The sequence below is a fragment of the Mucilaginibacter mallensis genome (genome assembly GCF_900105165.1).
GTDB lineage: Bacteria > Bacteroidota > Bacteroidia > Sphingobacteriales > Sphingobacteriaceae > Mucilaginibacter > Mucilaginibacter mallensis.
The window spans coordinates 5,190,434-5,305,776 of the sequence record NZ_LT629740.1 but is presented as its reverse complement, the minus strand read 5'-3'; the positions used below and the strand labels follow the sequence as shown (position 1 = coordinate 5,305,776).

The window sequence follows — 115,343 nt, the reverse complement described above, 5'->3', positions numbered from 1 at the left end:
TTAAAGCCAAGGTAGCCAATGGCACCGCTGTAAAAGCTGCGTTTGGTCTTCTCGTTCTCATCGATGATCTCCATTGCCCGATATTTTGGCGCGCCACTTAATGTGCCTGCCGGGAATGTATCGGCCACCACCTTAAATGAAGCCACACCCGGTAGCAGTTTACCACTAACATGCGATACCAAATGGATCAGGTGTGAATAATACTGCACTTCCTTAAATGCCTTAACTTCTACCTGCTCGCAATGCCGACTCAAATCGTTACGGGCCAGGTCAACCAGCATCACGTGTTCTGCTGATTCCTTCGGGTCCTCGATCAGTTTCTGCGCCAGTTCGGCATCCTTAATATCATCACCGGTTCGTTTAAACGTACCTGCGATAGGGAAGATACTGGCAACGCGATTCTTAATAGTGATCTGTGCCTCCGGCGATGAGCCGAAGATCCTGAAATCGCCATAATCAAAATAGAACAGGTATGGCGATGGATTGATCGAACGCAAAGCCCTGTACACATTAAATTCATCACCCTGGAACTGTTTGGAAAACGCCCTCGATGGTACGATCTGAAAAACATCGCCGCGATAAATATGCTGCTTCATCTTTTCAACTATCGCTATAAAGCCCTCGTTGGTCAGATTTGATTGCTCGGCTTCCTTGCTTTGGAAGGTATATTCCGGGAAGTTCTTGTTTTTGATCAGATACTCTAATTTTTCAATTCCACCGTTTTGCGGTTCACCTACCAGTTGGTTGTAAGAGATATAAAGTTCATTTTTAAAGTGATCTATCGCAATAACATACCTGTAAATGTTGTATTGCATTTCAGGGATCTTTTTGCTGTTGTTCTCTACTTGCTTTAGTTTGATGGTTTCAAAATGCTCCACCGCTTCATGCGCGAAGTAGCCGAACAAACCGTTCGATATTACTTTCAGTCCGGTTTCAGTGGTTTCAAAACAATTTAAAAAATCAGTGATCTGGCTGATGAGTTCGAACTCGCCCGGCTTGTAGTTTTCTTCGGTACCACCCGGATATTTCTTTTTCAGATTGCCATCTTCCAGCAATATACCGCCAATGGGTTCGCAGCAGATATAACTGGTGCTGTTTTCACGGCTATGATAGTCGGAACTTTCCAGCAATAGTGAATTTGGGAATACATCCCGCAGGCGTAAATAAATGCTTACCGGGGTGGTAGTATCAGCAAGTAGCTTTTTATGTGTGGTTATTATTTTAAATTTCTTCATTTTATATATATGGTCATTAAACAAAAAAACCCGTCGAATATAATTCGCCGGGTTCCAAATAGGTTTACAATTGGTTAGTCTATATATCAAATAGCATCCGGCTGCCAAAATTTACTTTGGTGCCACCAACGGTTGATTGGGTTGATTTTGATCATAGCGGGAGCAAATTTATAAAGAAATTTGAATTACCAAACTTTTTCTCACTTTTTATCGTTATTTTTTATTGGCTCATGCCCAAAAGCCCGCGCTGACTCTGCACAATAGCTAATGCAATGACTAACAGCGCTAAAATATAAAAGATAGCAACAGCCCTGTGTTTAGCTTCAGGCAGTACCAGCTTTTTAGATCGGCTGTGCCCTATAGTTATCAGTACAATCGCGAAGATCATCATGGTAATATGCTCCACCGTCCAGTAGCGGGTAATGGGGTCTTTCATGGTGCTGCTGTTGAACTGTACAAACGGGCTGATGAAGTATAATACTATCCCTATTAGCAATTGCGTATGTGCCGATATCATGGCGAAAAGATTGACAAGCCTGTTGCCCTTTGTATAAGGCCTTTTACCAAGCCAGCCCGCTAATGATAGTAATATGGCCAGCAAAACTAACACCATTACAATGTACCTGAACCCCGAGTGCAGGTGTAAGAAGAAACTATATAAAGTCATACCTCGAAAATTTATTCGAATATACAACACATCGTATAATAATCGCTAAGCACGGCGCGGTATCAATAAAATAATGTAATAACTAAGCAGATTTTACCCGGTACTTATTAAAATATGTTATTTAATGTTAATGAATGTTAACAAGCGTTGAGTTAACATTTTAAAATATAGATATTTAGGAGCCTAATGAAAAAACTCCTAATCCTTATCACAATTTTATGCTCAATAAATGTAGGTATGGCGCAAAATCGCCATACAATTACAGCCATAGTTACCGATTCAACCGGGAAAACACCCCTTGAACTTACTACGGTGGTTGTGCTCAAAGTGAGCGACTCGTCAATGATCTCCTACACGCTTACCGATAAAAACGGGGCATTTACTATCCGCCTGCATGATAATGAACCGGCACGCCTGCTCATATCACATGCGGGATTTGAAAGTATGCATATACCCTTAAAGTATAAAAATGCCGAACTGCTCAACCTGGGCACAATTCATCTGCGGGAAAAACAGCTTGCCGAAGTAAACATCAAAGGCGAATTGGTGCCCGTTGTTATTAAAAAAGATACCATTGAATTTAATGCCGAGGCTTTTAAGGTACGGCCCAATGCCGTAGTGCAGGATCTGCTTAAAAAACTGCCCGGTGTACAGGTCGACCGCGATGGCACCATAACCGTTAATGGCAAAGGTGTATCAAAGGTAAAGGTTGATGGCCGTGATTTTTTTGCGAATGACCCTAAAATTGCCACCCAAAACCTGGATGCCGATATGATAGCCAAAGTGCAGATCTATGATGACCGCGAAAATGACCCCGACCATCTGACACCAGATAATGAAGTTAAAAAGATCATCAACCTGAAGTTTAAAAAGGAGTTTTCAAAAGCCACGTTTGGTAAAATAGTTGCAGGCGCAGGCACACAAGACAAGTATAATTTAGATGGTTTATATAATCAATCCATCAATAATTTGCAGGTATCGGTAATTGCCAACAGTAAAAACCTGGGCAACACGCAGTTTATTGGCACTTCGCTGGTAGGCTTTGGCCCGAGCTCGGGTTTAAACCAAAACACCAATGCCGGGGTAAATATTAACGATAATTTTGGCAAAACGGTAAAGCTTAACCTGGTTTATAATTATGCTAACGGTGTGTATAAAAACCAGCAGGTAACAAACACGGCGCAGTTTTTAAGCGATACTACCTTAACAAGAAACACCACCACTCAAGCACATTCGGTAAATAATAACCAGAGCATTAACGGCAACCTTGAGTGGGCCCCTAACGATGCTACAAAACTGAAATATACACCAGAGCTTAGTTTTGGCAATACCAATTCAACCAATCAGAGTGTGGGAACCAGCTTTAATAATTTTACGCCCTTGCTATCCAAGAGTAATAACAACAGCAGCAATGATGGTAACAACACCAACTATCAGCATTCGCTGAACTATTACCACAGCTTTACTAAAAAAGGAGAATCGTTAAGTATAACCAACAACGTACAGGTAAGCCCCAATACAGGTAAAAATATTAGTGTCGATGATCTGCAATCGTATACAACCAGCTTAAATTCAGACACATTAAACAGGCTGGCCAATAATAAAGCAGGGAATACCACAGTAGGCTTAACTGCCGATTATAATTATCCGGTCAGCAAAAAAATCACATTGGGTATAGCGGTTGATGGGAAGCACAATAATACTGGTGCCGATCTGTTTACCTATGATCAGAACCCTAAAACAGGGTTGTATGATATATTTTTAACATCGCAAAGCACTAATTTAACCCGGAACGAGTGGGATGAGGATGTGCATCCCCGGGTATTGTACATGGTAAATGGCATCAATGTTAATATTGGTTTTATAGCCCAGTCACAACAGATCAACAACCAGTTTAACATGGCTGTGCCCGACCTTGATCAGCATTTCAATTACTTATTTCCGTCTGTATCAATTAATATTAAGCAGTATAGTTTCAATTACAGTGAAGATGTGCGGCAGCCATCCATAAATCAACTGCAGCCTATTACATTGGTTTATAGTCCGCTCTACAGCGCTACGGGTAACCCTGATCTGAAGCCTACACGTATGCGCAATATTAGCTTTAATTATAACAACGTGAATATGCAAAGCAACATGTATACCTTTTTATCAGTCCGGTTTACATGGGAGAGCAACAGCATTACTCAGGAAACCACAGTTAGCCCGGGTGGTGCACAAACAACTATGCCCGTTAACAAAAACGGTCGTTTTACAACTTATCTTAATGGTAACATATCAAAAACCTTTAAAACAGAAGGCAGATGGAAGATCCGGGAGTCAACAAACCTTAATGGTAGTGCCGGGCGTAATTTTTTTGAGGTAAACCAGCGGGATGGTTATCAGGATACCTATGCCTTGCCTGTTACTCAAACCGTTGTTTTTAGTTATGATGATGTTATTGATTTTGAGCCATCATACTATATTAACCCTGCCATTACACATTATGAGCTGGTTAAATATCCGTCGGTAAGTTATGTGCAGCAAACCATAAGTTTACCGATAGATGTGCAATGGCCAAAAAGAATAAACTGGAGCATTAATTATACCCATATTTATAATCCGCTGGTTGCACAGGGCTTTCAACGGCAGTCGAATCTGCTGAGCTTTTCAATAGCTCAAGCCTTCATGCAAAAGGATAAGGGCGAAATAAGGCTCACCTGTTATGATCTGCTTAATCAAAGCGTTAGTTCATACCATTTTGCATCCGCCAATAGCATTTATGATATCCAGAGTTCGGCCATAAGGCGGTACTTTTTATTCACGTACAGCTACCGGTTCTCAAAAACTAAAAAGTAGTTCGGCCATCATCGGTGTTGGAAGATTAAAAGGGTGTCATGCTGAGGCACTCGAAGCATGCGGGCAAAGGCCTTTACGCTTACCCTTCGAGTGCCTCAGAGTGACCCAACGCTCAATATTTGTAAGAAACATATCTTTCGAAGACCTATGGCGTACCGCCCAACTGGGGGTACGGCTTTGTACCTGTCAAAATCTTCATTATATTTAGCAACCTCATTTTAACTGAACAATGAAAAAAACCTTACTCTTATGTTTTGCGCTGTTTATGGCTCATCTGCTGTACGCGCAGGACACCTTCCCGGTAAACGGTACCTGGGATATCCGCCCGGGGCAATACGCCTTTACCAATGCCACTATTGTTGTTAATGCCGATCAAACCATCGCCAATGGTACCTTATTAATTAAGGACCGCAAGATAGAAGCAGTTGGCGCTGGTATTGCCATCCCCAAAGGCTATGTAACCATCGACCTAAAAGGCAAGCACATTTACCCCGGTTTGATTGATGCCTATACTACTTACGGTATACCAGATGAACCTAGAAAAGAGTTCTCACGCCGTGGCAGTTATACGCCGGTATATACCACAACCAAACCCGGCGCCTACGGCTGGAACGAAGCTATCAAACCCGAAATGAACGCTAAAGCTATTTTCCATGCCGATGCTTCCAAAGCTGAAGACCTGAAGAAAAACGGTTTCGGCGCTGTGCAATCATTAATACATGATGGTATTGCACGCGGTACATCGGTAGCGGTTACTTTGGGCGATGAACGCGATAACGAAGTAATGCTGAATGATGAAGCCGCCGCGCATTATTCATTCAACAAAGGCACTGCTGCGACTGATTACCCGTCATCATTAATGGGGAGCATAGCGCTGATACGCCAAACTTATTATGATGCGCAATGGTACAAAACACAGAACGAGGAATACAACATTTCATTAGCTGAGTTTAACCGCACACAAAATATCCCGCAGGTGTTTGAGGTTTCTGACGCATTAGGTGTTATGCGTGCCGATAAAATAGCCAAAGAATTCGGCAAACAATACATTTTTAAAACTGATGGTGATGAATACCGTCGCCTTGATGCCATGAAAAATACGGGCAGCAGCTTTATCATTCCGGTAAATTTCCCGGAGGCTTATGATGTGGAGGACCCGATGGATGCCCGCAAAGTAAGCTATGCCCAGTTAAAAGATTGGGAACTGGCGCCAACCAACCCCGCTGCTATGGAAAAAGCGGGGATAAAATTTGCCATAACTACCTATGGCTTGCAAAACGGCCGTGATTTTTGGCCGAACCTGCGCACAGCTATTGATAACGGTTTAAGCGAAAAACAGGCTTTATCGTCCTTAACAACTATCCCTGCCCAAATGCTTGGCGTTGCCGATAAGCTGGGCTCAATTGAAAAAGGTAAACTGGCCAGCTTTATTATTACTTCTGACGACCTGTTTAAAAAGGACGATATAATTTATGAGAACTGGATCGAAGGTCGCCAGTATATAGTAACCCGCATGAACGTTAACGATCTGCGCGGTAATTATACTATAGCCAGCGATGCCCTGCCCGGCCTTACCATGAAAATTGGCGGCACACCCGGCGAGTATGATGTAAACCTGTCTCGAACAGGTGCTGATAGCGTCAAAGCAAAAGGTACCATCACCCGCAGCGGCGATATCGTGAGCATTTATTTCGACCTTAAAAATAAACCGGAGGGCAGTATCCGCCTGAATGGTTATATCACCAGCCTGTCGCCGCTTACCTTTAGTGGTAATGGCATAATGCCCGATGGCTCGGCTATTAAATGGTCGGCAACTTATGCCAGTGCAGTAGCTGCTGAGCCAGCTCATCCCGAAGAAAAAAAGGAGATTGAAGTTGGCCCGGTTATTTATCCATTTGTTGCCTATGGCAACGCACAGCTACCAGTAGCCGAAACGGTATTATTTAAAAATGCTACTGTTTGGACAAGCGAAAAAGAAGGCATCCTGCAAAACGCGGATGTATTGATAGAAAACGGCAAGATAAAAGCGGTTGGTAAAAATCTTGCAGCAGGTAATGCTAAGGTTATTGATGCTACGGGCAAGCATTTATCGCCGGGTATAGTTGATGAGCACTCGCATATTGCCGTATCAGGCAGTGTGAACGAGGGCACGCAAGCCGTTACCGCCGAAGTTAGGATTGGTGATGTGCTAAACCCGGAGGATATCAGTCTTTACCGTCAGCTGGCAGGCGGGGTAACCACCTCGCATATTTTGCATGGCTCGGCAAATCCTATAGGCGGGCAAACCATGCTCATTAAACACCGTTGGGGTGTTTTACCCGATCAGATGAAATTTGAAGGAGCGGATGGTTTCATCAAGTTCGCGCTGGGCGAAAACGTTAAGCAAACCAACTGGGGCATACCAGAGGGAACGCCGAACATGCGTTTCCCGCAAACCCGTATGGGCGTTGAGCAGGTTTATATGGATGAATTTACCCGTGCTAAGGAATACAAAGCAGCACGCTCAGTAAAAGGCAGCAATGTTCGCCGCGATCTGGAGCTGGACGCGATAGTAGAGATACTCGACAAAAAACGCTTCATTACCTGTCACTCTTACCTGCAATCAGAAATTAATATGCTGATGAAGGTTGGCGATACCATGGGCTTTAAGGTAAACACCTTTACCCACATTTTGGAAGGCTATAAAGTGGCCGATAAAATGAAGGCACGTGGCATAGCGGGTTCAACTTTCTCTGATTGGTGGGCCTACAAAATGGAAGTATCCGAAGCTATACCTTACAACGGTGCGCTGATGCACGATATGGGCATAGTAACCGCCTTTAATTCCGACGATGATGAAATGGCCCGCCGCCTAAACCAGGAAGCAGGCAAAGCCGTAACCTACGGCCACATGAGCGAGGAAGAAGCCTTGAAGCTGGTTACCATTAACCCGGCAATTATGCTGCATGTGGATAATAAGGTAGGCAGTATTAAGGTTGGTAAGGATGCTGACTTAGTACTATGGTCGGCTGATCCTCTGTCTATTTATGCTGTTGCCGAAAAAACTTATGTAGATGGCATACCCTACTGGGATATTGATAAGGATGCAGCCAATCAAAAGGCGATGAAGGATGACGAAGCGCGCATTATCCAGAAAATGATCGCGGCTAAAAACAAAGGCGCGGTAACGCAAAAGCCAAAGGGCCGCCGTCCGCATAAAAATGATGAAGCTGCTGAAGATGATGAATATGTGAGCGATGGTACAGGCCAAACTTCAGCAACACAAACTGTAAATCAATAATCCTTTAACCATACAGATATGAAAAAGATAACCGCAATTTTTGGAGGATTATTGCTCAGCATTAACCTCATATATGCGCAAGCCACTATATCACCAGCGCCGGCGCAATCAAAACCAATAATATTAACCGGCGCCACCATCCATGTGGGTAACGGGCAGGTAATAAATAATGGTTACATCAGCTTTGATAAAGGCAAAATAACTGCCATAGGCGAGGGCTCAGCGCCAAATACTGCCGGTGCAGATGTTATTGACGCCAGCGGAAAACAGATTTACCCGGGTTTCATTTGCCCGACAACTAACCTCGGCTTAGTTGAGATTGAAGAAGGCGCAAAAGGTACGGTTGATGACTGGGAAACCGGCACGCTTAACCCTAACGTGCGTTCGATAATCGCTTATAATACCGATTCAAAAGTTATACCAACCGTTCGCTCAAATGGTATCCTGATGGCGCAGATCACACCCAGTGGTGAGTTTATCTCGGGGCAATCATCAATAGTACAACTGGATGCCTGGAACTGGGAAGATGCGGCATATAAAACCGATATGGGCATCCACCTGAACTGGCCGGTTGTTCGTTTTGAAAGCAGGAGAGGGGCAGCAACAGGCCCACCACAGGAATCACCAGCCGAAAAGGCCCAGAAAGCCATTGATGCTATCGTGGAGTTATTTACCGAGGCCAAAGCCTATTCGGAAATACCAAAACCAGCCGTTGCCAATTTAAAGTTGGAAGCCATGAAAGGCCTATTCAATGGTACAAAAAAGTTGTTTATTAATGCTGATGGTGCAAGGGAAATTATCCAGTCGGTAGCTTTTGCAAAAAAGTTCGGCATCTCCATAGTAATAGTTGGCGGCGGCGAATCTTATTTGGTTACCGATGTGTTAAAGAACAATAACGTGCCTGTAATACTCACAGAAACCCAACGACTGCCCGATAATGATGAGGACGATGTTTACCTGCCCTACAAACTGCCAAAAATGCTGCAGGATGCAGGTGTTTTATACGGATTGACCGGCACGGGCTTCTGGCGCCAGCGCAACCTGCCCTTCGAGGCCGGGCAGGCGGTTGGCTACGGCTTAAGCAAAGAGCAAGCCCTGAGCATGATCACCCTTAATAACGCCAAAATATTAGGTATAGATAAAACTGTAGGAACGCTGGAAGTTGGTAAGGATGCCACGCTGTTCATCTCCAAAGGCGATGCACTGGATATGATCGGCCTTGATGTACAAACTGCCTTTATCCAGGGGCGGAACATCAACCTGGATAACCTGCACAAGCAACTGTACCGTAAGTTCAGCGCTAAATACGGGTTGAAGGCGAATTTGTAATTGATACATTTATAGCGATAGGTTTCAAACCCATCGCTATGGTAAAGAGTTCTCAATATTCCAGACTTACGAAGTTTTTAAACTTCGTAAGTCTCTTTTCACCCCATTATCAACTCCATTGTTTGTTATATTTGTTAAAGCCTTATCACAATGGACAGAATCTCATTTACCATATTTATACCCGACGGGAAGAAATTTCACTGGACACCAAATTGGATAATGTTGATTTTATGGACTATTACGATCGGTTCCTTTTGGATATTTGACAGTTTCTCTTCATCTAATGACGAATTCAGGACGATAGTTGCATATTGTGTAGGAGGTCTAAGTATTTACTTCATAATAGCTTCATTTTTTACATACAAGGCATTAAATGGCACTTTGGATGGTGAAATCATATTCGAAAATTCTGCTATTATAGTAAATGACGAAACGTTTGAATTGAAAGATATAAATGCCCTGGATTTTAGCTTTTTCGACTATTATGGCAAAACAACAGGCAGCGGTCGCGACTTTAATCCCAAAATGTACCAGGGGGTAAATAATTATGTAACCTTTACTGATAAGTTCAATCAAACACATACCATCTATTTTAAAATGGAAACAGAGCATTCCTATTTGTCGTTAGATACATTTATAAATGCAGCCATAAAGGCCAAAAAGTTGCAATTTAAACGAGGTATCGACCTTTTAGGTATTGAAAATATATCTGATAAGTAAGTCTCTTTTCACCCCCATTGTCATTTCGAACGAGGTACGAGGAGAAATCTTCTTCGCCATGCCGAACGGAAGTGCAAGTCGCAGAAGATTTCTCACTAGCGTTCGAAATGACAATAAGGTTTATAATGGTACTCTGGCTTCAGTCTGTGACTGAACGCCATCAATAAAGAAAGTTTGCAACTTTCTCTACCCCGCGAAACTAAATTTTCCCATCAAAACCGTAGGATTATCCCCGATCTTTATCGGCTCGCCGCACAGGGCTTCATTACCCAGCAAAGCGAACAATATCGCCTCCTTAGCATCCGGATCAATACCTAAGACCGCGGTATCTTGTATCTCAACATCTGGTAATCCCCGCATCAAACTATCCATCACATAAATATTCCTTGCGCCGCCGCCACTGGCAAATAATTTAATATCAGCCGGGAAATTGGCCGTTATAAAATCAGTAATAGTTGTCGCGGTAAAAGCGCTCAACGTACAAACCAGGTCTTCAGCGCTGATGCCCAAAGTGTTCGATCTTTCCTGTGCCGCCTTTATAAAAGCCAGGTTAAACAACTCTGGTCCTGTGGTTTTAGGCGCGATTTCTTTAAAGAACGGGTGACTCAATAACTCACTTAACAAAGCATCGTTTATCTTTCCCGAGTAAGCGATCCGTGAATCTTCATCAAAAGGCTTGTTAAAATATTCCCGGCAGGCAGCATCTATCAGCGTATTACCAGGGCCGATATCGGTACAAAGTATTTTGGTATAATCCTTATCGCCCGGCAGGTAGGTGAGGTTAGCTATGCCGCCGATGTTCAGTAATATCCTGTTTTCACCTGCTTTGCTTCCCAGTAATACATCGCCATATAAAGCCAAGGGGGCCCCCTCACCACCGGCCGCGATATGCTTTTGCCTGAAATCGCTTATAGTTAAGATCCCTGTTTTTACCGCGATATGATCGCCATCGCCAATTTGCAGAGTGGCATTTGGGTAACCTGCTTGTTTGTGCAACCTTTTAGGGGCATGATAAATGGTTTGCCCGTGGCTGGCTATAAAATCAACGGTTTTAGGGTTGATGTTCCAATCTGCCAGGGCCTGTAAAACCAGCTCGGCATGATAGGTGCCGATGTAGGCATTCAGCAAACAAACTTTTTCCAGATCAGCATCGCGGCGGGCAAATACTGCCTTTACTTCTTGTTTAAAAGTATCATCATATGGGATAGTAGTAAATTGCAAAAGGCTGAATTTAGTTTGTAAGCCATTACCGCTAAACCGGCACAGGGCAATATCCAGCCCATCCAGTGATGTGCCCGACATTAAGCCGATGGCTATCTTTTTGTCCTTGCGGGCAATGTCAACCAGCTTTTGCAGGTTATGGTTTAATGGTAACATAGCGCTAAATTACAATACAGTATGCTATTTCAACTGCGAATGCGTACAAATCTTTAACTATACATTTCCACTCATTGGCTTATTCCGAAGCCATAATATTTGAAGAACAAATTAATAATTATAAATTTAGTGACTCTTAATATATTAAACTGAATAATCCATGACTGCTGATCTTAAAGTTAAACAGCCCCGGCTGCTCTCGCTCGATGTGCTGCGTGGCGGAACTATGGCCGCAATGATACTGGTAAATAACCCCGGCGACTGGGCTCATGTTTACCCGCCGCTCGACCATGCTGAGTGGAATGGCTGTACCCCAACAGATCTGATATTCCCATTCTTCCTGTTCATGGTAGGAGTTTCTATCGTGTTTGCTATGGAAAAACGCCTGACCCAAACAGAGGATCACGGCAAGCTGATATGGCATGCTTTTAAACGCATGGTGACCCTGCTGCTGATCAACTACGGCATCCATTTCTTTTTCTCGTTCATCAGTGGCGATTTTAATATACTGAATATTTTACGCAACCTGCGTATCCCGGGCGTTTTGCCCCGTATTGCCGTGGTGTATTTTATATGTACCGTCATCTACCTAAAAACAACACCTAAAACACGGGTGTGGCTGTTTATAAGCGCGCTTATAGGTTACTTCCTTATCATGACCTGTATACCTGTACCGGGCGTTGGCTACGCTAACCTTAATCCCGAAACCAATTTGGGTGCATGGTTGGATCGTTTGGTTTTCGGCACTAACCACCTGTGGCGCGAATCGCATGTTTGGGACCCGGAAGGGATATTAGGCACCATCCCCGCCATAGCAACCGGCTTATTTGGTATAAGAGTAGGAACCTGGCTTAAGGATAAAAATATGGAGGACAGCAAAAAAGTAAACTGGATGTTTGTATATGGTGTGCTGGCTGTTGTATTAGCGCTGTTAGTGGATTTCTTCTTCCCTATTAACAAAAAACTGTGGACAAGCTCGTTTGTGCTATACACCGGTGGTTTGGCAACCGTTGCCCTGGCATTGCTATACTGGCTTATTGATATGAACAATTACAAACGTGCCACACCGTTTTTTGTAACCTTCGGTATGAACTCTATAACAGCATACATACTGGCTGATATTGTTCCGGGCGTATTGGATGCCATACCCGCGCATTATAATGGTAAGCTAACAAACCTGTATGGGTATCTTTACCAAACCCTGTTTGTGCCATTCTTCACACCGGTAAACGCGTCGGTTGCGGCTGCCATTGCACTGGTATTTGTTATCTGGCTTATTTTGTACCCGCTTTACAAGCGTAATATTATTATAAAAGTATAATAGCGGAGCTTTTGTCTGCAGATGGCTATTATTAGTCGCAATACTTTGTAACTAAGAAATACGTTTTGCATCTTAGCAACATATTACCCTACTTAATCTAAAAAATGAATTTCAACAAAAATATATCTGTAGCGGCTTTAGCCTTGTTACTTGCATCGGGTGGCGCTTTTGCCCAGGTTAAGAAAAAGCCTGTTACGCATAGCACCACGCCATCGGCAGCAGCTTCTCAATCAAAAAGCGAGCTGTTACCGGTTGATGCCAATGTTCTCATAGGTAAATTGCCTAATGGTTTAACCTATTATATCCGTAAAAATACCGAGCCTAAAAACCGTGCTGTGTTGTATTTGGTAAGCAAAGCCGGATCGGTTCTGGAAACCGACGCGCAACAGGGCCTTGCCCACTTTACCGAGCATATGGCTTTTGACGGCACACGCGATTTTCCTAAAAATCAACTGGTGGATTATTTACAGAAATCAGGCGTGAAATTTGGCGCTGATCTGAACGCCTCAACCAGTTTTGATGAAACCGTTTACCAACTGCCAATACCTACTGATACTGCAAGTGTATTTGAAAAAGGCTTTACTATACTGGCCAACTGGGCCGGTTATGTAACGTTTGATCCTGCCGAAATGGACAAAGAGCGTGGCATAGTATTGGAAGAAGCCCGCCTGCGTGGTAAAAATGCACAGGAGCGCTTGCAGAAACAGGTTTTCCCGGTATTGCTGAATAACTCCAGGTATGCTGAGCGTATACCTATTGGTAAAGAAGATATTATTAAAAACGCAAGCGTTGCCACCATAAAAGAATTTTATCATGACTGGTACCGCCCCGATCTGCAGGCGGTTATAGCCGTTGGTGATTTTGATCCACAGCGTGTGCTGGCATTAATAAAAAGCAATTTCTCGGCATTAACAAACCCAACACCTGAGAAACCACGTACCCAATATTCCGACCCGCAAGGTGTGGGTACTTCGGTAGTTATTGCAACGGATGCGGAGTTTCCTTATACTTTAGCCGAAATTGTAGTAAAACACCCTGAAACTAAAATAAGAACCACTACCGATTACCTGCAAAGCGTAAGAATAGGTTTGTTTAACCAAATGCTTAACGCGCGTTTGGGTGAATTAACACAAAAACCTAATCCGCCATTCCTTTTCGGACAGGCATCATATGGCAGCTTTTTGGGTAAACAGGATGCTTTTACATCTATCGCGGTAGCAAAAACAGCTGATGACCTGCAAGGTGCTATAAAAGCGGTAGTGGCCGAAACCGAGCGTGCACGCAAGTTTGGCTTTACAGCAACCGAACTGGAACGCGCCAAACAAAATGCCTTAACCCAGCTTCAAAACGCTTACAAGGAAAGGGATAAAACAACATCATCCAGCTTTGTAAATGAGTATGTTGAGCACTTCTTAAATAACCAGGCTATACCGGGTATTGATTTTGAATACAACTTTTATGTAAGCAACATAGGCAAAATTACTCTGGCCGAAATGAATGCCCTTGCCGGTAAATTCATCAGCGATCAAAATCGTGTGGTTGTTGTACAGGCTCCGGATAAAGAGAAAGCGAAACTGCCCGATGATAAAACTTTATTAAGCTGGATAAGCACAGCGGGCAATGGTGTAACCCCGTATGTTGATAATGTAAGTACCGAACCATTACTGGCCCGGAATGATATACCGCGCGGCAGTACAATTGTTAACGTTAAAAAAGATGATTCGCTGCAGGTGGCAACGTTTACGCTGTCGAACGGCGTAAAGATCATACTTAAACCAACTGATTTTAAAAACGACCAGATACTGATCAGCGGCTATAGTTTTGGTGGTACATCATTGGCAAGCGATGCCGATTTCCCTTCGGCAAATTTTGCAGCTGGTATAATTGGCAGTAGTGGCGTGGGTAATATTAACCAGATAAAGCTGGATAAACTGCTGAGCGGTAAAAACATTACCATGTCGCCTTACATTAGCGAAACTACCCAGGGTATATCAGGCAGTTCAACCCCGCAGGACCTGGAAACAGCCCTGCAATTACTGTACCTTTATTTTGCCCAGCCGCGCAAGGATCCGGATATCTGGCAGTCAAACATCACCCAGGCAAAAGCATTTTTAGCTAATCGCAACCTCGACCCTACAAACGTTTATAAGGATACCGTGGCAGCAGTGCTGAACAACTATAACTTCCGCAACCTGGTAACAACAAACGCCCAGCTTGATGCTGCAAGTTTGGATAAGGCATACGACTTTTATAAAGCACGTTTTGCCGATGCCAGCGGTTTTACCTTTACACTGGTTGGTAGTTTTAGCATTGATGATATAATGCCATTATTGCAAACGTATTTGGGTGGCCTGCCAGCAAACGGACATGCTGAAACTTACAAAAACTTAAATATACATCCGCCTGCAGGGCAGGTCACCAGAACTGTTTATAAAGGTATTGGCGATAAAAGTACCGTTCAGCTGGTTTTCAGTGGCGACTATGATTACAATGAGGCTAATAATATACAGGTAGATGCGCTGGAATCGATATTGCAAATTAAGCTTACCGAGCGCCTGCGCGAGCAGGAAAGCGGCGTTTATTCACCGGGCATACGTGCCGATTATGTGAAATTGCCAAACGGCAGGTATACCATTAGCATATACTTTGGATGTGCCCCTGCTAATGTTGATAAGCTGACTGCAGATGCACTTGACGAGGTAAATAAGATAAAACAGAATGGTGCCAGCGCGACAGATATTCAAAAGTTTGTTGCCGAGGATATCCGCTCAACACAGGTACAACTAAGGCAGAACTTTTTCTGGGCAGGATACCTGGCTGGTGGCAACCAAAACCAGGAAAACCCGCACAGGATATTGAACCACCTGAAAGATCTTAACTCGGTAACCGTGCAAAGTACTAGGGATGCTGCCAATAAATACATGAGCGGCACCAACCTTATCAAGTTGATACTGATGCCTGAGAAAAAGTAAAATATTAAAAGAATAGAACTATTATAGCGCCATTGCCTTACCAGGTAATGGCGCTTTTTATTTAGCAAGAACCGGGTTTTAAAGGCTATACGGGTGCCATACTTTTGTTGATATCATTCATAACAAATAAAAGTATCATGCATATTCAAAGTAATCCATCCATTTTATATTTCGGCACGCCGGTAGTGCTCATCAGCACCAAAAACGAAAATGATACAGATAATCTCGCACCTATGTCGTCCATATTTTGGCTGGGCTGGCGATGTATGATAGGGTTGGCGGCAAGTTCAAAAACCACACAAAACCTGATACGCAGTAAACAATGTGTACTGAATCTGCCATCGGTTAACCAGGTGGCAGCTGTCAATCTGCTGGCTAAAACTACCGGCTCAAACCCGGTGCCGCCAGCCAAAATATTGAAGGGCTATCGCCATGTGGCTGATAAATTCACCATAGCCGGCTTAACTAAACAACAATCACATACCGTTAAGCCGCCACGGGTACAGGAATGCCCTGTGCAAATGGAAGCAGTAGTTGAAGCCGCACACGGTTTGGCCGAAAATGATGCAGACCAGCGCGGGCGCATAGTAACATTTGAACTGCTCATAAAAAAGGTTTACCTCGAGCGGTCAATCCTGATGGAGGGCAACAACAACCAGGTTGATCCCGACAAATGGAAACCACTTATTATGAGTTTTCAACAGTTCTATACTTTAGGCGATAAGGTTCACCAATCAACACTGGCGGAGATCCCAGAGCGCATGTACAATACGCCCGATTGGGAGAAAGCGCTTAATACGGAAAACCTTTCCATTAATATAATGTAGGGTGTCATGCTGAGCGATAGTCGAAGCATGTGCGTTGGATATCGAACTATGTATTAACGGCTGTATGGAGTAGAGGCCTTTACCCTCATGCTTCGACTATCGCTCAGCATGACCCTATCCATAATAGGTGATAATTGCGCTCGTCTGTGACGAGTGCTTAAAATGGGCTAGCGATTGTATCGCCGGGGCATTGAAAGAGCACAGACACACTTTTTTTATTTTGAGATGATTTGCGTATTCGGATGAAATGCAATGTATGAAGCAGTCGCATCCTTACGTGGCTCATGTATAATTATCCCAGCACAAACATTCTTGTCATCAATCTCAAAAGCTATCCCTGCGTCGGCATCGTCATAAATAAAATAGAGCTTGCCACCATCTGTATATTGAGCACTCTTTTTTAGATTGAATTCTTTCTTCGATTCAATAGTTTGCAGGTGCATGCCCGCGCTCATATAATCCATAGTCTTAAACCATGGCGATGTGATCCTGATCTGTTTAACCTGGCTCACTTCATCGGCTGCACCCATCTGTTTTGAAAAGAATATCTGGGTTTTATAGCCCGATATATCATGTTTGGTATACCATGTTGATAGTGATTTACCCATCGCAGTATCGCCCGCATCGGGTTTTCCTAATTTGCGGAATACACTATCGGAATTTTCATTAATATCTATGGTACCGATGCTTTGCCCAGGTAGTATCAGCTGCTCCACAGGCACAGGTTTTTCACCGGTAGTATCTGTTATATTTACTTCAGTCGCGGCGGTATCTGTGGCTTTTGAGTTAGGCCGATTTTGCATACACCCGCATAATAAAATCGCTATTACTGCCAGTAAACAATGTTTAAGCATATCTTTATTTTGTAATACAAGGTATAACTAAAATACTATTAATTTGTTAGCGCTATAATGATAACACGGGGCCAGCAGGTAATACAGCAATGGTATAAACAAAAAAACTGGGAGCAATTCGCCTTTCAAAGCGAAATGGAGGCAGCCTATTTAAATGGCTTTTCCGGCTTGCTGAACGCCCCTACCGGCAGTGGTAAAACATTTGCCCTGTTCCTGCCTTTTCTGGCTGATTATATTAACAAACATCCCGATACCTATACCACCCGCAAAAATAATGGTCTGCTCATGTTATGGATCACCCCATTGCGGGCGCTTACCAATGATATTAAAAAAGCCATGCAAGAGGTATGCGATGAGATCGGTATCCCCTGGCAAATAGCTACCCGTACCGGTGATACTCCCGCTGCCGAAAAGCAGGCCCTTAAAAAGAAACTGCCCGAAGTATTGCTCACCACCCCCGAAAGCCTGCACCTCATGCTCGCTCAAAAGGAGTACCCCAAGATATTCGCCGGTTTGCAGGTAGTAGTAATTGACGAATGGCATGAGCTGTTAGGTACTAAAAGAGGGGTACAGGTGGAATTGGGGTTATCCAGGTTGAAAGTCTTGAGTCGGCAGTCTTTAGTCAACAATCAACAGGAAAATAACCATGGACTATCGACCATGGACTATCGACTAAAAATCTGGGGCATCTCCGCAACCATAGGTAACCTTGAACAAGCCGCGGAAGTATTGCTTGGTAACGATTTTCCTGATGAAAAGATCATAATGGTACGGGCTAATCTGGAAAAGAAACTGCTGATCAAATCCATAATCCCTGAAAACATTGAGAATTACTCATGGGCAGGTCACATCGGTATAAAGCTGCTGCCGCAGGTGATGGAGGTTGTGGAAAAGAGCAAAACCACGCTCATATTTACCAATACACGGTCGCAATCCGAGATCTGGTACCATGCTATCTTAGATAATTATCCGGAGTATGCCGGTATTATGGCTATGCACCACGGCTCGCTGGATAACGAGCTGCGCAACTGGGTGGAGGCGGCCCTGCATGCCGAAGCTTTAAAGGTGGTAGTATGTACATCGAGTTTGGATCTGGGTGTTGATTTTCGCCCGGTGGATACCGTGGTACAAGTAGGCAGCCCCAAAGGTGTTGCCCGTTTTATGCAGCGGGCAGGCAGGAGTGGTCACCATCCCGGGGCAGTATCAAAAGCGTATTTCGTGCCTACCCATTCACTGGAACTATTAGAGGGGGCAGCACTGAAGGAAGGCATAAAAAAAGGAATTTTTGAAAGCAGAGACCCCATGCTGCTTACCATGGATGTACTGATCCAATACATGGTTACGTTGGCGGTATCGGATGGTTTTCGAGCCGATGAATTGTTTAGCGAGGTGAAAACAACCTTTGCCTTTGCTGATCTTACCCGCAAGGAGTTTAACCAGTTGTTGGATTTTATAACCAACGGCGGCAAAACCCTGGCGCAATATGATGAGTTTTTAAAGGTTGAGGTAGAGAACGGCCTGTATAAAGTAAATAACCGGCGGGTAGCCATGCGCCACCGCCTCAGCATAGGCACCATAACCAGTGAGTTGAGTATACGCGTAAAATGGCTAAGCGGTGGTAGCTTAGGGACTATCGAAGAAAATTTCATAGCCAAGTTAAGACCGGGCAATGTGTTCTGGTTCGCGGGGCGCAGCCTTGAATTTATCAGGGTGAAGGAGATGACTGCCTACGTAAAAAAATCAAACGCAACAAAAGGGATCATTCCCAGCTGGAACGGTGGCAGGATGCCGCTATCATCACAACTGGCAGCCGTATTTCGTGATAAGCTGGATGAAGTAGCCCATGGTATTGAACAGGATGAGGAAGTTATCGCCCTAAAACCGCTTTTTCAGTTACAGGAAAAATTATCACACCTGCCGCAAAGCCATGAGTTTTTGATCGAGTCATTCAAATCCACCGAAGGGCATCATTTGCTGTTCTATCCTTTCGAGGGCCGTTTGGTGCATGAGGGCATGGCATCGTTGCTGGCCTATCGCATCAGCAAAATAAAAAGCGCTACTTTCTCTATAGCCATGAATGATTATGGTTTTGAACTGTTAACAGACGATGATGTGCCGATAGAAGAAGTGCTGGAAAATACGGATTTCTTTTCTATCGATAATTTGTTGGACGATATCCAGCATAGCCTTAACGCTAATGAAATGGCCCGCCGTCGTTTCAGGGATATTGCACATATCGGAGGCTTGGTGTTCACGGGCTATCCCGGTCAGCAGGTGAAGAATAAGCATTTGCAGGCATCAACCTCATTGCTTTTCGAGGTTTTTAGTGAGTATGAGCCGGATAATCTATTGGTGCGACAGGCTTATAATGAGGCATTAGCTTTCCAGTTGGAAGAGTTCCGTTTGCGCATGGCCTTACAACGCATCAGCAAGCAAAGCATCGTCCTTAAAACAATTGAGCGCCCTACGCCATTCGCCTTTCCTATAATGGTGGATAGCCTTGGTCGTGAAAAATTAACCACCGAAACCATGGAAGAACGCATAGCCAAAATGGCCCGCCGCTACGGTGCCGAAGGCGTTAAGGATGCCGAAAACAAGCGCTCCCGTAAGCCCGGAATTGTTAGGAAAAAAGGTTTATGATATCAAGGATTGTTAATAACATTTTTTATAATGGGGTTATATTTACATAACGAATCAAATCCCTTTTTTTGTCATTCTGAGCGAGAGCGAAGAATCTATTATTCAAGCGAATGGTCAACAAGCGCTTAGCAACAAGCGGATAGGTTCTTCGCTCTCGCTCAGAATGACAAAAAATACCAATATTTTACTAAAAATATTAGTATTTGTAAATAATTAATTATATATTTGCTAGAGAATAATAAAACAATGAGCAACGCGAACGCAGAAAAAATGAAGGCACTGCAGCTTACACTGGATAAGCTGGAGAAATCATACGGAAAAGGAACGATCATGAAATTGGGCGATACCGCTATCGAACCCATTGAAGTAATATCAACCGGCTCATTAGGGCTTGATATTGCCTTAGGTGTGGGTGGTTTGCCAAAGGGAAGGGTTGTTGAAATATACGGGCCTGAATCATCAGGTAAAACGACCCTGGCTATACATGCTATTGCTGAATCACAAAAGAAGGGCGGCATTGCTGCTTTTATTGATGCAGAGCACGCGTTTGATCGTTTTTACGCCAAAAAACTGGGTGTAGATGTAGAGAACCTTTTGATATCACAACCGGATAATGGCGAGCAAGCTTTGGAAATTGCCGATAACCTGATCCGCTCGGGCGCTATTGATATATTAGTTATTGACTCTGTTGCTGCCCTTGTACCTAAAAGTGAAATTGAAGGTGAAATGGGTGACTCTAAAATGGGCCTGCAGGCACGTTTAATGTCGCAGGCGTTACGTAAGCTAACCGGTACCATCAGCAAAACAGGATGCTGCTGTATATTCATTAACCAGTTGCGCGAAAAGATCGGTGTTATGTTCGGTAACCCGGAAACTACTACCGGTGGTAACGCATTGAAATTTTATGCTTCAGTACGTTTGGATGTACGCCGTATATCACAGATCAAGGATACCGACGAAGTATCAGGTAACCGTGTAAAAGTTAAGATCGTTAAGAATAAAGTGGCTCCGCCGTTCCGTATAGCTGAGTTTGACATTATGTTTGGTGAGGGTATCTCAAAAGCAGGTGAGATCATTGACCTGGGTGTTGAACACAACATCATTAAAAAGGCAGGTTCATGGTTCAGCTATGGCGAAACCCGCCTGGGCCAGGGCCGCGATGCAGTTAAGCAATTAATTATGGATAACCCCGAATTAATGGAAGAGCTGGAAATTAAAATAAAAGAAGTTGTAACCGGCGAACATTTAGCTGAAGCGTAAGTGAACCAGGATTTTACTGATTTAAAGGATTACACTGATAATACAAGAATAAGAGCCTTTCTGTTTAACGGAAAGGCTCTATTAGTTTGATTTTATGATGCTAACTCTCTCCGCGCGTCATTGCGAGGAACGAAGCAATCCCTGACTGTGCAGAGAGACCGTGTTAATCAAATTAATTCATTACCGTATATACAATAAGCCGGTGAGCATAGCAGGCGCATTATACACAGGCCCATCAAGTGCAAACATCTTTTTTACATACATATAGGCAATAACACCAATAACGGTGATCAATAAAACAATCAGCCCTATTTTGCCTTTGCGCTTATCCTGGCGCATTATCCAAATTAAAAATGCTATAAGCGGCAATACAAATACCGCATAAAAAATTACCGACGCACCGTTCATATTAGCCCCCAACCCCTAAAGGGGAGTTGAGAAGTACAAAGTTAAATATAATTTCTTTAAAAGTTCCCCCTTTAGGGGGCTAGGGGGCTTATAAAGGCATCCTCGCCAGCGGTGCAATCTCCTGCCCTACAAAATCGCCTTTCAGGTATTTGTGATAACCGGCAATGGCTATCATAGCGGCATTATCGGTACAATATTCCAGTTTCGGTATAAAGCAGTTCCAGCCATTTTTTGCGCCCATTTCAAGCAGACCTTCGCGTAAACCTGTATTGGCCGATACACCGCCTGCTAAGGCAATATCCTTAATGCCATATTCGTCGGCAGCCTTCTTTAACTTGTTCAGTAAGATGGTGGCTATACGCTTCTCAACCGACGCGCAGATATCATTAAGGTTCTCCTGTATAAAATTGGGATTAGCCTTTATGTTATTCTGGATGAAGTATAAAATAGCAGTCTTTAAACCGCTAAAGCTGAAGTCGAAGCCAGGTATTTGCGGCTCGGGGAACTTGTAGGCATCAGGGTTTCCCTGGCGGGCATGTTTATCAATTAAAGGGCCGCCAGGATAGGGCAAGCCCAGTATTTTGCTGGTTTTATCCATGGCTTCGCCCGCAGCATCATCGGTGGTTTGGCCGATAACCTCCATGTCAAAGTAATCTTTTACCAAAACTATTTGTGTATGCCCGCCCGATACCGTCAGGCATAAAAATGGGAATGATGGTTTACGATCGCCGATAAAATGTGCCAATACATGCGCCTGCATATGATTAATTTCAATAAGCGGCAGGTTTTTGGCCAGCGCGAAAGCTTTGGCAAATGATACCCCTACTAATAGTGAGCCTAAAAGTCCGGGCCCGCGTGTAAATGCCACCGCATTGATATCATTTTTGTTTACTTTTGCGTTCAATAGTGCTTGTTGAACTGCAGGAACGATATTTTGCTGATGAACCCTTGAGGCAAGTTCAGGAACCACGCCTCCGTAAGCTTCGTGTATGGTTTGATTGGCAATAACATTGCTCAATATCACACCATCCGCGCAAACCGACGCAGAGGTTTCATCACATGAAGATTCGATTGCTAATATTACAGGCAATTTTTGAAAGTTAAAAGTCAAAAGTTAAAAGTCAAAAGTTGTGATTCGATAAAACAAGTTACCTGTTTTTGAATTTTTACTTTTGAATTAAATACAAAGTTATTAAAAAAGTACTCAAAATAGTCCTCGGTTTGGTGTTGCTCATTTTTATGATATTGAGCATACTATTACTTGTGTTTCAGTACAAGCCGGTGCAAACATGGGCTGCCAAAAAAGCTACTGCCTATTTATCAGAGCAGTTGCATACTACGGTGAGCATAAAAAGCCTGTACCTTCAGCCTTTTACTTCTATTGTATTGGAGGATTTTTATGTGCTCGATAAAACTAAAGATACCCTGCTCAATACCCCAAAACTTACCGTTGATATCAACGGCTTTTCACTTCTTAGTAGCATTAGTAAGCGTACCCTCGACCTCAGTTTGGTAAAACTGGATAACAGCTCCGTTTATCTGAAAAGATTGAAGGACAGCAGTACAAACCTATCATTCATACTCAAATATTTCAGCTCGCCCGATACGAGTAAGACCCCTGGCAAACCCTGGCAGGTTATATTTGAAAAGGTGGCTATCAACAATCTGCATTTTCGCTATAAAAATCAACTGGTTGATACGGTAATAAACGGTGTGAATTTTGACGATATTGACCTTACACACTTCACCACGGTGGTAAACAATATGGATATCACTAACCATTTGTTTAAGGGCAATGTACATAATCTTACTTTTCATGAAAAGAGTGGGTTCTATGTAAAAAATCTGACTACCAATGCTACGGTTGATACCGACCAGATACTGGCACAAAACCTTTTCCTGCTCACAGAGAGATCAAGCCTGAGAAACTACTTCAGAATGAAATTTAAATCATTTAATGATTTTGATGATATTGAGGATAAGGTATATATGGACGGCGATTTCCATTCGTCGCGGATCTCCTCATCAGATATTGCCTTTTTTACAAGCGGATTGGAAAAAGTTAAGTTTGATTTAGGGCTTGATGGTCGCATAAAAGGCTTTGTGAAAAACCTGAGCGCCAAAAATCTGCTGGTTACCGGCGGGCAGGCAACATACGTTCGGGGCGATTTCAGGCTGAGAGGATTGCCCAACTGGGACAATACTTTCCTGGAACTCAACTTTCAGCAAATTGCTACTAATAAAAAAGATCTGGATTATTTGTACAGCAATTTCAGCGGCGACCGTAACGCTAAGGTTCCGGATATCATCGCCAAATTCGGCAATATAAACTTTACCGGCAGGTTCACCGGCTTGCAAAACGACTTTGTGGCTTTCGGTATTTTTAAAACCAAAATGGGCCGGTTTGATTCTGATATCAACCTTAAAATAAATAAAGCAGGTACACCGGCATACAGCGGCAAGCTAAGTACCAGTGATTTTGCGCTCGGCGACTTGCTTGATATAAGCGATATTGGGCGCACTACACTAAGCGCCGATGTAAAAGGAAGCGGCGATGCTTTAAAAAATTTAAATGAGGCCGTTAATGCCAGGATCACTTATCTGGATTTTAAAGGCTACAAGTATAATAACCTTACTTTAAACGGCACATTTGCTAAAAAACTGGCCAGCGCTAAAATCAGCATAAATGATAAAAACATTAAGCTAAACTTAAATGGCAGTATTAATCTGGCTCCCGCTTTGCCTGTATATGATTTTGCAGCTGATATACAGGAAGCTCATTTGCATACGCTTAAATTATTACAGGATACCATCATCCTCAGCACAAATTTGAAGACTCACTTTGATGGGAACAGCCTGCAAAATATCGAAGGCAGTGTTGATCTTTCGCCATTAAGGGTAATTGATCCAAGGCATAATTATTTGGTTGATTCGGTATACTTAGCAGCAACCGGATTAGGCGAGGGCAGGGTAATTTCCCTAAAATCAGATTTTGCAGATGGCAGCATTACGGGTAGTTATGACCTGGCTACATTGCCTGCTTATTTTCAAGCCCTTGTTAAAAGGTATATTCCATCGTTGCAACGGGAGCCTGTAATCACAAAGCCACAAAACTTTGCATTTACGCTCAGTCTTAAAAATTTAGATCCGCTAACATCCATTTTTATACCCGATCTTAAAGTTCCCGATCAGGGTACATTTGCAGGTCAGTTTAACTCAACCAATGAAACAGCTACGCTTAACGGTTATGTTAAAACTATACAATATGGCAAAACGGTATTTCATGATCTTATTATTGATGAAAGTACAAGTAACGGGCAGCTGGGTATCAACTTGTCACTAAGCCGGATAGATCTTACAGATAGTTTGTTTATCAAGAATATCGATATATCAAACAACATCAGGAAAGATAGCCTAAATTTCAACGTTAAACTGGCGGACAAAAATGCGGTTAACCAGCTGGATCTTTACGGCCTGGTAAGGTTTGGGCATGATACCCTGGCAAAAGTAACATTACTGCCATCGGATGTTATACTTGAGCACAAGGACTGGAAATTGCAAGACCAAGCGCAGATAAGGTTTTTGGATGGTAAAACGCAGGTACAGGGTTTTCAGCTCTCAAACGGGCCGCAAAAGGTGAAAATTGATGGTTTTATATCCGATAAGCCGGAAGATAAACTAAAGGTGCTGTTTGAAAAATTCAGCATGAGCACCTTTGATCAACTTACCCGCCTTTCGGGTATAACGCTGAAAGGTGCACTTAATGGCGATGTGGTGCTTTCCGGGATCACAAAATCGCCGGGAATGGATGCCCATTTGGGTATCGACTCGCTTACCATGAATAAAACGCTGGTGGGTAATGTGAAAATTGAATCGGCCCTGGATAATGACCGCCAGCAAGCAGGTGTAAAAGTAAGCATCAATAACCGCGGTATGGAAACGATGAACATTGACGGTATATATTCACTTGCAAAGGATGCAGGCGATAATGCCCTTAACTTCAATGTAAAGATGGATCATGCTGAAACTATCATATTTGAACCATTTATAAAAGACCTGGTATCCTCTCCGCAGGGAACAATATCCAGCGATCTGAAACTGAGCGGGCCGGTGGATAAACCCCAGTTGAATGGCGATATCACTTTTGTCAACACGGGCTTTACGGTAAATTATCTTAAAACTGCTTATGTTTTAAATGATAAGGTAAGTGTGGCTAACAGCGTGATCAACATTAATAATTTAATACTTAAAGATACGCATGGCGGCCAGGGAACTATAAACGGTAAAGTTGATTTGAACAACCTGGACAACCCGGATATTGAGGCAACCGTTGATGCCAAAAATCTGATGGCGCTGAATACTACCTTTAAGGATAACCATATTTACTATGGAACTGCTTTTGGTACAGGTACATTTGCATTTAACGGGCCTGTTAATTCCATGAAAATTAATATCAAGGCAAAAACCATGGCCGGAACTGTGTTTAATATCCCATTAAATACTTCGTCGACAGCCGGGGAGTATGATTTTATAAAATTTGTGAGCCATAAGGATACCACCAAAGCCGTTACCGGGCCAAAAGCCTTTGATGGGGTAACCTTGAATCTTGATCTTACCGTTGATGAAAAAACGGTAGTTAAAATATCTACAGATTATGGCGTGCTCGAAGGGAGCGGACAGGCCACTAATTTATTGCTGAACATAACCAGTTTGGGTGACTTTGAAATGTTTGGCGACTTTCTGATATCATCGGGTAAGTTTGAGTTTACGGCTAAAAACTTTATCAGCAAAAACTTTGTGGTAAACCAGGGTGGTACCATCCGCTGGACGGGTAACCCCTCCAATGCCGAAATAAACCTGAATGCTATTTATGAAGTTCGTACTGATATAGCCAATCTTTATTCTGCTGCGGGTTTGGCATCCCCAAAAGGAAGTGAGCAAGTACTGGTACAGGCTGAGCTGATCATTACCAAATCACTCTTACAGCCAAATATCGATTTCGACTTTAACTTCCCTACCGATCCTTCAATTAAGGATGACCTGGGTACTTATCTTACCGATTACAACAACCGCAGCCAGCAGGCATTAAGTATTATAGTGCGCCGGAGTTTTGCATCGGGTAACGCCAGCAACTTAACCAACCAGGTGTTGGGAACAGCAGGCGACGCAGTGAGCGAATTTGCGTTTAATAAGCTGAATACATTTATTTCCCAATCGAACATTAAAAACTTTGACCTTAGCCTTCGCTCATTTAATGATGCCAGCGCTACATTCAGGTTATTAGATAATCGCCTTGTACTTAACGGAAGTTTGTTTAGCAATACAGGTGGTAACGATATATTTAATAACTCAGGAAACCTGATAAACTCTAGCTATAATAACCTTACCAAAGATTTTGAGGCCGAATACTCGATTAGGAAAGATGGTAACCTAAAGGCACGTTATGCCTACCGGGTGTTAAACAGTACCACTTTAAATACCATTGACCAGCTGAGCGTTCAATATGTAAATGCCGTAGGTTTGGTTTACCAAAGAGATTTTGATACATTCGGCGAGTTCTTCAAAAACTTTTTCGGCGGCAATAAACGTAAAACACCGGCACCCGTAAAACCTGCTACAACAACAGATACGCCGGCGGTAACTACCAAGCCTGAAAATACTACTACTCCTGATAAACCAGATGGCGGCGATGATGATCAGTGATCACGCAAAATAGCATGATCCATCCTGTCTCTTTTTGTCCTTAAATAAGCCTCGTTATGCGGATTGGATGCGATCTCGATAGGGATATTTTCAACCACTTCAAGTCCGTAGCCAATTAAGCCTGCACGTTTTTTAGGGTTATTGGTCATTAAACGCATTTTTGATACACCCAGGCTGCGTAATATTTGCGCGCCTACGCCGTAATCGCGTTCATCCATTTTAAAGCCTAGCTGCAGGTTGGCATCAACGGTGTCGAAACCGTTTTCCTGTAAATGGTAGGCCTTTAGTTTATTGATGAGGCCAATGCCCCGGCCCTCCTGGTTCATGTAAACAATTACGCCTTTGCCTTCCTTGTTTATCATCTCCATTGCTTTATGCAGCTGTGGGCCGCAATCGCAGCGACATGAGCCAAATATATCGCCGGTTACGCATGAACTATGTACACGAACCATAATGGGCTCATCGGGCTTCCATGTGCCTTTTACAAGTGCAAGGTGGTTTTCGCCTGTGTTTTTTTGTGTGAAGGCGATCATGTCAAAATCACCAAATTCAGTCGGCATTTTAACGGCAACCTCGCGGGTTATCATGCTCTCGGTATCCAGGCGGTAAGCGATCAGGTCTTTTATCGATACAATTTTAAGGTCGAATTCTTTTGCTATAACCAATAACTCAGGTAAGCGGGCCATTTCGCCATCTTCCTTCATTATTTCGCATATTACACCTGCAGGCTCAAATCCGGCTAAAACAGCCAGGTCAATAGCAGCTTCGGTATGCCCGGTACGGCGCAATACACCACCATCCTTAGCTATTAAAGGGAATATATGGCCGGGCCTGCCCAAATCTTCAGGCTTAATTGCCGGGTCGATAAGTGCCAGTACTGTTTTTGAACGATCGGAAGCAGAGATACCTGTGGTGCAATCTTTAAGCAGATCAACAGAAACAGTAAAATTTGTTTCGTGCGATGTGGTGTTATGGCTCACCATCGGCTCCAGGTCAAGCTCACGTGCGCGGTTTTTAGTAATTGGCGCGCAAACCAGCCCGCGGCCATAGCGTACCATAAAGTTTATAGTTTCAGGCGTAGCGTTACGTGCTGCAGTTAAAAAATCACCCTCATTCTCCCTGTCTTCATCATCAACCACTATAATAGTTTTACCGGCTTGTATAGCTTCTATCGCCTCTTGTATTGTATTTAACATGTTGTTCTATATGGATTGTAAACAGGTTGTAAGGGTTTTATGTGCCCTCCTGTTTAATTTACACAAATTTAGCTTATAATATAATTAAACGGGTCTTCGCTTTGTAAAATCAATAAATGCAGGATGTTTCAGGGATTACGGAATAAAACCGGCTTTAGTTGCTTGGCACCTCTTTGCGCTTAAATATTTTGTTAAAGTAGCGTTTATACAGGTCCATATCAAACAATGCCGAATCTGTAGCTGCTTTGTATGACAGGAAGAAGCCTATGGGCGTTAGTATGAATATGGAGATCCACATACCCAAAATAGGGGACATGCCGCCATCTTTCACCGATTTTTCGCCTATGGTTGATATGATATAATAGATAAGAAAGAAAGCTACCGAAACAACAACAGGTAAACCCAGGCCGCCCTTGCGTATAATGGCGCCAAGTGGCGCGCCAATTAAAAACAGTACTAAACAAACCGCCGATAAGGTATATTTTTTCTGATACTCAACAGTTGAGCGCCGTATATCATGCGCTTCATCAGCGGTTACCTGTGAATTGTTTTTTACCATGGTTGAGATGGCACGCGCCTCACTTGCCGCATTTGACAAGGCCGACAGCTGCTCATTTAATTTTAAGTCTTTTAGCACATTGCTCTTGCCCGGCAGGTATTTTTCGTTAGATTTTACGTTGTGGGCTATAACAAAATAGCGCATAATAGGCATTATGGACCTAAGCTGCGCTGTATTGGTACTATCAATATGGTGCTGGGTGTCTTTTTTATAATCCCTTAACTGCTTCAGGTTCATCATTTGGAAAGCAGATTTAAATGCATCCTGGTCGGTACGCTTTAACACAAAGCCCGATAGGTCGAGCTTTTGCTCCATATCCTTAAAGCGGAAACGCATTAACCGCTGCCGGGGATTAAAGCCGTTTGCATCGCCCGATTCTTCATAACGTACACCATCCTTAAGTTTTAAAACCAGGTACTGATCGCGGGCGGTGCGGTACATGCGGCCTTCTTTGGCATGCAATACAATATTGTTATTATGGATCTCATCTTTTTGGTAAATAATAATGCCGTATAATAGCTGTCCGTCGGCTCCCTTTTTTTCTACACGGATGTTATAGCCCGGGAAACTCGGGCTGAATACCCCCTCAGGCAGCAAATTTGCCGACCGCTGCTGGCGTACATCGTACAGTAACGAGAAATATTTAAGATTAGCTACCGGCAGCATGTAATCCGAAAAAATAAATGCGGAGACGCTTAATATCGATACAATAATGATCATGGGGTACATGGCCCTCACCAATGAGATCCCGGCTGATTTTATGGCTACAAGTTCATAATTTTCGCCAAGGCTGCCGTAGGTCATGATGGTGGAGAGCAGTATGGACAGGGGAAGCGCCATAGCCACATTGGTAGCCGAGGCGTACACCATGAGCTCAAGTATAATATACCAGGCAAAGCCTTTGCCTATCAGATCGTCAATGTATTTAAATAAAAATAGCATCAACAATACAAACATCACTATAAAAAAGGTGACCACAAAAGGCCTTATAAATGATTTAAGTATTAGGAGATGGATCTTTTTCATTCAGCTGCTGACCTGTATTAGCGCAATAAAACCTGAGCGGTAATTTTTGATGAAATTACCGTGCAGATTCAAAAACGTAAAATTAAGAAAAATTGTATAAGCTTAGGCCCCTAATACGCTTATGAGGTAATCGATTTGGTTGTTCCATATCAGTTTGCGCTCCGAAATGGTATCTTCTGTGGCAAAATCTGTTATGCTCAGGGCAACATCGTTGGTTAATTCGTCCTGTAAAATTTCCATTTCAAAATAACATTGCGGCTCATCATCAACCCACTTAAACCGCACCAGTTTATTTTCTTTTAACATTAACAATTTTGCTTTTTGCTGCTCATCGTCCCAGGTAAAAGTGTACACCTGGTCTCTAACAGTCACATTATCAGCAAACCACTGGGTAAGGCCATTAGCTTCGTTCAGGAAGCCATACAATATCCGGGGTGAGGATTTTATCTCATATTCAATGGTAAATTTTTTCTTTTCGGGCATACAGGTTTATCAATAGAAAGCAACAGAAGATGTAAATGTTAACATTTTTTCTAAAGAAAACGAATTTCTGCTATATTTGCAAACCTTTTTAGGATGGGTTACTAACATTACCACAATCCGGAGGCTTATTATCGCATACCTGGTAATAAACAATAAGGCGGGGTAGCTCAGATGGTTAGAGCGTAGGATTCATAACCCTAAGGTCGGCAGTTCGATCCTGCTCCCCGCTACTTAAGCCGCTTTACGAAAGTAGAGTGGCTTTTTTTATAAAGATTATATCCTATATTTAATTAATGAAAGTGTTTAGCGATAATAGAAAAATATTGATAACTCAGATTATATCTTATGTTATTTTTGCTTCGGCAATATTGGGCAAAAATATCTCAAGTATTGCCCCGATACTTAGCTCTTATAAGTATTTTCTTATTGTTGCCTTTTTTGTGACCCAGGCATTTATGATTTACTTTATAATTCAGGAAAAGAAGCAGCAGGCGGCTAAAAATCACTTAGAAGAATAAAATTTTCCATAAAATATTTTTAAGAATTGCCCACTGGGGCTACTGAAAGAAAGCTCCTTTTGGGATAGTTCTTGTTTGAAAATTATTACAGTTTTCAACGTACAAATTAAAACAATACCCATGAAACACGACGATGTAGTTGCGGCCCTGAAAACAATTGCAGATAAAGGCAAGGCAATAAATATAAGTAAGGATGATTTGCAGGGCCTGAAAGCATACAACCTGATAGAAATTACAAAAGGCCAGGAAAATGATAGGTCGCCGGAGTGTGTATTGACTAAAAAAGGACGGGTAATGCTTAAAGCAAACTCGAAATAATACGGGATATGTTTTCTTACAAATATTGAGCATGGGGTCACCCTGAGGCACTCGAAGGGTAAGCGTAAAGGCCTTTGCCCGCATACTTCGAGTGCCTCAGCATGACACCCTTTTTAGTCTTCCGAACACCTATGGCAAGATGCTTGTATTATTTTAGGTCGAAGTTACGCTATGCTAAACTTCGACCAGTTAGATCCCTGCTATTTTATTACACGCGGCATATTTTATTCTCAGATCATTTATACTGCTCATCAGTAACGTGTTCCATCCAATCAACGGGTGAACCGTTCAGTTTTTCCTGTATGGCGATGTGGCTCATGGCGGTAACATCGGTTGCCCCGTGCCAGTGTTTTTCCTGCGGGAAGAAATAAACAACATCGCCAGGGTGAATATTCTGTTTTGCTTCGCCTTCGCGTTGTACCCAACCGGCCCCTGCGGTAACAATTAATGTTTGCCCAAACGGGTGTGTATGCCAGGCTGTACGGGCTCCGGGTTCAAAGGTGACCAACGCCATCGAAACGCGTGATGGTTCAGGCGGGTTATTCAGCGGGTCGATCCTTACAGTTCCGGTAAAATAATCTGTGGGGCCTTTGCCTGAGGGCTGTGAGCCGCTTCGTATAATTTCCATATTGATGTATATTTATTTAAAAGTACTTACAGTACAAAGGTGATAATATGTTAATGGATAACATTTATACAGGTTACAGATTTGCTTACCACTTTTTACGGCTTTGCACCTGATAACATTACCTGCCGGAACTAAACGCTTACGAACCTGAAGCTTTATTTCGCCGGTAAGCAGTTTTTTATTTTCGGTAGATTTTGCCAAAAGAGGGTCAGCCGAATTTTTGGTAATTTCCTGGCAGGTGATTTTGTTGGCATACCCGGCTTGAGTACTTACTACACTTATATAATTTGCCTGCCCTTCAATTACCAATATCTTCAACGGCTCTGATTTTTTTCCGTTTGAAATCCCTCCGCTTACAACGCTAACGGTATGCGCACCAACGGTTATATTATGTATGGAGAAAGATTTGTTTTTCAATTTACATATTAATGTATCATCGAGATAGAAGCGATAATTGACCGCGGAGCCGGTATATCCCGTTACGCGGATAAGATAAACCTGCCCTGTTTTAGCCTGCGAAAAACCATTAGGTGAGAAGGTTAGCATAAGTGCAAAAAAAGCAAGGACTTTAATCATTTTCATAGATGTAAAGTTTGTTTAATAAATGAGTACTCAATATAAGATTTTAAGATTATTAAACGGGGTTATTGGGCTTTTGTTTAGCTAAACTAGAATTTTGGCTATTCAGTAAGCGAAATTGCCTATCAATTAGGATTTGAGCACCTGCAATCTTTCAGCAAGCTATTCAAGACTAAAACCAACTTTTCGCTTTTGGAGTTCAGGACTTCGTTTAATTAAAAGAAGCGCCATGGTATTCAAACAAAAAAAGCTGTCATCGTTAAAATGACAGCTTTTTAAGGTTTAGAGCAGGTGTCTTTATGATTTAAAAAACGCCAGGAGATCCTTATTTATAGTTGCCGCTTCTGTTGCAGGCATACCATGTGGGAAACCCGGATAAGAGATCAGTTTACCATGTTTTAACAGCTTCACAGCCTTTGCACCTGAGATTGGGAATGGAACGATCTGGTCGTCTTCGCCATGTAAAACAAGTACCGGGATATCTACACTCTTCAGGTCCTCAGTAAAATCTGTTTCCGAAAAAGCCTTGATACCCTCAACGTGCGCCTTTACGCCGCCCATCATGCCCTGGCGCCACCAGTTGTCCCTTATTCCTTGCGATATTTTAGCGCCTTCACGGTTATAACCATAAAATGGAATGGTAAAATCCTCAAAGTATTGTGCCCTGTTAAATGCAGTACCTTCGCGGATCTCATCAAATACCGACATCGGTACACCATCGGGGTTAGTTTCTGATTGTACCATGATCGGCGTAACAGCGCTAATCAGTACAACTTTGGCTACACGGGCTTTACCTGGGCCTGCAGCATAATGGATAGCTTCGCCGCCACCCGTTGAATGGCCAACGTGGATGGCATCTTTCAGGTCAAGCGCCTCAGTAACCGCGGCAACATCAGCTGCATAGGTATCCATATCGTGCCCACCGGATGCCTGGGTTGATCTTCCGTGTCCGCGACGGTCATGGGCGATAACCCGATACCCATGCTGTAGGAAAAACATCATCTGAGCATCCCAGTCATCGCCTGATAAAGGCCAGCCATGATGAAAAAAAATCGGTTGCCCGGTTCCCCAGTCCTTGTAATAAATTTCGGTTCCGTCTTTTACTGTAATTTTACTCATTGTTATTGATTGTTTGTGATAAATGAAATTTAGGAGAAGCAGTTCTGTTTGAATGGGAGTAATTGTTTTTTAATGATTTCCTCTTAAGCCATACAATGCTTTTGGACAGGTTACGCTGATAGGGGACAGGTTAAAGCCAAAATAGAATTACAATATAAAAATAGAGAATAAAAACTGGTTTATACATTAGCCATTCAGGAATCACTCAACATATGTTGAACACGCTAAATCTTACATATAATAGGCTGGGGATAGATGGCTAAAGTATGTAGTCAGAGACTACATGCATTTTATCCGAAGTTATAAACTTCGGACAGCGTGTACTTCCTGCCGCTCAAACTACCAGTCTCATTTTTTTGACTACAAGAACAGTAGATTCGGCTACATCTGTTTATTAATTGTTATGGACATTTGTTATATCAAAATAAAAGCAAAATGAAGATCATAATAACAGGTTCATTAGGGCACATCAGCAAGCCACTTACCCAGGAATTAGTACAAAAGGGGCATAACGTTACGGTTATCAGCAGCAAAGCCGAAAAGCAAGAGGAAATTGAGGCATTGGGTGCCACAGCAGCCATTGGTTCGGTAGAGGATGTGGATTTCCTTACTGCAACTTTTACCGGTGCGGATGCCGTGTATACTATGGTGCCGCCAACCAATTTCTTTAACCCCGATTTTGATCTGGCGGCGCATTGCAACATCATCGGCAATAACTTTGCACAAGCTATCAGTAAGTCGGGCGTAAAACGTGTGGTTCATCTGAGCAGCATTGGCGCCCATATGGAAAAAGACTCAGGGTTGATACTTGCTCATCGTGGTGTGGAAGTTATCCTGAATAAACTACCTGACGATGTTGCCATTACCTTTATGCGCCCCGTTGGTTTCTATTACAATTTGCTGGGCTTTATACCTGCGATAAAAAACCAGGGCATTATTGCAGCAAATTATGGCGCAGATGAACTGCTGGTATGGGTTTCGCCAACAGATATTGCTGCCGCGATAGTTGAAGAGTTTGAAACATCCCTTACCGGCCGAAAAGTGCGCTATGTAGCCAGCGATGAACTTACCGGCCACGAAACTGCAAGAATTTTAGGCGAGGCAATCGGCATCCCCGATCTGAAATGGATACTTGTTAGCGATGAGGAAAGGCTGCGTATTTTAGAATCTTTTGGACTTAATCCCCAAATTGCTGCCGGTTTGGTGCAGATGTTTGCAAGCCAGCATAATGGCTCATTAATGGAAGATTATTATCGCCATAAACCAGTTTTAGGCAAAGTGAAAACAACAGATTTTGCCAAAGAATTTGCTGCTGTTTATAACCAAAAATAAGTAAATTGTGATATGCAACCGCGCCGAATTAAAACGATAAGTGAATATCACAAGGTAATGGGCCTCCCAAAGCCGGAGCACCCACTGATCAGTGTGATAAATTTTGAATCGATAAAAAGTTTGCCTTATGCTGGGGCAGCGAACATGGTATTTGATTTTTATTCTATCTCGCTTAAAAGAAATTTCAGCGGTAAGTTTAAATATGGTCAGCAGGAATACGACTTTGATGAGGGCATCATGTTTTTTATATCACCCGGACAAGTTTTTGGGGTGGAGAGTGCAAAACAAGGAGAATTAAAACATACGGGGTGGATGCTGCTTATCCATCCCGATTTTTTATGGAATACGCCTTTGGCTAAGATCATGAAACAGCACGAGTATTTCAATTACTCGGTAAATGAGGCTTTGTTCCTTTCAGAAAAGGAAGAAACGACTATTATTAACATGATGCACAGTATGGAGCAGGAATACCGCTCAAACATTGATAAGTTCAGTCAGAACATTATCATCGCCCAGCTTGAATTATTGCTCACCTATGCTGAAAGATTTTATCAGCGCCAGTTCATCACCCGAAAAATAGCTAACCATAAAATGCTTGATCGTTTGGAAGAGGTGCTTACCGCATATTTTAACACCGATGCTTTAGCAAAACAAGGGTTACCTACCGTAGTACATATTGCCGAAACATTAAATGTATCGCCCAGTTATTTAAGCGGATTGCTTAAAACCTTAACGGGTCAAAGTACCCAGCAGCACATACATGATAAGCTGATGGAAAAGGCAAAAGAAAAATTATCAACCACAGGCCTGTCCATAAGTGAAATTGCATACGAATTAGGGTTTGAACACCCACAATCCTTCAGTAAGCTATTCAAAACAAAAACCAACCTTTCACCTTTGGAATTCAGGCAATCGTTTAATTGATGATAACGATACCGTTGCCTTTTTAAACTCCTTTATAACTTATTCAAACCCGCTTTTGCCCGTTTCGGAACCTAACTGTATTTAACAGCCAATACATTAAGTACCTTTACACTCATGCAAGAAAATTTACCCGTAAAGCGTTTAAATCGCCTTAGCTGGTTACTGTCGGTTATTATTGGTTTGATCTTCTATCTTGTTTCTTACAATAGTGGTTCGGATAAGCATATCTATGCGCATACGTTTTTTACGATGCTGGGTATTGTGCTTGTTGGCTATGCTGATGTTGGGTTTATGATCATTTTGAGCAAGCGGTTTTCGCCCAAGTCAAGGAAGTTTACTACAGGCCGGTACTTGTTAACATACCCGGTAAGTGTATTGATCTATTTGTTATTATGGCCAGTTTTTGCCTTGTTTACAAACGAAAACTGGTCCTTTTCAAGCATTGGTTTATTCCTGGCATTTGTTGGGTCGGGTACTATTATCAATATCATGATTATTATCATGCATAATTCAGTATTATTATATGAACATAAATTGCACAGCGAATTAGAGTTATCCCGGTTAAAAGCGGCGAATGCAGAGGCTATGAACCTGGTTTTAAAACAGCAGATCCAACCCCACTTTCTGTTTAACGCGCTGAATACACTTAAAGCATTGTATCACAAGGATGCAGCTGTGGCTGATAATTATATCGTTCATATGGCCAATTTCCTGAGGGCTTCTATATCGCACCATTCATCAAATATATCAACCCTCGAAGATGAGGTTAAACTGTTATATGATTATCTCGAAATGCAACGCATCCGGTTTGGTACAGCACTGGTGTGTACCATAACCCTGCCTGAAGAAACATTGAAGGAAAATTTCCTGCCCTCGTTTTCATTACAACCTTTATTGGAAAATGCTATAAAGCATAATAATTTCACACAGCAGGAACCGCTGCAGGTGCTTATCAGTCAAACGGAAGACCGCCTGGTTATCAGTAATAATCTGCAAAAAAAGAAAATGAAGGATGCCTCCACTAATTATGGGTTGGCAAACCTCGCGGAAAGATATCGCCTCTGGTCGGGGGATGAAGTTATTATTAAAGAAGATTTGAACACATTTTCGGTAAGCATTAAATTATTAAAAAATGAACATAGTAATCATTGAGGATGAAGGCTTAGTTGCGGATGATCTGGAATTGAATATCAGGAAACTGATAGATGGCCCGCTGGACATAGTACAGATCAGATCGGTAAAAGAGGGGATTGCTTATTTCAATACAAACAAAAATACCGATCTTATCTTTAGTGATATACAGCTTGGTGACGGGCTTAGTTTTGAAATATTTGTTGCCGAACCTGTTACTGCCCCAGTTATTTTTTGTACTGCTTATGACGAATATGCGCTCGAGGCATTCAAAACTAACGGGATAGATTATATCCTGAAACCCTTTACCCTGCAAACGCTGGATAATGCGTTGCAAAAATACAAAAAGCTAAAAAAAATATTCTCGACGGATCAGCTGCCGCAGTTTGATGCCTTGATGCAGCTGCTTGCCGGCAGGGAAACACAAAAGGCGGCTTCAGTGCTGGTGTATCACCTGGATAAGATCATTCCTATAAATCTGGATGATATAGCCATGTTTTACCTGGCTAATGAGGTTACGCATTTGCTTACATTTTCCGGCAAAACGTTCTACCCAAATAAAACCCTGGACGAGCTGGAAAAGTTGTGCGGAAATTCCTTTTTCAGAGCAAACCGCCAGTTCCTGGTTTGCCGCAAAGCCATCATTGATGTATCCAGCTTCTTCTCACGAAAACTTTCCCTTAACCTTAACATACCTTTTAGTGATAAGGTGATCATAAGTAAAGGCAAGGCTGCCCAATTTCTCAGCTGGCTGGCAAAAGCCTGATAGTCTTGTGTTTATTACTACAGGATGCAGTTTTCGTAAAACACTACCTTACTGTTTTTTTTCAACCCACTTTTTTCCGCTTCGGCTTTTAGTTTGCCCGCTTCGGTCAGTTTTTCATTCTCTATTTCCTTTTAAGCAAGCACCTTTGACTTAAATACGAAATAAATGTGGCCACAGGCTGCATACAAAATGTCACACTAAAAAGAAAAATTATGAAAAAACTGATGTTAATTTGTTTAGTCCTGTTGTCGTCAAAAGGCTTTAGCCAAAGCTTCACACAAAATATTTTTAGCCGCCTTGAATTCGGTATTAAAGCAGGTGCCAACGCTACTAATTTCACCAATGCTAATTTCCCTACCGATCCGTTAATCGGTTTTCATGCAGGTGCTACCGTAGCTTTTAAAATCACCAACAATTTTCTGTTCCAGGAAGAGTTCCTGTTTTCAACCCAGGGCGCTAAAATAAAAGGAGGTTCGCTCGGCGATCAGGACCTTAAACTTTATTACATGGCGGTACCATTGCTATTTAAATATCGTACAAACTCCGGGTTTTATATAGAAGCAGGAGCTCAAGCAGGTATTAAAATTAAGGAAGATGTTGCAGGAATAAATACCGACAACTTTGCTAAAAAGGTTGACCTGGGCGCTGCAGGAGGTATCGGTTATCAATCAAAAATGGGCCTTGGCCTTGGCCTAAGATATATCTACGGCATATCAAAGGTGGCTGATGTTAATGTTTCAAACATCACAAACGACTTTAAGAACAATGCTGTACAGGCCAGTGTATTTTACGTTTTTTAATAATCCTCCTAAGCGATAATTTCAACTAAACACTTATCCCGGTTTCTTTTGACCGGGATTTTTTGGTAAAAAACAAATTTTATGATGATCGAGGTCTTTAAAACTAATGTAGAGAGTGCAATACAGGCAAAATATTTGCAGGTGTTGATGCAACAGCATTTCTTCTTCACTGAAGTAAACTTTGATCTTGAAGATTGCGACAGGGTATTAAGGGTAAAAGGCGAAAAGGTTTGCACCTTAAACGTTATCCTGCTAATGGCAGCCAACGGATATGAATGCAATGTGTTGGAATGACATTACTGTGATGTAATAGAGCCCATGTGAGCCGTTCAACAAAATAAGTTGAGCCGTTTAACAAAGCTGTAGCCTAATGCATGGTTTATCTTTGTTTTTATCAAAGATCTACACATGACGACAAAAGTTTGGTTTATAACTGGCAGTTCACGCGGGTTAGGCCGCAGCCTTACGGAGGCGGTTTTAGCCAGTGGCGATAAAGTTGCCGCCACAGCCCGTAATCCGGAGACTTTAAACTGTCTGCTTGCGCAATACCCGGAACAGCTCTTTCCCATCAAATTGGATGTTACTAATTACGATGATATATACCAATCCGTAGCCGATACAGTGGCGCATTTTGGCAGGATAGATGTGCTGGTAAACAATGCGGGGTTTGGTGTTATTGGCGCGGCTGAAGCTTTTACTGATGAACAGGTGCGCAGTCAGCTGCAAACTAATTTATATGCGCCTATTGAAATTACACGGGCGGTATTACCCTATATGCGGATGCAGCGTTCGGGTCGTATATTACAGATCAGTTCGGTAGGCGGGCGTATAGGTAACGCGGGCTTAACGATGTACCAGGCAGCTAAATTTGGCTTAGGCGGCTTTAGCGAGGCGCTTGCGAAGGAAGTAGCGCCACTGGGCATATTCGTTACCTGTGTTGAGCCGGGTGGCTTTAGTACCGATTGGGCAGGTGCATCCATGACCTATGCCCGAAAGATAGAAGGTTATGAAAGTACCGTCGACAAAAGGACGGTATATTTCACAAGCGGTAATTTTGTGCCAATGGGCGATCCGGACAAAGCCGCTAAAGTAATGGTTGACCTGGCTGTACACCCCAATCCGCCTGTGCATTTGGTTTTGGGCAGCGAAGCCATCGGTTTACTAAAACAGGCTGATGCCGCGCGCACTGCTGAAATGGAAAAATGGATGCCGGTAAGTTTATCAACCGATCATGATGAGACAGAGAGTTTCCTTGATTCAGATTTAGGTAAAGTTTTGCTGAAACACAAATAACATTAAAGCTTATTTATAAATTTAACGATGATACAAGGAGGAGCTAAGGAACTGCAGCTGATCTTGTTTGCCTGCTACCCGTATACCAGCAGGGAAGGAGAGAACTTTATACCGGAACATTCGTGCAACTATATTATATCGGGCAATGCGGATATAACTATTGCCGGTAAGACCTATCATTGCAAACCAGGTGAATTCAGGTTCTTTCGCAGGAACCAGCTATCAAAATATGTAAAATACCCCCAAGCCGGCGGTGAGTACAGATCTATCTCTATTCGGATGGACCAGGAAATTTTGCACAGCGTAAGCGCCGAACATAACCTGCACGTAGCAGGCCCTTATACCGGCGAAGACTGCGTGCTTTTACAACCGAATGCCCTGTTAAAGAATTATATGGAGTCGTTAACGCCATACCTTAACGATAGCAACCTCAGCAATGATGCGCTGACCACTTTAAAAATTAAAGAGGCCATCATGATATTGCTGCAAACCCACCCGGAGCTAAAAAACATCCTCTTTGATTTTACCGAACCCGGCAAAATTGACCTGGAAGCTTATATGAATGAAAACTATAAGTTTAATGTGGATATCAGTCGTTTTGCTTACCTCACGGGCCGTAGCCTGGCAACCTTTAAACGCGATTTTGAGCGGATCTATCACACCCCGCCCAACCGCTGGCTACAGCAAAAGCGATTGAATGATGCTTACTATCTTATTAAAGAAAAAGGCCAGCGTGTAACAGATGTTTATATGGATGTAGGTTTTAAGGACCTGTCGCATTTCTCATTTGCGTTTAAAAAGGCTTATGGGATAACGCCATCGAAACTGGCTTTGTAAAAGGCAGGATAAGGAGAATTGTCATGCTGAGGAACGAAGCATCTATTATACGAGCAGCCGGACGAACGCGGATAGGTTCTTCGCTATCGCTCAGAATGACAATGGTTAAAAAAAGCGATAAGGCTTAAGCCACTGCCACTGCTGCTCACCTGCCGACTACTATTGCACTAGTAATAAACGAGCGCAATTAGGATAAGATTTAGGTTAATTCTCAGACTTGATCTCTAAGTTTTCTAATTTTTCCATGAACAATGCACGGGCGGGGGCATCCAATGAAATTTCTCTGCTCAATAACCAGAAACTGTTTCCGTAATTGCCACTAATAGATGAGACAATCTTCCAGTCGTTTTGCGCCAACCACAAGAGTGTTTCATTACCATACTTAAAATGATATTTTTTTTTAGGGTCAACAAGCACTTTGGTCTTGATACTATCGGGTAGAATCTGGTCTAAAATATTGGATAGCTTCTTATTACTAGTAGCATAATCCTGTGTGTTGTAATTTACATTTCCATTAAAATCGACCGAGCAAAAAATGGTTATCTTCTGTTTTTGTGCAAATGCAGAAACAGTAAGGAAGGACAGGGTGAGAATAAATATGATTTTTTTCATTTCCTTTTATAAAATAGAGAATTCAGGTACTGCAATCAGGACAAGTAATTTACAATTATAAAGATATAGTTTTCTAAACGCTAACACCAGAGAGCATCCACAGAAAAAGTGATGCTTTCTAAACAAAAATAGCGATGGGTTTCAAACCCATCGCTATTTTTTATGCGGATATATGATCACTTACATATTATGCAAAGCATTGCCTGTGAAATACAATATAATAATTACTATCCCTGCAAAAATGCGGTACCAGCCAAAAACCTTAAAGCCTTTTTGCTCTAAAAAGGTAATAAAGGTACGGATAGCCATTAACGCTACTATGAATGCTATTACACTGCCGATCAGCAGGTATTTCATGTCCTGGTGCATTACGTCGGCTGATAGTGTGCTGTGTTTGTGGAAATCCCAAAGATCCTTTACCGTAGCACCAAACATAGTTGGCACCGCTAAAAAGAACGAGAACTCAGCAGCAGCGGTACGGCTCAGCTTTTGCGACATACCACCCACAATTGATGCGGCTGAACGCGATACACCCGGTACCATCGCTAAACACTGAAAGCATCCAATCTTGAACGCGGTTAGGTAACTAATATTCTTTTCCTCGGTAACGGTAGGCTTGTTAAACCACTCATCAACAAAAAGCAAAATAACACCGCCTACTACAAAGGCCACAGCTACTACAAGCGGGCTCTCCAACAGCGCGTCGATATATTTTTTAAGCAATACACCCAGTATTACAGCGGGTATAACGCCTACAACCAATTTATAGTAAAAGTCGAGTGATTTAAAAAAACGTTTAAAGTATAGTACCACTACAGCCAGTATGGCACCCAGTTGTATTACTATCTCAAACAGCTTAACAAATTCGTCCTTGCTGATGCCCATTAACGAGCTGGCAATAACCATGTGGCCGGTTGAAGATACCGGTAAAAATTCTGTTAGCCCCTCAATAATTGCCAGGACTATAACATGTATTATATTCATGCTTTTGCTGCTGGTTTTTTAAATATGGCCACAAAACCTAGAGCAAAGCCTCCCAATACAACAATTGGTGCTATAATTATTTTGGTACTGCTGTAAATATCAGTAGTGCCCGACATTAGTACAAAGCCAAACGCAACCACTACCGCGCTTATGATTAGTAAGCGGTAATTGCCTTTGTCAAAAATAAACTGAACGGGTGAATCAGATTTAGCAACTGATGATTTAGTGGCTGTTTTAACCGGTGTAACCGGTTTTGTGATTTTTTGTGCCATGTATGTAATTATTGGATTATCGAATGATTGTTTTTATTGAATTTCTGATCTTTCAGCTTTCGCCTTTTAGCTTTTACCTGTAAAGGTCATATATTTTTAAGCGTAAAAACTTATTTACCGCTAAAAAGGTACTAAAGCCAGCGATGAACAGCCCCATGCCTATAACTATTGCAAACACTATCCCAAACTCGGTATAGTTGCGCAAAATTATAAGGTCGGGTATTTGCTGGTAGGCCAGGTATAAAGTGCCTATCAGTATTATAATAGCTATTAGGCCGCCTAAAAGGCCATGCCAAATGCCATACAGCAAAAATGGTTTGCGTATAAACCCTTTAGTAGCGCCAACCAATTGCATTGATTTTATTAAAAACCTTTGTGAGTAAATAGCCAGCCTGATAGTATTGTTGATCAGTGCTACCGATACCACTACAAATATGCCTGTAAAGGCCAGTATAACCAGTGTAATAGAGGTTAAGTTCTGGTTCATTTGCTCCACCAGCGACTTTTCATACTTAACTTCCTTAACTATCGGGTTGTTTTTAAGTAGCTCTGTTTTAAATTTCTCTATATCGGCATCATTGGTGTAATCAGCTTTTAAGTACACATCTATTGATTGCGGCAGTGGATTATACCCCAGGAAATTAACAAAATCCTTACCCAGGTCCTTTTGCAGGTTTTGAGCAGCCAGTTCCTTACTTACATACAGGGTTTGCTTAACCATTGGGTTTGCTTCCAATTGTTTTTGTAATTGCAAAACGTCTGTTTCATGTGTGGCATCATCCAAAAAAACATTCAGTACAATGTTTTCCTTAACGTAGCGGGTAAGGTTGTTCACATTAACCAGTATAAGGCCGAGCAAACCTACCATCAGTAATACCATAGCGATACCAAATACGGTTGAAATGTATATCGTTTTGGTTTTTTTTGCCGAGTCGCTTGCTTCAAATTCTTCCATAGATACCTTTTTGGTTTTTGCGAAATTAAGAAACCCAGCTTAAAGGTAAAAGTTTATCTGTTATTATTATTTACCAATACGAAAATGATTGCTGTTTTAACAAAAATTAACGCTATTGGTTAGCCGGCCGTTCAAAAACAAATGCAATTACCTCAAGTGTAGTCCCTTTTAGTGTGTAGGATGAAACCAATGTCCAACCAAGCTGGGTAATGTAGTTGAGCGCGCTAATCCGTGTGTCGAATTTCATGGTTTTGCCGTTGTTGTCCTTTATCTCTGATCCATTCCTCCCTCTTGAACCATCATCAAGATTAATATCAAATTTTGACCCATCGTGCTCAACTTGAGCTATACAGTAAGTAACCTTTTGTTTGTGTGTAGTGGTATCAGTTTGAGCGAAGCAAAAAAATGGAGCGGCGAAAAGTACCAGGAACAATAACTTTTTCATGATTTAAGATTTGTGTGATCAATAAACATAAATATAATACGAGGAAGATATTAATGTTTGGCTGTCATGATATTATTACAGAAGGGTTTGTAATAGGAACAAAAATAAACTTCACCTGTTAACATTAAATAAACACATCACCATATGACAAAGCCAGCAAATTCACCTGATAAGCCATCGCCATCAGATACATCAACCCATAGGCCAAATGATAATGGCCACAAAGGCATAGTGCATAAAACCGATAAAGAATACGGTGCCAACCAGCCGCATGGCGGCGATATTGCCAAAAAACATGAGAAAGAGGAGCAGCCTGTTAATCCGGGTACAAAACCACCTGCTGAAAAAGGTATGTATAAAGGGAAGGTGCAGCCATAAGTTTAGTCTTAAGTCCTTAGTCGGGAGTCTTAAGTCGTTTCAATAATTACTAGGATGACTAAAGACTTAGCACTTCAGACTGAGGACTAACGCGATATCCCTGCTGAATTAAACTGCAGGTCGTATAGTTTACGGTAATAGCCGAGTTCAATTTTGAGCAACTCCTGGTGGGTGCCGATTTCTTTTATCTCGCCATGGTCGAGCACAATTATCCTGTCGGCATTTTGTATGGTTGATAGGCGGTGGGCAATCACAATACCCGTACGGCCCTGCATTAGTTTGTTAATGGCGTTTTGTATCAGCACCTCGGTCTCCGTATCAACCGATGAGGTTGCCTCATCCAGCACCAGGATAGCCGGATCATAAACCAAAGCCCTGATAAACGAAATGAGCTGTGCCTGACCTGCGGATAGGGTAGAGCCGCGTTCCATTACGTTATAGTCGTACCCCCCGGGCAGGCGTTCAATAAATTCGTGCGCGCCAACATCCTTAGCGGCGGCAATGATTTGCTCACGGGTTATAGCTTCATTGTTAAGGCTGATGTTATTGGCAATGGTATCGGTAAACAAAAAAACGTCCTGTATAACTGTGGCTATCTGTGCGCGCAGGTAGTTAACGTCATAGTCATGTATATCAACACCATCAACCTTAACGCTGCCTTTGCTTATCTCATAAAAGCGGTTCAGGATATTTATGGTTGATGATTTGCCCGCGCCAGTTGCGCCAACAAGTGCCAGTGTTTCGCCCGGTTTTACGTGGAAGTTGATATCCTTCAGCACCCAGTTTTCATCATTATAGGCAAACCAAACGTGGCTGAAGTCAATATCGCCATTTATTTTGGCTGGCCTTAATGTGCCTGTATTTACGGCAACCTCATTGGTGTCTAAAACTTTAAATATCCTGTCGGCACCTACCATGCCCATTTGCAGGGTGTTGAATTTATCGGCCAACTGCCTTATCGGCCTGAAAAGTAAGTTTAAGTAAACTATAAACTCCAATATGGTGCCGGGTGATATTACCTTTCCATGAGCCGATAAATGCGCCAGTTGCTGATCGGTTAAGATTCTTTTACAGCCATACCAAACAAGTAAGCCGATGCACATGGCAAACAACACTTCAACCACCGGGAAAAATATAGAATAATACCAGTTGGAGCGGATATTAGCATCGCGGTATTTTTTGTTTACCGATACAAATTTGCGCATCTCCTGGTCCTCACGGGCAAAGTATTGTATTACGCTGATGCCGGAGATATGCTCTGCTAAAAAAGTATTGAGGTGAGCCACCTGCGTACGCACTTCCTGGAAAGATGACTTAATTGCCTCCTTAAAAACATAGGTTGATGCAAAAAGGAATGGCATTGGGATCAGTGTGATGAGCGCCAGCTTCCAGTCGATATAGGTCATGTAGCCAATCACGGCAAATACCAGCAGCATATCGCCCATGATGGAGATCAGTCCTTCCGAAAAAATATCGGCAATGGTTTCCAGATCAGATACGGTACGGGTTATGAGCACACCAATAGGGGTGCGGTCGAAATATTTCAGGCGAAGATTGGTGATGTGGTTAAAAATATCGATCCGCAAATCGCGGATCACAGATTCGCCCAGCCAGTTGGTGATATAGGTTTGATAGTATTGCGCTATAGTTTGTATAACCAGTTGTGCCAGCATCAATTCAACCATAAAAACCAGGCCGCTGTAGTTATCCTTTAGAATATAATCATCGAGCGTTTTTTGTATCAGGATGGGTTGAACAATAGCAATAGCTGCTAAAAAAACAGTGAGGAATACTGCGATGACAAATGTTTTGTTGTACGGTTTAACGTAGTGCATTACGCGCCCTAACAGTTTCCAATCGAGTGCCTTGCCGGTAACTGCAGTGGAGGGAGTTTTTACTTCTTTGGCTGATTGCGGGCTTTTTGGATCGCTATTTTGTTTATCGGTGCTCACTAATTTCAAAGGTAGCTATAATTATAAGATCATAAATTCCAATTTGAAGATTTGATATTTATATGGCTTAAGGGATATAAGGATATTTTATTTCTGTTAAATATAAACCGCATGCCGGCACCGATACGCCGGCATTGCTGCGATTTTTACTTTCGATAATTGTTCGTACCGCTTCGGGTTCAATAATATGATTACCAACCTGCAATAAGGTACCCACTATGGCGCGTACCATATTCCGTAAAAACCTGTCGGCAGAAATATGGAAAACTATGCCATTATCTGTTTTTACCCATTCGGCCTTAGTTATTTTACAATTGTTGGTTTTTACTTGTGTGTTTGATTTGCTGAAACAGCTAAAGTCGGTATACTCTTTTATGATTGCAGCAGCCTGGTTCATCAGTACGATATCCGGTTCATCGCGTAGTAACCATGAATGGCCATTTTTAAAAGGATCTTTATTAAAATGAATATGGTATTCGTAGGAGCGGAGCGTAGCATCAAACCGGGCATGTGCATCTGCGGCAACAGGAAAGATGCGTTTTATGGCGATATCCTGCGGTAAGATGGAATTAAGCCCTCTGATTAAGTTTTTGTGCTCTATGCTCCATGCTCCATCAGCTATCAGCTTCTCCGCATCGAAATGGGCAAAAAACTCTTTAGCATGTACACCTGCATCAGTTCGCCCGCAACCCAATGTTTCAATAGGCTCCCGTAGTATGGTGGATAATGCTTTATTCAACACCTCCTGTACGCTTACAGCATTTTGCTGTATTTGCCAGCCATGGTAGTTGGTGCCATCATAAGCAAGTTCAATAAAAAAGCGTTGTAGAGCACTCACAGGGCAAAGTTAACAATCCCCGGCAAATGCAAAATTTAATAAATACAAGTGGTTGATTAACCGATAGTTAAATGTTATTAAAAATTTGGATATTTAAATTGTACAATATACATTAGCAAAACGTTATTGTAAAAAATAATGTGATGCAGACCCTAATCTGTGACCCCTATTAATAAACCATTTAGATTAAACGTATTAATAAGTAGTGTTTGATGAAAAACTATGCTGCAAATTTGTTAGTAATAAATCATGTATTTCATAACAGAAACTACACGCAACGGCTTAAAGCGTATTTCAAAAAGTTTATTCAAAAGCTGCAAATAGGGCTATTGGTAGTAACGTTTTTGTATATACCGGTTTATTGCGCGTTATGGTTATTCGGAGCCATCAGCATCATTAGTAAATTTAGCGTCTATTGTATACTTTCCTATCTTTTGCTTATCGTATTTTTTGTATTAATGAATCGGGAAAGGCCTGTTTCCGGGCAAAATATTGATCACTGACAGTCTGAAATATTTTTAGTTCTCTTTCCTTATTTCCAACAACTTAATTTTAATCATATTTCTATCTTTGTTACATAGATTTTTAAAAATATGCTGCAAAGAATACAAAGTGTTTACCTGCTATTAGCCAGTTTGGCTATATTGGCTCTTTTTCTTTTCCCGCTGGCACATAATGTTTATGTTGATAACAAGCCGATAAATATTATGGTTATGGGTGTTTACCAGGATGTAAACGGACAGCAACAATTAACAGATCATTTTGTGGCGCTTACAGCAGTTACCGCAATTGTGGGTATCATACCATTGATCATCATATTTCTTTATAAAAACCGTAAACAACAGATAGCCTTATGCTACAGTTCTGTGCTGGTAATTATTGGCTATAGCTTTTGGATAGCGCAAGCTGCAAAAGCTGCAACGGGTGGCGGTGTAACCCTTGATTTTAAGAATTTTGGTATAGGCTTATTCCTTTGTCCCTTAGCTATTTTACTACATATTTTTGCTGTAAAAGGTATTCAGCGGGATGAGAAACTGGTAAAATCGGCCGATAGGTTGAGGTAATATCTTCCTTTCCAAGCGTCATTGCGAGGTACGAAGCAATCCCCGTCTATGCAGATCTCTATGTGCGAGTAGACTTGTCGCTTGAAGCCGCTCATTGCCACGGAGGCTACTACTTTTGTCTTGATACAAAAGGTAGCAAAAAATCAAGTCATTAGAAATGCTTCTTGGCCGCACAAGGCCATACCCTGCAAATCAGGCAAAACCTGGGCTGCTATATTTTTACCCGGCTGTTGCTACGCACCTGGCCTTTGCGCTTCTGTAAAAACCTGCTATGCCCTGCCACTACACAAGGCCACCATCGTTTTGCCTGATTTCACCCGAAGCTGTTCTACTGACGGAACTTCACTAAACGGCATAGCCCTCATGAATGCCTTTAAAGAACAAATAATATTATGAATAATCCTCTCCAAAGGAGAGGACTTTAAATGATCCGAGATCAAAAGCGTGCAAAGGCCCGACAAAAAGCGCGGGCCTGGGTGTTTTGCCCGTGGGCGGAAGGATCTTTTTGTCTTGATTTTTTGTTTCTTTTGTATCAAGACAAAAGAAATAGGGCTCCGCGCCCATGAGCGGCTTCAAGCGATAAGTAATCCGCTTGCATAACTACATAATGTTGCCGCGTTATCGTTCGCGATGACAAGAGTGATTTAATTACGCCGATTGCGCCAGCGGCTCCGGTTCAGCAATGGTTGGATTTACCGTTTCATCATCCTTCTCCACCCTTAAATTATTAACGATATGCTGCTGACGAACAGGAGTGTTTTTACCCATAAAATACTCCAGCAAGGCTTTGATATTGGCATCCTTTAATATAACCGGGTCGAGGCGAATATCTTTACCTATGAACAAGCCAAATTCTTCCGGCGAGATCTCTCCCAAACCTTTAAATCGTGTGATCTCGGGTTTTACGCCCAGTTTTGCTATCGCATTGCGCCTTTCTTCGTCGCTGTAACAATAAATGGTTTCCTTTTTATTTCGTACACGGAATAATGGTGTTTGCAGGATGAAGACGTGCCCGGCCTTCACCAGATCGGGGAAGAACTGCAGGAAGAACGTCATCAGCAGCAGGCGGATGTGCATGCCGTCAACATCGGCATCGGTAGCTATTACTATATTGTTATAACGCAATGCATCCAGGCCATCCTCAATATTCAGCGCATGCTGCAGCAGGTTAAACTCTTCATTTTCATAAACCACTTTTTTGGTTAGCCCATAGCAGTTAAGGGGTTTACCCTTTAAGCTGAAAACAGCCTGGGTCATCACATCGCGCGATTTGGTGATCGATCCGCTGGCCGAGTCACCTTCGGTAATAAACAGGGTAGTATCCTGCTTGCGCTCATGGTTATCATCAAAATGCAGCTTGCAATCGCGTAGCTTACGGTTATGCAGCGATGCTTTTTTTGCACGCTCATTGGCCAGTTTTTTAATGCCGGCAATATCCTTACGCTCTCGCTCTGATTGTAAGATCCTTGCTTTTAGCGCATCAGCTACAGATGGGTTTTTATGCAGATAATTATCCAGCTCACGTTTCACAAAATCACCAATAAAGGCGCGTACTGATGGTCCCTCAGGGCCTATGCTTTGCGAACCCAGCTTGGTTTTGGTTTGCGACTCGAACACCGGCTCCTGCACCTTAATGGCAATTGCGGCAACTATTGATGCGCGGATATCTGCTGCATCATAATCCTTATCATAAAACTCACGGATGGTTTTTACCACTGCTTCACGAAACGCGGCCTGGTGGGTACCGCCTTGTGTTGTGTTTTGTCCGTTAACAAAGGAGTAGTATTCCTCACCGTATTGCTGCCCGTGGGTCATGGCTATTTCAATGTCATCACCCTTTAGGTGGATGATGGGATAGCGCAGGTTTTCGGCGTTGGTGTTTTTAGTGAGCAGGTCATAAAGGCCGCGCTCCGAAAAATATTTTTTCCCGTTAAAGTTGATGGTAAGGCCGGAGTTAAGGAACACGTAGTTCCATATCATGCTATCAACAAACTCAGGTATAAAGCGATAGTGCCTGAAGATGGTATCATCAGGTGTGAAATTTATAGCGGTGCCGTTGCGTTGCGAAGTTTCCTTTTCAGCTTCGTCACGTACCAGTTCGCCTTTGGCAAATTCGGCTATTTTGGTACGCCCGTCGCGATAGGATTGTACGATAAAAATATTTGAAAGCGCGTTAACCGCCTTAGTACCCACACCATTTAAGCCTACCGATTTTTGGAAGGCCTTGCTATCATATTTACCACCGGTATTTATTTTTGATACGCAATCAATCACCTTACCCAATGGTATACCACGACCGTAATCGCGCACAGATACCTTATGATCGCTCATATTGATCTCTATCGACCGGCCCGAACCCATCACAAACTCATCAATAGAGTTGTCGACAATCTCCTTTAATAAAACATATACGCCATCGTCATACGCCGAACCATCGCCCAGTTTGCCAATATACATGCCGGGACGTAAGCGGATATGTTCCTTCCAGTCGAGCGAACGGATACTATCATCATCGTAATTTACTTCTGCCATATGGATTTTATTTTGGGGGTATTTAACGGTTTACTCGCTGCATCGTAGCGCTTTAAATCAACTTCTTTTATTGGAAAAAGAAGTATCGATCTTTAACTCTCTTGCTGTTTTGGCAGAAAGAGAGTTTTTAATTTTAGCGCGATGGGGTGAGTTAATGCCCTATACCGCAAAAATAAAGTTTAGTGCTTAATCTGCTAATGAAATAATGCTAACTTATTAACATTAATCGGTTGCCGGGGGAATAAATTTAAGGCAACTGCCGGCCCGGTTCACATCTTTATAAAAATCGGGGTCCTTTTCATTGGTGAAATAAACAGCCACCAGTGTGCCGGTATGGTTTTGCTGCAACGCTATAATTAATGCGTACTTATAGTGTTTGGTTACCCGCATATTGAGCAGGTTTACCAAATATGATTTACCCGCATCTGCATTATACCGGGCCAGGATATCAGGCGGCATATTGCGCACAAGGTAGCTGGTATCGCCCGACAGGGATATAGCAATAGCCTGGCTTATCTCCTTGTACATGGAATCAGGATTAGCCAGTTCTCTTTCCTTATTATATTGAGAATGCTCGTAGCTGTTCCAGTTTTGCCTTTGTGATTTAACCTGCAACCACATTTCAAAATCCTTGCCTGGAATCTCCATGGCAAAATCGAACGAGAAGTATTCATTATTAACCGGGCTTATTTCTTTACAGCCCGAGGGGAGTTTAAAAGTAAGGTTAGCGTCCCTTAACAGCTGGTAAAAATCTTTATGCTGACTGTTTATGCCATGTCGCTTTGTTTGGGCAAATACAGGCAATGCAGCACTTATAAGCAATGCTGTTATTATTATCTGCCTAAGTTGCTTTACAATAGTTTTCATTTTCTTAGGAAAAAACAAAAGCGTGACATCCGAAATTACCTGAATTTTTAATAGAAATTATAATATAAATTAAAAATAAATAATAATATTTAATACTAAGTATAAAAGAATGCCTTGAAAGGGTATTATCTTAATACTTCTGATATACATTATAAAGCACATTCAGATCCAGCTGTGTTAAAGTTGGGCTTTCATCTGTTTGTATAAAATGGCGTTTAAAGGCAACAATTGCCGCGTTAAGGTTTGAGGTGTCATACCCAATAAGTTTTAAAGCTGTTGTAGCATCAAAGTTATCGGGTGCCAGCTCCAGCACATCGTCGCTCCAGTAGCCAAAACCATGCTGGGCTAAAGTTTTCCATGGGAATAATGGCCCCGGATCGGGCTTGCGCGCAGGGGCAATATCCTGGTGGCCAATAAAGTTTGATGCCGGTATATTATAAGCCTTTTTAAGCTGTGCCAGCAAAGCCAGCAAGCTATTGATCTGTGCCGGTTTAAAGGGTTCGCTGCCATTATTATCCAGCTCGATGCCTATGGAGCAACTGTTCATATCGCTGATGCTGCCCCATTTGCTGAAACCCGCATGCCATGCCCGCAGATAATCGTTCAGCATGTGGTATACCTTGCCATCGCGGCCAATCACATAATGCGCGCTTACCTGTGTTTTTACCACGGTAAAGGTTTTTAGCGTTTGTGCGGCCGAATCCTGCGCGGTAAAATGGATGATTACATAATTAGGTTTGCGCAGGTTGAAGTTTACGGTGCCCACCCAGTCGGATGGTATAGTTGTGCCGCTGCTATCGGTAAGTAAAACAGGCTGCTGCCGCTCAATAACGCTTACTACCGAGTCTGTTTCGTGGGTATATTCCTTATTGGTTATAGCATAGGGGCCCTTTGGCGAGCAGGAAGCTATAAGTAGGACAAGAGCTAAAAAGAAAAGGATGAAAGGTCTTTTCATGAGTAAATGAGTTAGCGCTAAATTACGCAATTGCAGTAACAACAATTAAACGATTAGAAGTGTTTATTTTGTGCAGATGGCATTGTGCCACGAAACACAGAAAACAGGCGGCACACGTGGCACATTATGGCACACTTATAACATATAATGTATTGCATAATAATTTGTTGTATTTAAAAAAAAATAAATGAGCTGGACTTGCCCTATATGCGAACGGGAGTTATTAAAGGTTAACCAGATCCATTACTGTATTAAAGTAGGCCTGGATACCTTATTTGCGGGTCGGTCGCCCGAGTTGATATTGGTGTTTGATAAAATATTAGCCGAGGTTGCCGGTTGGGACGATGTGCTGATAAGCACCAGTAAAAACTGCATAGTGTTTGTACATAAGCAAACCTTTTTTGTGATCCGCCCGATGCAAAAACAGCTTGACCTGAAATTTTACTCCAAAACCCGGCTGGAAGGGCCGATGATATTTAAAAGCGCGCAAAACGCCAGGCGATTTGAAAACAATGTAAGGATATCGGCGCTAACAGAGTTGAATATGCAGCTTTTCGGCCTGATAAGAGATTCTTATATTTTATTGTAAGCCAATGCCATAAATATTATTCATTGTTATATTTGAGTAAACCCCGAAGCTTATGTACACCGCAAAGCACCTCAGTCCCATGATCCCGTCGTACAATATAAAGGAGACGATCGATTTCTTTATCAGCACATTAAGCTTCACCGCCTATATGAATGAGCCCGGCTATGCCATATTGCTGAAGGATAGCCACATGGTCCACATCCTGAATGCAGGCGCCGATATAGGCGAAATGGAATTTTATCTGGAGATAGATAATATTGATAATTTGTGGGATGAAATAAAAGACAAGCTAACAGGTATTAAAGTTCGCGAACCTTTCGACAGGGAATATGGCATGCGGGAGATGCATATTATAGTACCGCAAACCAAAACGCTGCTGTTTGTAGGAAGCCCAAGCCCCAAGCTCCCAGCCCCCTGAAGGGGGAGTTTTTGATGTGCTTAATTGCCAATTCTGTTTTTGTCATATTGAGCGATAGCTGAATATCTTCTGAGCAGTGCTTTAGCGCTTGTATGTATTTGTAATAAAGCATTACATTAGTACATGAAAAAGCTTATTCCAATAATCATTATTGCTGCAGTAACCAATTTAATAGTTAAACTAATATTTGATTATAGCAATAATTCTCCGACAGAGGAAACGCCTCATTGGGATCATATTATGGATGTAATATGGATATTGGGAATGTTGGCAGGTATAACCATAGCGATCATAAACCGTAAGTATTTATTAAAAAAAGCGATCACGATTATAGCAACACTTGCAGCTTTACTTTTTTGTACCCCGTTTCCTTTTATTTTGATTGTTGTTTTAACCAACTGATCTAATAAAATGCAATCAAAAAGCCAGATCATCAACTGCTATAACCTAACGGCGGCGAAATACGCCGATAACTATTTTCATGAGCTGGATCACAAACACCTCGACAGGATCCTGCTTGGCTACTTCGCTAATGAAAACAAAGCAAAAGGCCAAATTCTTGATCTCGGTTGCGGGCCCGGACAAACCACCGCTTTTGTTTACGCCCTAGGTGTACATGATATTTTAGGCACCGACATTTCTCCGGTAATGATAGAAAAAGCCCGTGAACTAAACCCCAATATAAAATTTGAAACCGCAGATATGCTCCGCCTGCAATATGCAGATGAGCAATTTGGTTCAGTCATCGCCTTTTATGCCATTGTGCATTTTACCGAAGATGAATTGGCAACGGCATTAACAGAAATATACCGCGTACTGAAACCAACAGGGCAGTTCCTGTTCTCATTTCACATTGGCAATCAAATCATACACCTGGATACCTTTCTGAATGAAACCGTTAGTATTGATTTTCATTTTTTTGAGGCAGAAACGGTTATTCAATTAGCGACGAGTTGCGGTTTTAAGGTAGTTGATATTATTGAGCGCAAGCCATATCCGGAGGTGGAATATCCGAGTGATCGGGCTTATGTGTGGTTGGAGAAGGAGTAAGGATTATTTATAGGGTATCTCTTTAATAGAGAAATATCTTTTTGCAATGTATTTGCTTGGAGTAATTTGCTGAAGCAGGATGCTTCATGAGTTTTAGGTCTAAGTTGTGCTTAGCTAAAACTTAGACCAGTGGGAGAGAGTTTATCATCGACTGACAAACGTGCCTTAGAAAATGACGGATATAACGCGTTAAGCATTCCTGAAATTATAATACGAATGAAAGATATCCCCCAGCTTCACAATACTGCTTTGAATAAGAGAGTTAGGGATAAGGTTAACAATATTAAGCTTTAATAAATTTTCTACATGAATCCTAAAACATCACCAAATAACATTCAAGAATCTTTCGATAGGACTTTAAAGCATACAAATTTTCAAGACATTACTATCGATATTTCTGAAATTACAATTGATAGCTTATTAAAAGATGGAATACTCAAAGACATTCCTATTGTTGGAACATTAATACATCTTGCTAAACTGGGTGCAAATGTTCGAGACCTGTTGTTTCTCAAAAAGGTCATTTCTTTTATGAACGGGTTGCGAAATATTCCCCCAACGGAAAGAGACAAAATGATTAATAAAATAAATGATTCTAAAGAATATAAGGTTAAAGTAGGAGAAAAATTACTTTATATTATTGATACCTGTAGCGACTACGAAAACTCAGAAAATGCTTCACATCTTTTCAAAGCTTTTCTCGAAGAAAAAATTACTTATGACGAATTTTTACGTAGTGCAAATATTATTGAAAGGATAACGAGTTATGATTTGAAGTGGTTTTTGAAAAATACGCGTGAATATATGGGTGTTGATGAGGTGAATAGTTTAATAAGTTCCGGCTTATTTGATTTACATTATGAACAAATCGATGTTAGTGTTGAAGATCAAGACGATTATGAATCCTCTAATCGATATAAAACACATATAAATGGCGGTGAAACCGGTGTAACAATAAGCCGAGTGGGAAAAATCATTTTGGAAGTATTTGGAAAATAGGTTTAAATTTTAAAGCAGTGTTTCGATATTATTTAAATCTTTCGAATGCTTTACAATTGCGCTCGTCTGTGACGAGTGCTTAAAATGGGCTTGGCGATTGTATCGCCCGGGCATTGCAAATGCCCCGCAGAGTTAAGCACTCGTCACAGACGAGCGCAATAGAACTTCAACCCGGTAGCTGTGCCCACACAGCACCCCTCCCCACAAAAAAAGGGCATAGTCCTAAAACCATGCCCTTCTTTTAGCTTTCGCCTTTAACCTTTCGGCTTAGTACCTATAATACTCCGGTTTAAACGGACCTTCAACAGTTACGCCGATATAATCAGCCTGATCTTTATCTAATATTTCCAGTTCAACGCCAATTTTGGCCAGGTGCAAACGTGCAACTTTCTCGTCAAGGTGTTTTGGTAAGGTATAAACCTTGTTTTCGTATTTGTCACCATTGTTCCAAAGCTCTAATTGAGCTAAGGTTTGGTTGGTGAATGAATTACTCATCACAAAACTTGGGTGACCAGTTGCGCAACCTAAGTTTACTAAACGGCCTTCAGCCAGTACGATAACATCGCTGCCATCAATGGTATATTTATCAACCTGTGGTTTAATTTCGATTTTGGTATTGCCATAAGCACCGTTTAACCAGGCCATGTCAATCTCGTTATCAAAGTGACCGATGTTACAAACGATCGCTTTGTCCTTCAACGCGCGGAAATGCTCTTCGCGAACGATGTTTTTGTTACCTGTAGCAGTAACTACAATGTCAGCCTCTTTAATGGCAGTGCCTAATTTTTTAACTTCGAAACCTTCCATCGCTGCCTGTAATGCGCAGATAGGGTCGATCTCAGTTACAATAACACGTACACCAGAGTTGCGTAATGAATCGGCAGAACCTTTACCCACATCGCCATAACCGCAAACAACAGCCACTTTACCGGCCATCATCACGTCAGTAGCACGACGGATAGCATCAACCAGCGACTCGCGGCAACCGTATTTATTATCAAATTTCGATTTGGTAACCGAATCATTCACGTTAATAGCAGGCATTGGCAAAGTGCCGGCTTTCATACGCTCATATAAACGGTGTACACCAGTAGTAGTTTCTTCTGATAAACCTTTGATGCCTTCAACCAGCTCAGGGAATTTATCCAGTACCATATTGGTTAAATCGCCGCCATCGTCCAATATCATGTTCAATGGTTTGCGGTCCTCGCCAAAAAATAAGGTTTGCTCAATACACCAGTCAAATTCTTCTGCGTTCATACCTTTCCAGGCGTAAACAGAAGTTCCGGCAGCAGCAATAGCAGCAGCAGCATGATCCTGGGTTGAGAAAATATTACATGACGACCAGGTTACTTCAGCACCCAGCTCAATCAATGTTTCAATTAAAACGGCTGTTTGTATGGTCATGTGTAAGCAACCCGCAATGCGTGCGCCTTTCAATGCCTTTTGTGGTCCGTATTCTTTACGCAGCGCCATTAAGCCCGGCATTTCGGCCTCAGCCAGTTCAATCTCTTTGCGACCCCATTCAGCTAATGAAAAGTCTTTTACCTTGTATTTAACGTAAGCAGTCTCTACTGATGACATATTTCTTTTGATTTTGACTGCAAAATTAAACAATATAAATGTGGAAATAAAATCGTGGGGTATAACCTGATGCAGTAGCCTAATATTGAGTCACGCGAAGCCGCTCATGGGCGCGGGGCCCTAGTGTCGTGTCAATCATAAAATGTCGCTAGTCATGAGCCTAAAGTCTTGAGTCAAAATTCAAAAAGAACGAAATATGGCTTTAGACTTACGACTAAAGACTGTTGACATGACACTAGTTACTTTGGCTTGATCCAAAGTAACCAAAGATCAAGACAAAAAGATCCTTCCGCCCACAGGCAAAACACCCAGGCCCGCGCTTTTTGTCGGGCCTTTGCCCGTTTTTCATTACATTTCAATTAAAGCCCCCTTCTTTGGAGAGGGTTGGATGAGGTTCATCATCCCGCCAAACAATGCTGCTCTCTCACCTGCAATTTAGTTAAACGTGTTTTTAAAAGCCCTCTTGCACGGCATAGCGTAGTGCGTGATAATAATTCAGATATGCCCAGTGAATTACCAATCTCCTGGTGTGAGTAACCCTCAATGGCATACATGTTAAACACGGAGCGGTAGCTGTCGGGCAATTGCTGTATCAGGTTCATCAGGTCGGCGGTTTCAAGTGTATTGTTGTTGTATGCAGAGCCTGATAGGGTATCATTTTCGCCAAAATCATCAACCAAAACCATGCTTTTGGCTTTGCGGTAGCGGGTAATGGCAGTGTTTACCATAATGTGGCGGATCCAGCCTTCAAGGCTGCCCTCATTACGGTAGCTGCCCAGGTTTTTAAATATCTTTATAAAACCTTCCTGCATTATATCCTGCGCTTCGTCTTTATCCTTTGCATAGCGCATGCAAACAGCCATCATTTTTGGGGATAATACTTTGTATAAAAGTTCCTGGTATTTACGCTCGTTGCGCAGGCAGCCTTCCCATATAAATCTTAAATAATTGTCGGTACTCATGGTAGTGTAATTTGGTAAGCCTATGCCAAAATTAGTACCCTTAAGTTATATGATTGATTTTCAATTAAATAAAGATATTCGCTTCTACGAAACTGTTCGTTTTCGAACGCTTAACGTATGCAAGCGGACGGTTATGGCCTTAACTGTTAATGAAATGTTAAATAGATTATTAGTTGAATTATTATCCTATAAATTAGGTATTCAACACAATCAATCAATTCCCTATCTTTGCCTAAATCCGGGATAAAAACCCGGCAATAGTATGATAAAAGAAATTGAAATAGTATGCCCGCCCGGGCAGCATGAGGATGAAGCAGTATTAAAAGAACTTACAGCATCAGCGTTAAGAATCCCCGCAAAAAGAATTACCGGTATAAAAATATTAAAGCGCTCTATTGATGCGCGTGGCCGCAAAGTGGTTTACCGTATGCAGGTACGTGCTTACATAGATGAGCCTTATATGCCTGAAAACTATACCGTTAATTACCCCGAAGTAAAACAAGCCAAACCCGTTATTATAATAGGGGCAGGTCCTGCGGGATTATTCGCTGCCTTGCAATGTATCGAGCTCGGTTTAAAACCCATTATTATAGAGCGCGGCAAAGAAGTTAAGGACCGTCGCCGCGACCTGGCCAATATCAACAAACAAGGATTGGTAAACCCCGAAAGCAATTACTGCTTTGGTGAGGGTGGGGCAGGCACTTATTCGGATGGTAAGCTGTATACCCGATCAACCAAACGTGGCGATGTGAACCAGGTGCTTAAAATATTTGTGGCCCATGGCGCAACCGAAGATATTTTGGTTGATGCAAGGCCGCATATTGGTACCAATAAACTCCCGCAGATTATCACTGCCATACGCGAGACAATTTTGAATGCTGGCGGCGAGATCATGTTTGATGCCAAGGTTACAGCCTTACAGGTTTCCTTTGATAAAATAAAAGGTGTAGAACTGGCATCGGGCGAAAAGATCAATGCCGACGTGGTGATACTGGCAACAGGCCATTCAGCCCGCGATGTTTTTGAAATGCTGCACCGCCAAAATATACTGATAGAAGCCAAGCCTTTTGCACTAGGTGTACGTATTGAGCACCCTCAGGAAATTATTGATAGGGCACAATATCATTGCGAAGTGCGCGGCGATGATCTGCCATCATCGTATTATAGTTTGGTGGAGCAGGTGGATGGTCGGGGTGTGTTTTCCTTTTGCATGTGTCCTGGTGGTATTATAGCGCCGTGCGCAACAGAAGCTAATGAAATTGTAGTGAACGGCTGGAGCCCATCAAAACGTAATAATCCGTATGCAAACTCAGGTACTGTTGTGCAGATAAATCTGGAGGATGTTGCCGGCGATGATAGCGATCCCTTTAAAATGCTCCGCTTTCAGCAGGAGATTGAAAGAGTTGCCTTTACAGCGGGCGGCGGCAGCCTGGTAGCCCCGGCCCAGCGGATGGTTGATTTTGTTAATAACAGGTTATCAACCGATCTGCCCAAAAACTCCTACCTGCCCGGCACAAAAAGCACACATCTAAAAGAGGTACTGCCGGGTTGGATCAATGAGCGTTTAAGGAAGGCGTTGCCGGTATTCGGTCAAAAGATGAAGGGTTATTATACCAACGAGGCTATATTGGTAGGTGTAGAATCACGCACTTCATCACCAGTAAAAGTACCCCGCGACAAAGAAACCCTGCAGCACCCCCAAATAACAGGGCTTTTCCCCTGCGGTGAAGGCGCAGGCTATGCAGGTGGCATAATTTCTGCTGCAATTGATGGGATCAACTGTGCAACGGCAGCGCTGAAGGTGGTGCAATAATTTTATAGCGATGGGTTTCAAACCCATCGCTATCGTAAAGATATACCGTGTCCCCGATCCTCTTTCCGCCGCAGGCGAAGAGAGGGTGGACGAGCGGAGCAAAGCCCGGGTGAGTCAACGGAGCGCGCAAAAGTAACCTGTATAAAGGCTACTTAGCAAATGAGGTGCTGAAACAAGTTCAGCATGACTTGTATTTTTTAGAACCCTCTTTACTGGAGGGGGTAGGGTGAGGCTGCTTGCGTTAGTGATTGCAGCGGATACCGGCCTCGTGCCTAACGCCTGCAGACGTATGAGCGTAAAGCACGGCCATAGGCAACGCCCAAAAGAAACATGAACCATATTATAAATAATATATAGATATGACCACATCAGAAAAACTTACCCACGAATTAACCAAAGTACTCTCCGAACGCCCTTGGTATGGATCATCGGTATATAATATTATAGAGCCAATAACTTTTGAGGCTGCTTATGAAAAACCGCCCGGATCGGTACATAACATTGCCGAGATAGTTTTACATATGGTAGCCTGGACCGAAGAGGTAATGGACCGTATGAACGGCATGACTGCAAGCATACCCACTAGCGGCGACTGGCCCGAAACCGGCGCGCCCGACGAACAAAAATGGCAGAATTATGTTGAAGATCTAAAGCTGGTTAACGTAAATTTGATTGGCATCATCCAAAACTTCCCCGAAGAAGAATGGAGCGAGCCAATAAATGATGAGCGTGGCGACCGCCCTGTGGTAACATATGAAGATCTGATCATGGGATTGATACAGCACCATATTTATCACAGCGGGCAGATAGCTTTGCTGAATAGAATAGTGAGTTGAACCGGGATTTAACGAATTTAAATGATTGCACAGATGTTTGAAAATATTAAAGCTTGTGAAGCCATGCGATTCGTAAATTCAGAAAAAGGAGAGAGTTGTGGAAGCGACAGATAACAAAAAAACAATGGTTTTAGGTGCAACGCCCGATGCGAGTCGTTACGCTAACCTTGCCGCAAACAGATTAGTGCGCAGCGGGCATAGTATAGTTAACGTAGGCATAAAAACCGGCGAGGTTGCAGGCGTACCCATCGAAAAGCCCGAAACCATACATCATGATATTGATACCATAACCCTGTACGTTGGCCCCATAAACCAGCCGCCGTTGTATGATTATATATTAAACACCCATCCAAAACGTATCATCTTCAATCCCGGTACTGAAAACAGCGAGCTGCGCCGCATGGCAAATGCTAAAGGTATTGAAACGGAATATGCCTGTACGCTGGTGATGTTATCGGTAGGGCAGTATTAGCGCCTGCGGCAGTGATTAGAGGTTGGTTGATTAGTGAATAGTTTAATACTGGCTTCTGTCTGTGACTGAAGCCTACGGATGTTGAAAGTTTGCAACTTTCTTAGAGATATTTTACTAACCCTCTTTGCGGCTTGCCGAAGAGAGGGGCGACCAGCGGAGCGTAGTCGGGGTGAGTCAAACTAAGCGCGTTCGTGCTACCTTATATTTATCAATCAATTGTCTGAACCGGAATTCTATGAATTTTTCGAATGAACAGAATTCTATAAATTCCTTAATTCTTTAAATTCGGGTTCTGATAATTTGGGCGTTACCTCCGGCCGGGCTGTCCACTCATACGCCTGCAGGCATTGGGCTCGTCCTGCACTGAGGCTACCGCATGGCCGGTATCCGTTCTCATCCCTAACGCAAAATTTCAAAAAAAACATTTGTCATTCTGAGCGATAGCGAAGAACCTATCCTCGTCAGGTGTCCCCTTGTATAATAGATGCTTCGTTTCTCAGCATGACATATTATATAAATATAATATACACTATCAACCCTTTTAGATTAAGATTTATAATTAAATTGCCTGTTTATAGATATATGAATATTAACAAAGGATTTAAAATTAATGCCCCTGATGTATTTGTGCCTTGGGGTATCGACGGTAAGCAACTTATTGAGTTGTTCGCCCAACATAGCCTTAAATATATAACCACAACATACTATACTGCCAATTGTATTTCGTTAAACGGTTTAAATTGTATGATAGGGTTTCACTTTGAAAAAGGTTGTTTGGCAGAACTTGAATTTTTTCAGAGTAATTATGACGATCAAAAAAAATCCTTTGATGAATTTCAGGAACATTTTGTGAAAGAATTTGGAGAACCAACCCATACTACTGAAGGCAATGAAGGCTTTAATAATTATGAATGGTTATTTAACGGCATTCGGATTATTCATTTGGTATATGATCGGTTTGGTCCGGAAGAGCATATGAGAATTAAAAAAATAAATTAATCCGGGTTGAGTGGATGGCCCAATGCGGTTACGGAATTCCAGCCCATTAATCAAAAGCTTGCATGAACAGGGAGAAGCAATATTTTGCGTCTCTACAAAAGAGATTCTAAAATAATGCTAATCCAAAACTCCCCCTTTAGGGGGCTGGGGGGCAAATATCCTAATCTCCTTCGGATAATAATTATTGATCCTGTTTGGCAACAATTTCGCCCATCCTAAATGCTGCCCTTCAAAATTCATCAGGCTCCAGCCTTTATCGGTAACAGTTATATCTATATTCTCCCGCCTTAAATACTGTATGGCCTGGTCCCTGTCAAGTTCGGTTTGTAAAACGGTGTCTTTATTAATAATGGTGCTAAGCGCAAACTCGTGGTCCGGTATCAGATCTTTCCCCGCCAGTTTGCCAATTCTCACACCAGATTTTTTGATGTATAAATTGCGCTGCAAGATATTCAGACTCTCGATATGCTGCCGGTAGATAGCCATCCAATCGTCATTCGCTTTAAAATAATAGAAATCTAGAGGGTTATTTATATATCCTTTAATAAGGTCTATCTCTTTGCCCACTAACTTTTGCTGTTCCTTGTTTTTAAACCCGCCCAGCTCGCCGCTGTCGCCGGTCTTTTTAAGGCAGGCCGCGAATAAGCCTTCGCCTTTTACCTGGCCGGGATAAAAACGGTAACCCCATGCCTGTTGCTGCGGCGACTGTGTTTCAACAATACCCCACTCCTTATATATAGGTATCTGCAAAGTTTCCAGCTCAAATGAATTGCAGAGCCAATCCAGGATATCCTCATTCTCCTGGTGCGAGTAGGAGCAGGTTGAATATATAAGGTGTCCGCCTTCTTTTAAGCAAGGATAGATATCTGCTAAAATACGTTCCTGCCTTTGGTGGCACAATTCTACATTGGCTTCGCTCCATTCATCCATCGCGGCGGGGTCTTTGCGGAACATGCCCGACCCAGAGCATGGCGCATCAACCAGTATAATATCGAAAAAACTTTTCAGCCGGGTAAAATCCCGGGGATCGTTATTAGTTACTATAGTATTGGCGGTTCCCCAGCGGCTTAAATTATCCGCAAGCACAGGTACGCGCGTTTTGATGATCTCGTTAGCCACTAGCAGATCGTCCGGATTCATGGCCGAATTAAGCAAGGTGCTTTTGCCGCCCGGCGCTGCGCACAGGTCGAGTATCCGCACCGGTTCGCCATCAGGCTTTATATATTTAAGGATATGGCCGATGAACATCGACGATGCTTCCTGTACATAATAGCACCCGGCATGGAACAATGGATCAAAAGTAAAGGAGGGGCGCGCATCCAAATAGTACCCTTCGGGGCACCATGGTACCTGTTCGCCGGTTTTTATGGCCTCCTTTTTAAACGGATTTAACCTTATTGAGGTAGGCGGGTCAATATTTTGATGCGCATTGGTAAATTTTTCTTCATTAAAACCGTGCTCACCGGCTAACGATTCTAAAAATTTTTCAGGGAATTTGAACTTGTCCATATCGTTTTTCAAAGATACGAATTCAGTAATTCCCTGTCCTTATATATTAGGGCAGGAAGGATGGTAAATTATTCAGCTTAATTAACAGCTAGTTATAGGCCGATACAATGTTTTTGTTATAATGTTTTTGCAGATGTGAATAAAGTAATTACCTTTGCAGCCCGCAAAAAAGGGTAACGCGATGTTGCTTTTAGGGGGTGAAAAAAAAGTTAAAATAAATATTGTGAAATAGGAAAAGGTTATTACCTTTGCAGCCCGGTAAAACGGGAACAATATTAGTTCTGACAAGAGAAAAAAAAGTTAAAATAAAAATTGCAAATTAAGAAAAGGTTCTTACCTTTGCAGTCCCAAAACAAACGGGCGTTTTTAACGAAAGATCAGGAGCGAATCCTGAGACACAAAATTGAAATTTGATCCTGGTAAAACAGGGGAAAAATATAAAAGCCGAACCGTGAGGGCGAGGCGCTAAAGTTCTTTTAAGAAATAGAAAATCATGTAACGTAGCGGAAAGCTCGGTACGAAAGGGAAGGGCAACCGGACTGGAAGTTAAGAGTGATCTGATTACAAAATAAGGAAGGTGGATCTGTAAAAAGAATAATTTTATATACAGATTCTATTATTAATAATAGGGTCAGTGAACAAACAAAACATTTTACAATGGAGAGTTTGATCCTGGCTCAGGATGAACGCTAGCGGCAGGCCTAATACATGCAAGTCGGACGGGATTGGAGAGCTTGCTTTCCATGAGAGTGGCGCACGGGTGCGTAACACGTATGTAACCTACCTTCACCAGGGGGATAGCCTCTCGAAAGAGAGATTAAGACCGCATAACATTATTGAATAGCATTATTTAATAATCAAATATTTATAGGGTGAAGATGGGCATGCGGAACATTAGCTAGTTGGTAAGGTAACGGCTTACCAAGGCTACGATGTTTAGGGGATCTGAGAGGATGACCCCCCACACTGGTACTGAGACACGGACCAGACTCCTACGGGAGGCAGCAGTAAGGAATATTGGTCAATGGGCGGAAGCCTGAACCAGCCATGCCGCGTGCAGGAAGACGGCCCTACGGGTTGTAAACTGCTTTTATACCGGAATAAACCTATCTACGTGTAGATAGCTGAATGTACGGTAAGAATAAGGATCGGCTAACTCCGTGCCAGCAGCCGCGGTAATACGGAGGATCCAAGCGTTATCCGGATTTATTGGGTTTAAAGGGTGCGTAGGTGGCCTGTTAAGTCAGGGGTGAAAGACGGTAGCTCAACTATCGCAGTGCCTTTGATACTGACGGGCTTGAATGAACTAGAGGTAGGCGGAATGTGACAAGTAGCGGTGAAATGCATAGATATGTCACAGAACACCAATTGCGAAGGCAGCTTACTATGGTTTTATTGACACTGAGGCACGAAAGCGTGGGGATCAAACAGGATTAGATACCCTGGTAGTCCACGCCCTAAACGATGAATACTCGATGTTGGCGATATACGGTCAGCGTCTAAGCGAAAGCGTTAAGTATTCCACCTGGGGAGTACGCCCGCAAGGGTGAAACTCAAAGGAATTGACGGGGGCCCGCACAAGCGGAGGAGCATGTGGTTTAATTCGATGATACGCGAGGAACCTTACCCGGGCTTGAAAGTTAGTGAATGATTCAGAGACGAATCAGCTCTTCGGAGCACGAAACTAGGTGCTGCATGGCTGTCGTCAGCTCGTGCCGTGAGGTGTTGGGTTAAGTCCCGCAACGAGCGCAACCCCTATGTTTAGTTGCCAGCACGTTAAGGTGGGGACTCTAAACAGACTGCCTATGCAAATAGAGAGGAAGGAGGGGACGACGTCAAGTCATCATGGCCCTTACGTCCGGGGCTACACACGTGCTACAATGGGCAGTACAGAGGGCAGCTACCTGGCAACAGGATGCCAATCTCAAAAAGCTGTTCACAGTTCGGATCGGGGTCTGCAACTCGACCCCGTGAAGTTGGATTCGCTAGTAATCGCATATCAGCAATGATGCGGTGAATACGTTCCCGGGCCTTGTACACACCGCCCGTCAAGCCATGGAAGCTGGAAGTGCCTGAAGTGCGTAACCGCAAGGAGCGTCCTAGGGTAAAGTCGGTAACTGGGGCTAAGTCGTAACAAGGTAGCCGTACCGGAAGGTGTGGCTGGAATACCTCCTTTCTGGAGCAGGTTCACCATTCCAAACAATCAGAACAAGCTCGTTACATGATTATTTCTTAAATTATTGGTTGAATAGTTGAATAGTTGAATAGGAGAATGGTTAAACCCACTCACCGCTCACTACTCACCACTCACTCATTAATAAACACACAAAAGGAAAACCCAAAAGATGAAGCCATCAGTGGCTGTGACTTGAATAAAGGTACAGGACAAGGTTGGCAGTAAGCAGTCGGGAGTCGTAAGTCGAAAGTCATAAAAGACTCGAGACTGAGAACTTGAGACTCAGAGCTGCAAACTAAATAAAGTCCCGTAGCTCAGTTTGGTTAGAGCACTACACTGATAATGTAGGGGTCAGCAGTTCAAATCTGCTCGGGACTACATAGCAGCTTACGCTGCAAGTCTGAAGTTGGAAGTTCAAAGTCGAAAGTCGGCTTAAGACTAAAGACTCAGGGCTTAAGACTAAATCTTAAGGGGGATTAGCTCAGCTGGCTAGAGCACCTGCCTTGCACGCAGGGGGTCAACGGTTCGAATCCGTTATTCTCCACACGCCCTCCGTTTCCTGAAAGGGATAGGATATCATGCAAATTGCTGTAAAGCAAGGGGACACGTTCTTTGACATATTGGAAGAAGTAATTAAAAAGAGAAGACAACAGTATAGAGACGGTTGTTGGCTGTTGAATTACGAGTTGAAAGTTATGAGTTGAAAGTTGCAGGTATTTATACTTACAACCTACAACACAGAACCAACAACAAAGTAAGGAGACACGACAATCATATCGAAAAAAGCATACATACCGAGCAAAAGGCGGTATAGTAGAAGAAAGTAAGAAAGGGTACACGGGGGATGCCTTGGCTCTCAGAGGCGATGAAGGACGTGATAAGCTGCGATAAGCCGCGGGGATCAGCAAATATGAATTGATCCGCGGATTTCCGAATGGGGAAACCTAACTATTTGAAGAATAGTTGCATAAATGCGCGAACCTGCTGAACTGAAACATCTAAGTAAGCAGAGGAAGAGAAAACAACAGTGATTTCCAGAGTAGTGGCGAGCGAAATGGAAACAGCCCAAACCGGCTATGTTAAGGCATAGCCGGGGTTATAGGACCACAACATGAATATTAAACAAAACCGGAACGGGGTGGGAAACCCGGCCATAGAGCATGAGAGCTGCGTACGGGTAATGGATAATAGGATAGTGGTATCCTGAGTACCGCGAGGTCGGAGACGCCTTGTGGGAATTTGCCGGCACCATCCGGTAAGGCTAAATACTCCTGAGAGACCGATAGTGAACCAGTACCGTGAGGGAAAGGTGAAAAGAACCCCGAACAGGGGAGTGAAATAGAACCTGAAACCGTGTACTTACAAGCGGTCGGAGCGGACATGTTCCGTGACGGCGTGCCTTTTGCATAATGAGCCTACGAGTTACTCCTCTCTGGCAAGGTTAAGTGTTTAAGACACGGATCCGAAGCGAAAGCGAGTCTGAAAAGGGCGTATAGTCAGAGGGGGTAGACGCGAAACCTTGTGATCTACCCATGGACAGGTTGAAGGTGCCGTAACAGGTACTGGAGGACCGAACCGATAAACGTTGAAAAGTTTCCGGATGATCTGTGGGTAGGGGTGAAAGGCTAATCAAACTGGGAAATAGCTCGTACTCCCCGAAATGTTTTTAGGAACAGCCTGGCGGTTGAGTTAATAAGAGGTAGAGCTACTAATTGGGTGCGGGGGAGTCAAATCCTACCAAATCCAGATAAACTCCGAATGCTTATTAATATACGCTGGAGTGAGGCTCTGGGTGCTAAGGTCCAGGGCCGAGAGGGAAAGAACCCAGACCATCAGCTAAGGTCCCCAAATTACCACTAAGTTGAACTAACGAGGTCCGATTGCACAGACAGCTAGGATGTTGGCTTGGAAGCAGCCATTCATTTAAAGAGTGCGTAACAGCTCACTAGTCGAGCGATCGGGCATGGATAATAAACGGGCATTAAGTGGTATACCGAAGCTATGGATTTGCAGTAATGCATCTGGTAGGGGAGCATTCTACTATCGGTGAAGCAGGAGCGGCAAGCAACTGTGGAGAGAGTAGAAAAGCAAATGTAGGCATAAGTAACGATAAGGCGGGAGAGAAACCCGCCCACCGAAAGACTAAGGTTTCCTGATCAACGCTAATCGGATCAGGGTTAGTCGGGGCCTAAGGTGAAGCCGAAGGGCGTAGCCGATGGACAACTGGTTAATATTCCAGTACTTTTTATAACTGCGATGCGGTGACGGAGTAGTGACACTGACGCGAACTGACGGAATAGTTCGTTAAAGGCCGTAGGTATAGGAGACACAGGTAAGTCCGTGACTCTTGCTGAAAGCTGATAGTACCTTGAGCCTTCGGGTAAGAGGATAGTTCAGGTAATCAGACTTCCAAGAAAACCCGCTAAGCTTCAGGTTATAAAAACCCGTACCGTAAACCGACACAGGTAGTCGAGGAGAGAATCCTAAGGTGCTCGAGTGAATCATGGCTAAGGAACTCGGCAAAATGGCCCTGTAACTTCGGGAGAAGGGGCGCTTCAGCAATGAAGCCGCAGTGAAAAGGCCCAGGCGACTGTTTAACAAAAACACATGGCTATGCAAAATCGAAAGATGACGTATATGGCCTGACACCTGCCCGGTGCCGGAAGGTTAAGAGGGGATGTTAGTCGCAAGGCGAAGCATTGAATCGAAGCCCCGGTAAACGGCGGCCGTAACTATAACGGTCCTAAGGTAGCGAAATTCCTTGTCGGGTAAGTTCCGACCTGCACGAATGGTGTAACGATCTGGGCGCTGTCTCAGCCATGAGCTCGGTGAAATTGTGGTATCGGTGAAGACGCCGGTTACCCGCAACGGGACGGAAAGACCCCATGCACCTTCACTACAACTTAACATTGATATCGGATACAGGATGTGTAGGATAGGTGGGAGACTGTGATCCGGCTTCGCTAGGAGTCGGTTAGTCAACGTTGAAATACCACCCTTTCTGTATTTGGTGTCTAATCCCTTCATGAGGGAGACATTGTTTGGCGGGTAGTTTGACTGGGGTGGTCGCCTCCAAAAAGGTAACGGAGGCTTTCAAAGGTAAGCTCAGTACGCTTGGTAACCGTACGCGGAGTGCAATAGCATAAGCTTGCTTGACTGTGAGACAGACAAGTCGATCAGGGTCGAAAGACGGATATAGTGATCCGGTGGTTCTGCATGGAAGGGCCATCGCTCAAAGGATAAAAGGTACGCTGGGGATAACAGGCTGATCTCCCCCAAGAGCTCATATCGACGGGGAGGTTTGGCACCTCGATGTCGGCTCGTCACATCCTGGGGCTGGAGAAGGTCCCAAGGGTTGAGCTGTTCGCTCATTAAAGTGGCACGCGAGCTGGGTTCAGAACGTCGCGAGACAGTTCGGTCCCTATCTGTTGTGGGCGTTGGAAGTTTGAGTGGGGCTGACCTTAGTACGAGAGGACCGGGTTGGACTAACCTCTGGTGAATCTGTTATGGCGCCAGCTGTATTGCAGAGTAGCTACGTTGGGAATAGATAAGCGCTGAAAGCATCTAAGTGCGAAACTAGCCACAAGATGAGACTTCCATTGAGGGTCGTAGCAGACTACTACGTTGATAGGTTACAGGTATAAAGGTGGTGACATCATAGCCGAGTAATACTAATTGCCCGAAGCTTTCTTCGTGATGGAAAATAGTGAGTGGTTCAGCAATGGACCGCTCACGAACAACCAACAAACAGATAATTGAATAAATTATATTGTTGTTTTCTCTTAATTATTTACTTCTTTCAATAATATGTCATTGTTTGTGGTCATTAATCATTGTGTCATTAGTCATTAGAACTAAGCATAATAACAAAAGCCAATACAAACAAATAAAAAATAAGTTATGGTTATAGCCATCAGTCAGTAATGACTAATGACCCAATGACCAATGACTAAAAGAAATTCAGGTGCCTATATCGGCGGTGTCCACCTCTTCCCATTCCGAACAGAGAAGTTAAGCCCGCCAGAGCCGATGGTACTGCAGTAAAATGTGGGAGAGTAGGTCGGTGCCCAATCTTATCAGCCTAGCGCTGTGAATCCAGAACCCTTCAATCGAATAGATTGAGGGGTTTCTTGGTTTAAGGGCTTTTCTAGCTATTCATATAACACGATACCCAATCCCCTTCAACTCTCCACCATGTCATCCTGAGCGTAGCTAATGGATCTGCTACAGCATGCCCATTCCGAGTAGAAGATTCTTCACTGTCGTTCTGAAGGACAGGGTTGGCTAAAAATAATTGCAAGATTGGTTAATGAAAATTGCTGTGCTACCGCAAGCGTCCCGCTTGTGGTACGCGTTTAGGTAACCAAGCGTATAACAAACTAATTATTACCATGCGGCTAAATTGCATACGGGCCACCAGCGGGACGCTTGCGGCAGCGGTGCTTAATAAATTAGTAATTATTATAACTTAATTAAGCGAATAAATTATTTAGATTTGTGTTAATGGACTTTGATAATTATCTTCAAGAATATATAAAATCTGATAGCGTTATACCTTATTTTATTCAAGGAAATAGTTTGCAAATACTAAAAACTTTTCCTGACAATTCTATTGATTGTATAATAACGAGTCCCCCTTACTGGAATCAGAGAACTTATGCGGCAGGTGGTATTGGCAATGAAAAAAAACCTGAACAATTCATTGATGAACTTCTATTAATCTTTGCTGATTTAAAAAGGGTTCTCAAGCCTACAGGTTCTTTTTGGTTAAATTTAGGAGATACTTATAGAAATAAGGCCTTACTGGGTTTACCGTGGAGAATAGCTATTAAAATGATGGATTCACAAGATTGGATACTTCGAAATAGTGTAATTTGGAATAAACAGAAAGGCGGTATGCAAAGTAATTCTGATAGACTTAGAAACGTACACGAAAATTTTTTTCATTTTGTAAAAAAATCAAAAGGCTATTATTATGATGCAGATAATATTAGAAGTAAACCTCGGCAAACAATTGTAAAAAATGGTTCTGTTATTTCTGCAACTGGAGTTAGTGGAGTTCGGTACAAAAGACAAATTGAGCTGTCAACATCATTATCATTATTAGAAAAAGAGAATGCAAAAAATGAATTGAATGTCATCTTGTCAAAAATTTCGTTAGGGGAAATTCATGATTTTCGAATGATTATTAGAAACCAGCAAAGGACAACGCATTCAGATTCTGAAAATGTTTCCGGAAGAGCTAAGCAATTGAACGAAAAGGGATTCTATTTTCTGATATATCACCCAAGTGGGACTTTGCCAAATGATGTTTGGAATATCATCCCTGAAGATACCCAAAATAGAGAAAAGCATTTTGCAGCTTTTCCTGAAGATTTATGTAAAATACCCATTTTAGCTACCTGTCCAAATGATGGAATTGTTCTCGATCCGTTTTGTGGTACAGGAACTGTAAGTAAGGTTGCATACGCCCTTGGTAGGAAATCTATTGGCATTGATTTATCAGAAGACTATATTTCACTTGCAAATAACAGATTACGAATTTATGATTTCAACCAAGCTATCTGAACTCTTTACTGTATCTGTAGACAATCAAGAGGAAGATTGGCTAAAAGTAATCTCAAATCAGCATTGTAAATTTTTGCGGAGAAAGTGTATTAAGGTTCGTAAAAGTCAACCTGAAATATCTATTGGCACTTGTACAGTTAAGTATGGTAAAGAAGATAATGATATAATTATTTGCCCACATAGACTCATTGAAAATCGGAAAATTTTTCTTGATTGCATACATTTATTGACGTTACATGAACCTGGAAATGATTTGCATGTGGTTTCTGAAGTAGGAATACCAGGTGGCAGTATTGATTATGTTTTGCTTTCGACAAAAGACAATAAGGTTGTTGACTTTGTGGGGGTAGAATTACAAACATTAGATACTACCGGAACTGTTTGGCCGGTGAGACAAAGATTTCTAAAATCCCAAGGCTTTGAAGTAAACAACACGGATTTTGAATCGGCAAAAACATTTGGGATGAATTGGAAAATGACGGCTAAAACCATTCTTGTTCAATTACATCATAAAATAGAAACTTTTGAAACATTAAATCGACATTTAGTTCTTGTGGTTCAAGATAAATTATTGGATTATATGCAAAAAGAATTTTCTTTCGGCCATATTTCAAAAATCGCCAGAATAGGAGATTCAATGCATTTTCATTCATATAGGCTTAACAAAAAAGATAATGCATATCATTTGAGTCTTTTTGAAAGAATGAGTACAGATAGTTTGGGGATTTCTAAATGTATGGGCCTTCAGGCTGAAGCTAATATAGAATTGGAAGTGATTATTAAAACCTTACAGTCAAAAATCAGTGCTTCGACAATTTTAACTATTTAAGAATAATATGCCCAATTGCGGAAGCATGCAGCAAATCCAAAAGCGTGGAAGCGTTAATGAACACACTTCCCCTTTGTCCACCCCCAACCCACCACACCGGCCCCCCAAAACGGACGGACAAGCCTATCAGCAATACATATTTAAAGCAAAAGCCCTGCTCAGTTAAGAACAAGGCTTTTGTTATTAGTTATAGGGCTGCACGCTTATGCAGCCTTACTAATGACGGTGTCGTCATCCACAGTAATTGCTTTAAGTGCTATAACGGCGCTTTTGCTAAAGCTTTTCAGGTATTTGCCTTCAAGTGCATTGTATAAAAGCTGTATATCCTCATCTCTGCCGGTTTTTTGTATGGTTATTACATCATTATCATAACCTACTATAATGGCACCGTACTTTTGTATCTGGTTATTTATTTGGGTATTGTAGCCTTGCTTAAGCAACGTGTATAACGCTACTTTTTGGTAAGCGGCATGCTGTAGCAGCTCCACTTCAACCTTATAAACTTCAATAATATTTTCAATTTTAAAGGCCATCAGTTTAATATCGGCATCATGGGCAATTACCTGTATGTTAATAAGCACCTGGGTATGAATATCGGTTTTTGCGGCGCTGATACTCTCAATCTCAATGCCTTTACGGTTTAACATACTGGTGATTATACTCATCAATCCTTTTCGGTCGTCCGACAGGATGTTTAGCAGGTAATTCATTTTCATGATATAAACTTATATAGTGCGCCCTTAACGGGTTCGGTGTGTTAATTATGCTTCAACAAATAATCCTTAAACTCCCCAAACTCCTTACCCAATATCACGGAATGCTTGGTTTTTTCTTCCAGATCTTTAACCTGCTCGGGTACAACAATCTTTTCGGCAATGTTATCCGGGAAAACATCGGGGAACTTGCATGGGTGGGCAGTGGAGAGGAATATACCGGTTGCTTCGCTGTCGGGGTGCTGTTGTTGCCAGTCTTTAAGGGCCTGCCAGGCTATGGCGGTATGCGGACAAACCACATAGTTATCCTCGGCATCAACTTCCTTTATAGCGGCTAATGTAGCTTCATCATCAAAGCTGTAACCGGTGATGAGGGTTTTTAATTGATCGATATCGCCCTTAAACATATCGGCAATGCGTACCCAGTTGCTCGGGTTGCCTACATCCATAGCGTTTGACAGCGTGGCTACCGATGGCTTAGGCTCATAAATGCCGGATTTCAGGTATTCGGGCACGGTATCATTAACGTTAGTAGCGGCAATGAACTGCTCAACCGGCAATCCCATTTTCCAGGCTAATAAACCTGCACCTATATTACCAAAGTTACCGCTCGGCACGGCGAATACGGCTTTATCGTTACCCTCGCGCAGCAATTGCGCATAGGCGTTAAAGTAATAGAACGTTTGCGGGATGAGTCGTGCAATGTTTATAGAGTTTGCCGAAGTCAGCCTGAATTTTTCATTCAGTTCTTTATCTGTAAATGCTTGTTTCACCAAAGCCTGGCAATCATCAAATGTACCGTCGATCTCAAGGGCGCGGATGTTTTGCCCGTTGGTGGTTAATTGCAGCTCCTGTATATCGCTAACCTTGCCTTTGGGGTATAGTATAGTAACACGGGTATTCGGCACACCCAGGAAGCCCAGAGCCACCGCGCCACCGGTATCGCCGGAAGTTGCTACCAACACATCCAGTTGTTTTTCGCCTTCTTCCAAAAAATAGCTCATCACCCGGCTCATGAAGCGCGCGCCAAAATCCTTAAACGCTAACGACGGGCCATGGAAAAGCTCCAGCACATAAACCTTATCTTCCAGCTTTACGATGGGCGCATAAAAGTTGATGGCATCATAAATAATAGCCTTCAGGTCATCCGCAGGGATAGAATCGCCCAATAGATGATTAGCTACATGAAAAGCGATCTCGGGCAGGGAATACTGATCGAGGTGCATAATAAATTTATCATCCAAACGGGGGATCTCCACCGGCATGTATAAGCCTTTATCCTGCGGCATGCTGTTAAAAACCGCTTCTTTAAATGATACCCTGGTGTTAGGGTTGTTAGTACTGTATAATTCCATTGTTATTTACCCCCTCTAAATCTCCCCCAAAGGGGGGAGATTTTTGGTTTGTATAGTTTAATATCGTTGTTTTTATAAGTCCTCCCCTTTGGGGAGGGTTTGGGTGGGGTTATATCACCCTCGGCCCTTGATCATTAATAGTCGACACATAAATATTCGAGCCTATTTTAATGCTGGTTAAGTGCTGCTGTAATTTTTGGGTGATGAGCTTTGCTGTTTCCTCATCGCGGGTAAAGGCGAATACGGATGGACCGGAGCCCGAGATACCGAAGCTTACCGCACCCATACCCATGGCTATTTCGCGCATTTTGTAAAAGTCGGGGATGAGCATGGAGCGTACCGGCTCAACCAAAATATCGGTCATGCTGCGACCGATCAGGTCGATATCCTGCATAAATAAACCGCTTACCAGGCCTGCAATGTTGCCCCATTGCGTAACGGCATCCTTCATAAATATTTTGTTGCGGATGATCTGCCTTGCTTCGCGGGTGGGCACATCCACATCAGGGAAAACGATAGCGCAATATAGGCCTGCGGGATGCGGTAAACGCACCACATCCAAAGGCTCATAACTGCGGATGAGCACAAAGCCACCCAATAAAGCAGGCGCTACGTTATCAGCATGACCATGACCGCAAGCCATTTCCTCACCCTTCATAGCAAAAGGCAATAATTTAGCCGGATCAGACTCATCGCCCAATAAAGTTTTGATGGCGTACAACCCCGCAACCGTACTGGCAGAACTTGAACCTAATCCGCTACCGATAGGCATTTTTTTATGGAGTTCGATATCCAAACCAATATCCAAACGGTCGACACTCTTTAAGTAATGCTGCACGCTCACGCTCACGGTATTCTTAGCAGGATCGAGCGGTAAACGACCATCATCGCCGGTAATTTTGCTGATGGTGATACCCGGCTTGTTGGTGAGGCGCATAATTACCTCGTCGCCGGGCTCGTTAACTGCAAAGCCAAGCACATCAAAGCCGCACACAACGTTGGCCACCGTGGCAGGGGCAAAGACTGCAACCGAGCTCAAGCCCCCCCCGCCCCCTGAAGGGGGAGCTAAAACGGTGGGCTTTTTTACTTCTTCTATGTTATTTTCCATATAATTATCAAACTTTTGTTCCCCCTTTAGGGGGTTAGGGGGCTCTTAATTAGCACCCACATTTATTAAATCAGCAAATACACCTGCGGCAGTTACCTCGGCGCCTGCACCTGGGCCCTTTACTACCAAAGGTCGTTCTTTATACCTATCGGTGGTGAAAGAAATGATATTATCACTGCCGGATAAGGTGAAGAACGGATGGTTTTCATCAACCATTTGCAGGGTGATAGCTACCTTACCATCTTCCAGCTTACCGATGTACCTTAAAACCTTGCCGTCTTGCTCTGCTGAGTTCTTCAGGTTGGCGAAGAAAGCATCCTCAGTTTTCAGCGCTGCGTAGAAATCATCAACACTTTGTGCATCCAGGCAAGCTTTGGGCAGCATACTTTCTATTTCTACATCCGATGCTTCTAACGCGTAACCCGCATCACGAGCAAGGATCAGCATTTTGCGCATGAAGTCGGTGCCACGTAAATCATCACGCGGATCGGGTTCGGTATAGCCTTTTTCTTGCGCCATCTTCACCACATCGTGGAAATTGGCATCGCCCTTAAAGTTATTAAAGATGAAGGATATAGTACCCGAAAGTATAGCTTCGATGCGCTGCACCCTGTCGCCGCTGTTCATCAAATCCTTTAAAGTACGGATGATGGGCAGGCCTGCGCCAACATTGGTTTCGTAAAAGAAATCAACGCCATGCTGCCTCGCGGTATCGCGGAAGGTGGTGTATTGTTTGTAGGAAGCCGAGTTGCCTATTTTATTACAGGTTACTACCGATATGTTCGATTTAAATGCCTCTTCGTAAAACTCAATTGGCTTAGGACTGGCGGTATTGTCGATGAATACGCAGTTCGGCAGGTTCATGCTTTTCATGCGCTCGATAAATCCTTTCAGGTCGGCTTTTTCATCTGATGCCTGTAAATCATCTTCCCAGGTATCCAATGATATGCCATCAGCATTAAAAACCATTTTACGGGTATTGCTGATACCGGCAATTTTAACCTGTATGCCGTTCTTTTCCTGTAAAAAATCGCTGTGCGCGTTTAATTGCTTAAACAATGTTTTACCGATGTTGCCGGTACCTAAACAAAAGGCATGCAGCGTTTTGGTAAGCTCCACAAAAAAGGCATCATGTACGGCATTTAAAGCTTTAGCCAAATCATGCGCTGATATGATAACCGAAATATTATACTCTGATGAACCCTGAGCAATCGCCCTTACGTTTACACCATTACGGCCCAACGCATGGAACAATTTGCCGGATACTCCCGGGGTTTGTTTCATGTTTTCGCCAACTACGGCTAAAACAGCCAGACTGCGCTCAATGGCAGGTTTCTCTAATTTATTAGCCAGTAATTCTAATTCAAATTCCTGCTCTATTAGTGTTTTTGCCCTTTCAGCATCATCAGGTTGTACAGCGAAGGTGATGCTATGCTCCGATGATGATTGGGTGATGAGGATGATGTTGATCTGCTCCCTCGCCAGTAAAGAGAATAAACGACCGCTAAAGCCTGATTTACCCACCATACCGCTGCCTTCTAAATTCAGGATGCTGATATTGTTGATGGTGGAGATACCCTTGATTGGCAAAGTTGATGCCTTGCAATCGTGGCGGATAACTGTACCCTCAAACTCAGGCTCAAAAGTATTTTTTATAACGATAGGGATCTTTTTCAGGAACGCCGGGATCATGGTTGGCGGATAGATCACCTTGGCACCGAAGTAGGATAGTTCCATTGCCTCGGTATAAGTAAGCTCCGGTAGTGAGAATGCTTTTTTCACCAGGCGGGGGTCGGCGGTCATCATACCATTTACATCAGTCCAGATCTGAATCTCCTGCGAATTTAATGCCGAGCCAAATATTGCAGCAGTATAATCGCTGCCACCACGACCTAAAGTAGTGATCTGCCCCGCATCATTACCAGCTATAAAACCGGTAACAAACAGCATTTTATCACTGTTCTCTTTTTGAAAACCACGGATCAGTTGTTCAGTAAGCTCCATATTCACCTTAGCCTGACCAAACGCGCTGTCGGTTTTTATCAGTTCCGAAGCATCAACAAAAATAGCCTCCGGGAAATATTGGGCGGCAATTTTGCTCACCATTAAGGTAGAGCAGCGTTCGCCGTAGCTTAATACTAAATCTCTTGTTTTTGGGGTAAGTTCCTTTAAGGTTAAAATGCCCTGTAACAGATCCTCTAAATGATTAAAGTGGATTTTAAGGCGGGTAAAGGCAGGGTTTTGGTGCTGAATATCCAACAGGCTTTTCACCACATCAAAGTGACGGCGTTCCAGTTCGGCTAATTGGGCGGTAAACTCGTTGCCAATAACGGCGCCTTCAGCCATCGAAACCAGCAAATTGGTTACCCCGCTCATGGCAGATAGTACAACAACCGGCTTTTCGGCTTTAGCCTCGTTCTTTAAAATGTTTAATAAGGTTTGGATGCTTGCTACTGATCCTACGGAAGTACCGCCAAATTTTAAAATTTTCATATATGTTATAAACAAAAACGCCTTCCTCTTTTTCGGAGGAAGGCGTTCATTTGGTTTTTTTTATGTTTTTACACCATACGATTATCTTCCTCCGAGGTTTATACCGGTGGTAATAATTGTTGTAATAATGGTGCCGTTTGTTATCATTTCTATGGTCTTTTTGTAAGACGCCGTAAAATAAGCAGTTAATTTTTGAAATAGCAAGAAGATTGCGTTTTATTTTTTGTTGGAGAGAGCTTTACCCTCTTTACGGCTTGCCGTAGAGAGGGTCGACAAGTGAAACGATGTCGGGGTGAGTCAACGGAGCGCGTAAAGGGTTTAATTGTCTGAACCGGATTTTATGAATTTTTCGAATGACCTTAATTCAATAAATTCAGGTTCTGACAATTTGGGCGTTGCCTCCGGCCCGTGCTATCCGCTCATACTGCACGGGCATTAGGCGCAAGGCCGGTATCCGCTGCTATCACTAACGCGAACTTCAACGCGAGCTACCCATTCTGTCCTTTCTGTCGGCAACCTATGGGGCCAGGGAGGCGGACGGACAACGGAAATAAGCTCTCAACACTTTCTGCTAAATTCATAACTTTACCGCACAAATGCAGGGACTCATCACCAAATCAACCGGAAGCTGGTACCAGGTACAAACCAATGGCGGGCAAATAATAGATTGCCGTATAAAAGGAAAGTTCCGTACCAAGGGCATTGTTACCACAAACCCAATAGCCGTAGGCGATGTGGTTGATTTTGAGATGGAACCCGAACAGGAAACCGGGGTGATCACCAACCTGCAACAGCGTAAAAATTACATCATTCGCAAATCTATCAACCTGAGCAAACAGGCGCAGATCATTGCCGCTAACCTCGACCAGGCTTTACTGGTGGTAACTTTAGCTTCGCCGCGTACATCGTTGGGCTTTATCGACAGGTTTTTAGTAACCGCCGAAGCTTATGACATCCCTGCACGGTTGGTTTTTAACAAGCTCGACCTGTTTAGTGATGAAGGCTTAGAGATATTAGACGAATACAAAGCCGTATATGAAAAAATCGGTTACCCTTGCTACCAGGTATCGGCATTGGAAGGGACAAATATTGAAAAAGTACAGGCTTTGTTAAAAGATAAAGTAACGCTGTTCTCGGGGCACTCAGGTGTTGGTAAATCAAGTTTAATTAACCGTTTATTACCTGATCTGGAACTACGTACCCACCAGGTATCCGACTGGAGCGACAAAGGAATGCACACCACCACTTTTGCAGAGGCCTTTGAACTGCCACAAGGCGGCTTCATTATTGATACCCCGGGCATCCGCGAACTGGGTGTTATCGATATAGAAAAACAGGAACTGAGCCATTTCTTCCCCGAGATGCGCCAGCGTATGCATGATTGCCGCTTTAATAACTGCCGCCATATTAATGAACCAGGTTGCGCAGTATTGGAAGCAGTGGAAAATGGCGAGATTGAACTATCCCGTTATGAAAGCTATCTGAGCATTTATAATGGGAATGATACGAGGGCTTAGGAAAATTATGCATAATAACAATGATTAACTTATTTAATATGAGCATATCTACAAAGAGATTAATAAAAATCACTGTACTTATATTTGTTTGTATAACTAATTATGTAATCGCTCAGCCATTTGTACCCGACAATACCGGTTATGTAAAAGGGGCTAAATTCTTAGCATACACAAAAAATAAAGGATACAGTTTAGTTGGCGCCTTTAAGAAAAGTATGAAGGACTCTTTGTGGTATGCAAAAGTTTTAAAAGATGGACAATGGATTACTATTGACAATCTTGGAAATATAGCACAAAATACAATTCCTACTCCGCCAATTAAAAGTGTTGGAAAAGAAATAATGGGTTATGCTGACGAAGGCTCCGGGCCAAATGATTTTAATCCATTTACATATGTTCATCCGTCAAATATTGATCTTAAGATAATTCAGAATGATAATAAAAGAGGGCTTATAAACACCAAAAACAATAAAATAATAGTTCCGGCAATTTATGATGATGTGCGTCTGTCAAACTTTAAGTTCATTATAGTAAAGTTAAATGGAAAATGGGGGGTAATATCAAAACAGGGGCAACAAATTATTTCACCTAAGTATGATGAAATAAAATCGCTTGGTGTTAATATGGCGGGGACAAAAACCATAACGGCTGATGCAGAAATAGTTAGGATAGGTGATAAGTGGGGGCTTCTGTCTGAGGAAGGGAAAGAGATTTTCAATCCACAATTTGATAAGATAACGAGTTCTTGGGTTATCAATTCTTTACTTATTACCTGTTTAAATAATAAATACGGCCTAATGAATAAAAGTGGGAAAGAGCTTATTAAACCAATTTATAGTAATATCCAGAGCTTTAATAATAATGGAGAAACGATTGTTGCCATCAATGATGGCAGTGGGGTAACTTATGGACTTATTGATAGCTTGGGGAACGAACCTATAAAGCCAATTTATAAACGGATTGCATTTATTGATAAAAGTTTAGTTGCCGTTTATGCGGAGGATTTTCCTAATCCTAAACTAGGATTATCAAATATTGACGGAAAAGTATTAACTCCGCTTGTTTATACAGGGATAAGTTTTTTTAAAAATGATTTAGCGATTGTTTATATAAGTATTGACCATCATCAATTAATGGGCTTTATAAACAAAACGGGAAAACAAGTAATAAAGCCTGTTTACCAGGATATAGAATATATAAATGGTCATAATGGTTATTACAAGGTTAAGTTAAATGGGAAATATGGAATTATGACTATTAAGCTAGATTATAGTGTCAAGCCAATTTATGATGAGATGGGAGAAATAGTCTTAAATAAGTTATGTGTTAAAAAAGATGGTAAATATGGCTTAATTGACTATGATGGCAATATTTTGTTACCTATAAAATACGATTACGACTTTAGCTCCCACGATAATGGATTAATACAAACTTGGCTTAATGGTAAAAAGTGTATGATTGATCTTTATGGAAACGAATATTTTAATTAAATCATTTACTTATCTTATTCCAACGCTTGCTTAAAATCAGCCAGTAGGTCTTCAATATCTTCAATACCAATTGATAGGCGGATCATAAAATCAGAGATACCCATTTCGGCACGTTTTTCAGGGCCTAGTTCATTGAAAATGGTTTGCGCAACGGGGATGGCCAGTGTGCGGGTATCACCCAGATTACTTGACTTTACTACCAGTTGCAGTTTGTTTAAAAAGGCAAAGCAATCAACGCTTTCTTCAACCTCAAAGCTTAGTAAGCTGCCGTGTTTTTTGAACAGTTCGGTAGCTAATTCATGTTGCGGGTGGGTTTGTATGCCGGGATAATATACTTTCTTTATCAGCGGATGCGTATCCAGGTATTCGGCTAAGTTTTGGGCGTTATTGCAGGCGCGTTCCATACGCAGGGCCAATGTTTCAGAACCTACAGATATAGAGTGAGCTGCCTCCGGGGCTAATGTGCCTCCGGCGTCGCGCAAGCCTTTCTTGCGGATTTGGGTCATGCCCCAGGCTTTTACATCACCCTTTTTAAATACATCGTAAATGTTGGGGTAGTTTTCCCAGTCAAACAAGCCGGTATCGGTAACACTGCCACCCAGTGCGTTGCCATGACCGCCAATGTATTTGGTTAATGAGTTGATCACATGCGTAGCCTTAACATCAACCGGGTTGAAAAGGTAAGGCGAGGTCATGGTGTTATCAACTATATATAGCAATCCTTTTTCTTCGCAAAGGTCGCCTATGTTTGCCATGTCGGCTATTTGCGTAGCAGGGTTAGCAATGGTTTCCAGGAACACCATTTTGGTGTTTTCTTTTATAGCATCACGAACATTATTAACATCGGTTGGGTCAACAAAAGTAAAATCGAGCCCTAGTTCAATAAAGGTTTGGAAAATGCTGCGTGAGTTGCCGAACAAATAAGAGCTGGCTACGATATGATCCGTTTTCCTGATCAGCGCCATAATGGTAGCTGATATAGCCGCCATACCGGTTGAAAAAGCGATAGTAGATAAGCCCTTTTCCATTTGCGTTACCTTTTGCTCTAAAGCGGTAACGGTAGGGTTTCCCTGGCGTGAATATGCGTAGCCTTTTGTTTTATTCTGGAATACATCCACCAGGTCCTGCACATCATCATAACCATAAGCAACCGAGGTATGAACGGGTTTATGCATAGCGCCATGCTCGGGTTTGCCCAGGCGATCGGAATGTAATAGGGTGGTTGTAAAGCCTCTTTTAGCAGTCATTATATACTTATTAAAGTAGAACGAAATTAGAAACTGCGAACTTAGCAGTTTTTAGCCAAGAATTAATACATTGCCCACAAATTCTACATTATACGTATAATTAATACATGAGAGCAGTAATACAACGCGTTACCCGGGCAAGCTGCACCGTAGATGGCGAAGTTACCGGGCAAATTGATGCAGGTTTTTTGGTTTTGTTAGGGATTGAGGATGCTGATACCGATGAAGACCTGCAATGGTTGGCTCAAAAAATATGCGGACTACGTGTTTTTGGAGATGAAAACGGCTTGATGAACAAAGCATTAGCTGATATTGATGGCAATATTCTGCTGATATCGCAATTCACTTTATTTGCACAAACTAAAAAGGGGAACCGGCCATCATTCATTCGTGCGGCACGGCCCGATAAGGCGATACCGCTATATGAGCAAATGATAAAAACGCTGAGCGCCATCACCGGCAAAAAAACAGCAACCGGTATTTTTGGTGCCGATATGAAAATTGAGCTGCTGAACGACGGCCCGGTTACGATTATAATGGATACTAAGGACAAAGAGAATCACTAAATTAGTGCATAATTATTATGGAAATTAAAGAAGCACAGCATCTTGTAGATAAGTGGATTAACACCACAGGCATCCGTTATTTTAACGAACTAACTAACACAGCCATTTTAATGGAAGAAGTTGGGGAGGTTGCCCGTATTATGGCAAGGCAATATGGCGAGCAATCGTTCAAGAAATCGGATACTGAAGTGAATTTGGCTGATGAAATGGCGGATGTGCTTTTTGTGCTGATATGCCTGGCTAATCAAACAGGGATAGACCTGACGGATGCTTTGGAAAAGAACATGCAAAAGAAAAGCATCAGGGATGCTGACAGGCATCGAAACAATGAGAAACTAAAACCATAGATATGAAAAAGCTAATTTTTATTGCTGGATTGCTACTCTTATTTGTTGCCTGTAAAAGCAAAACTACTGATCAGGCCAGGTTGCCACCACCTGATGGTAAGGAGGATAAGGAAATATTGGTAAATGCTGATCCCGGGCCAAAAGCACAGGAGGCTGCTCCAAATGCAGATGTTAATGTTGACGGGGCTGTTGGAAACGATGATGCAAGAGTAGCAGCGGGTTATGAAAATGCAGGCACAAATAATAGTATACAGGATACCTCAAAAAAGTTAGTTAAAAATGGAGATATTGAGTTTGAAACTAACAATTTAATAGCCACGCGTAAAAAGATATTGGTTTCGCTTAAAAAATATGGAGGTTATGTAGAAGAGGATAATCAATCAACTAATGCTGATGAAAACCGTAAACAGTACGAATTAAAAGTACGTATCCCGGCTAAAAGTTTTGATTTTCTCCTGGATTCAGTTTCTTCAACTGCGTATAAAATTGACACTAAAAATATAAGTGTTACTGACGAAACCACTAAGTATATCGACATACAAACACGGTTGAATAATAAAAAGTTGCTTGAGAAACGTTACCTGGAATTGCTAAATAAATCATCAAAAATATCAGACCTGTTAGAGATACAAAATAAACTAACCGAAATACGCAGTGATATTGAATCGACACAAGGGCAGCTTAATTATTTAAGCAAACAGGTTGCTTATAGTTCGCTTGATATCACATTTTATACCCAGGAAAGCGCGCAAGTTGATACGGGTAATGGGGCGGTATACAAATTTAAAAAAGCTATTGCCGACGGTTGGGAAATATTGCAGAATCTGTTTTTCGGTTTAATTACATTATGGCCCTTATTATTAGTCCTTGTGATTTTTTATTGGCTGATAAAAATATGGCGCAAACGCAGAAAAGCAGGTTAACGCACAGGAGTAAACGAGGGGCTAAAATAATCTTTTCAGCGGGCGGGGTGTCACACTGAGGCACTCGAAGTGTGAGCGCAGAGGCCTTTACCCGCATGTTTCGAGTGCCTCAACATGCCCCGTTTTTGTTACAGGTTACACCAACTTCACTAATTTCTCACCCTCTAAAACCGGGATAGCCGTTGTAATATCAACCTGCAAGCAGAATGCTATATCAGCTTCAATACCTAGTTTTTTAAGGCGCTCGCTGTGGGATGTTTTTTTAAGATAGGTATCCAGATCACTTTTAGCAATCTGGTACAGATCATTAGATGCGATGGCGGCATCATCCAGCACAAAGCCACCGCCTTTTAACTGGTCAACCACTGCTCCTGCAAATAGGGTGTCCTCCAGGTTAAAGTTATTTTTCCAGCCGGCGCAAACGAGCAGGATGTTGTCATTCTGTGTTTTTAACCAGTTGCATATGGAGGTAAGGTTTAAAAAAGAACCGATAACCACCTTTTTTGCATTTCTTGATAAATGCAGCGCGTGCGTACCATTTGTAGTAGTAAGCACCACTGTTTTGCCGGCAACCTTTTCCTCAGTATAAGAGAACGGCGAATTACCAAAATCAAACCCGGTAACCACTTTGCCATCGCGTTCTGCAGCCAGTAAATAATGCGGGTATTTTCCCTGGTAGGCCACACATTCCTCCACTTGGGATACAGGGATAATAGCTTCAGCGCCATTATCAATACCATAGCAAATGGATGATGTGGCTCTGAAAATATCTATGATAACTACTATATAATCCTCAACCTCAAAAAGCGGGATGAGCGAAGGGCTAAGGCAAACGTTTAATTCAGTCATTGATCATTGAGTCATTGGGTCATTCACACTGGGGCATTAATGGCTTAATGCCCCAATGACATAATGACTATTTATAGAATGGCGGCTTAACCACCTTTGCCCTAACTTTATTATCTCTTATGCTGATGTAGATCTCGGTGCCTTCTTTGGCGAACTCATTTTTTACATAGCCCATGCCAATTGCTTTTTGCAATGATGGTGATTGTGTGCCCGAAGTTACTTTACCAATGGTATTACCTTCGGTATCAACTATCGCATAATCATGGCGTGGGATGCCGCGGTCAATCATTTCAAAACCTACCAGTTTTTGACTTACACCTTGTGTTTTTTGTGCTTGCAGAGCATCAGCATTAACAAAATCCTTAGTGAATTTGGTTACCCAACCTAAACCTGCTTCTAACGGCGATGTGGTATCATCAATATCATTACCATAAAGGCAGAAACCCATCTCTAAGCGTAAGGTATCGCGGGCGCCCAAGCCAATTGGCTGTATGCCGAATGGCTTACCTGCTTCAAAAATCGCATTCCAGATATGTTCAGCATGATCGTTATCAAAATACACTTCGAAACCACCTGCGCCAGTATAGCCGGTTGCTGATACCACTACATTATCAATGCCGGCAAATGTTCCCTTTTTAAAGGTGTAATATTCCATTGATGGCAGGTCGATATCTGTAAGGCTTTGCAAAGCTTCAGCAGCTTTTGGGCCTTGAATAGCTAACAGCGAAGTACGATCTGATATGTTTTTCATATCCACACCCCAGGTATTGTATTTTGATATCCATGCCCAATCCTTATCGATATTGGAAGCATTAACTACCAGCATGTAGGTTTTTTCGTCAATGCGATAAACCAGCAGATCGTCAACAATACCACCATCTTCGTTTGGCAGGCATGAGTATTGTACTTTACCGTCATATAATTTAGTAGCATCGTTGCTGCTCACTTTTTGTATCAGGTCGATAGCATGCTCGCCTTTTAAAATAAACTCGCCCATGTGGCTTACATCAAACACACCCACCGACTTGCGTACGGTATCATGTTCAGCGTTGATCCCGGCATATTGCACAGGCATGTTATAACCAGCGAAGGGCACAATTTTGGCGCCTGCTTTAATGTGTATATCGGTTAAAGCGGTATTTTTCATAAAATCAGTTATTGAAGCGGCAAAAGTAATAAAATTAGCCCAACATAAGGGCAGGGAGTAATCTTTGATATAAACTAACCAGCCTGCCGGTAACTACACCAACATCATGCTGCTGCTCTATCAGCTTGCGGGCATTTAAACCTATTCCGCGGCAATATTCCTCATCGGATATGCATCGCTTCATAGCCTCGAAGAATTCGTCGCTATCATTGGCTATCAATATATTAGCACCATCGGTATAATTAATGCCCTCGGCGCCCAGCGATGTGGAGATGATGCATTTTTCCATAGCCATGCCTTCCACAATTTTTACGCGCATGCCACCACTCGATAAAAGCGGCACTATCATAATGGATTTGCTGTTCACAAATTCCAGCGCGTCATCAACCTCGCCTTGTATAAATACCTTGCCCATTACCTCGTAATCATCAAAACGTTCAGGTATATCATTGCCGGCTACATAAAACCTTACGGGCAATTCGCCCTCAACAAATTCCTTTAAAAAATTATCCAGGAACCATTCAATCCCCTCGCGATTAGGCAGCCAATCCAATGATCCGAGAAAGAACAAACTCGGCACCTCGGTTTTGTTATAGTCGGGACGATATTTGTCCATATTTAAACCTACCGGCAAAATATCAATGGGTATTTTGGTGCCGTACCCCGTCAGGGTGGTTTTATCCTGCTCGGTAAATACGGTTATGGCATCAAATTTATTGAGCTGCTCCAGTTCATAATTTTTTATGCGCCGGGCGTGCATCTTCAAATATGATTTTTTAAAGGGATCATTCTTTTGCTCGGCCAATCGTTGCCATACCTGGTTTTCGATATTGTGTGCCCGGTAAACCAGTTTGGCCCCGGAGTTTTTACGCACTGCTGCAAGGTATAACGACATCATCAGCCCATCAAACTGGATAATATCATAGGCATTGTTCCTAACCTCAACCGCTAGTAGCCGTTCAAAGCCCGGATCATAATACTTATTAATATTGAAGGAGGTTTTGCTGAATAGGTTCATGGCAACTTCAAATACCGAAACATTGATATCGATATTATAAGCCCGGTAGTTTATTTTGCTGATCAGCTCGTCATCCGGCTCGCTGGTTTCATAATGCTTTTTTGTTTTAAGCGCTACTACAGATACCTCATGACCTAAGTCGACCAGACCTTTAATGGTATTATATACCACAATCTGATATCCGCCATTTTGCGGAAATGGGACACGGGAAGCCAGTATAAGAATTTTCAATTGGTTAATTTGGTTTGTAACAAAAATACCATCCGCAAGCACTATATCAAAGCATCTGTTTAAAAAATACTTAGCTGAGGGTCGCTTACACGGAAAGTGCGGCGATGATAGGGCGTATAACCTATTTTTAAAACCATTTCGCGGTGTTTTATGGTTGGATAGCCCTTGTTGCTGTGCCAGTCGTATTCCGGATGTTCGGCAGCGATTTTTTTCATATAATCATCGCGGTAAGTTTTAGCCAGGATGGATGCTGCCGCAATGCTGAAATATTTAGCGTCGCCCTCCACTATGCAGTGATGTGGGGTATCAGCGTATTTGTTAAAGCGGTTACCATCAATAATCAAAAATTGTGGCTTTAAATGCAGTTTGGCAATAGCCCGGTGCATAGCCAGGAAAGAGGCGTTGAGAATGTTGATCTCATCGATCTCATGATTATCAACCGATGCAACGGCATACGCTATGGCTTTTTGTTCTATCTCGGCCCTAAGTTTATATCTTACTGCTTCGGTAAGCTGTTTGGAATCATTCAGCAAATGGTGGTCAAAATCATCAGGTAATATTACGGCAGCGGCAAATACAGGCCCGGCAAGGCAACCGCGACCTGCTTCATCACAGCCTGCTTCAATAAACTCATGCTGGTACCTGGCTAATAACATTTTTCAAATATCTGATTTTTTAGGATGGAATTTTTGAGGTGTTGAAAAGATAAGTCTTAAGCCCTTAGTATTGAGTCTTAAGTCAATACTAAGATCGCTGTTTTTGACTCTCGACTTCGGGCTCAGGACTAACGACTTCTCAAAATATCCGTAACGTAAGCAAAGTGATATCATCAATAGCCTTACCCTTGGTAACCACCTTTATATGATCAAGCAGGTTTTGGTTAAAATGATCTGGCGATTGCTCGCCATGTTGCAGCAGGAATTTTAACAGTTTGTCTTCGTTCCAGCTTTTAACGCCCTGGTATTCGTAGTCCATAAGGCCGTCGGTGTAATTAAAGAGCAGACTTTCGGGGTCGATATCTATTTCGCCCTGATTTATAAAAGGCAATTCCTCAAAAACGCCCAGCATGGTAGTGCCCAGCTTAAGTTGCACGGCCTCGCCTTTTGAGTATAATATAGAGGGGTTATGGCCCGCGTTTATATAATTAAGCAGGCGGGTTTTTTCATCATATTTGGCTATAAAGAGGGTGATAAACCTTTCACCCTTGGTGTTATTAAGCACTATTTTGTTCAATCGCTCAACAATGTTTATCAAGTCATTTTCCACCGTGGCCCAGGCATGCAGGCTGGCCTGGAAATTGGCCATCAGCAATGCCGCCGAGATCCCTTTGCCTGACACATCGGCAATGCACCACAAAAACTCATGCTCATTAAGGCGGATAAAGTCGAAATAATCGCCGCCAATGTTTTGGTGGGGCAGGTATCGGGCATCAATCTCAACACCTTTGTCCTTGTGTATGCGCACGGGCACCAGCATGTTCTGCACTTCAACAGCAAGCTCCATCTCGCGCTGAAAACGTTCTGATTGCAGGCGCTCTTTAAAGAGTTTTTTATTCTCTAATGCTACCAGTATTACATTTATGAGCGTTTGGATAAAGGTGAGATCGTTACTGACCATTTCGGCCGAGGTATTGAAGTTGCCGATTAGCGCGAATGCTATGGCTTTGCTTTTATGATATATGGGAATAAAGTAATCGTATTGCTTAAGCACGCTATTGCTATGACTGGATACCGGCGTAGGGACCTTTATTTTTTTGAAACTAATACAGGCCCGGTGTAAGGCGCTTACCGGTTCAATTACACCACCATATTTTGAGATGCATGCAAAACTGTCGTCTTGTTGTATCAGGAACCGGAACCTGCCGATCTGCAGGTAGTTTTGTAAAATAACTTCAAGCATTTGGATCAATACCGGGGTGGCGGTATTTTTATTGATTGCCCGGGTCACTTCCAATAAGGAGTTTAATTCAGACTGCCGTTTAAGCAGCAACCGTATGAGTTCAGCCTCGCCTGAGCGATCGTTATCCAATTGCATTTCTTTTAATAGGGTTCCCTAAAATAAAACAAATTATTTCTAAAAACAGTCCTTTTTGATTTTTATAAAAAAGTGTATTTAAACCTGTGGTTGTAATAATATAGGATTGGTTAGTATAAATATCATGATAATATATTATAACATATCAAATATTTATTCTTTATAGGAGTAAAAGCAATAGGTTGTGTAGATTGTTTTAAGGAAGCAATGAATTTTAGTTTATAAAGCCCTCACTGCTACTTTACAGATCAACCGGGGGAATGATGGGCGGGCTAATCGATGGTTGTAAGCTGCCTGGCTTTAAGGCAACATAGTCGCTGTCTTGTCCGCAGCGTTGGAGCCAGGCAGGGCGAAAATACTGCGCTTTTCGCCCTCGAAATCTACGCCCTTCAGGGCATTAAGCTGCCTGTAGGACTTTTGCAGTCCTTTCACCTGGATCGAGTCGTTTTGCATATGCTTTCCTCTTTATATAACTGTAACCTTTGACAAATCGACAACCCATAGGCCTTTAAGCGCAGCATAGGTCAGCTTATCCATCATCGCGCCGTCAAAACAGACGGTTTTGAAGGCACGGTAAGATTTATTTGTCACGGAAAAGGGTAGGCGGAACGATACGTTCCTGAGCGTCGCTCCCGTAAACGAAACATCATTCAGTGCAGACTTTTCAAATTGTACACCAATGAAGGTATGCCCGTCAAAATGCATTCCTCGCAGGTCGGAATATTTGAAATCCACGCCGTTAAAAATACAGTTCTCAAAGATTGTTTTTCTAAGGTCGAGCATGGTCAACTTCACGCCGGTCAGTTTTACATCTGTAAATTTTGTTCCGACCAGCGACGACTTATTGAAGTCGGTACGTACAAGTACGGATTTGCGGAAGCTCGCATCCGCAAGGTTGGTGGCGGAAAAGGTGCAGTCTGTTAGATTTACACCATCAAAATTAGCTTCACGGGCATCGCTCGCCTCAAAGGAGCTACCGGTCAAGTCGGCGCCAGCAAAGTCGGCACGCCACAACGGGCTCGTCTTGAATTTTCCTTTGTGTAAAATAACGCCCGCGAAGTCACTCTCTTGCAGATTAACTGCAGTGAGGTTTATCCGCACCTGGCGCTCCTGTGTGCCGGAGAGGTTAGCAAGCTCATGTGTCGCTTGCTCATTGTCGCTGGTACTGTCAATGGGCATATTTGAAGGCGTTTCATCGCCCGCTGATTGGAAATTTTCTGAAAAATAGTTCAGGTCAACATCCAGAATTTCCGAAAGCCGGTTAAAAGTAATGATATCAGGACTTGATTCTCCCCGTTCCCATTTTCCAACGGCTTGGGGGCTTATAAATAGAAATTGAGCAAGTTGCGCTTGGGAAATATTTTTTTTCTTTCGTGCTTCGGCAATTCTATTGCCGATCATTTTAGTGTTTAACATAGGTACTGTCTTTTTAATAATCTTTCGACAATGCAAAGGTATCCGGCTTCATTTCCAGAATCAAAAAAATACAAATACTTATGGTTGTATTTACGCTACTTATAGTTGTTATTAACAAAATAGCAGTGGTATATGTAGGGATTGAGATAAACCTGAAATGCGCGAGAGCCGCTCCACTCCCACGGGAGGGAATGAAAATCTTTCAGAATGTTTCGTGATCGATCTGTTAACTGTTCTTACCTAACCGTCCGCCCCTTCCAAACGTACTTGCGGGTGTTGCCTATCAATCCTACATACACAAAATAAATGATATGTATCGGCGACAGCAAAATAAGCAGCCAAACCAGTTGCAGGCGTTTAAAGAAAGTGAATACAGGCAACAGGAATATCGCTTCAAAAATAAATTTTAACAAGAATTGGGTAAGGAACAGCTTAAAAAAGCAAATGTTGTAAAAGCTCAGGCCGGCATTCACCAATAACGATACATTGAACAGCCAGATGCCCACTGCCAGCGCCACTACCTTTTTATCTTTATATTTTGTTGATTTAGAGGCCCAGCGGCGGCGCTGATTTAAAAATTCGCCTAAGGTATGCTTGGCGTGTGTGTAAACTATGGCATCACTAAGTTTTAAGAAGCCAATTTTACCTGGGTAACGCTCTGCCACTTTTTGCAGTAAAAGTTCATCATCGCCCGATGCCAGGTCATCGATACCTTTAAAACCGCCGACTTCGTAAAATACATCCTTGCGGTAAGCAAAATTGGCCCCGTTACAGGTTGATGCTCGGTTATTGCCTATAAACGAAGCGCCCATAGCCACTAGGTAACCAAACTCCAGTGTTTGCAGGCGCTCAAATAAGCTCTTTTCCTCAAAATAAGTTACCGGAGATGAAATCATGACCGGCTGCTTTGTCTCGTAATAATTTACTACCGATGATAACCATTTTGAGCCCATACGGCAATCAGCATCGGTGGCCACCATCAGGTCGCCGGTTGATAGGCCAATGGCGGTGGCAATGGCTTTCTTTTTATAGGAGTTGAGCGGTTTATCCTCTTTCAATTGCAATAACTTAACCCCCTGATCTGCATAGCTCAGAATGATCTCGGCAGTGCGATCGGTGGAGTGATCATCAACAATGATGATTTCAGTCAGCTCTTTTGGGTAGTCCTGCGCTAAGATATCATTAATGGTAAGCGCTATTTTTTCTTCCTCATCACGCGCAGCTATAAGTATGGTAACCTTGGTTTTAAAGTTGATAGGCTTTAACTGTGGTCGTTTTAAGTTAGACCAGCCACGAATAAGGTAGATAAGTACCAGCAGGTATAAGCCTGTAAGTAATAAAGAAATAGTACTATGAATTACGATCAAAGAATTTAAGATTAAAAACAAATACGGAGCCTAAAATAGCAGGAATAATTAAGTTTATGAACCATATTAGCGATACGGTAACAATTACAGCTACAGATTGATTGGTTACATGCACAAAAAGCAGGGTAGCGGCAGTACCGCGCACGCCAATATCCAGCAGATCCAGCGAGGGCAAGGCCGACTGGATAAAAAAGAAAACAAATATCAATGGCAGTACCTCAAATATTGGGATCACAGGTATAAGCAGGTGAATAATAAGGTAATACTGAAATGAAAAAACCGTATACCGCGTAAGGCAAAAGAACATAATATTAATGAGTTCCTGCTTTTTGTAACGCTGCATAATGTCAAAAAAACGGTGATATTTTTTAATATACGGGATGTGATCCAGAATATTGACCAGCCACTTAATATGAAAATAAAAGATACACAGGAATAGGGAAAAAACTACAGAAACTATTACAATACCTATATATAACCAAATATTAAGGTGTATAAAAGTGTACAAAAACCACAGTAAAGCGCCCAAACCCACCACATTGGTAACCGTATTTTGTGCGAATGCGCCCACTGCCATGGCAAATACGCCATGTATGCGTTTACGGTTCGGTAAAAACAGTACACGACCCGCATATTCGCCTATACGATTGGGGGTAAAAACGGCCCACGTTAAACCGCAAAAAACCGCTTCGATGGATTCCCAGGCTGAAATGTTTACCAACTTTCGCGTTAAATATTGCCATTTAAACGACTCCAACGACCAATTCACCAGCATCAGTACCACAACTACCGACATTACGATAGCAACCTTGGTATGATCTATTGCTGTTATGAGTGTTTCAAATTGCTTTAGCTTGTCGCCCTTTTCTAAATATTGGTGATATATAAAAACAAAAGCCAAAACCACTATGGAGGCTTTAAGCAGAAAAGAAAAGAGTTTTTTTGCAGATGCAGTCAAACGGCAGGTTTTTTTGTGCAATGTTACGAAAAAGTTGATAGTTCATGGTTGATAGTTCATAGCAAACCGTCAAAACAAATTTCATCCGGCTATGAATCATGAACTATCAACTATAAAGCCTATTTCAGCCTTGCCTTTAAATAAGCTAAAGTGTTTTTATTGGCATCAGCGGTAGCTGTGGGATTTGAATTTGGGCCGCTTGGATTAGCGAACGCATGGTCGGCATCATACTGGTGCAGGTATAGATTTTTGCCGGCTGCTTTCATGTCATCAGCAAATTTGGCGACTACTTTTGGGTTTATCCACTGGTCCTTATTGCCGAAATTGCCTAATACATCGCTATGCAAAGTTTTTAAACGGTTTATATCCTGTTCGGGCATACCATAATACATAACACATGCCACAGTTTGGTCGCCTGCAAGTAAGGCAGTTTGCAAGCTCCAGCCACCGCCAAAGCACCAGCCCAAAGTAGCAATATGCGCTTTAGGACCTGCATAAGCTATGGCGCCTTTTATAATAGCAATAGCGCGATCCTCTTTAACAGCCTGCATCAGTTTACCCGCTTCGGCACGGTCGTCTGTTGATTTACCATCGTATAGGTCAAGGTCTATAATATTTACATTGCCCAGCGCATTATATATCCGCTCCGATTCGCGCTTTACATAATCATTAAGGCCAAAGTACTCATGAACTACCAGCAGGTAATTATTAGTAGGTGTTTTTGCCTTTAGCTCATAAGCATCGGCTGTTTTGCCATCGGGCGTAGTATAAGTAATGGCTTTGCCAATGCTGCTCTGGAAATGTATGGGCAACGGTTTTGGGTGCGACATCACAAACTTTTTATTGGATGCCAGCATTGCAAATTGCTCCGTAGCCGACTGTTTGCAGCAAGCCATTTTGCTCTGACTAAAAGCAAAGCCTCCGCATAAAACTAGTAAAGCGAAAAGGAATAGTTTTTTCATGATCGATTTCATTGATGGTGTGGTTAGAATAGATACAATATTAAGTTAATTTTTGTTTGATAACTATTGGGAAGACGGATGATAATGGAGCTAAGTTGCCTTATAAATATTGTATTTACCCTCTTTGCCGCTTGCGGCAGAGAGGGTCGACCAGCGAAGCGTAGTCGGGGTGAGTCGGCGGAGCGCGTTTATGCTGCCTTTATTTATCAGCCAATTGTCTGAACCGGAATTTTATGAATTTTTCAAATGAACAAAATTTCAAAAATTCTTTAATTCTATAAATTCGGGTTCTGACAATTTGGGCGTTGCCTGCGGCCCGGGCTTTCCACTCATACTGCACAAGGCCTTAGTCACGTGGCTGGTATCCGTTTCAATCCCTAACGCGGAACTTCAACGCGCTCCGCCGACTCACCCGGTCTTTGCTTCGCCCGACCACCCTCTCTTCGCCTGCGGCGGAAAGAGGTTTTAAAAAAAATCCTTCTAAAAACCAAACGGCCCTTATGGGGCCGCCTGGTTAGTAAAACAAAAAACAATAAAACTCAGCTCTTAATTTATACTATCTCCCTGCTTGATCTCATCATTGCCGTGTAGTACGATTTTATCACCTGCTTTTAAATTGCCGAATACTTCGGTTGAATCGCTGCTGGCAAGGCCTTCTTTTACGTTAACTAAGTTGGCTTTACCATCGTTTACCGCTATTACATACTCATGTTCGGTTGAGCGTATGATGGCATTGTTTGGCACCAGTAATGATTTTGCGCCCGATACCATTGGGATTTGCACCTCGGCATACATGCCGGGTTTTAGCTGGCCGTTTTTGTTTTGCACATCAATTTCAATGGCCTCTGAGCGCATGCTGCCCAGCGCGTTTGCCGAACGGCTGATCTTAGCGGTGTAAGGTGTACCCGGCATGGCATTAAAGGTGAAGGTTACCGGCTGGGTAAGGTCAACCTTATCTACATAATCCTCCGGTATATCAACTGTCAGGCGCATTTTGTGGATATCCTGCAAAATAAACATTGGCTGATCCGTAGCCTTGCCCGGTGATACCAATGCCCCTGGGGAAACATTACGTTCGATGATCATCCCATCAAACGGCGCGTATATACGCAGGTAGCCTTGCATTGTTCTTACTGATTCCACGTTTGAATGTTCGGATTGTGCCATGGCCTGGTCTGCTTTCATTTTTGATGAGGCATCATCCAGGTCTAATGGTGATACAGAGCCGGGTTCTTTAGCGGCTTCTTTTAAACGTGCATATTTTTCTTTGCTGGCAGTAGCATTTTCTTCTGCCTGTAAATAGCGCGAATTTGCAGCCTGTAATTGCGATTCCATTTCAGGTGCTTCTAACACGGCTAATAACTGACCCTGTTTTACAACAGAACCGCGGTCAACAAATAGTTCTTTTACAAAGCCATTTACTTTCGGGAAAAGGTTAACATTGTTAAACGGAACCAATTGCCCCGGCAGTTTTGCCGAGCTCGATAGTGCTTCTTCTGATACCGTACCCAACTGGTATTTGGTTGCATTCTGCGTTTTTTCACCGCTTAGGTCAACGGGCTTTTGATTGCCACCACAGGCAGCAAAAAATAAGCAAATAACTATTAATAGACAAAATCTATATTTCATGATGTGATGTATTTAAATTTTCTATGGATGTTTTTTCTTCCGGCATTAATGATGGTTCGTCATAAGTAGTTTTGTTTTGAACCCATGCAAATACCAGTGGTAATATGAATAATGCTGCCAGTGTTGAGGCAAATAAACCGCCGATAACCGCGCGGCCCAATGGTGCCGATTGCTCGCCGGCCTCGCCCATGCCTGATGCCATCGGGATCATACCCGCTATCATGGCAAAGCTGGTCATGAGTATTGGCCTTAACCTTACTGATGCACTGGTGATTGCCGCCTTTGTAGCGTCTTTAAACTCTAATCGCAAGCTTTCGCCATTGGTAACAATTAATATCGCGTTAGCAACAGATACCCCGGTGGACATGATCATACCCATGTAGGATTGCAGGTTTAATGTTGAGCCGGTTAACAATAAGGCTGTTATAGATCCCAATATTACCGCCGGTATAGTAACCAATACGGTAAGCGATAATTTAAACGACTGGTAATTAGCTGCCAGCAATAAGAATATCACCAGGATGGCAAAGCCCAGGCCGTTTTGTAAACTGTTTAAGGTATCGGTTAATAAATCTGACATACCGCCGATGGTCGCGATTAAGCCTTTGGGTGGTGTGCCCACTGTTTTCAATGCTTTTTGCACATCGCTGGTTGCCGTACCCAAATCCATTTTATAGATGTTGGCGCTTACCGTAATAAAACGACGCGGGCCGGTACGGTCATACTCACCGGGAGCGGTTGTTTGTTTAAAGGTGGCAACATCGGCAAGGGTAGGGCTGCTCTGACCTTTTACCAGCGGTATTTCCTTTAACTCATCCATGGAGTTCATGATATATTCCGGGATCTGCGCCTGTACCTGGTAGGTATAGGAGTTGTTCTGATCGAGCCACAAGTTTTTTAATGTAAAGCGGCTTGATGAAGTACTGGCTGTTACGGATCGGGCAACATCGCTTACGTTCAGGCCCAATTGTGCAACTTTCAACCTGTCGAGCGTTATAGCAATTACAGGATAATTCAGCGGCTGGTTTATCTGCACATCTCGCAGGTAAGGGATCTTTTTTAGCTTGGCTAAAACCTTGTTGGCATAACCTTCAATCTGCTGCATATCCTTACCGGCAACCTGTACCTCTATCGGGGTGTTAGCACCCTGGCTCATGATCTTTTCGGTCATGTCGATAGGCTCAAAGGTGATGGTCATTTCGGGCAGCTCATGCGCTATATTTTTGCGCAGGGCGTCCTTCAGCTCATCCATGTTTATTTTGTAATCCTCATCAAGGTTCACCTGTAAAACGGCCTCGTGCGTGCCGGTGTTAAACACATACAGGTTACTGCTACCAAAACTGCTGGGCACCAAACCAATATAGCCGGATGTGATCTTAACATGGTTATTCACAGTTTTATTGATGATGGATAGCACCTGCTTAAATTTATCTTCGGTTACTTCGAGCCTTGTGCCTACAGGTTCTTTAAGCCGTATCTGGAATTCGCCATTGTTTAATTTGGGCATCATGTCCTTACCTATCACCACAAAGCCAATACCTGCAAGTATGATTACCGAAAACAGGTAAACCAGTATGATCACCTTTTTACGCGGCATTAAGGCATTGATGATGATGATAAAGCGCGATTTTACTTTTTCAAAGAAATCATTATCCGCCGGATGCTCAGTTTCTGCCTGCCGGTGTTCATTGATCTGGATTTCTTCCTGCCTGTCTAAAGCTTCACCTGCGTGCGCGTGGATCTGCCCATGATGGCCATGCTGGTAACGCTCGGCTTTTATCATCCAGTTACTTAAAATTGGAACCAGGGTTTGCGCCAGTACATATGATACGATCATGGTTAAACCGATAGACATCGATAGCGGCAGAAACATCGCCTTTGGTACACCATTCATCATAAATGATGGCGCGAATACGGCCAGGATACACAATAATATCAGTAATAGCGGGAACGAGATCTCCTCGCAGGCATCATAAATAGCCAGCCGTTTTGATTTACCCATTTCCAAATGCTGGTGGATGTTCTCGATGGTTACCGTAGCCTGATCGACCAGGATGCCGATTGCCAGCGCTAAACCGCTCAAGGTCATAATATTGATGGTTTGCCCGAATAAACTGAGCAGCAATACGCCGATCAATATAGAAACCGGGATAGTGATCACCACAATTAAACTGCTGCGCCAGTCGCGGAGGAAGAGCAGTACCATCAGGCCGGTAAGCAAAGCGCCTAAGCTGCCTTCGGTCATCAAGCTTTTTACAGCATTTACCACGAAAACCGACTGGTCGAACTCATAAGAGATCTTCACATCATTCGGCAACAGGTTCTGCATTTCGGGCAGTTTGCTTTTCAAATCCTGCACCACGCTCCAGGTTGATGCGGAAGCTGTTTTTACTATCGGGATATAAACAGAGCGCTTGCCGTTGATGAGTGCATAATCTACTGTGATATCGGCAGCATCAGTAACACGTGCTATATCCTTTACATAAATAGGCACGCCATTTTTGGTTATCACGGGGATATTACCAAAGCTCTCCGAGTTAGTGATCAGCGAGTTCATGGTAGTGAGGTACATCATGCTGCCTACCCTTAGATTACCTGACGGTGACATTACGTTGAATTTTGCCAGCGCGTCAACCACTTCATCGGGCGTAAGGTTAAAGCTGCGGAGTTTATCCGGATCAACACTCAGGATAATTGAACGTGCATTGGAACCAAATGGCGGCGGTGCCGACAGGCCCGGAATGGTAGCAAACATGGGCCTGATGCGGGTGGCAGCTAAATCATAAATATCCTTCAGATTTTCAGATTTACTATCCAGCACCAACTCCCCAACGGGTAATGATGAAGCATCGTACCGGATAACCTGCGGAGGCAGTGCACCGGGAGGGAAGAAGCTCTGCGCCCGGTTAACCTGCAAGGCTACCTGTGCCGAGGCTTCGGCCATATTGGTGCTTTCGTAAAATGATATTTTTACTATGGTTAAGCCTTGTATACTTTTACTGCTGATGTTTTTTACACCATCAACATACAAAAACTGGTTTTGCAAACCGGTGGCAAAAAAGCCCTCCATTTGCTGCGGCGACATACCGCCGTATGATTCGATAACATATATTGTAGGAAGATTAAGCTTCGGAAATATATCTATCGGTATATTTATTGCACTGAGCACTGCAAATATTAAAAGGCTCATGGTAATCACCACAACGGTGATGGGCCTTTTGAGTGCGGATGTGACCATTGACATAATTTGATTATTTTAAATAGTTTAAAACAGAAGTTACCTGGTTCTCGGTTATCGCTTTCTGGAACAGCGCGTTGGCATAATCGTATTTTGCCTGCATATAATCTGTTTCAGCGCGGTAAAGAATGTTGAGCGCGGCGTCCAGCTCTATAATATCGGTTAAGCCGTTTTTATAGAGGGATAGCTTTTGCCGGTAACCATCATTTGCTGCCTTTAATTGTTTGGGAATTTCCTTTAGGCGATCCAAAGCAGTTTGCATTTCAACATCGGCCTGGTTAGCGCTAACTGCGAGCAATTCTTTTTGCTCCGACAGCTTTTGCATGGCATAATCAGTACTTGCCCTTTGGGTACGCAGCTTTAATTGTCTGCGCCGCAGATCAAATAGATTATAAGATATGCCTATACCCACCAGGTAATTACTCCTGTCGAATCCATAACCACTGCCCAGATCATTGTAATTCCCCTCGGCATCAACACTTGAGCCGCGGGCCCAGGCAGCAGCCTGTAATGAAATTTTGGGGTTGTATGATTTTTTAACCAGGTTCTCCCTTTGCAGGCTGTTTTGATAAACAGATTTATAGTAATTGATGATAGGATGATTGGCCGTATCCGCCGGAAATAAATAAGCAGTAGGCTCATTGATCAGCGTTAGTTCAACGGTGGTATCAGGTACTATCGCCTGGTAGTTAAAACCGCTTACAGCTGATAACTGTAATTGCACATGTTTTAACTGGTTGTTCAGCTCTATATAGTTTAACCGCGCTTTTGACAGCTCGGCTTCGGCTATGCTGGTATCAATCCCGGCGCGTACGCCGCTTTTTGCCAGCGATTCAATAGACCGCCTGATCTCCTGCGTGCGCTCGATGTTGCGGAGCTGGATACCCAGGAAATTCTGCAAGCGAACCAGTTGTAAATAATAATTAATGGTATAAGCCTGCAGATCGTATTTAGACTCAGTAAACTGACTTTGTTGTACTTGTACATCAGAATTGGCTACCTTGTTTTGGGCGCCGTATTTACCAAAGTTGTACACTTCCCAGTTAAAAGCAGCAATGCCTAAATTATCGGACATGGTGGTAGTAACGCTGGTAGTATGGATACCACCTGAACTTGAGGGCACAATGCCGAAACCAAAATATGGCCCGGTTACATTGTTTGCTGTACCAATATCAGCCTGGTAATTAAGGGTAAGATCGGGCAGCCAATTGTTCCGTACTTCGGCGGCCTGGGCCTGGCGAATAGCGATGGCTGCGGAATCGGTAAGCAACGTGGGTGCTTTTTGGTTAACGCTGTTCAGCAACTGTTTTAAGGTAACAGGCGCCGGTGATTGCTGTGCATGAGCCGCTGCTGTTATCAGCAAAAGCAAAATGCACATGCATCTTTTTAAACTTAACATTTGATTTTAAGAATTAATTAAATGAAATATAAGATGTGAGAATAAGTTACCCGGATAGGTTAAACTAATTCAGGGATCATCGCGTGGCGATGATTAAAAGGGAAGAATAAGATCAAATAGTAAGCTTGCCGCTGAGGAAATAGGGCTGGTGAACGGGCACTAAAGCGACGTTCATATTATTTATAAAGCTGTTATTAATATCAATGGCACGTTTATATAACGCCGGGAACAGAAGCCCAAGCAATGCCATTATGGATAATAATACAGGTGGATTAGTCAGTTTATGATGGATATCGGCTGCTACAATTTTAGCATCCTCCAAATCTTCAGGTTTACGTTGCGAAAATATTTTAACCAGTATGTTACCGGGTTGTGTAACCTGGTGATCGACATAAAAAATACTATAGCCCATAAATGGCTTTGCCACGAATAGCAAAACAGCTAAATAAAAAAATATTTTAACTGTATTTATGGGTTTCATTTATTATTTATCAATCTGATATTATTATAGACAAAGATTATAAGAAATAGTTTATTAAATGAATAGTAACATAATTGTTGCAGATTGTTATTAAAGAGTCATGAATAAAGAATCAGGGGTCAGGAAATAGCTAAAACACATATATGATAGTTGATTTTTGCGTTGATTCCCTTATCTTGGTCTTGATTCCTGACACTTGATTCAGGAAACAGCATCTATGAAAAACAATATATTATTTAAACAAAAATTTATAAGCAGGCTCAGCATTTTATTTGCTTTGCTGCTGATCTCCGCCTCTTCATTCGCGCAAAATTTAAAGGTGGCAACTGCCGCTAACCTGCAGGGTATTATAAAAGTTTTGGGTGATGATTTTACTAAAAAAACAGGTATAGGGATTGATCCTATTGTAGGTTCATCGGGCAACCTGGTGGCGCAGATTAAGAACGGTGCGCCCTTTGATGTTTTTTTATCTGCTGATATGAGCTTCCCTAAAAATTTATTTGCTGATGGCTTTACATTGCAAAAGCCGGTGGTATATGCATCGGGCAGTTTAATTATTTGCAGTACACAAAACCTGGGCTTTGAGAACTGGGAACGCTTGTTACTGACTGGAAGAGTAAAGAAAATTGCCATAGCTAATCCCACTATCGCCCCTTACGGCAAAGCTGCCGAGGAATCATTACAGAAAAAAGGCATACTGAGCGAAATAAAGAGCAAAGCCGTTTATGGCGAAAGCATATCGCAGGTAAATACCTATATCACTACCGGCTCGGTTGATGTGGGTTTTACTACACAGGCGCTAATAAAGGACTCAAAAACTACCCTTTACTATAAAGTTATCGACCCTAAAACATACTCACCCATAGAGCAGGGGATGGTAATATTAAAACATGCTCAGGGCAATGCCAATGCCGAAAAATTTTACCAATATATTTTAAGCGCCGAGGCTAAGCGTATATTTAAGGAATATGGCTATTATGTGCAATAATACAGCCAAAAATACTATCGGTTAATGGATCTGTCACCCATTTGGCTTACGTTAAGACTGGCAAGCATTACCACTTTGCTGTTGCTACTGGTTGGCTTACCGCTGGCCTGGTGGTTATCAAAAGGGCGATCGATCTTTAAAATAATACTGGAGGCTATTATCACCATGCCATTGGTGCTGCCGCCATCGGTACTGGGGTTTTATTTGCTGATAGCGTTTAGTCCGCAGCATGGGGTGGGTAAGTGGCTGCTCAATACCTTCAATATCCAGTTTGTGTTTTCATTCCAGGGATTGGTGCTGGCATCGGTAATTTACAGTATGCCGTTTATGATCGGGCCCATAAAATCAGCCTTGCAGCAACTGCCGCAATCATTGGCACAGGCATCGTATACTTTAGGTAAAAGCGAGCGGGAAACATTTTTGCGTGTGCTGCTGCCCAATATAAAACCATCGTTATTAACGGCTATGGTGCTCACCTTTGCGCATACGTTGGGCGAGTTTGGTGTGGTGCTGATGATAGGCGGCAACATCCCCAATGTTACCCGGGTTGCATCCATTGCGGTATATGATTCTGTTGAGAATATGGATTACAGCGCTGCCAATGTTTACTCGCTTATACTGTTCACCATCACTTTTGTAATGGTGATAGGTGTATTTATTTTTAACAAAGCCCAGGCTAAAAGCCCGCTGGAATGATCAGTATCAACATTGAAAAAAAGCTAAAGGCTTACAGCGGGCAGCAATGGTTAAAAATTGACCATCAGTTTGCCGATAGCAGTATCACCAAGATCTACGGTCCATCGGGTGCAGGTAAAACCACATTTTTAAAGATCATAGCCGGGTTGGTTGTGCCTGAAAAAGGAGGTATTACTGTTGATGGAGTTACCTGGCTAAATACTTCATCCAAAATATCTCTATCACCACAAAAACGGCTGGTGGGGTTTGTATTTCAAAATTATGCGCTGTTCCCCAATATGACGGTTCAGGAGCATTTGGAATATGCCAGTAATGATGCGCAATGGATACAGCGATTGTTAAAAATAGGCAAGCTGGAAACATTAAGCGATCATAAACCGGAATACCTATCCGGCGGGCAGCAACAGCGACTGGCAATTTTGCGTGCCATAGCCATTAGGCCCAAGCTATTATTGATGGATGAACCCTTTTCGGCGCTTGATCCTAAAATGAAATCGGCACTGATTGCTGAGCTGAAATTATTGTTTGCTGAATTGAAAATGACCGTACTAATAGTAAGCCATAACCCGCAGGAGCTGGAAGGGCTGGTTGATGGGGAGTTGTTGATAAATGCGGAAGAGTAAATAAAAATTAGATTGCTACCGCGGGTTTAGCTACGCTAAACTCGCGGCAGCATAAAGGGGTTTACATTTTACTTGAGTCTTTTGACATTTTGCCTTTGCTCATTTTGCTTTTCGACATCTTGTCGCTGCTCATCTTATCGGCGGACATTTTGCTTTTACTCATCTTGTCGGTAGCCATTTTATCGCTTGACATTTTACCCTTGCTCATTTTGCTGTCTTTTGACATTTTGCTTTTGCCCATTTTACCGGTATCACTTACAGCAACAGTGTTTGCTGATTTAAGTACAGAAGCTGCATTAGCAGTTAAACAGATAGAAAATATGCCTGCGATAAATGCAGCAGACAGGATAGATTTTTTTACGTTCGTTTTCATGTGATTCTTTTTAATTTTTAATAATCACATGTTTAGTCGGGCGGGTTTTGTAATCCTTACAAAATATTTTAATGTTTGTTCAACTCCTCTTCAATACGCTCCTGTAACTCTTTTTTAAAGTTATCGTCGAGCCGTATTTCGGGTTTCATAGAGCTGCGGAAAAGCTCTTGCACCATTTGGTTAATAATGCGGCTTTGCTTGCCATATAACACACATACCGAACATCCCGCCAGGTGAATGCGCAGCTCAATCATCTCGCGAAAGGTGAGTCTGCGGATCATTTTCTTTTCGATAAGAAAAGTAGCCTGTTTACAGTTATACTGAATTTTCCTTAAATAGCCCATAATCCAAATTTTATTACCAGTTCTTTTGCAAACAAGCCCGCAGGTTTAATTTAGTACGATGAATGATCACCCAAAAATTTGATGGAGACACCTTCAGCTCCGTACAAATAAGCGTGGTTTCCTCATCATCAATATGCTTCATGGTAAAAACCGACATCCACAATGCCGGCAACTTTTGCAGGCACTTTTGTAAAATGGCATTAAACTCCTTGTTGCCCAGGTGGTCCTTGTCTTCAATGCCAAATTCCAACGGCCTGTGGGCCGGACTCCAGTGACCGTCACTTTCAAAAAAATCCTGCTGCTCATGTTCCGCCTGCTGCACATCCTTAGTTAAGCCGGATGATTTTTTGCGGTAAACATCAATGATCTTATTTTTTAAAATGGCAGTGAGCCAGGTGCGTTCGGAGCTTTTGCCTTCAAAATTATCTGCTTTTTCAAGTGCGGCTAAAAAAGTTTCCTGTACCAGGTCCTTTGCCAGTTCCTCATTGCTGATGCGCCTTATGGCGTAGGCATACAGATAATCGGCGTAAGCTTTAACCCATTTGTGCGGGTCTAATAGATAGCTTTCAGTGCTCATTTTAAAACTTATGTATAAGTTGATCTGGTGATGTTAGTCGGAAAGGTAGGAAGAACCTTACAAAGATTTTTAAAAAAAGATTGTCAGCCTGAACGAGAGTGAGGGGGCTTTTTCTCCATGACACCCGTTTTTAGCGCAAGTCTTGTGCGGCTGTTTGTGTGATGATGACTTGTGATAAATTTAAGAAGCACAAGTCAGCCATTTACTCTACTCCAACACACAAGACTTGCGCTAAAAGTGATGACAATGAGTTTTAAGGGCTGTTAAGCTTACTTTACCAAAAACTCATAATAAGGAGTGTACAGATAATCGTTAGGCTTTAAGAAGAGTTGGTTATGCTGAAGATCCAGTATCATGTCGAAGCGTTTAAGAAAGGCATTCCCAAAAATACCCGCCAATTGCTGGCTACCCAATACACCCGATTGCGCCCCGGACAATAGGGCCGGTATCCGGTAAAAACTTTTTGTACCCAGCGTAACTTCAGGCATTATAACTATTGAAACTCCTGTTTTTACACCGTCGGATCCCGTTGACTCAGCTGTGGCCACTTGTTTTAATTTTTGCGCGATATGGTTGTTTTTCGAAAAATAGTCGGAAATGATAAGGCCGCTGTCGCCACCCGTATCCATTTCAAATGTCCCCTTTATTTGTGCGCTGTCGATAAATAAAGAAGCATCTATTGTAGGCACATCCAGTGTAAATTTCAGTTGGAATTTATCATAGGCTTTAGCACTTAAAACATAATCCTTACTGTTATAAAAGTATATGCGCTTTTTATGATAGTTTATTTCGATGACATATTTCTTCATAAGGTTATTTCCAAATACGCCATCGAAAGGAGCATCTCCGTATGGAATAGCCAGGTAGGTAACGCTGTCAATATCAATATTGCCAAAGGAGAGCTTGTTGTGAGTGCTTTTCTTTACCTTGCTTTCACCATTTGAACCCATATTATTGGCTGTGGAATCTAAAACCAGGTTCAGCTTTTTGCCTAAGATGCTTTCATTAATAACCATGGCGCCTGCACCGGTATCAAACAAAAAAGTTAAGGTATCCGACTGGTTAACGCGGCACTTTATGTAGATGCGATTATCGCTTTTTAGCTCAAATGGTAAGGTGGCAATGGGCTTGTTTTGCGCATGTAATTGCAGGCTTATGGTAATAAGTAATAGGGCAAGGATAAGATTTTTCATATTTATGTGCCAAGGCAGTTTTTATACTACAATAGACACGGGGAAAAATCATTTGTGACAGACTCAATGATAGAGAATAAAAAAATGTCATTGCGAGCGATAGCGCGGCAACCTCGTCGCGTTCGATATGCAAGCGACGAGGTTGCCGCGTCGTTCCTCCTCGCAATGACAATAGAGATAATTAATATCTACTTGCTATGCGAAAACAACCACGGCAATAACTCCGGTTCGGCGAAGGCATCGGTCCAGCTATCATGGTCATCATTGGGGTATAGAGTAAATTTAGGATCGCCGCCAGCCGCTTTAATGGCATCAACCATTACCTGTGAATGATCGGGTGATACGGTTTTGTCTTTAGCACCATGGAAGATCCATAACGGGACTTTCTTAGCATATTTTTTAGCGTTTAGTGTGTTATCGCCGCCGCAAATAGCAAATGCCGCGGCAAATATCTTGGGCTCGCGGCCAATGATCTCAAAGGTGCCCATGCCACCCATCGACAGACCTCCAACATAAACGTGGTGTTTATCTGCATAAGGCTTATCCAGAAAATCATCTATAAAAGCCATTAAAGCATGCATTGCTTTGGTTGGCGGGGCATCAGTTTGAAAAGTAAATGTAAAGCTGCTTGAATCTGTTTTTACCTTTACATTACTCCAAAAGCCGTCTTTAGGGCATTGCGGAAAGATCACTATCGCCGGGTATTGCTGGCGTACCTGGCCCTTTAAAAACAGGTCGCCGCCATGTATGAGTTGTGCCTGGTTATCATTGCCGCGTTCGCCTGCACCATGCAGCACAAAAAGTACAGGATATTTTTTAGCCGGATCGAAATTCAGCGGAAACAGGATACGGTAGGGCAGGGTGTCACCTTTGGCTATGAAGTTTCCCCGGTCATAAGTAGCCGTGGCTTGCGCCTTTACTAAAACAGGTATTGCCACGCTTATAAAGCACAGCAAAAAGGGCATCAATATTTTTTTACGCATAATACTAGGGTTAACGGTAAATCATCCCGGTTGATATGCGTAAATATATATTATTTTAAATAAAGGCGTTGTGCTATAAATTCTAAAAAGCAATGTCATTTCGAGCGATAGCGAGAAATCTTTTGCACATGTTAGATCTACAGTAGAAGATTTTTCGCTCGCACAAGCCAGGCACTATCCTGCTCAAGAGATAGTTTCTCCTCGTTCCTCGTCGAAATGACAAAAAAATTAAGATCCTTAATATTGCAGCTTTAATCCTTTTTTGTCGGTGTTAACGGGTTGCGGTACTTTTACATAATACCCTGTGCCATCATAAACACGCTTGCGAGGATGCGTTTTGCAGGCATCGCTGCAGCAGCCTTCCATCGCTTCGCCGCAGGCATCACACTGGGTAAAATGCTCATTGCACTCGGGGTTGGCACAGTTGATCATTTTATCGGTAATGGTGCCGCAGTTAAGGCATTTTGAAATTACAACCGGGTTAACGGAGTTTACATCAACCGACAAGCGGCCATCAAACACATAACATTTGCCTTCAAAATCCTTACCGCCGGCTTCCTTGCCATATTTTATAATGCCGCCATGCAGTTGGTAAACTTCGGGAAAGCCTTCATGCAATAGCAGGGCCGATGCTTTTTCGCATTTGATGCCGCCGGTGCAATAGGTGAGTATCTTTTTATCCTTGTACTGTGCCAACTCATTGATCATGGCCGGGAAATCGCGGAAATTCTCGATGTCGAGTGTTATGGCATTCTTGAATTTACCCAGGTTATGCTCATAATTTGAGCGTACATCAAGCACCACCACATCATCGCGGTCCTTCATCTCCATAAATTCCTTTGGATTAAGGTGCTTGCCGGTTTTGCTTTTTGGGTCGATAATTTCCGGGTTGCGTAAACCCGAGTGTACTATCTCCGATTTATAGCGTACATGCATTTTAACAAATGATGGGGTATCAACCTCATCAACTTTAAAATCAATACCTGCAAAACGCGGGTCGGCGTGTACCGTATCCATGTATTGCCTACATGCCTCAGCTGTGCCTGAAACGGTGCCGTTAAGCCCTTCTTCAGCCACAATAATACGGCCTGTTAACCCCAAAGATTTACAAAAATTTAAATGATCGGCAGCAAATTGCTCCGCATCAGCTATTGTTGAATAACAATAGTATAGTAGTGTGTTATATTTTTCCATACAATCATTGATACTGCTGCAAACAGTGTTAAATGAGGTGCAAATTTAGTGATTTTTTTGAGAAGTCCGAAAGTCTGAAAAGTCGGGAAGTCCGAAAGTTGGAATTTATGACACTGACAGACAACTTCCGGACTTAGGCGGACTTTCCGTCTTCCCGACTAAGATTACTTGATCCCGTAATAGAGCTTGAATCCCTGCATGTATTTTTTGTTGCCTTCAAAGGCGATACCGTAATCAATCCTGAAAATGAAGCGTTGTATGCCTACGTAAAACTCGGAGTAATCGCGATTATTCTTTTCGGTAAGAAAGTTGGCACCTATGATCTCTTCCAGTTTAAGGTCGCGTAAAAAGTCGAGGTTATTCAATATCGTGCCTGAAAAATTATGCTGGTAATGAGCTTCAAGAAAAGCCTGATCGGTGCTAAAAGTATAGAAAGGTAAAAAGTGAAAACTGCCTACATAGGTAGGGTCGAAAGTGGTACCCTGGTTACCTAAAAAGTGATTGTAATCCATAAAATACAGCTTATCGCGATTAAAGAAATCACCCGCGGTTAAACTGAATGCCGAATAGCCGATAAGGCCTATCGGTATCCGGTTCTGGGCTACATTTAGGGATACGAAATTATACTTAACATCAGATCCCAGGCTATTAATACCCTGGCGGTAATCAACTGTTACAACCGGGTATTTTGAAGGCACGTCGATCCTGCCAGTTGGGCGGGTAATATATTGCTGATCGAAAGTTAGCCTGAACGATGTATTAAAAGTTAATGCCTTGTTCTCTGGAAACAATATTGATTTATCGTCGGCCGGAGCATTGGGCAATAATGGGTTGTTTGATGTATACGACCTGCCATTAAAAGTATTTATATGATTAAATGAGGTGTTAAACAGTTGGATGCGATTGGCATAGGTTAAGCTGGCTGTCCATAAAACCCCGTTGGCTATTTCGCGCTGATAACCGATGTCGCCATATTCTGATTTGTAATATTTGACATAATTACGCTCGCTGAGTAGGGTACTCAACGTGTTAAAGTATAACGAACGCGTACCTACATTATTTAAATCGAGGATAGCGCTGCCGAAGCCTCCGAAGAATTTGGCATTATGAAAAGGATCGTAATTGTATTCGCCATTTACGTTGGCCGTAAACATTTTATTGGCAACGCCATAGCGCAGCTCTGGTGTAAAATCATAGGATTGCAGATCATTGATCTTATGCGTATACCGGGCCTGCAGGTTTAGCCCATAACCTTCAACCGTATTATAATAAAGCGTATTGATGAAAGGATAGAGATATACCGAATCGGTCCCATTTTTATAGCTGGAAGTATGTCCGAATATTGTATACGGAATGGGCAGGAACCTGTTGTTGGAATGTTGGAATGAATCAAGATAACCCTTTGTTCGCTTTACGCTGGCCAGGCTGTCCTTTTCATTTAAATCTTTTGCCTCCTGTAAGGTAAGCGGTACCGGGCGGTTAGCATTCCAATAATCTGCACTCTTGGTTGTTGCCGCCGTATCAAACTTTAATATTTCGCCGGTAAAGTATCCATCGGGGAATTTAGGGTCGAGGTTATAGTTGTTGTAGATGCTGTTATAATAACCACCGAAAACAAAACCCAGTACTGTACCAGAAAAACTATATTGCGATGAAACCAGCTGCCAGATATTATCCTTTATCGGGATGTATTGCTGGCTAACCTTCATGGTATCAATAAAATTGAGGCCATTGTCTTTTTTGGTCAGGTAAAGGTCGATGCTATATAGGCGCCAATCGCCTTCCAGTATATAAATGCTGCCTTTAAAAGTGGGGGTATGGTCGTGACGGGGAATAACCCGGATCTGATCTATAATATGGCCATTTTCAGTTGTGCGGCCTATCAGTTTATATCTGTAAAGATTAAAAGCATTACTTGCCACAGGCGAAAGAAAGCCGTGATTACTTAATCCAGGTATGGAAAATATATTCTTGTAAAAGTTTACATTCAGATCTGATGCTTTGGTATAGTTGAATGTTGGGTTTAGCCCTACGGTTTTAGATGCTATGGTTTCTTCCCTTATTTTGTTAGGCTGCTGAATGCTTAAAGTTGAAAATGATTCAGCCTGGAATAATATACCGCGGCCCAAAGAATCAAGGTCAAGTTTTTCTTGTACAGTTTTACCCATTAATTTTTTAGGAGCCCTTAATAATCTTTGTACCCCTTTAATATATACCGCGCAGGAGTATTCATTAACCTCGTTCAAATAAAATTCGCGTTTGGCTATAACCTGCCGCATAATATCATCGGCGGCAGTATCTTTTACATGTTTGCCTTGTATTTGTACTGTACCAAGCTTAAACACTTCATTTTCCATAGTAATATTGCGCACTTCATCATGGTCGGTAATGGTTACACTTTCTATACGTTCCTTATAGCCTACAAAACGATAGATAACGCTATAAGTACCCGGATTTAGTTTAAACTGGTAACGGCCACTTTCATTTGCAGTGGTGCCGTAAGTAGAGTTTTTGATATAAATAGATGCAAACTCAACGGCATGGTTTTGCTGATCGGTAATACGCCCCGATAAAGCATATTGCTGGGCTGAAGCTGAAATAGCAATAAATAGCGTGAAAATAAGCAGTAAGTGTCTCAACATAGGATACTTATAAATACTTTTTACAGCTAAAATGTTTCATACGGGCATCAATATATTTTAATGATGAAATTTAAGTTAACCGTTTGCCTGTTAATGCTTAATTTTGCCAGCTCAAATTAACTGACCATGTACGATACACTAAAACCGGTATTGCAGCAGGAGCTTGCAGATATTGAAGCAGCTGGCTTATACAAAAAGGAAAGAATTATAACTTCGGCACAGGGTGCTGACATCACCGTACAAGGTGGTAAGGAAGTAATAAACTTTTGTGCCAACAACTATTTGGGCCTTTCAGGCAATAAAAAAGTTATTGAAGCTGCAAAAGCAGTTATGGATACGCATGGTTATGGATTGTCATCCGTAAGGTTCATCTGCGGTACGCAGGATATCCATAAAGAACTTGAAGCTAAAATAGCCGAGTTTTTAGGCACGGAGGATACCATACTTTATGCCGCCGCATTTGATGCCAATGGTGGTGTATTTGAGCCATTGTTTAATGATCAGGATGCTATCATTTCTGATGAATTAAACCACGCCTCTATTATTGACGGCGTGCGTTTATGCAAGGCACAGCGCCAGCGCTACAAGCACGATGATATGGCCGACCTGGAAGAAAAGCTAAAATTAACTGCAGGCTGCCGTCACCGTATTATTGTTACTGATGGCGCATTCTCAATGGATGGAACCATCGCCCAGCTTGATAAAATTTGCGAACTGGCCGAAAAATATAAGGCTTTGGTGATGATTGATGAGAGCCATTGCTCTGGCTTTATGGGTAAAACAGGCCGTGGTACACATGAGTATCACAATGTAATGGGTATGATAGATATCATTACCGGTACATTAGGCAAGGCTTTGGGTGGCGCATCTGGTGGTTTTACATCGGGCCGTAAGGAGATCATTGATATGCTGCGCCAGCGCTCACGTCCGTACCTGTTCTCAAACACGCTTGCCCCGGCAATTACAGGTGCATCAATAGCGGTGCTGAACATGCTGAGTGAAACTACCGACCTGCGCGATAAGCTGGAGAAAAACACCCAATATTTCCGCCAAAAAATGACGGAAGCAGGATTCGACATAAAACCGGGTGTACACCCTATAGTGCCGGTTATGCTGTATGATGCCAAGCTGGCCCAGGAGTTTGCCGCTAAAATGCTGGATGAAGGTATCTACGTTATCGGTTTTTATTACCCGGTTGTACCACAGGGTAAGGCCCGTATAAGGGTGCAAATATCTGCCGCGCACGAAACTGCTCACCTGGATAAAGCTATCGCTGCGTTCAGCAAGGTGGGTAAGGAGCTGGGAGTTTTGAAATAAATTGTTAATTTGCTACATAATGCAAGAAAAAATAGACCAATATACTGCTGAGATCAACGCCTTTTCACCGGCAAATGCTGATGAACTGGAAACTTTTCGTGTAAAATTTTTAGGTACCAAGGGTATCATAAAGGATCTGTTCGAGGAGTTTAAGACTGTTGGTCCGGAAGAGAAGCGCACATTCGGTAAAGTGCTTAACCAGTTTAAACAACTGGCCGAAGCTAAATATACTGAGCTGAAAGAGGCTTTAGACTCAGGGCCTCAGACTCAGGACTTAGATAAAGACTTAACACTACCCGGTGATGGCTTCAATATAGGCTCACGCCACCCGCTTTCGCTGGTACGCAATGAGATCATCGATATTTATAAACGCTTAGGTTTCGTGGTTGCTGAAGGCCCTGAGATTGAGGACGACTGGCATAACTTCTCGGCGTTGAACTTCCCAGAAGAACACCCGGCACGTGATATGCAGGATACCTTCTTCATTAAGAAAAATAGCGGCAAGGACGATATTGCCCTGCGTACACATACCTCATCGGTACAGGTAAGGATGATGGAGAGTGGGAAACCACCGTTCCGTGCGATAATGCCGGGCAGGGTTTACCGTAACGAGGCTATATCGGCACGCGCGCATTGCTTCTTTCACCAGGTTGAGGGTTTGTATGTAGATGAGAACGTATCATTTGCCGATTTGAAACAAACACTTTACCACTTTGTGCAGGAGTTGTACGGCGAGGGCACTAAAGTGCGTTTCAGGCCGTCATACTTCCCGTTCACCGAGCCATCGGCAGAGATGGATGTCTCTTGTACTATTTGCAAGGGGGCTGGCTGCAACATGTGCAAATACACTGGCTGGGTTGAGATATTAGGCTGCGGCATGGTTGACCCTAATGTATTGGAGAATTGCGGCATCGACAGTAAGAAATATACCGGCTTTGCCTTTGGTATGGGAATTGAAAGAATTGCTAACTTAAAATATGTTATACGTGATTTGCGTTTGTTTTCTGAGAACGATGTTCGTTTCTTAAAGCAGTTTCAAACCGAGATCATATGAAAAAGAGCTACCTTATACTATTAATGGCCATTGTTTGCCTGTCATGTGGTAAAAACAGTGATCCTATACCTGATGTTGCAGTCTATATCCAGGGTTCGTTGTTGAGTCCGCAGTTTAGCGCGTTAAGAGGTGTAGGTGTTGCCATAAATATTAGTGGTGGGGTAGCAGGCATAGTAGTATACCACAGGGCCGATGGCGCTTATGTGGCCTATGACCGTTGCAGTAGTTATCAGCCTGAAAAAAGATGCGCGATAACTATTGATAGTGGAGATTTGACCGCGACCGACCCCTGCAGCGGATCAAAGTTCTCTTTATATGACGGCACCCCTGTAAAAGCGCCGGCTACACAATCGTTAAAGGCATATAGTGTATTTGTTGACTCCGGATATAACATCATTATTCAAAATTATTAAATGGAAGCCGACAAAATTAAAGATAGTATAAAGCGGGCGGCACAGGAACTATTCCGCAAATTCGGTTATCATAAAACCAGCGTTAACGAGATTGCCAAAAAGGCTAAAATAGCCAAAGCAACCATCTACAAATATTTTGATAGTAAGGAAGCGGTTTTACATGCCTTGCTGATGGACTATATTAAAGTGAGTGTTGATGAACTGATCCACACCAATACGCCCGATATGGGTGAGGAGGAGCAGCTGAACAACCTCATCATGAAAACCTGTCGCCTATCGTACACCATTTGTAACGAATTTATCGGCTGGGATTTCATCCGTGAATCGGCTAACTCGCAGGCTTTCCTCAAGAATTTATCCAATGAGCTGGAGGAATTGCTGGTATACGCATTCTCACAGCTGAACGGTATCCGCAAGCACGATGCCTACCTGCAAAAGCTGCGTTTTTTGGTGAAATGTAGCAAAAGTATCGTATTCAGCTTTGCCTTTACCTCCGTAAGCGACTCCGATGTACGCAAGAACTTCGTATCATTCCAAAAAGAAATACTGCCGTATTTGGTGAAGGCGGCTATAACTATTTAAGAAAGTTTCAGTTCGGGGTTAGGGGTGTGTTGCGTTATACATTCCACACAGTCATGCTGAACTTGTTTCAGCACCCCACGCGCTAAGCAACCGCCATACAGTCGACTTGTGCTGTGAGATCCTGAAACAAGTTCAGGATGACGGGTGGTAAGCCATCTTCCGCAATAACTGCCCACTGTGCCACCGAACGCATGAAACACCCGGCACACTTGGCACAAAGTGGCACACCTTAATAGTTAATAAAAATGTATCCCCTCCAATGATACTTTTGGCTGGAGTATCATGTTTAATTGCTCAAGACTATCACACATACTGTTTGCGCATATAGCAACAGCTCCAGTGGAATGTTTTGAAACTACTGGTATAGTGGTTCGAAGTCAGAGGGTCGAACAGCGGGGATCTCTATCGTGCTAAATGCCCCCCTTTAGGGGCTGGGGGCTCAATTATCGCTAACTATAGCCGCCTTTTTGCGCTGCTTATTAACGCTATGCGGATGCAGGAAGTTATAAGTGAACGCGAAACCCATATACTGTGTACTGCGACTGCTGTTTGTACCATCGAAAAAGTAATAGCCCTGTGTAACCGCGACGGCCACCGTTTCGGATATATTAAAGTTGATGCTGTTACAGATCTCCGTCATTAAACCTTGTTTGGCTTTAAACAGGTAGCCGCCACCCAGGCAAAGCGCTTCAGCAAAACGACCTTTGGAGAAGATGTTTATAGTAGGCCTGAACTCGATATACCGTGTAGTGTCGCTACCCGAACTGAGCGAATTGGTGCGGCCAGTAGCCAGTCCGATATCAAAAATACCATAGGTACGCCCGAACTCCACCGCCGGTGAGAATCTTTTTGCCACGCCACCTCTGGCATTCACAAATACATCCGTGTTAGCCGATAGATAGAAATACCGAGGCTCCTTGTTCTCCTTTGAGGTATCCGACTCAATAACCGTATCCTTACCGGCCTTGGGTTTATCCGCCCCATGCGATATAAATGCCTTAGTAATATTAGGCCCTACATTAGTGCCCTGCGCAAACAAACACACGCCGCTGAAAAGCAGCATTATTGTAAATATTATTTTCATATAGGGTTGATAATTAGTTTAATACCCTAATAATATTTATGGGGAAATTGTTTTAAATTGATTAACCACAAGCGGGACGCTTGCGGGAGCTAGGGACAGATATTATGATGAAATGAATTTTCGACATAGAATTTATAAATTCAACAGATTAGTTTAGATTTGAATAAGCGAATAAACCTAAATCGGACACGAAA

At 42.6% G+C, this 115,343-nt stretch carries 97 protein-coding genes, 3 tRNA genes, 3 rRNA genes and 1 pseudogene (1 of these 104 cut by a window edge); 52 read left to right on the top strand and 52 right to left on the bottom strand.

Annotated features, from left to right (window positions below; translation table 11 throughout):
* Both BLU33_RS21715 and BLU33_RS21710 read right to left on the bottom strand, forming a co-directional pair.
* Positions 1–1,235: the 5' portion of an anthranilate synthase component I family protein gene (locus BLU33_RS21715; RefSeq protein ID WP_091378237.1), read on the bottom strand. 175 nt of this gene lie to the left of the window's left edge; only the first 1,235 of its 1,410 coding nucleotides appear in the window; it begins with the start codon at positions 1,233–1,235; the stop codon falls past the left edge of the window.
* A gap of 220 nt (positions 1,236–1,455) precedes the next feature.
* Positions 1,456–1,902 carry a cytochrome B gene (locus BLU33_RS21710; protein WP_091378234.1) on the bottom strand — a complete coding sequence of 149 codons (447 nt, stop codon included), beginning with the start codon at positions 1,900–1,902 and terminating at the stop codon, positions 1,456–1,458.
* A gap of 186 nt (positions 1,903–2,088) precedes the next feature.
* Between BLU33_RS21710 and BLU33_RS21705 the strand changes: the two genes are divergently transcribed.
* The 4 genes from BLU33_RS21705 (at position 2,089) to BLU33_RS21690 (ending at position 10,069) form a co-directional block, all read left to right on the top strand.
* A complete protein-coding gene (locus tag BLU33_RS21705; protein WP_091378231.1) occupies positions 2,089–4,740 on the top strand; it encodes a TonB-dependent receptor in 2,652 nt (883 codons plus the stop codon).
* Positions 4,741–4,969: 229 nt separating this feature from the next.
* A complete protein-coding gene (locus tag BLU33_RS21700) occupies positions 4,970–8,020 on the top strand; it encodes an amidohydrolase family protein (RefSeq protein ID WP_091378229.1) in 3,051 nt (1,016 codons plus the stop codon).
* A gap of 18 nt (positions 8,021–8,038) precedes the next feature.
* On the top strand, positions 8,039–9,349 hold the full coding sequence (locus tag BLU33_RS21695; protein ID WP_091378226.1) for an amidohydrolase family protein: 1,311 nt from the start codon (positions 8,039–8,041) through the stop codon (positions 9,347–9,349).
* A 150-nt stretch (positions 9,350–9,499) separates the two neighbouring features.
* On the top strand, positions 9,500–10,069 hold the full coding sequence (locus BLU33_RS21690; RefSeq protein ID WP_091378222.1) for a hypothetical protein: 570 nt from the start codon (positions 9,500–9,502) through the stop codon (positions 10,067–10,069).
* A 186-nt stretch (positions 10,070–10,255) separates the two neighbouring features.
* Here the strand turns inward: BLU33_RS21690 and BLU33_RS21685 are convergent, their stop codons facing one another.
* Entirely contained in the window at positions 10,256–11,446 is a 1,191-nt protein-coding gene (locus tag BLU33_RS21685) for an anhydro-N-acetylmuramic acid kinase (RefSeq protein ID WP_091378219.1), read from the bottom strand.
* A gap of 160 nt (positions 11,447–11,606) precedes the next feature.
* Here BLU33_RS21685 and BLU33_RS21680 point away from each other — a divergent pair, with 160 nt between their 5' ends.
* The 3 genes from BLU33_RS21680 (at position 11,607) to BLU33_RS21670 (ending at position 16,566) form a co-directional block, all read left to right on the top strand.
* A complete protein-coding gene (locus BLU33_RS21680; protein ID WP_091378216.1) occupies positions 11,607–12,767 on the top strand; it encodes an acyltransferase family protein in 1,161 nt (386 codons plus the stop codon).
* 104 nt (positions 12,768–12,871) lie between these two features.
* Complete coding sequence (locus tag BLU33_RS21675; RefSeq protein ID WP_091378212.1) at positions 12,872–15,739, top strand: M16 family metallopeptidase; 2,868 nt, start codon at positions 12,872–12,874, stop codon at positions 15,737–15,739.
* A gap of 137 nt (positions 15,740–15,876) precedes the next feature.
* Complete coding sequence (locus BLU33_RS21670; protein WP_091378209.1) at positions 15,877–16,566, top strand: flavin reductase family protein; 690 nt, start codon at positions 15,877–15,879, stop codon at positions 16,564–16,566.
* A gap of 215 nt (positions 16,567–16,781) precedes the next feature.
* On the opposite strand, the gene BLU33_RS21665 is transcribed toward BLU33_RS21670, so the two are convergent.
* A complete protein-coding gene (locus BLU33_RS21665; protein ID WP_091378206.1) occupies positions 16,782–17,369 on the bottom strand; it encodes a hypothetical protein in 588 nt (195 codons plus the stop codon).
* A gap of 108 nt (positions 17,370–17,477) precedes the next feature.
* On the opposite strand from BLU33_RS21665, the gene BLU33_RS21660 reads away from it, so the two are divergent.
* Positions 17,478–20,060: a ligase-associated DNA damage response DEXH box helicase gene (locus BLU33_RS21660; RefSeq protein WP_172829281.1), complete on the top strand. Its 2,583-nt coding sequence runs from the start codon at positions 17,478–17,480 to the stop codon at positions 20,058–20,060.
* A 246-nt stretch (positions 20,061–20,306) separates the two neighbouring features.
* Positions 20,307–21,320, top strand: coding sequence for a recombinase RecA (recA, locus tag BLU33_RS21655; protein ID WP_091378201.1), 1,014 nt, complete (start codon positions 20,307–20,309; stop codon positions 21,318–21,320).
* A 180-nt stretch (positions 21,321–21,500) separates the two neighbouring features.
* Here recA and BLU33_RS21650 read toward each other — a convergent pair whose 3' ends face one another.
* Positions 21,501–21,659, bottom strand: a complete 159-nt coding sequence (locus tag BLU33_RS21650) for a hypothetical protein (protein ID WP_157682312.1) — start codon at positions 21,657–21,659, stop codon at positions 21,501–21,503.
* 157 nt (positions 21,660–21,816) lie between these two features.
* The gene (gene tsaD / locus BLU33_RS21645) at positions 21,817–22,818 is read right to left on the bottom strand and encodes a tRNA (adenosine(37)-N6)-threonylcarbamoyltransferase complex transferase subunit TsaD (protein ID WP_091380890.1); all 1,002 of its coding nucleotides are present in this window, start codon (positions 22,816–22,818) and stop codon (positions 21,817–21,819) included.
* A gap of 155 nt (positions 22,819–22,973) precedes the next feature.
* Between tsaD and BLU33_RS21640 the strand changes: the two genes are divergently transcribed.
* Positions 22,974–27,431, top strand: a complete 4,458-nt coding sequence (locus BLU33_RS21640) for a translocation/assembly module TamB domain-containing protein (RefSeq protein ID WP_157682311.1) — start codon at positions 22,974–22,976, stop codon at positions 27,429–27,431.
* Here BLU33_RS21640 and BLU33_RS21635 read toward each other — a convergent pair.
* The 3 genes from BLU33_RS21635 to BLU33_RS21625 all read right to left on the bottom strand — a co-directional run bounded on the left by BLU33_RS21635 (position 27,425) and on the right by BLU33_RS21625 (position 30,695).
* Positions 27,425–28,627: a bifunctional 3,4-dihydroxy-2-butanone-4-phosphate synthase/GTP cyclohydrolase II gene (locus BLU33_RS21635; RefSeq protein WP_091378191.1), complete on the bottom strand. Its 1,203-nt coding sequence runs from the start codon at positions 28,625–28,627 to the stop codon at positions 27,425–27,427. The genes BLU33_RS21640 and BLU33_RS21635 overlap by 7 nt on opposite strands.
* 154 nt (positions 28,628–28,781) lie before the next feature.
* Positions 28,782–30,212, bottom strand: coding sequence for an LptF/LptG family permease (locus tag BLU33_RS21630; RefSeq protein ID WP_091378188.1), 1,431 nt, complete (start codon positions 30,210–30,212; stop codon positions 28,782–28,784).
* A 102-nt stretch (positions 30,213–30,314) separates the two neighbouring features.
* Entirely contained in the window at positions 30,315–30,695 is a 381-nt protein-coding gene (locus BLU33_RS21625) for an START-like domain-containing protein (RefSeq protein WP_091378185.1), read from the bottom strand.
* A gap of 156 nt (positions 30,696–30,851) precedes the next feature.
* Here BLU33_RS21625 and BLU33_RS21620 point away from each other — a divergent pair.
* From BLU33_RS21620 to BLU33_RS21610, 3 genes are all read left to right on the top strand, one after another.
* Positions 30,852–30,925: transfer RNA gene (locus BLU33_RS21620), tRNA-Met, on the top strand.
* Positions 30,926–30,988: 63 nt separating this feature from the next.
* On the top strand, positions 30,989–31,213 hold the full coding sequence (locus tag BLU33_RS21615) for a hypothetical protein (RefSeq protein WP_091378183.1): 225 nt from the start codon (positions 30,989–30,991) through the stop codon (positions 31,211–31,213).
* Between the two features lie 120 nt (positions 31,214–31,333).
* The gene (locus BLU33_RS21610; protein ID WP_091378180.1) at positions 31,334–31,531 is read left to right on the top strand and encodes a hypothetical protein; all 198 of its coding nucleotides are present in this window, start codon (positions 31,334–31,336) and stop codon (positions 31,529–31,531) included.
* A gap of 235 nt (positions 31,532–31,766) precedes the next feature.
* Here the strand turns inward: BLU33_RS21610 and BLU33_RS21605 are convergent, their stop codons facing one another.
* Both BLU33_RS21605 and BLU33_RS21600 read right to left on the bottom strand, forming a co-directional pair.
* Positions 31,767–32,159 (bottom strand): (R)-mandelonitrile lyase, encoded by a 393-nt coding sequence (locus tag BLU33_RS21605; protein ID WP_091378178.1) that lies wholly within the window; start codon positions 32,157–32,159, stop codon positions 31,767–31,769.
* Between the two features lie 12 nt (positions 32,160–32,171).
* Positions 32,172–32,741 (bottom strand): hypothetical protein, encoded by a 570-nt coding sequence (locus BLU33_RS21600; protein ID WP_091378176.1) that lies wholly within the window; start codon positions 32,739–32,741, stop codon positions 32,172–32,174.
* 102 nt (positions 32,742–32,843) lie between these two features.
* On the opposite strand from BLU33_RS21600, the pseudogene BLU33_RS21595 reads away from it, so the two are divergent.
* A pseudogene (locus tag BLU33_RS21595) lies at positions 32,844–32,957 on the top strand (AraC family transcriptional regulator); the annotation flags it as partial.
* A gap of 78 nt (positions 32,958–33,035) precedes the next feature.
* On the opposite strand, the gene BLU33_RS21590 reads toward BLU33_RS21595, so the two are convergent.
* Positions 33,036–33,857 carry an alpha/beta fold hydrolase gene (locus BLU33_RS21590; protein ID WP_091378173.1) on the bottom strand — a complete coding sequence of 274 codons (822 nt, stop codon included), beginning with the start codon at positions 33,855–33,857 and terminating at the stop codon, positions 33,036–33,038.
* Between the two features lie 435 nt (positions 33,858–34,292).
* Between BLU33_RS21590 and BLU33_RS21585 the strand changes: the two genes are divergently transcribed.
* The 8 genes from BLU33_RS21585 to BLU33_RS21550 all read left to right on the top strand — a co-directional run bounded on the left by BLU33_RS21585 (position 34,293) and on the right by BLU33_RS21550 (position 40,940).
* Positions 34,293–35,189, top strand: coding sequence for an SDR family oxidoreductase (locus tag BLU33_RS21585; RefSeq protein ID WP_091378170.1), 897 nt, complete (start codon positions 34,293–34,295; stop codon positions 35,187–35,189).
* 12 nt (positions 35,190–35,201) lie between these two features.
* Positions 35,202–36,113 (top strand): AraC family transcriptional regulator, encoded by a 912-nt coding sequence (locus BLU33_RS21580; protein WP_091378168.1) that lies wholly within the window; start codon positions 35,202–35,204, stop codon positions 36,111–36,113.
* A gap of 114 nt (positions 36,114–36,227) precedes the next feature.
* Positions 36,228–37,265, top strand: a complete 1,038-nt coding sequence (locus BLU33_RS21575) for a sensor histidine kinase (protein WP_091378166.1) — start codon at positions 36,228–36,230, stop codon at positions 37,263–37,265.
* Entirely contained in the window at positions 37,246–38,010 is a 765-nt protein-coding gene (locus BLU33_RS21570; RefSeq protein ID WP_091378163.1) for a LytR/AlgR family response regulator transcription factor, read from the top strand. Before BLU33_RS21575 ends, BLU33_RS21570 begins: the two co-directional genes overlap by 20 nt.
* 212 nt (positions 38,011–38,222) lie before the next feature.
* Positions 38,223–38,810 (top strand): porin family protein, encoded by a 588-nt coding sequence (locus tag BLU33_RS21565; protein WP_091380887.1) that lies wholly within the window; start codon positions 38,223–38,225, stop codon positions 38,808–38,810.
* A gap of 81 nt (positions 38,811–38,891) precedes the next feature.
* Positions 38,892–39,104: a hypothetical protein gene (locus BLU33_RS21560; protein WP_091378161.1), complete on the top strand. Its 213-nt coding sequence runs from the start codon at positions 38,892–38,894 to the stop codon at positions 39,102–39,104.
* Positions 39,105–39,218: 114 nt separating this feature from the next.
* Entirely contained in the window at positions 39,219–40,103 is an 885-nt protein-coding gene (locus BLU33_RS21555; RefSeq protein WP_091378147.1) for an oxidoreductase, read from the top strand.
* A 27-nt stretch (positions 40,104–40,130) separates the two neighbouring features.
* A complete protein-coding gene (locus BLU33_RS21550; RefSeq protein WP_091378144.1) occupies positions 40,131–40,940 on the top strand; it encodes an AraC family transcriptional regulator in 810 nt (269 codons plus the stop codon).
* Between the two features lie 204 nt (positions 40,941–41,144).
* On the opposite strand, the gene BLU33_RS21545 is transcribed toward BLU33_RS21550, so the two are convergent.
* From BLU33_RS21545 to BLU33_RS21525, 5 genes are all read right to left on the bottom strand, one after another.
* Entirely contained in the window at positions 41,145–41,552 is a 408-nt protein-coding gene (locus BLU33_RS21545) for a hypothetical protein (RefSeq protein ID WP_091378141.1), read from the bottom strand.
* 180 nt (positions 41,553–41,732) lie between these two features.
* The gene (locus BLU33_RS21540) at positions 41,733–42,536 is read right to left on the bottom strand and encodes an undecaprenyl-diphosphate phosphatase (RefSeq protein WP_091378137.1); all 804 of its coding nucleotides are present in this window, start codon (positions 42,534–42,536) and stop codon (positions 41,733–41,735) included.
* Complete coding sequence (locus BLU33_RS21535) at positions 42,533–42,808, bottom strand: DUF3098 domain-containing protein (RefSeq protein ID WP_091378135.1); 276 nt, start codon at positions 42,806–42,808, stop codon at positions 42,533–42,535. Before BLU33_RS21535 ends, BLU33_RS21540 begins: the two co-directional genes overlap by 4 nt.
* A gap of 73 nt (positions 42,809–42,881) precedes the next feature.
* Entirely contained in the window at positions 42,882–43,763 is an 882-nt protein-coding gene (locus tag BLU33_RS21530) for a cell division protein FtsX (protein WP_091378132.1), read from the bottom strand.
* A gap of 112 nt (positions 43,764–43,875) precedes the next feature.
* Entirely contained in the window at positions 43,876–44,208 is a 333-nt protein-coding gene (locus BLU33_RS21525; protein WP_091378129.1) for a hypothetical protein, read from the bottom strand.
* A gap of 144 nt (positions 44,209–44,352) precedes the next feature.
* On the opposite strand from BLU33_RS21525, the gene BLU33_RS21520 reads away from it, so the two are divergent.
* Positions 44,353–44,586, top strand: a complete 234-nt coding sequence (locus BLU33_RS21520; protein ID WP_091378126.1) for a hypothetical protein — start codon at positions 44,353–44,355, stop codon at positions 44,584–44,586.
* An 86-nt stretch (positions 44,587–44,672) separates the two neighbouring features.
* Here the strand turns inward: BLU33_RS21520 and BLU33_RS21515 are convergent, their stop codons facing one another.
* Positions 44,673–46,421 (bottom strand): ABC transporter ATP-binding protein, encoded by a 1,749-nt coding sequence (locus BLU33_RS21515; protein WP_091380884.1) that lies wholly within the window; start codon positions 46,419–46,421, stop codon positions 44,673–44,675.
* A gap of 184 nt (positions 46,422–46,605) precedes the next feature.
* Positions 46,606–47,376: a tRNA pseudouridine(38-40) synthase TruA gene (gene truA / locus BLU33_RS21510; RefSeq protein WP_091378122.1), complete on the bottom strand. Its 771-nt coding sequence runs from the start codon at positions 47,374–47,376 to the stop codon at positions 46,606–46,608.
* Between the two features lie 593 nt (positions 47,377–47,969).
* On the opposite strand from truA, the gene BLU33_RS21505 reads away from it, so the two are divergent.
* Entirely contained in the window at positions 47,970–48,440 is a 471-nt protein-coding gene (locus BLU33_RS21505; RefSeq protein ID WP_091378119.1) for a DUF4293 domain-containing protein, read from the top strand.
* 648 nt (positions 48,441–49,088) lie between these two features.
* On the opposite strand, the gene BLU33_RS21495 is transcribed toward BLU33_RS21505, so the two are convergent.
* The 3 genes from BLU33_RS21495 to BLU33_RS21485 all read right to left on the bottom strand — a co-directional run bounded on the left by BLU33_RS21495 (position 49,089) and on the right by BLU33_RS21485 (position 52,794).
* Positions 49,089–50,972 carry a DNA topoisomerase IV subunit B gene (locus tag BLU33_RS21495; protein WP_091378113.1) on the bottom strand — a complete coding sequence of 628 codons (1,884 nt, stop codon included), beginning with the start codon at positions 50,970–50,972 and terminating at the stop codon, positions 49,089–49,091.
* 222 nt (positions 50,973–51,194) lie between these two features.
* Entirely contained in the window at positions 51,195–51,839 is a 645-nt protein-coding gene (locus tag BLU33_RS21490; protein ID WP_091378110.1) for a hypothetical protein, read from the bottom strand.
* Between the two features lie 130 nt (positions 51,840–51,969).
* A complete protein-coding gene (locus tag BLU33_RS21485; RefSeq protein WP_091378107.1) occupies positions 51,970–52,794 on the bottom strand; it encodes an N-acetylmuramoyl-L-alanine amidase in 825 nt (274 codons plus the stop codon).
* A 187-nt stretch (positions 52,795–52,981) separates the two neighbouring features.
* Between BLU33_RS21485 and BLU33_RS21480 the strand changes: the two genes are divergently transcribed.
* The 5 genes from BLU33_RS21480 to BLU33_RS21460 all read left to right on the top strand — a co-directional run bounded on the left by BLU33_RS21480 (position 52,982) and on the right by BLU33_RS21460 (position 55,850).
* On the top strand, positions 52,982–53,383 hold the full coding sequence (locus tag BLU33_RS21480; RefSeq protein ID WP_091378104.1) for a DUF5655 domain-containing protein: 402 nt from the start codon (positions 52,982–52,984) through the stop codon (positions 53,381–53,383).
* Between the two features lie 52 nt (positions 53,384–53,435).
* Positions 53,436–53,801: a VOC family protein gene (locus BLU33_RS21475; protein ID WP_091378101.1), complete on the top strand. Its 366-nt coding sequence runs from the start codon at positions 53,436–53,438 to the stop codon at positions 53,799–53,801.
* 123 nt (positions 53,802–53,924) lie between these two features.
* Positions 53,925–54,203, top strand: coding sequence for a hypothetical protein (locus tag BLU33_RS21470; protein ID WP_091378098.1), 279 nt, complete (start codon positions 53,925–53,927; stop codon positions 54,201–54,203).
* A 9-nt stretch (positions 54,204–54,212) separates the two neighbouring features.
* The gene (locus tag BLU33_RS21465) at positions 54,213–54,851 is read left to right on the top strand and encodes a class I SAM-dependent methyltransferase (protein ID WP_091378095.1); all 639 of its coding nucleotides are present in this window, start codon (positions 54,213–54,215) and stop codon (positions 54,849–54,851) included.
* A gap of 306 nt (positions 54,852–55,157) precedes the next feature.
* Entirely contained in the window at positions 55,158–55,850 is a 693-nt protein-coding gene (locus tag BLU33_RS21460; protein WP_091378092.1) for a hypothetical protein, read from the top strand.
* 267 nt (positions 55,851–56,117) lie between these two features.
* On the opposite strand, the gene ahcY is transcribed toward BLU33_RS21460, so the two are convergent.
* Together ahcY and BLU33_RS21450 are read right to left on the bottom strand one after the other, a co-directional pair.
* Positions 56,118–57,434, bottom strand: coding sequence for an adenosylhomocysteinase (gene ahcY / locus BLU33_RS21455; protein ID WP_091378089.1), 1,317 nt, complete (start codon positions 57,432–57,434; stop codon positions 56,118–56,120).
* Between the two features lie 398 nt (positions 57,435–57,832).
* Positions 57,833–58,396: an RNA polymerase sigma factor gene (locus BLU33_RS21450; RefSeq protein ID WP_091378087.1), complete on the bottom strand. Its 564-nt coding sequence runs from the start codon at positions 58,394–58,396 to the stop codon at positions 57,833–57,835.
* 262 nt (positions 58,397–58,658) lie between these two features.
* Here BLU33_RS21450 and BLU33_RS21445 point away from each other — a divergent pair, with 262 nt between their 5' ends.
* The 4 genes from BLU33_RS21445 (at position 58,659) to BLU33_RS21430 (ending at position 62,516) form a co-directional block, all read left to right on the top strand.
* Positions 58,659–60,209 carry an NAD(P)/FAD-dependent oxidoreductase gene (locus tag BLU33_RS21445; protein WP_091378084.1) on the top strand — a complete coding sequence of 517 codons (1,551 nt, stop codon included), beginning with the start codon at positions 58,659–58,661 and terminating at the stop codon, positions 60,207–60,209.
* Between the two features lie 359 nt (positions 60,210–60,568).
* Positions 60,569–61,045 (top strand): DinB family protein, encoded by a 477-nt coding sequence (locus BLU33_RS21440; protein ID WP_091378079.1) that lies wholly within the window; start codon positions 60,569–60,571, stop codon positions 61,043–61,045.
* A gap of 124 nt (positions 61,046–61,169) precedes the next feature.
* Entirely contained in the window at positions 61,170–61,517 is a 348-nt protein-coding gene (locus BLU33_RS21435; RefSeq protein ID WP_091380881.1) for a CoA-binding protein, read from the top strand.
* Between the two features lie 582 nt (positions 61,518–62,099).
* Complete coding sequence (locus tag BLU33_RS21430; protein ID WP_091378074.1) at positions 62,100–62,516, top strand: hypothetical protein; 417 nt, start codon at positions 62,100–62,102, stop codon at positions 62,514–62,516.
* 117 nt (positions 62,517–62,633) lie between these two features.
* Here BLU33_RS21430 and BLU33_RS21425 read toward each other — a convergent pair whose 3' ends face one another.
* The gene (locus BLU33_RS21425; RefSeq protein WP_091378071.1) at positions 62,634–64,025 is read right to left on the bottom strand and encodes a methyltransferase RsmF C-terminal domain-like protein; all 1,392 of its coding nucleotides are present in this window, start codon (positions 64,023–64,025) and stop codon (positions 62,634–62,636) included.
* A gap of 654 nt (positions 64,026–64,679) precedes the next feature.
* On the opposite strand from BLU33_RS21425, the gene BLU33_RS21420 reads away from it, so the two are divergent.
* The 7 genes from BLU33_RS21420 to BLU33_RS21390 all read left to right on the top strand — a co-directional run bounded on the left by BLU33_RS21420 (position 64,680) and on the right by BLU33_RS21390 (position 72,598).
* Positions 64,680–66,201, top strand: a 16S ribosomal RNA gene (locus tag BLU33_RS21420).
* A gap of 303 nt (positions 66,202–66,504) precedes the next feature.
* A tRNA-Ile gene (locus BLU33_RS21415) sits at positions 66,505–66,579 on the top strand.
* 92 nt (positions 66,580–66,671) lie between these two features.
* Positions 66,672–66,745 (top strand) — tRNA-Ala (locus BLU33_RS21410).
* A 272-nt stretch (positions 66,746–67,017) separates the two neighbouring features.
* Positions 67,018–69,896, top strand: a 23S ribosomal RNA gene (locus BLU33_RS21405).
* A gap of 265 nt (positions 69,897–70,161) precedes the next feature.
* Positions 70,162–70,273 (top strand): 5S ribosomal RNA (gene rrf / locus BLU33_RS21400).
* Together the 16S, 23S and 5S rRNA genes with 2 tRNA genes alongside form the textbook arrangement of a ribosomal RNA operon.
* A gap of 431 nt (positions 70,274–70,704) precedes the next feature.
* On the top strand, positions 70,705–71,769 hold the full coding sequence (locus BLU33_RS21395) for a DNA-methyltransferase (RefSeq protein ID WP_091378068.1): 1,065 nt from the start codon (positions 70,705–70,707) through the stop codon (positions 71,767–71,769).
* Complete coding sequence (locus BLU33_RS21390; RefSeq protein ID WP_091378066.1) at positions 71,747–72,598, top strand: NotI family restriction endonuclease; 852 nt, start codon at positions 71,747–71,749, stop codon at positions 72,596–72,598. The genes BLU33_RS21395 and BLU33_RS21390 overlap by 23 nt, the downstream gene beginning before the upstream one ends.
* A 203-nt stretch (positions 72,599–72,801) precedes the next feature.
* On the opposite strand, the gene BLU33_RS21385 is transcribed toward BLU33_RS21390, so the two are convergent.
* From BLU33_RS21385 to thrA, 4 genes are all read right to left on the bottom strand, one after another.
* Positions 72,802–73,314 (bottom strand): hypothetical protein, encoded by a 513-nt coding sequence (locus BLU33_RS21385; RefSeq protein WP_091378063.1) that lies wholly within the window; start codon positions 73,312–73,314, stop codon positions 72,802–72,804.
* 41 nt (positions 73,315–73,355) lie between these two features.
* A complete protein-coding gene (gene thrC, locus BLU33_RS21380; protein ID WP_091378060.1) occupies positions 73,356–74,666 on the bottom strand; it encodes a threonine synthase in 1,311 nt (436 codons plus the stop codon).
* A gap of 109 nt (positions 74,667–74,775) precedes the next feature.
* Positions 74,776–75,774 carry a homoserine kinase gene (locus BLU33_RS21375; protein WP_091378057.1) on the bottom strand — a complete coding sequence of 333 codons (999 nt, stop codon included), beginning with the start codon at positions 75,772–75,774 and terminating at the stop codon, positions 74,776–74,778.
* 45 nt (positions 75,775–75,819) lie between these two features.
* On the bottom strand, positions 75,820–78,267 hold the full coding sequence (gene thrA, locus BLU33_RS21370; protein ID WP_091378054.1) for a bifunctional aspartate kinase/homoserine dehydrogenase I: 2,448 nt from the start codon (positions 78,265–78,267) through the stop codon (positions 75,820–75,822).
* 596 nt (positions 78,268–78,863) lie between these two features.
* Here thrA and rsgA point away from each other — a divergent pair.
* Together rsgA and BLU33_RS21360 are read left to right on the top strand one after the other, a co-directional pair.
* Positions 78,864–79,784, top strand: coding sequence for a ribosome small subunit-dependent GTPase A (rsgA, locus tag BLU33_RS21365; protein ID WP_091378052.1), 921 nt, complete (start codon positions 78,864–78,866; stop codon positions 79,782–79,784).
* Between the two features lie 38 nt (positions 79,785–79,822).
* Entirely contained in the window at positions 79,823–81,274 is a 1,452-nt protein-coding gene (locus BLU33_RS21360; RefSeq protein ID WP_172829280.1) for a WG repeat-containing protein, read from the top strand.
* Positions 81,275–81,288: 14 nt separating this feature from the next.
* Here the strand turns inward: BLU33_RS21360 and BLU33_RS21355 are convergent, their stop codons facing one another.
* Positions 81,289–82,521 (bottom strand): cystathionine gamma-synthase family protein, encoded by a 1,233-nt coding sequence (locus BLU33_RS21355; protein ID WP_091378046.1) that lies wholly within the window; start codon positions 82,519–82,521, stop codon positions 81,289–81,291.
* Between the two features lie 107 nt (positions 82,522–82,628).
* Here BLU33_RS21355 and dtd point away from each other — a divergent pair, with 107 nt between their 5' ends.
* Genes dtd through BLU33_RS21340 form a run of 3 tightly spaced genes read left to right on the top strand, consistent with a single transcriptional unit; the run spans position 82,629 to position 84,357 of the window.
* Positions 82,629–83,087: a D-aminoacyl-tRNA deacylase gene (gene dtd / locus BLU33_RS21350; protein WP_091378044.1), complete on the top strand. Its 459-nt coding sequence runs from the start codon at positions 82,629–82,631 to the stop codon at positions 83,085–83,087.
* Positions 83,088–83,104: 17 nt separating this feature from the next.
* Positions 83,105–83,434: a nucleotide pyrophosphohydrolase gene (locus BLU33_RS21345; RefSeq protein ID WP_091378040.1), complete on the top strand. Its 330-nt coding sequence runs from the start codon at positions 83,105–83,107 to the stop codon at positions 83,432–83,434.
* A gap of 2 nt (positions 83,435–83,436) precedes the next feature.
* Complete coding sequence (locus BLU33_RS21340; RefSeq protein ID WP_091378037.1) at positions 83,437–84,357, top strand: DUF4349 domain-containing protein; 921 nt, start codon at positions 83,437–83,439, stop codon at positions 84,355–84,357.
* A gap of 135 nt (positions 84,358–84,492) precedes the next feature.
* Here the strand turns inward: BLU33_RS21340 and BLU33_RS21335 are convergent, their stop codons facing one another.
* The 14 genes from BLU33_RS21335 to BLU33_RS21270 all read right to left on the bottom strand — a co-directional run bounded on the left by BLU33_RS21335 (position 84,493) and on the right by BLU33_RS21270 (position 101,086).
* The gene (locus tag BLU33_RS21335; protein WP_091378034.1) at positions 84,493–85,206 is read right to left on the bottom strand and encodes a 2-phosphosulfolactate phosphatase; all 714 of its coding nucleotides are present in this window, start codon (positions 85,204–85,206) and stop codon (positions 84,493–84,495) included.
* A gap of 67 nt (positions 85,207–85,273) precedes the next feature.
* Positions 85,274–86,353, bottom strand: a complete 1,080-nt coding sequence (gene gcvT / locus BLU33_RS21330; protein WP_091378031.1) for a glycine cleavage system aminomethyltransferase GcvT — start codon at positions 86,351–86,353, stop codon at positions 85,274–85,276.
* A gap of 34 nt (positions 86,354–86,387) precedes the next feature.
* Positions 86,388–87,602, bottom strand: a complete 1,215-nt coding sequence (locus BLU33_RS21325) for a glycosyltransferase family 4 protein (protein ID WP_157682309.1) — start codon at positions 87,600–87,602, stop codon at positions 86,388–86,390.
* Positions 87,603–87,661: 59 nt separating this feature from the next.
* The gene (locus BLU33_RS21320; RefSeq protein WP_091378023.1) at positions 87,662–88,258 is read right to left on the bottom strand and encodes a ribonuclease HII; all 597 of its coding nucleotides are present in this window, start codon (positions 88,256–88,258) and stop codon (positions 87,662–87,664) included.
* A gap of 139 nt (positions 88,259–88,397) precedes the next feature.
* Entirely contained in the window at positions 88,398–89,636 is a 1,239-nt protein-coding gene (locus BLU33_RS21315; RefSeq protein WP_091378020.1) for a PP2C family protein-serine/threonine phosphatase, read from the bottom strand.
* A 300-nt stretch (positions 89,637–89,936) separates the two neighbouring features.
* On the bottom strand, positions 89,937–90,089 hold the full coding sequence (locus BLU33_RS21310) for a nucleoside triphosphate hydrolase (RefSeq protein ID WP_091378016.1): 153 nt from the start codon (positions 90,087–90,089) through the stop codon (positions 89,937–89,939).
* 12 nt (positions 90,090–90,101) lie between these two features.
* The gene (locus BLU33_RS21305; RefSeq protein WP_091378012.1) at positions 90,102–91,052 is read right to left on the bottom strand and encodes a pentapeptide repeat-containing protein; all 951 of its coding nucleotides are present in this window, start codon (positions 91,050–91,052) and stop codon (positions 90,102–90,104) included.
* Positions 91,053–91,288: 236 nt separating this feature from the next.
* On the bottom strand, positions 91,289–92,419 hold the full coding sequence (locus BLU33_RS21300) for a glycosyltransferase family 2 protein (protein ID WP_091378008.1): 1,131 nt from the start codon (positions 92,417–92,419) through the stop codon (positions 91,289–91,291).
* Complete coding sequence (locus BLU33_RS21295; protein WP_091380878.1) at positions 92,403–93,377, bottom strand: lysylphosphatidylglycerol synthase domain-containing protein; 975 nt, start codon at positions 93,375–93,377, stop codon at positions 92,403–92,405. Before BLU33_RS21295 ends, BLU33_RS21300 begins: the two co-directional genes overlap by 17 nt.
* Positions 93,378–93,496: 119 nt before the next feature.
* Entirely contained in the window at positions 93,497–94,339 is an 843-nt protein-coding gene (locus tag BLU33_RS21290; protein WP_091380874.1) for a dienelactone hydrolase family protein, read from the bottom strand.
* 546 nt (positions 94,340–94,885) lie between these two features.
* Complete coding sequence (locus BLU33_RS21285) at positions 94,886–95,968, bottom strand: efflux RND transporter periplasmic adaptor subunit (RefSeq protein ID WP_091378005.1); 1,083 nt, start codon at positions 95,966–95,968, stop codon at positions 94,886–94,888.
* A complete protein-coding gene (locus BLU33_RS21280; RefSeq protein WP_091378002.1) occupies positions 95,958–99,212 on the bottom strand; it encodes an efflux RND transporter permease subunit in 3,255 nt (1,084 codons plus the stop codon). The genes BLU33_RS21285 and BLU33_RS21280 overlap by 11 nt, the downstream gene beginning before the upstream one ends.
* 7 nt (positions 99,213–99,219) lie before the next feature.
* On the bottom strand, positions 99,220–100,584 hold the full coding sequence (locus tag BLU33_RS21275; RefSeq protein ID WP_232009341.1) for a TolC family protein: 1,365 nt from the start codon (positions 100,582–100,584) through the stop codon (positions 99,220–99,222).
* A gap of 133 nt (positions 100,585–100,717) precedes the next feature.
* Positions 100,718–101,086, bottom strand: coding sequence for a hypothetical protein (locus BLU33_RS21270; protein ID WP_091377997.1), 369 nt, complete (start codon positions 101,084–101,086; stop codon positions 100,718–100,720).
* Between the two features lie 217 nt (positions 101,087–101,303).
* On the opposite strand from BLU33_RS21270, the gene modA reads away from it, so the two are divergent.
* From modA to BLU33_RS21255, 3 genes are read left to right on the top strand one after another with little or no spacing between them, the layout of a single operon-like run.
* Positions 101,304–102,074 carry a molybdate ABC transporter substrate-binding protein gene (gene modA, locus BLU33_RS21265; protein WP_091377995.1) on the top strand — a complete coding sequence of 257 codons (771 nt, stop codon included), beginning with the start codon at positions 101,304–101,306 and terminating at the stop codon, positions 102,072–102,074.
* Positions 102,075–102,098: 24 nt separating this feature from the next.
* Positions 102,099–102,770: a molybdate ABC transporter permease subunit gene (gene modB, locus BLU33_RS21260; protein WP_091377993.1), complete on the top strand. Its 672-nt coding sequence runs from the start codon at positions 102,099–102,101 to the stop codon at positions 102,768–102,770.
* Positions 102,767–103,393, top strand: a complete 627-nt coding sequence (locus BLU33_RS21255) for an ATP-binding cassette domain-containing protein (RefSeq protein WP_091377990.1) — start codon at positions 102,767–102,769, stop codon at positions 103,391–103,393. Before modB ends, BLU33_RS21255 begins: the two co-directional genes overlap by 4 nt.
* A gap of 61 nt (positions 103,394–103,454) precedes the next feature.
* Here the strand turns inward: BLU33_RS21255 and BLU33_RS21250 are convergent, their stop codons facing one another.
* From BLU33_RS21250 to BLU33_RS21220, 7 genes are all read right to left on the bottom strand, one after another.
* Positions 103,455–103,766 carry a hypothetical protein gene (locus tag BLU33_RS21250; RefSeq protein ID WP_091377988.1) on the bottom strand — a complete coding sequence of 104 codons (312 nt, stop codon included), beginning with the start codon at positions 103,764–103,766 and terminating at the stop codon, positions 103,455–103,457.
* 68 nt (positions 103,767–103,834) lie between these two features.
* The gene (locus tag BLU33_RS21245; RefSeq protein ID WP_091377985.1) at positions 103,835–104,110 is read right to left on the bottom strand and encodes a hypothetical protein; all 276 of its coding nucleotides are present in this window, start codon (positions 104,108–104,110) and stop codon (positions 103,835–103,837) included.
* Positions 104,111–104,123: 13 nt separating this feature from the next.
* Positions 104,124–104,687: a sigma-70 family RNA polymerase sigma factor gene (locus BLU33_RS21240; RefSeq protein ID WP_091377982.1), complete on the bottom strand. Its 564-nt coding sequence runs from the start codon at positions 104,685–104,687 to the stop codon at positions 104,124–104,126.
* 269 nt (positions 104,688–104,956) lie between these two features.
* A complete protein-coding gene (locus BLU33_RS21235) occupies positions 104,957–105,880 on the bottom strand; it encodes a retropepsin-like aspartic protease (protein WP_091377978.1) in 924 nt (307 codons plus the stop codon).
* A 188-nt stretch (positions 105,881–106,068) separates the two neighbouring features.
* On the bottom strand, positions 106,069–106,863 hold the full coding sequence (locus BLU33_RS21230; protein WP_091377975.1) for a carboxylesterase family protein: 795 nt from the start codon (positions 106,861–106,863) through the stop codon (positions 106,069–106,071).
* A gap of 237 nt (positions 106,864–107,100) precedes the next feature.
* Positions 107,101–108,057: an oxygen-dependent tRNA uridine(34) hydroxylase TrhO gene (gene trhO, locus BLU33_RS21225; RefSeq protein WP_091377972.1), complete on the bottom strand. Its 957-nt coding sequence runs from the start codon at positions 108,055–108,057 to the stop codon at positions 107,101–107,103.
* 164 nt (positions 108,058–108,221) lie between these two features.
* The gene (locus BLU33_RS21220; protein WP_091377970.1) at positions 108,222–110,699 is read right to left on the bottom strand and encodes a DUF5686 and carboxypeptidase regulatory-like domain-containing protein; all 2,478 of its coding nucleotides are present in this window, start codon (positions 110,697–110,699) and stop codon (positions 108,222–108,224) included.
* 126 nt (positions 110,700–110,825) lie between these two features.
* On the opposite strand from BLU33_RS21220, the gene kbl reads away from it, so the two are divergent.
* The 4 genes from kbl to BLU33_RS21200 are packed head-to-tail and all read left to right on the top strand — an operon-like array spanning position 110,826 to position 114,065.
* Positions 110,826–112,016, top strand: coding sequence for a glycine C-acetyltransferase (kbl, locus tag BLU33_RS21215; protein WP_091377967.1), 1,191 nt, complete (start codon positions 110,826–110,828; stop codon positions 112,014–112,016).
* 19 nt (positions 112,017–112,035) lie between these two features.
* Positions 112,036–113,070: a phenylalanine--tRNA ligase subunit alpha gene (gene pheS / locus BLU33_RS21210; RefSeq protein WP_172829279.1), complete on the top strand. Its 1,035-nt coding sequence runs from the start codon at positions 112,036–112,038 to the stop codon at positions 113,068–113,070.
* Positions 113,067–113,483, top strand: a complete 417-nt coding sequence (locus BLU33_RS21205) for a Rieske (2Fe-2S) protein (RefSeq protein ID WP_091377964.1) — start codon at positions 113,067–113,069, stop codon at positions 113,481–113,483. The genes pheS and BLU33_RS21205 overlap by 4 nt, the downstream gene beginning before the upstream one ends.
* Positions 113,484–114,065, top strand: coding sequence for a TetR/AcrR family transcriptional regulator (locus BLU33_RS21200; RefSeq protein WP_091377959.1), 582 nt, complete (start codon positions 113,484–113,486; stop codon positions 114,063–114,065).
* 439 nt (positions 114,066–114,504) lie between these two features.
* Here BLU33_RS21200 and BLU33_RS21195 read toward each other — a convergent pair whose 3' ends face one another.
* A complete protein-coding gene (locus BLU33_RS21195) occupies positions 114,505–115,149 on the bottom strand; it encodes a hypothetical protein (RefSeq protein WP_157682307.1) in 645 nt (214 codons plus the stop codon).
* Positions 115,150–115,343 lie beyond the last annotated feature (194 nt).

Coding starts and splice junctions, on each gene's coding strand:
- BLU33_RS21710 (WP_091378234.1), bottom strand. CDS start 1,902: ATGACTTTATATAGTTTCTTCTTACACCTGCACTCGGGGTTCAGGTAC.
- BLU33_RS21705 (WP_091378231.1), top strand. CDS start 2,089: ATGAAAAAACTCCTAATCCTTATCACAATTTTATGCTCAATAAATGTA.
- BLU33_RS21700 (WP_091378229.1), top strand. CDS start 4,970: ATGAAAAAAACCTTACTCTTATGTTTTGCGCTGTTTATGGCTCATCTG.
- BLU33_RS21695 (WP_091378226.1), top strand. CDS start 8,039: ATGAAAAAGATAACCGCAATTTTTGGAGGATTATTGCTCAGCATTAAC.
- BLU33_RS21690 (WP_091378222.1), top strand. CDS start 9,500: ATGGACAGAATCTCATTTACCATATTTATACCCGACGGGAAGAAATTT.
- BLU33_RS21685 (WP_091378219.1), bottom strand. CDS start 11,446: ATGTTACCATTAAACCATAACCTGCAAAAGCTGGTTGACATTGCCCGC.
- BLU33_RS21680 (WP_091378216.1), top strand. CDS start 11,607: ATGACTGCTGATCTTAAAGTTAAACAGCCCCGGCTGCTCTCGCTCGAT.
- BLU33_RS21675 (WP_091378212.1), top strand. CDS start 12,872: ATGAATTTCAACAAAAATATATCTGTAGCGGCTTTAGCCTTGTTACTT.
- BLU33_RS21670 (WP_091378209.1), top strand. CDS start 15,877: ATGCATATTCAAAGTAATCCATCCATTTTATATTTCGGCACGCCGGTA.
- BLU33_RS21665 (WP_091378206.1), bottom strand. CDS start 17,369: ATGCAAAATCGGCCTAACTCAAAAGCCACAGATACCGCCGCGACTGAA.
- BLU33_RS21660 (WP_172829281.1), top strand. CDS start 17,478: ATGATAACACGGGGCCAGCAGGTAATACAGCAATGGTATAAACAAAAA.
- recA (WP_091378201.1), top strand. CDS start 20,307: ATGAGCAACGCGAACGCAGAAAAAATGAAGGCACTGCAGCTTACACTG.
- BLU33_RS21650 (WP_157682312.1), bottom strand. CDS start 21,659: ATGCGCCAGGATAAGCGCAAAGGCAAAATAGGGCTGATTGTTTTATTG.
- BLU33_RS21635 (WP_091378191.1), bottom strand. CDS start 28,627: ATGTTAAATACAATACAAGAGGCGATAGAAGCTATACAAGCCGGTAAA.
- BLU33_RS21630 (WP_091378188.1), bottom strand. CDS start 30,212: ATGAAAAAGATCCATCTCCTAATACTTAAATCATTTATAAGGCCTTTT.
- BLU33_RS21625 (WP_091378185.1), bottom strand. CDS start 30,695: ATGCCCGAAAAGAAAAAATTTACCATTGAATATGAGATAAAATCCTCA.
- BLU33_RS21615 (WP_091378183.1), top strand. CDS start 30,989: ATGAAAGTGTTTAGCGATAATAGAAAAATATTGATAACTCAGATTATA.
- BLU33_RS21610 (WP_091378180.1), top strand. CDS start 31,334: ATGAAACACGACGATGTAGTTGCGGCCCTGAAAACAATTGCAGATAAA.
- BLU33_RS21605 (WP_091378178.1), bottom strand. CDS start 32,159: ATGGAAATTATACGAAGCGGCTCACAGCCCTCAGGCAAAGGCCCCACA.
- BLU33_RS21600 (WP_091378176.1), bottom strand. CDS start 32,741: ATGAAAATGATTAAAGTCCTTGCTTTTTTTGCACTTATGCTAACCTTC.
- BLU33_RS21590 (WP_091378173.1), bottom strand. CDS start 33,857: ATGAGTAAAATTACAGTAAAAGACGGAACCGAAATTTATTACAAGGAC.
- BLU33_RS21585 (WP_091378170.1), top strand. CDS start 34,293: ATGAAGATCATAATAACAGGTTCATTAGGGCACATCAGCAAGCCACTT.
- BLU33_RS21580 (WP_091378168.1), top strand. CDS start 35,202: ATGCAACCGCGCCGAATTAAAACGATAAGTGAATATCACAAGGTAATG.
- BLU33_RS21575 (WP_091378166.1), top strand. CDS start 36,228: ATGCAAGAAAATTTACCCGTAAAGCGTTTAAATCGCCTTAGCTGGTTA.
- BLU33_RS21570 (WP_091378163.1), top strand. CDS start 37,246: ATGAACATAGTAATCATTGAGGATGAAGGCTTAGTTGCGGATGATCTG.
- BLU33_RS21565 (WP_091380887.1), top strand. CDS start 38,223: ATGAAAAAACTGATGTTAATTTGTTTAGTCCTGTTGTCGTCAAAAGGC.
- BLU33_RS21560 (WP_091378161.1), top strand. CDS start 38,892: ATGATGATCGAGGTCTTTAAAACTAATGTAGAGAGTGCAATACAGGCA.
- BLU33_RS21555 (WP_091378147.1), top strand. CDS start 39,219: ATGACGACAAAAGTTTGGTTTATAACTGGCAGTTCACGCGGGTTAGGC.
- BLU33_RS21550 (WP_091378144.1), top strand. CDS start 40,131: ATGATACAAGGAGGAGCTAAGGAACTGCAGCTGATCTTGTTTGCCTGC.
- BLU33_RS21545 (WP_091378141.1), bottom strand. CDS start 41,552: ATGAAAAAAATCATATTTATTCTCACCCTGTCCTTCCTTACTGTTTCT.
- BLU33_RS21540 (WP_091378137.1), bottom strand. CDS start 42,536: ATGAATATAATACATGTTATAGTCCTGGCAATTATTGAGGGGCTAACA.
- BLU33_RS21535 (WP_091378135.1), bottom strand. CDS start 42,808: ATGGCACAAAAAATCACAAAACCGGTTACACCGGTTAAAACAGCCACT.
- BLU33_RS21530 (WP_091378132.1), bottom strand. CDS start 43,763: ATGGAAGAATTTGAAGCAAGCGACTCGGCAAAAAAAACCAAAACGATA.
- BLU33_RS21525 (WP_091378129.1), bottom strand. CDS start 44,208: ATGAAAAAGTTATTGTTCCTGGTACTTTTCGCCGCTCCATTTTTTTGC.
- BLU33_RS21520 (WP_091378126.1), top strand. CDS start 44,353: ATGACAAAGCCAGCAAATTCACCTGATAAGCCATCGCCATCAGATACA.
- BLU33_RS21515 (WP_091380884.1), bottom strand. CDS start 46,421: ATGCACTACGTTAAACCGTACAACAAAACATTTGTCATCGCAGTATTC.
- BLU33_RS21505 (WP_091378119.1), top strand. CDS start 47,970: ATGCTGCAAAGAATACAAAGTGTTTACCTGCTATTAGCCAGTTTGGCT.
- BLU33_RS21495 (WP_091378113.1), bottom strand. CDS start 50,972: ATGGCAGAAGTAAATTACGATGATGATAGTATCCGTTCGCTCGACTGG.
- BLU33_RS21490 (WP_091378110.1), bottom strand. CDS start 51,839: ATGAAAACTATTGTAAAGCAACTTAGGCAGATAATAATAACAGCATTG.
- BLU33_RS21485 (WP_091378107.1), bottom strand. CDS start 52,794: ATGAAAAGACCTTTCATCCTTTTCTTTTTAGCTCTTGTCCTACTTATA.
- BLU33_RS21480 (WP_091378104.1), top strand. CDS start 52,982: ATGAGCTGGACTTGCCCTATATGCGAACGGGAGTTATTAAAGGTTAAC.
- BLU33_RS21475 (WP_091378101.1), top strand. CDS start 53,436: ATGTACACCGCAAAGCACCTCAGTCCCATGATCCCGTCGTACAATATA.
- BLU33_RS21470 (WP_091378098.1), top strand. CDS start 53,925: ATGAAAAAGCTTATTCCAATAATCATTATTGCTGCAGTAACCAATTTA.
- BLU33_RS21465 (WP_091378095.1), top strand. CDS start 54,213: ATGCAATCAAAAAGCCAGATCATCAACTGCTATAACCTAACGGCGGCG.
- BLU33_RS21460 (WP_091378092.1), top strand. CDS start 55,158: ATGAATCCTAAAACATCACCAAATAACATTCAAGAATCTTTCGATAGG.
- ahcY (WP_091378089.1), bottom strand. CDS start 57,434: ATGTCATCAGTAGAGACTGCTTACGTTAAATACAAGGTAAAAGACTTT.
- BLU33_RS21450 (WP_091378087.1), bottom strand. CDS start 58,396: ATGAGTACCGACAATTATTTAAGATTTATATGGGAAGGCTGCCTGCGC.
- BLU33_RS21445 (WP_091378084.1), top strand. CDS start 58,659: ATGATAAAAGAAATTGAAATAGTATGCCCGCCCGGGCAGCATGAGGAT.
- BLU33_RS21440 (WP_091378079.1), top strand. CDS start 60,569: ATGACCACATCAGAAAAACTTACCCACGAATTAACCAAAGTACTCTCC.
- BLU33_RS21435 (WP_091380881.1), top strand. CDS start 61,170: ATGGTTTTAGGTGCAACGCCCGATGCGAGTCGTTACGCTAACCTTGCC.
- BLU33_RS21430 (WP_091378074.1), top strand. CDS start 62,100: ATGAATATTAACAAAGGATTTAAAATTAATGCCCCTGATGTATTTGTG.
- BLU33_RS21425 (WP_091378071.1), bottom strand. CDS start 64,025: ATGGACAAGTTCAAATTCCCTGAAAAATTTTTAGAATCGTTAGCCGGT.
- BLU33_RS21395 (WP_091378068.1), top strand. CDS start 70,705: ATGGACTTTGATAATTATCTTCAAGAATATATAAAATCTGATAGCGTT.
- BLU33_RS21390 (WP_091378066.1), top strand. CDS start 71,747: ATGATTTCAACCAAGCTATCTGAACTCTTTACTGTATCTGTAGACAAT.
- BLU33_RS21385 (WP_091378063.1), bottom strand. CDS start 73,314: ATGAAAATGAATTACCTGCTAAACATCCTGTCGGACGACCGAAAAGGA.
- thrC (WP_091378060.1), bottom strand. CDS start 74,666: ATGGAATTATACAGTACTAACAACCCTAACACCAGGGTATCATTTAAA.
- BLU33_RS21375 (WP_091378057.1), bottom strand. CDS start 75,774: ATGGAAAATAACATAGAAGAAGTAAAAAAGCCCACCGTTTTAGCTCCC.
- thrA (WP_091378054.1), bottom strand. CDS start 78,267: ATGAAAATTTTAAAATTTGGCGGTACTTCCGTAGGATCAGTAGCAAGC.
- rsgA (WP_091378052.1), top strand. CDS start 78,864: ATGCAGGGACTCATCACCAAATCAACCGGAAGCTGGTACCAGGTACAA.
- BLU33_RS21360 (WP_172829280.1), top strand. CDS start 79,823: ATGAGCATATCTACAAAGAGATTAATAAAAATCACTGTACTTATATTT.
- BLU33_RS21355 (WP_091378046.1), bottom strand. CDS start 82,521: ATGACTGCTAAAAGAGGCTTTACAACCACCCTATTACATTCCGATCGC.
- dtd (WP_091378044.1), top strand. CDS start 82,629: ATGAGAGCAGTAATACAACGCGTTACCCGGGCAAGCTGCACCGTAGAT.
- BLU33_RS21345 (WP_091378040.1), top strand. CDS start 83,105: ATGGAAATTAAAGAAGCACAGCATCTTGTAGATAAGTGGATTAACACC.
- BLU33_RS21340 (WP_091378037.1), top strand. CDS start 83,437: ATGAAAAAGCTAATTTTTATTGCTGGATTGCTACTCTTATTTGTTGCC.
- BLU33_RS21335 (WP_091378034.1), bottom strand. CDS start 85,206: ATGACTGAATTAAACGTTTGCCTTAGCCCTTCGCTCATCCCGCTTTTT.
- gcvT (WP_091378031.1), bottom strand. CDS start 86,353: ATGAAAAATACCGCTTTAACCGATATACACATTAAAGCAGGCGCCAAA.
- BLU33_RS21320 (WP_091378023.1), bottom strand. CDS start 88,258: ATGTTATTAGCCAGGTACCAGCATGAGTTTATTGAAGCAGGCTGTGAT.
- BLU33_RS21315 (WP_091378020.1), bottom strand. CDS start 89,636: ATGCAATTGGATAACGATCGCTCAGGCGAGGCTGAACTCATACGGTTG.
- BLU33_RS21310 (WP_091378016.1), bottom strand. CDS start 90,089: ATGCAAAACGACTCGATCCAGGTGAAAGGACTGCAAAAGTCCTACAGG.
- BLU33_RS21305 (WP_091378012.1), bottom strand. CDS start 91,052: ATGTTAAACACTAAAATGATCGGCAATAGAATTGCCGAAGCACGAAAG.
- BLU33_RS21290 (WP_091380874.1), bottom strand. CDS start 94,339: ATGAAAAAACTATTCCTTTTCGCTTTACTAGTTTTATGCGGAGGCTTT.
- BLU33_RS21285 (WP_091378005.1), bottom strand. CDS start 95,968: ATGAAATATAGATTTTGTCTATTAATAGTTATTTGCTTATTTTTTGCT.
- BLU33_RS21280 (WP_091378002.1), bottom strand. CDS start 99,212: ATGTCAATGGTCACATCCGCACTCAAAAGGCCCATCACCGTTGTGGTG.
- BLU33_RS21275 (WP_232009341.1), bottom strand. CDS start 100,584: ATGTGCATTTTGCTTTTGCTGATAACAGCAGCGGCTCATGCACAGCAA.
- BLU33_RS21270 (WP_091377997.1), bottom strand. CDS start 101,086: ATGAAACCCATAAATACAGTTAAAATATTTTTTTATTTAGCTGTTTTG.
- modA (WP_091377995.1), top strand. CDS start 101,304: ATGAAAAACAATATATTATTTAAACAAAAATTTATAAGCAGGCTCAGC.
- modB (WP_091377993.1), top strand. CDS start 102,099: ATGGATCTGTCACCCATTTGGCTTACGTTAAGACTGGCAAGCATTACC.
- BLU33_RS21255 (WP_091377990.1), top strand. CDS start 102,767: ATGATCAGTATCAACATTGAAAAAAAGCTAAAGGCTTACAGCGGGCAG.
- BLU33_RS21250 (WP_091377988.1), bottom strand. CDS start 103,766: ATGAAAACGAACGTAAAAAAATCTATCCTGTCTGCTGCATTTATCGCA.
- BLU33_RS21245 (WP_091377985.1), bottom strand. CDS start 104,110: ATGGGCTATTTAAGGAAAATTCAGTATAACTGTAAACAGGCTACTTTT.
- BLU33_RS21240 (WP_091377982.1), bottom strand. CDS start 104,687: ATGAGCACTGAAAGCTATCTATTAGACCCGCACAAATGGGTTAAAGCT.
- BLU33_RS21235 (WP_091377978.1), bottom strand. CDS start 105,880: ATGAAAAATCTTATCCTTGCCCTATTACTTATTACCATAAGCCTGCAA.
- BLU33_RS21230 (WP_091377975.1), bottom strand. CDS start 106,863: ATGCGTAAAAAAATATTGATGCCCTTTTTGCTGTGCTTTATAAGCGTG.
- trhO (WP_091377972.1), bottom strand. CDS start 108,057: ATGGAAAAATATAACACACTACTATACTATTGTTATTCAACAATAGCT.
- BLU33_RS21220 (WP_091377970.1), bottom strand. CDS start 110,699: ATGTTGAGACACTTACTGCTTATTTTCACGCTATTTATTGCTATTTCA.
- kbl (WP_091377967.1), top strand. CDS start 110,826: ATGTACGATACACTAAAACCGGTATTGCAGCAGGAGCTTGCAGATATT.
- pheS (WP_172829279.1), top strand. CDS start 112,036: ATGCAAGAAAAAATAGACCAATATACTGCTGAGATCAACGCCTTTTCA.
- BLU33_RS21205 (WP_091377964.1), top strand. CDS start 113,067: ATGAAAAAGAGCTACCTTATACTATTAATGGCCATTGTTTGCCTGTCA.
- BLU33_RS21200 (WP_091377959.1), top strand. CDS start 113,484: ATGGAAGCCGACAAAATTAAAGATAGTATAAAGCGGGCGGCACAGGAA.
- BLU33_RS21195 (WP_157682307.1), bottom strand. CDS start 115,149: ATGAAAATAATATTTACAATAATGCTGCTTTTCAGCGGCGTGTGTTTG.